Source organism: Pseudomonas indica NBRC 103045, assembly GCF_002091635.1.
In the GTDB taxonomy this organism is placed as follows: domain Bacteria; phylum Pseudomonadota; class Gammaproteobacteria; order Pseudomonadales; family Pseudomonadaceae; genus Pseudomonas_M; species Pseudomonas_M indica.
On record NZ_BDAC01000009.1, the window covers coordinates 114616 to 213923 of the forward strand.

Below are 99308 nucleotides of genomic sequence, written 5' to 3' on the forward strand. Positions count from 1 at the left end.
CGCCGACCTCGACCTGCTCGGCCGCCTGATGCTGCGCACCAGCGCCCGCAACCAGTTGCACGGCCGCGTCGTGGCGATCGAGCCGCACGGCCGCCACGACCGCATCGAGATCGCCCTGAACGGAGCCCTGCGCATCGCCGCGCTGATCACCCGCGACAGCACGGAACGCCTGGAACTGGCCGTCGGCGCCCGCGTATTCGCACTGATCAAGGCCGGTTGGCTGCATGTGCTGGCACCCGATGAGGTCGGCGAGACCGACCATAACCGTCTCCTCGGCCATATCGACACCATCCTGCCGGCCGAAGAGGGCCCCAGCGAAGTCCGTATCGCCCTGCCCAGTGGCCAGACACTCTGTGCCCTGGCGGCCCTGGATCACCTGCACCACCTCCACCTCGTCGAAGGCTCACCCGTGCAGGTGCAGTTCTCTCCCGAGCAGGTCTTGCTCGGTACACCACTCTAATCAAGGAAGCCCCCGATGCGTCTGCGTACTCCCGCCCTCGCCCTGCTGACTCTGCTGAGCCTGCCCGCCGCCCAGGCTGCCGAGCAGATTCGCATTGCCGTCGCGGCCAATCTGCTGCCGGTGATGGAGCAGATCGCCCACCGCTACCAGCAGGAAACCGGCGTCAGCGTGCAGCTCGCCGGCGGTTCTTCTGGTGCCTTCTTCGAGCAGATCCGCCGGGGCGCGCCGTTCGACCTGTTCTATTCGGCCGACGCCGAACGCCCCGAGCAACTCGCCACCAGCGGCAAGGGTGAAGCCGCCAGGCCCTATGCCTGTGGCCGCCTGGCCTTGTGGACGCCTGCCAGTGCACCGACCCTGGCCGCACTCCCGGCCGGCAAGATCGCCATCGCCCAGCCCGACACCGCGCCCTACGGCAAAGCCGCCATCCAGGCGCTGGAGCGCAGCGGCCAACTGGCCAAGGTGCAGCCGCGCCTGGTCTACGCCCAGGATATCGGCCAGGCCTACCAGTTCGTCTCCAGCGCCAACGCCGGCGCCGGTTTCGTCGCCCTCAGCCAGCTCATGGCCGGCAAGGTGCCCGCCAATCGGTACTGGCAGGTGGACGCCGCGCTGTACGACCCGCTGGTGCAGAAGCGTGTGATTCTCGCCAAGACGGAGCGCCGCGCCGCCGCCGAACGCTTCGCCGCCTACTTCGACGCGCAACGCGACACCCTCGCCGCCGCCGGCTACGCCCTGCCTGGAGACGCCGGCTGTGCTGCTGACTGACGGAGACTGGCAGGCCCTGTGGATCACCCTGCGCCTGGCGGGGCTGTCCACCCTGTTGCTGATGCTGATCGGCCTGCCGCTGGCCGCCTGGCGGGTGCGCCGACAGACGCGCCTGCGCCAGGTATTGGATGCCGTGCTGGCGCTGCCCCTGGTACTGCCACCGACGGTCCTCGGCTTCTACCTGCTAGTGGTCTTCGCGCCGGACACGCCGCTTGGCTCCGCCTGGACCCGCCTGACCGGACACCAACTGGCCTTCAGCTTCTCGGGGCTGGTGCTGGGCTCGGTGATCTACTCGCTGCCCTTCGTCGTGCAGCCCCTGACCGTGGCCTTCCGCGAAATCCCCCGCAGCCTGTTGGAGGCCGCCGCCAGCCTCGGCGCCAGCCGCTGGGAGCGCCTGCAACGGGTAATCCTGCCACTGCTGCGCCGCGGGCTGCTGGTGGCCGCGACCCTCGGTTTCGCCCATACCCTCGGCGAATTCGGCGTGGTGCTGATGCTCGGCGGGAGCATTCCCGGCGAGACCCAAGTGGTTTCCATCGCCCTGTTCCAGCACGTCGAGGCGCTGCGCTACGCCGAAGCGCACCGCTTGGCCGCCGCGCTGCTGGGGCTGTCGTTCCTCCTGCTGCTGCTGGTCTACGGCCTCGGCGACCCACGTCGCAGCGCGCCGATGCGCACCTGAACGGGCCCGGGGCGCTACACTGTGCGCCCTACCGCCCGGAGCCGTTCATGAGCCACCCCTTCGATACCCTTACACCCGATTTGGTACTGGATGCCGTGGAAAGCCTCGGCTACCTCAGCGACGCCCGCATCCTGGCGCTGAACAGCTACGAAAACCGCGTCTATCAGGTGGGCATCGAGGGTGAGCAGCCGCTGATCGCCAAGTTCTATCGGCCGGCGCGCTGGAGCGACGCGGCCATTCTCGAAGAACACCGCTTCACCCACGAACTGGCGGAATGCGAAGTGCCGGTGGTGGCGCCGGTCCAGCGCGACGGACAAACGCTGTTCGAGCACGCCGGCTTCCGTTTCGCCCTGTTTCCGCGCCGGGGCGGTCGCGCACCGGAGCCGGGCAACCTCGATCAGCTGTACCGCCTCGGCCAGTTGCTCGGCCGCCTGCATGCGGTGGCGGCGATCCGTGCGTTCGAACACCGCGAAACCCTGGGCGTGGACAACTTCGGCCATGCCTCGCTGGCGACCCTGCTGGAAGGCGGTTTCATTCCCCGCAGCCTGCTACCGGCCTACGAATCGGTGGCACGCGACCTGCTCAAGCGCCTGGACGAACTCTTCCGGCGTGTGCGCTATACGCCGATCCGCCTGCATGGCGACTGCCACCCGGGCAACCTGCTGTGCCGCGACGAGACTTTCCACATCGTCGACCTCGACGACTGCCGCATGGGACCAGCGGTGCAGGACCTGTGGATGATGCTTGCCGGCGAACGCCAGGAGCGCCTCGGCCAGCTCGCCGAACTGGTCGACGGCTATCAGGAGTTCCACGATTTCGACTCGCGCGAACTGCCGTTGATCGAGGGCCTGCGCGCCCTGCGCCTGATGCACTACAGCGCCTGGCTGGCCCGCCGCTGGGACGACCCGGCGTTCCCCATGAGCTTTCCCTGGTTCGGTACCGAGCGGTACTGGGGCGAGCAGATCCTGATGCTGCGGGAGCAGTTGGCCGCGCTGGATGAAGAGCCGCTGAAGCTGTTTTGACACTCCATCGGGAGCAGTTGCTCTGGAAAGCCAATCACGGAGCCGTAAAGACAGCCTTACAGCTTTCATTCGCCAGACAATCGGCAAAAATCTGAACATCCAGACAAGTCGTCGTCGCGACGTCTAGAATGGCAGGCTCCATTTCGAACCCCGTTCTCACCCGCGACGAGCCGGCCTTTTCGGCTCCGGCGAAGGTGCGGACGGAGTTATCACAGCCTGACCAAGGAATCCCATGGCCACCGCCAATCTCCGCCGCGGCTACCTGCTCGGTTTGAGCGCCTATGTCATCTGGGGCCTGTTCCCCCTCTACTTCAAAGCCATCCAGGAAGTACCGGCCCTGGAAATCGTCGTGCACCGCGTGCTCTGGTCGGCCCTGTTCGGCGCGATCCTGCTGTTCTTCTGGAAGCATCCCGGCTGGTGGGGCGAGTTGCGCGACAACCCGAAACGGCTCGCTGTGCTGGCCGCCAGCGGTGCACTGATCGCGGTGAACTGGCTGACTTACGTCTGGGCGGTGAACAACGGGCGCATGCTGGAGGCCAGCCTGGGTTACTACATCAACCCGCTGGTGAACGTGCTGCTCGGCATGCTGTTGCTCGGCGAGCGCCTGCGCCGCCTGCAATGGGTCGCCGTGGGTCTGGCCGCGCTGGGCGTGGCGCAGCAGGTCTGGCAGGTCGGCAGCCTGCCGTGGGTGTCGCTGGTGCTAGCGCTGAGCTTCGGTTTCTATGGGCTGATCCGTAAACAGGCACCGGTGGCCGCTCTCCCTGGCTTGGTGGTGGAGACCTGGATGTTACTGCCGGCGGCGCTGATCTGGCTGGCGGTCACACCCCAGGCGGGCAACGGTAGCTGGACCATGCCGGAAATCTTCTGGCTGGCCGCCGCCGGCCCGATCACCCTGGTGCCGCTGATCTGCTTCAACGCCGCGGCCCGCCACCTGCCCTATACCACCCTGGGCTTTCTCCAATATCTGGCGCCTACCCTGGTGCTGCTACAGGCGATCCTGCTATTCGGCGAGCCGCTGGAGCCGGCCAAGCTGCTGGCCTTCGTCTGCATCTGGGCGGGTCTGGCCGTGTATAGCGTCGATGCGTGGTTGGTACTGCGTAGCCGCTAAGGCTGCTCAAGAACTGATCGAATCGCTGCGGACCGCACCACGCGCGGGCCGCAGCGGATGCTCCCAGGCTTATCCACAGAAGCATCCCCATGCATTGTGAACAACCTCACGAAACTGCCTATTTTTCAATCGGTTAGCTGAAAGCCCCAGTGCACGTGGCCACGCGCCGGGGCTCCCCAGGTTATCCACAACGTTGTGCCCAACGAGCGGGGATAAGCTCAAGGCTCCGTGCGCAGGTTCAGCTCCACCATCAGGTCGTCAGCCAGGGTCTCCAGGCGTTCCTGCAACACATCGAGCGAGAGATTGAGCGGCACCGCCAGCAACGCCTCGGCGTGGAACAGCGGCTCGCTGCTCATCGGCGCCGGTGCCACTTCGGTGACCAGGCTTTCCAGATTGACACCGTGCTCGGCGAGCAGGCGGGTGATATCGCGGACAATGCCGGGCCGGTCGTTGCCAACCAGGTCGAGGCGGATCGGCTTCCAGTTGCAGGCCGGCTCCAGCCCGCTCTGCGCCAGCAGCACGCGAATGCCGTGCAGGCTCAGGGCCTGCAACGCGTCCACCAACTCATCATGGGATTCCGCCGGCACCGCCACCCGCAGGATGCCGGCGAACTGCCCGGCCATGCGCGACATGCGGCTCTCCAGCCAGTTGCCGCCGTGCTCGGCGATGCACTTGGCGACCCGCTCGACCAGCCCCGGCTGGTCCTGGGCAATCACCGTGAGTACCAGATGATCCATGCTCGTTTCCTCGTCGTGAAAACCGTTACCGTCAGCCGCGCTCGAGGCTCAGCCAGTAGGTGTAGAAAGTGTCGTCGCGCACGTAACCCAGGCGCTCGTAAAGCGCCTGGCCCGCCCGATTGGTCTTCGCCGTCTCCAGTTGCAGGCCGCAGGCGCCGCTGGCTTCCGCATGCGCCCGGGCGGCATTCATCAGCGCCTCGCCGACGCCCTGGCGACGCGCCCCGATAGCCACATAAAGATCGCTCAACAACCAGGCCGGTGCCAGCGCCAGCGATGCCTGCAGCGGATACAACTGGACGAACCCGCACAACCGACCGCTCGCCTCGCAAGCCACCAGCACCTGCGAGTCGCCGCGCTCGAACCTGTCGTGCAGGAAGGCGGCGATGGCCGGGATCGGCTTGGTTACCCGGTAGAAATCCAGGTAGCCGGCGAACAACTCGGTCAGTTCCGGCAGGTCGGCCGGGGTGGCGGGTCTTACTTGCATGTCGAACTCCGCAAGGGTTGGCGGGGAGTATAGGTTGCTCTGTCGCCTGCGCTCGGTGGAGCGACACAGGGCTCCGACAGGCATACGCAAATTCTCGTGTACGAAATATTTCAATCCATGAAACAATATCTCGAAATTTTGAGCACAAAAAATCATTCCGTGACCACATCTCGTATTTTGGTCGCAGAGCGACGCGTGCCCACTGATTTTCCCGGAATCTTGATGTAGTATGCCGCGCCTTGGACTACAAGACGGGAAACCGTGTCCGGACCGGCATTGAGTAAAGCTGAACAGAGTGAGGCAAGTGATGACTGAACGCGTTCAAGTCGGTGGCCTGCAGGTCGCCAAAGTCCTGTTCGACTTCGTTAACGACGAAGCCATTCCCGGTACCGGCCTTTCCGCCGACGCCTTCTGGGCCGGTGCCGAAGCGGTCATCAACGACCTCGCACCGAAGAACCGCAGCCTGCTGGCCAAGCGCGACGAGCTCCAGGCCCGCATCGACGGCTGGCACCAGGCCCGCGCCGGCCAGCCTCATGACGCCGCAGCCTACAAAGCCTTCCTCCAGGAAATCGGCTACCTGCTGCCGGAACCGGCCGACTTCCAGGCCAGCACCGCCAACGTCGACGAAGAGATCGCCCGCATGGCCGGCCCGCAGCTGGTCGTACCGGTGATGAACGCGCGCTTCGCCCTCAACGCCTCCAACGCCCGCTGGGGCTCGCTGTACGACGCCCTCTACGGCACCGACGTGATCAGCGAAGCCGATGGCGCCACCAAGGGCCCGGGCTACAACGAAATCCGTGGCGCCAAGGTGATCGCCTTCGCCCGTGCTTTCCTCGATGAAGCCGCGCCGCTGGAAAACGGCTCCCACGTGGACTCCACCGCCTACGCCATCAAGAACGGCGCCTTGGTAGTCAACCTGAAGAACGGCAGCCAGACCGGCCTGAAGAACGCCGCCCAGTTCATCGCCTTCCAGGGCGACGCCACAGCCCCGGCGGCCGTGCTGCTGAAGCACAACGGCCTGCACTTCGAAATCCAGATCGACCCGACCAGCCCGATCGGCCGCACCGACGCCGCCGGCGTGAAAGACGTGCTGATGGAAGCCGCGCTGACCACCATCATGGACTGCGAAGACTCGGTCGCCGCCGTCGATGCCGACGACAAGGTAGTGGTCTACCGCAACTGGCTGGGCCTGATGAAGGGCGATCTCGCCGAGGCCGTGTCCAAGGGCGGCAGCACCTTCACCCGCACCATGAACCCGGACCGCGTCTACACCAAGGCGGACGGCAGCGAACTGACCCTGCACGGCCGCTCCCTGCTGTTCGTGCGCAACGTCGGCCACCTGATGACCATCGACGCCATCGTCGACAACCAGGGCTTCGAAGTACCGGAAGGCATCATGGACGGCCTGGTCACCAGCCTGATCGCCGTGCACAACCTGAACGGCAACACCACCCGCAAGAACAGCCGCACCGGCTCGGTGTACATCGTCAAGCCGAAAATGCACGGCCCGGAAGAAGTCGCCTTCACCAACGAACTGTTCGGCCGCGTCGAAGACGTGCTCGGCCTGCCGCGCAACACCCTGAAGGTCGGCATCATGGACGAGGAGCGCCGCACCACGGTCAACCTCAAGGCCTGCATCAAGGCCGCCGCCGAGCGCGTGGTGTTCATCAACACCGGCTTCCTCGACCGCACCGGCGACGAAATCCACACCTCCATGGAAGCCGGCGCCATGGTGCGCAAGGCCGCGATGAAGAGCGAAAAGTGGATCGCCGCCTACGAGAACAACAACGTCGACATCGGCCTGGCCACCGGTCTGCAGGGCCGCGCCCAGATCGGCAAGGGCATGTGGGCCATGCCTGACCTGATGGCGGCGATGGTGGAGCAGAAGATCGTCCACCCGATGAGCGGCGCCAACACCGCCTGGGTGCCGTCGCCGACCGCCGCCACCCTGCACGCGCTGCACTACCACAAGGTCGACGTGTTCGCCCGCCAGGCCGAACTGGCCAAGCGCGAGCCGGCCTCCGTGGACGACATCCTGACCCTCCCGCTGGCCCAGGACACCAACTGGTCCGCCGAGGAAATCCGCAACGAGCTGGACAACAATGCCCAGGGCATCCTCGGCTACGTGGTGCGCTGGATCGACCAGGGCGTCGGCTGCTCCAAGGTGCCGGACATCAACGACATCGGCCTGATGGAAGACCGCGCCACCCTGCGCATCTCCAGCCAACTGCTGGCCAACTGGTTGCGCCACGGCATCGTCACCCGCGAGCAGATCGTCGAAAGCCTCAAGCGCATGGCCCCGGTAGTGGACCGCCAGAACGCCAACGACCCGCTGTACCGCCCGATGGCACCGGACTTCGACAACAACATCGCGTTCCAGGCCGCCCTGGAACTGGTGGTCGAAGGCACCCGGCAGCCGAACGGCTACACCGAACCGGTCCTACACCGCCGCCGCCGCGAGTTCAAGGCGAAGAACGGTCTCTGATCGCTCGCTGCCTCGCAAATAAAGAACGCCCCGGCTTGCCGGGGCGTTCTTTATCGATGATTGCGATTCAAACAGCTTCGAGCCGCTCGACCATGTCGGGGTAACGCTCGACAAGCTTGATCAAGATGGCGGCGTGCGGATTCGGCTTGGATTTGTCCTGCTCCCAATTACGCAGGGTACCCGGGCTGGTACGGATATGCCGAGCGAAAACCGCCTGAGACATGCGCAGCTTCTTGCGCAGGGCGACGATTTCCTCGGCCGTTACCTCCGGAGCCGGCTTGGCTTCCAACGTGACCTGGCGCAGCGTGATCTTGCCTTCACGATGAACGGCCATCTCGGCAACGCCTTGCATCAGCTCCGAAAACAGATCCCGTTTCTTCATATAACACCTCGTAGTTTCAGCTCATGGCTGATGGCACGCTCGAGTGCCTTTTCCTGATCCCGAGTCAGGTTTTCCAATTCATCCTTGTCGTATATGGCGAACATCCAAAACTGACACTCCGTGGCAAGCCAGTAATAGATGACTCGCAGACCGCCCCCCTTTCCCTTGGATCGACGACCGTCCTGCCAACGCATCTTGCGGAACCCACCTGTTCTTGGCATGACGGTTCTCACCTCGGGATGGGCTATCAAGTGATTCTGCATACGCCGATATTCGTCCTCGACGAGATAGTCATGGACGGTGGCAGAGAAGCTCGTCGTTTCAAAGAATATCGCTTTCATAGGCAAGAAGTGTAGGCATCTTGCTTACACTTCGACAATCGGCAGCCTGTGAGGCGAGTCGCAGCAACTGCACGCTCCTCAGCGACTCATCGGCCCCCGCACCGGACGTTCGCGGAAATGCGTCTGTTCGCTGAGCGGCGCGCCGGCCTCTCGGAGCGCCGCGCGTTGTTGGGCGATGGGTGTTTTCGCGCAGGTCATCTCGAAGCGGGCCAAGTGCTGGAAGGCATCCAGCGCCAGCGCGTTCCGGTAGAAGGTCGCCAGCTTCGGCCAGCGTTCGGCGTCGATTTCGTAGCGGGAGAACTGGGCGTTGCGCAGGAAGGCCGCGACGCTGAGGTCGGCAATGGACAGTTCGCCGAACAGCCAGCCGCTGACGGGTAACCAACCCTCGAGGTAGTCGAGGATGGCAGGCAGGTCCTCGTTGCAGGTCTTTTCCAGCACCGCCGGGTCCGGCTCGCGGCCCCAGACCGCCGGGCCGATCATCTTCTGGTTGAACAGTTGCCAGATGATCACTTGGCCCATGCGGCTGTCGGCGTACTCTTCCAGCCAGCGCGCGCGGGCGCGGTCGGCGATGTCGGCGGGATACAGCGCTGGCTGTGGGTAGCGCTCTTCCAGGTATTGGCAGATCACCGAGGAGTCGTTCAACACCAAGTCGCCATCCACCAGCACCGGTATCTGGCGCAACGGGCTCAGGCGGGCGAAGGTGTCGTCGCCAAAGAAGGGCACGATGGGATCGATGCAGTAGGCCACCCCCTTCAGCTCCAGCATGAGCAGTACCTTGCGCACGTAGGGAGAAAGATAGGAGCCGATAATCAGCAGCGGTTGGTCCATGGCGATGTCCTTGTGATGAGCCTGCTGCTAGTTTCGACGGCAACACTAAAGCTGTACAGCCGCTCGCCGGATGGCCTCCCGGGCAGCCCCCACTAGACTTACGTCCAATGTGCCCGGCGCTGCGCCCGGCACACCATATCCCCACGATAAGAAAGGACACCGGCATGAGCAAAGCGGACGCCTTCGCCCAGGCGGGCAAGCAGGCAGTGCTGCAGAACGTCCAGGGTACCCTGGAATTCCTGCAGAAATTTCCGCCGTTCAATCAGATGGACACCGGCCACCTGGCCTATCTGGTCGAGCACTGCCAATTGCGCTTCTATGCCGAGGGCGAGTCGATCATCAAGCCCAGCGACGGCCCGGTCGAGCACTTCTACATCGTCAAGCAGGGCCGTGTGCACGGCGAGCGCCCGCACAGCGCCAAGCGTGGCACCGAGACCACCTTCGAGATCGCCGCGGGAGAATGCTTCCCGCTGGCCGCGCTGATCGGAGAACGCGCCACGCGCACCGAGCACCTGGCGGCCGAGGACACCTTCTGCCTGCTGCTGAGCAAGCCGGCCTTCGTCAAACTGTTCGCCCTCTCCAACCCGTTCCGCGACTTCGCCCTGCGCGGCGTCAGCAGCCTGCTCGATCAGGTCAACCAGCAGGTCCAGCTACGCGCGGTGGAAACCCTTGGCGCGCAATATTCCCTCGACACCCGCCTCGGCGAGCTGGCCATGCGCCAACCGGTGAGCTGCGCCCCGGATACGCCATTGCGCGAGGCGGTGCGGCAGATGCACGAGTTGCACGTGGGCAGCATCGTCATCGTCGATGCCCAGCAGCGGCCACTGGGCATCTTCACCCTGCGCGACCTGCGCAAGGTGGTCGCGGACGGCCGTATCGATCTGGATGGGCCGATCCAGGCAGTGATGACACCGTCGCCCTTCCATCTCTCGCCGGAAGCCAGCGCCTTCGACGCGGCGATCGCCATGACCGAACGGCACATCGCCCATGTCTGCCTGGTGGAGCATGAACGGCTCTGCGGCGTGGTTTCTGAGCGCGACCTGTTCTCCCTGCAGCGGGTCGATCTGGTCCACCTGGCCCGCACCATCCGCCATGCCGGCCGTGTCGAGACGCTGGCCGCCTTGCGCAGCGACATCCGCCTGCTGGTGGACCGCATGCTCGCCCACGGCGCCAGCTCCACCCAGATCACCCACATCATCACCCTGCTCAACGACCACACCGTCAGCCGGGTGATCGAACTGACCCTGGAGGACCTCGGCGATCCGGGGATTCCCTTCACCTGGCTGGTGTTCGGCAGCGAAGGCCGCCGCGAGCAGACCCTGCACACCGACCAGGACAACGGCATTCTCTTCGACGCGAAGGATGCCGCCGAAGCCGCCACGATCCGCGGCAAACTGCTGCCGCTGGCGCAGGAGATCAACCAGCGCCTGGCCCGCTGCGGCTTCACCCTGTGCAAGGGCAACATCATGGCCGGTAACCCCGAACTGTGCCTGTCCTACATGGAGTGGTCGCGGCGCTTCACCCGCTTCGTGCGCGAGGCCACCCCGGAGAATCTCCTGGGTTCGAGCATCTACTTCGATCTGCGCGCGGTCTGGGGGCCGGAAGACGGCTGCGACCGGCTGCGCGACGAGCTGCTCGAACAGATCGCGGACAACAGCCTGTTCCAACACATGCTGGCGGAGAACGCCCTGCGCCAGCGCCCGCCGGTAGGGCGTTTCCGCGATTTCGTGGTGGCGCGCAAGGGCGCCGAGAAGGACACCCTCGACCTCAAGGTGCAGGGCCTCACGCCCTTCGTCGACGGCGCCCGCCTGCTCGCCCTGGCCCACGGCGTGGCGGCGACCAACACCCTCGAACGCCTGCGCCGGCTGGTAGCGATCGGCGAGATCGAAGCCCTGGACGGCGCCGCCTACGAAGAGGCCTACCACTTCATCCAGCAGACCCGCATGCAGCAGCACCAACACCAGGCGCGGCAGGGCCAGCCCTACTCCAATCGCCTCGACCCGGACACGCTGAACCACCTGGACCGGCGCATCCTGCGCGAGTCGTTCCGACAAGCCCAGCGCCTGCAAAGCAGCCTGGCCGTGCGATACCAACTATGAGCAAATTCACCTGGCTGACCACCCTGCGCGGCCCCGCCCTGACCCAGGAGCAACTGGAACGCCGCGATTGCCTGTCCCTGCCCCAGGGTCTCAGCGAAGTCTCCCTGCGACAGCAGCGCATGATCGTCGTCGACCTGGAAACCAGCGGCCTCAACACCAGCCGCGACCAAGTGCTGTCCATCGGTGCGGTGGCCATCGAGGACGGCGGCATCGATCTCGGTAGCCAGTTCGAATGCACCCTGCAGCGCGACCAACTGGTGCTCAAGGAAAGCGTACTGATCCACGGCATCGCCCCCAGCGCCCTGGCCGCCGGCACCGAGCCGGCCGAAGCCCTGCTGGATTTCATGGAATTCGTCGGCGACAGCCCGCTGCTGGCCTTCCACGCCCCGTTCGACCGCCGCATGCTGGCCCGTGCGCTGAAAACCAGCCTCGGCTACACCCTGCGCCATCCCTTCCTCGACCTGGCCGAAGTCGCGCCGATGCTCTGTCCCCACGCCAAGGTGGGCCGGGGCGGCCTGGACGATTGGGTCGAGCACTTCGGCCTGCAGGTACAGCAGCGTCACAACGCCGCCGCCGACGCCCTGGCCACCGCCGAACTGGCCCTGATCCTGTTCAGCCGCGCCCGCCGTCAGGAAATGGACAACCTGCTCGCCCTCGACCGCCGCCTGAACGTCTGGCGCCGCCGCCGGAACGCCTACTCGCTCTGAGCCTTTGCCGAACCGAGGAACTGATCCCCGGCCGCTGAATAATCCAGAAACAGCGCCGCCAAAAAACAAACGCCCCGGCAAGCCGGGGCGTTCGTCTGTTGCTGGCAACGCTTAGTGGGCGACGGCTGCACCGGCACCGCGCGGGATGCGGATGTCTTCCACCAGGTGCTGGATGTGCTCCGGCGGAGCCGAAGTCAGGCGGGATACCACCACCGCGACCACGAAGTTGAAGATCATCCCCAGGGTACCGATGCCTTCCGGGGAAACCCCGAGCCACCAGCTGGCGGCGTTGTCCGCTGCCGGGTTGATGAACTTGAAGTACACGATGTAGCTGAAGGTGAAGGCCAGGCCCACCACCATGCCGGCGATCGCGCCTTCCTTGTTCATCGTCTTGGAGAAGATGCCCATGACGATGGCCGGGAAGAACGATGCCGCCGCCAGGCCGAAGGCGAAGGCCACCACCTGGGCCACGAAGGCCGGCGGGTAGATGCCGAACAGGCCGGCCACGATCACCGCCACGCCGGCAGCGATGCGCGCGGCGAGCAGTTCCTGCTTCTCGTTGATCCTGGGCATGATGTTGCTCTTCAGCAGGTCATGCGAGATCGACGTGGAGATCACCAGCAACAGGCCCGCCGCGGTGGACAAGGCTGCTGCCAGTCCGCCGGCAGCGATCAGGGCGATCACCCAGCCCGGCAGGTTGGCGATTTCCGGGTTGGCCAGAACCATGATGTCGCGGTCGACGTACAGTTCGGTAGCAGCCGGAGTAGCGGCGTTGCTCACCATGCGCTGACCCTGCTCGCCACGCTCGGCGGTGAAGGTCGGAGCACCGGCGAACGGAGCGCCCGGGCCGTACTGGATGATGCCGTCGTTGTTCTTGTCCATCCAGGCGATCAGACCGGCCTTTTCCCAGGTCTTGAACCAGGCCGGGGCTTCGGTATAGGTCTTGTTCGGGATGGAAGTCAGCAGGTTGGTACGGGCGAAGGCCGCCACGGCCGGCGCCGTGGTGTAGAGGATGGCGATGAACAGCAGGGCATAGCCGGCGGATTTACGCGCATCGCTCACGGTCGGGGTGGTGAAGAAGCGAACGATCACGTGCGGCAGACCGGCAGTACCCACCATCAGGGCCATGGTGATGAAGAACACGTCGATGGTGGACTTGGTGCCATTGGTGTACGGCGTGAAGCCCAGCTCGGCACCCAGGCCGTTCAGACGGTCGAGGACCGAGGTGTCGGTGCCGGACACGTCGCTGCCGAAGCCCAGCTGCGGGATCGGGTTACCGGTGATCAGCATGGAAATGAAGATCGCCGGCACCATGTAGGCGAAGATCATCACGCAGTACTGCGCCACCTGGGTGTAGGTGATGCCCTTCATGCCGCCGAGCACGGAGTAGAAGAACACGATGGCCATGCCGATCATCACACCGACGTTGATGTCCACTTCCAGGTAGCGGGAGAAGACGATGCCAACGCCGCGCATCTGCCCGGCCACGTAGGTGAAGGAGATGAAGATCACACAGACCACAGCCACCAGACGCGCCGTTTGCGAGTAGTAGCGCTCGCCGATGAACTCCGGCACGGTGAACTTGCCGAACTTGCGCAGGTAGGGTGCCAGGCACATGGCCAGGAGCACGTAGCCACCGGTCCAGCCCATCAGGTAGACGCTGCCGTCCAGGCCGATGAAGGAGATGATCCCCGCCATCGAGATGAACGAGGCCGCGGACATCCAGTCGGCGCCGGTGGCCATGCCGTTGAGTACCGGGTGCACGCCCTTGCTGGCGACGTAGTACTCGCTGGTGGAGCCCGCACGGGTCCAGATGGCGATACCGATATAGAGCGCGAAGGTCGCGCCCACCACGAGGTAGATCAGGGTTTGGGTATCCATGCTCGGCGCCTCAGTCTTCGTGAACGTCGTATTTGCGGTCGAGCTGATTCATCTTCCAGACGTAGACGAAGATCATGACCACAAAGGCGTAGATGGAACCTTGCTGGGCGAACCAGAAGCCGAGGGGGAAGCCGAAGAATTTGATGGCGTTGAGCTGTTCCACGAACAGAATCCCGCAGCCGAACGAAACCACGAACCAGATCACCAGCAGCGTCAACATCAGCCGCAAGTTCTCTTTCCAATAGGCCTTGGCGGCCTCTTGCTTGGAAACGGACATAGGTCCTCCAGATTTTGTTGTTGTTATGGCCATCTGAAATTAGCAGCCTGAGCGGCGAGCGCCAGTGCGACTTTCGTCGAGTGGCTCCCCCACGGCATTTTCCGCGATGGCCTGAAAGCCCCGGAATAGGCACTTCAAGAGCATAGGTATGGATTGCGAAGACTGCTTCATGGACAGGCGCAATCGATCCCCGGAGCATAGCCACCCGGGATGACCTGACCTAGAGTGTGACGAACCGACGTGACAATCCCGCAACGCATCTCACACGGAATCATTGCACTCCCTCTCATCCCATGAGACTCCACTCACAAGGAGGCCCCATGCGCCGCTCCATCCCTTTACTGCTGATCCTGCTGCTGGGCAGCGTCCTGGCCCTGCCGCTGCGGGCGGAAGACGTTCGCTACTATGCCGTTCCCAAGGGCGCAGGCCCTCACGATGTGGCGCCCGCGCCGGACGGACTTGTCTGGTACACCGCCCAGCGCCAGGGCGCGCTGGGCCGTCTGGACCCGAAGACCGGCGAAACCGAGCAGGTCCCGCTGGGCCAGGGTTCGGCGCCGCATGGCGTGATCGTCGGCCCGGATGGCGCCGCCTGGGTCACCGACAGCGGGCTGAATGCCATTGTCCGGGTCGATCCCGAGCGCCTTGGCGTCGAGGTGTTCCCTTTGCCGGACAATGCCGCCAACGCCAACCTCAACACGGCCGCGTTCGATAACGACGGGCGCCTCTGGTTCACCGGGCAGAACGGTTTCTACGGCCGCCTCGACCCGCAGAAGCGGACCGTCGAAGCCTGGGCGGCACCCGGCGGACGCGGGCCCTACGGCATCACCGTGACGCCGGATGGCGAGGTCTGGTACGCCTCGCTGGCCGGCAGCCACATCGCCCACGTAGACCCGGTTTCGGCCAAGGCCGAAATCATCCAGCCGCCGACGGCCAACCAGGGCGCCCGGCGCATCTGGAGCGATTCCCAGGGTCGCCTGTGGGTCAGCGAATGGAATAGTGGACAACTCAGCCGCTACGCCCCCGAGGATGGAAGCTGGAAGAGCTGGAAGCTGCCCGGCGACAGTCCGCGCACCTACTCGGTGTATGTCGACGAGCAGGACCGCCCCTGGGTGACCGACTTCTCCGCCAATGCCATTTTGCGTTTCGATCCGGAGAGCGAGCGCTTCCAAGCCTTCCCCAGCGATCAGGGCAATGCCAACGTACGGCAGATGCTCGGCCGGGTCGGTGAGGTCTGGGGCGCGGAGTCCGGTACCGACCGGCTTGTGGTGATCCGTTATTGATCCGCCCGAACGACGAAAAAAGGAGTTTCCATGTCCACCCCCAGCCTGACCCTGTTCCACTCCCCCGCCTCGCCCTTCGTGCGCAAGGTGATGGTGCTGCTGCACGAGACCGGCCAGCTCGATCGCGTGGCCCTGCACACGGTGGCGCTCAGCCCGGTCAACCCCAGCGCCGAACTCAACGCCGACAACCCGGCCGGCAAGATTCCCGCGCTGCGCCTGGAGGATGGCAGCGTGTTGCACGACAGCCGGGTGATCCTCGATTACCTCGACCACCAGCACGTCGGCGAGCCGCTGATCCCGCGCGACGGCACGGCGCGCTGGCGGCGACTGACCCTGGCCTCGCTGGCCGATGCCATCCTCGACGCTGCCGTACTGACGCGCTACGAAACCTTCCTGCGGCCGGAGGAAAAGCGCTGGGACGGCTGGCTGGCCGCGCAGAAAGACAAGATCGAGCGCGCCCTCGCCTATTTCGAACAGGACGCCGCCGCCGAGCTGGCCTGCCACTTCGACATCGCCGCCATCGGGGTCGCCTGTGCTCTCGGTTATCTGGACCTGCGCCAGCCCGAGCTGGGCTGGCGCGATCGCTACCCGCGCCTGGCCGCCTGGTACGCCGAAGTCAGCCAGCGACCATCGATGCAGGCGACCCAGCCGACCTGACCTTTCGACAAGCCGTCGCCTGGGCCGAACCCAGCGCGGCGGCATTCAGCAAAGCGCCACTACGCCACCTGTCTACGCCCTGCTGCGGGCCTTCCGAAGAGGATGTGCCCCACCCTCGTCCTGCGCACCATCGACCCGTGGTGACAACAAGAACAACATCGGGACGATGCCATGCACAGATTCGGATTGCCGCAGCCTCTGCTCACTCTCCTGCTCGCAGGCCTGGTCGGACTGGCCGCCGCCGGACCCCTCGAACCCGGCCCCGACGAGGCGCTGCTGTACTACCAGCGCAGTGACAGCGCCTACGATGGCTGGGGCCTGCATCTCTGGAACACGGCCGCGTGCAGCGGCACACGCGAGCAAACCGCCTGGGAGCGGCCCCTGCTCCCGGAGGGCGTGGATGCCGAATATGGCGCCTGGTATCGCATCCCGTTGAGCATCGACGCCCACTGCCTGAACCTGATCCTGCACAAGGGCGACGAGAAAGACCTCGGCGGCAGCGACCTGGTCTGGCGGCTCGACGAGCTGGGCCGGCGCGTCTTCAGCCGCAGCGGCGATCGCCGGCTCTCTGCCGAGCCGCTCGGCCCGACACTGGCCATCGACGGCGCCCGCGCCCACTGGCTGGACCCCGACACCCTGGTTCTGCACGGCGGTGGCGAGGCGGCGCGGCTCGAACTGCGCTACGCCCCGGCGGCGGATATCCGCATCGACGCCGAACGACGCAGCGTCAGCGGCGGCCAAGCCATCGCCCTGCAGCCCGGTGGCCTGAACGACCGGCTCAAGGCGCGCTTCCCGCATCTGGCCGGGCAGCCTGCCTATCGCCTGGAGGCCAACCCGCACGTCCTGCGCACCGCCCTCAAGAGCCAGTTGCTGGTGCTCGGCTACGACCGCGACAACCGCCTGGTGTCCGCCACCCAGGTACAGACGCCCGGCGTGCTGGATGCGCTGTACCGCTACACCGGCCCGCTGGGTGCCGCCGTGCGCCCGCACGATGTGCGCTTCCGCCTCTGGGCGCCGACCGCACAGCGTGTCCGCCTGCACCTGTTCGACCGCGATAAGCGACGCCTGCCGGGCTCCCCGGTGGAGATGCGCGAGCGTCACGGGGTCTGGACCTACAGCGGCCCCCGCCAACTGGATCGCCAGTACTACCAGTACGAAGTGACCGTCTACCACCCTTCCACGGGGCGGGTGGAGACCAGCCTGACCACCGATCCCTACGCCCTCAGCCTGTCGCGCAACAGCCAGTACGCCCAGGTCGTCGACCTCGACGCCCCGGATCTCAAGCCCGCCGGCTGGGACAGCCTGCGCCCGCCTCGCGTATCAAGGCCCGAGGCCCGGGTGATCTACGAAACCCACATCCGCGACTTCAGCGCCAGCGACCCGGACCTGCCGGCGGACCTGCGCGGCAAGTACCTGGCCTTCACTCAGCCGCAGGGCCATGGCGTCCGCCACCTCCGCGACCTGCGCCGGGCCGGGCTGACCGATGTCCAGTTGCTCCCCGCCTTCGATATCGCCACGGTGGACGAGGACCCGGCCCGGCGAGTTGACCTCGATGATCCGTTCTCGAAGCTCTGCGCACTGTCCGCCGGCGTCCGGGAGAAATGGTCCGGCTACTGCGGCGGCGAGCGTATCCGCAACGTGCTGGAACGCTTCGACCCGGCGGGTCCGGACGCCCAGGCGCTGTACGCCGACCTGCGCGCCCTGGACGCCTTCAACTGGGGCTACGACCCGCTGCACTACAGCGTTCCGGAGGGCAGCTATGCCAGCGATGCCGAAGGAGTACGCCGCATCCGCGAATTCCGCCGCATGGTCCAGTCCCTGGCCGAGATGGGCCTGAGTACGGTGATGGACGTGGTCTACAACCACACCCACGCGGCCGGGCTCGCCGACCAGTCGGTGCTGGACAAGCTGGTGCCGGGCTATTACCACCGGCGCGACCCGGTGACCGGCGCGGTGGAGCGCTCCACCTGCTGCGAAAACACCGCTTCCGAGCATTTCATGATGGAGAAGCTGATGACCGATTCCCTGGTGGTCTGGGCGCGCCACTACAAGATCGGCGGCTTCCGCTTCGACCTCATGGGCCATCACATGCGCACCAACCTGCTCAACACCCTCAAGGCGGTGCGCAAGGTCGATCCGGAGGTCTACTTCTACGGCGAGGGATGGAATTTCGGTGAAGTCGCGGACAACGCCCGCGGCATCAACGCCACCCAGCGCAACATGGCCGGCACCGGCATCGGCACCTTCAACGACCGCCAGCGCGACGCCGTGCGCGGCGGCAGCCCGTTCGACGGCGGTGACGCCATCCGTCGAAACCAGGGCTTCGCCAACGGCCTCTTCGTGCTGCCCAACGAGCTGAACAGCGGCAGCCCACAGGAACAGGCCGACCTGCTGCACGCGCTGGACCTGATCCGCGTCGGCATTGCCGGCGGCTTGCGCGACTACCGTTTCGAAAGCGCCGACGGCAGCCTGCGCCGCGGCGCCGAGGTGGACTACAACGGCCAGCCAGCCGGCTACACCCTCGACCCGCAGGAGACCATCAACTACGTCTCCAAGCACGACAACCAGACGCTCTGGGACAACAACCAGTACAAGCTGCCGGCCACCCTGAGCACGGCCGAGCGGGTCCGCCTGCACCTGCTGGCCCTCGCCGTGCCGTTGTTCAGCCAGGGCGTGCCCTTCATCCACATGGGCTCGGACATCCTCCGCTCCAAGTCCCTGGAGCGGGACAGCTACGATTCCGGCGACTGGTTCAACGCCGTGGATTTCAGCTACCAGGACAACAACTGGAACAAGGGTCTCCCGCGCGCGGACAAGGACGGCGACAACTGGCCGTTGATCCGCCAGGTCATCGCCGACCCGAACGCCCGACCGTCGCCAACGGACATCCTCACAGCCAAGCAGCGTTTCCTCGAACTGCTGCGCATCCGCAGCGGCAGCCCGCTGTTCCAGCTCGGCAGCGCCGACGCCATCCAGCGCCGCCTGCGCTTCCACAACACCGGCCCGCAGCAGATTCCCGGCGTGCTCGCCTTCAGCCTGGACGACCGCCGCTCCGCCGGCGCCGACCTCGATCCACGCCACGACGGCGTGATGGTGATCTTCAACCCCACGGCGGAGACGATCAGCCTGCCGGGGGCCCAGCCGGGGTATCGGTTGCATCCCGTCCTACGGGAATCCCGCGACGCCATCAGCCGAGAGGCGCGGGTCGTCGGGAAGCGCTTCGAGGTGCCGGGTCTGACCGTGGCGGTGTTCATGCAGGAGCAGGAGGGGCGGAGACGCTGACGGAAGTCATGCGAATCTTGCAATCAAGAAGCTTCTTTTGGCTTTTGGTGCACGGGATGTCAGGCACGGATAAGTCCCCTTCAGGAGGCCGAGTGGAGGCGCTGCGCAGGGGGACGAGCGGCAGGGATGCCACGAGAGGCGTATTGGGCCAGGGATGGCCCATGTACGCCGCCCCCCGTAGCAGTGCCGGAACGAGGGAAGTCTCGCGGAGCGATGGCGGGGACGCCTAGTTCCGGATGATGGGGTGCGCTTTCTTTTGCTTACTTTTCTTTGCGCATTTCAAAGAAAAGTGAGGGCGCCGGGAGGCGCAACCAGAAGTACAAGCAAAACACCGAAGTGAGCTTTGCACCTGAGTATCGGTTCAACTGCTTTGATATTGGATTGATAATCCAGTATCAAAACCCGGCCGCAATCGAGACCCGTCTCTCCCCATCCCGTTGCCCTCCAAACCCAGCTTTCCTTCAGCAGACAGTCCAACCGCAGGCCGGGACACCATCAAGGCGCCCCGCGGCGGAAACAACGCCGCGACCCTCGCCGCCAGCCAATGCCCCACCCGCGCATCCTCCCGCAATCCCACATGCCCGCTCATGGCCGATGCATCCCACGCTGCATCAGCAGCGCCAGCAACAGGCCGACCTGGGCGAGGGCCACGCAGAGCGACAGGAAGGAGCGCACCGACGGATTGGCCGCGGCGCTCTCGACGCCGGTGAGCCACAGCCAGAACTCGCCGGGCAACACCTCCAGCGCCAGATGCGCCAAGGGTTTGCCGGTGAGCAGGAAGTTCTGAACCAAGCCCATCTCCCCGGCGAACATCAGCCCGACCAGGATCAGCGCCGCCACCATCAGGCCGAGGCCGAAGCACACACAGAATTCCAGCATCAGTTTCATCTCGATTCCCTCCGATCCGGGTCAGGCGGCGGTCGCCGGGCTCTTGCCCAGGCCATACCAGTCCAGTTTGCGGGTCAGCACCATCACTGCGGCGAGCAGGCCGAACACCAGCAGCGAGCCCATCAGCAGCGCGTAGTCCTCGGCGCTGAGCAGGCCATAGAGCATCCCGTACAGCGCCGCCAGGGCCGCCGCGAAAGCGCCGCCGCGCAATAGGCTGTGCAGCACGCTGCTGACGTAGAAGCCGATCAACAATACGCAGGCGCTGGCGGAAACGGCGTAGGCCAGCTCGAAGCCGATGTGCTCGGACAGCGACAACAGCAGCAGGTAGAAGAACGCCAGGGCCAGTCCGACCAGGCCGTATTGCACCGGGTGCACGGAGAGCCGTTTGAGCACCTCGAAGAGGAAGAAGCCGGCGAAGGTCAGAGCGATGAACAGCAGCGCGTACTTGATCGCCCGGTCGGTCTTCAGGTACTGGTCCACCGGGTCGACGAAGCTGACACCGAAACGGCGATTGGCCAGCTCGTAGCATTCGTTGCGGCGGGTGCAGTCACGCAGGACTTCCTCCAGGTTGGTGGCGAAGAAGCTGGTCTGCCAGCGCGCGCTGAAGCCAGCCCCGCTGATTTCACGCTCGTTCGGCAGGTAGCTGCCGACGAAGCTCGGATGCGGCCAGTCGGAACTCAGGCGTACCTGGGTCTCGCGGCCCACCGGCGTGACATCGAACTGGGACGTGCCTTGCAGGTGCAGGTCGAAGGCGAAGTCCAGCGCCTGCGCCTGGGCGCCGTCCAGCGCCAGCGGTGCATGCACACCGTTGCCGAGCATCTTGTCGCCGCTGCCCGGCTCGAAGTTGAACTGCCGGCCGTTCAAGCGCAGCTTGAGGTCGTTCTTGATGCCGCGGATATCGCTGATGCCCATCGCCAGGAAGGCCCGCTCGAAGCGGTAGTCCTCCAGGTGCTCGCTGATGCCGAAATGCTCCGGAATCTCGAAGCGCCCGCTGATCTGGTTGTTGCCGTGATAGAGCCGCGCCTGATAGATACCGCGATAGCGCAGCTCGGTCTTCATCTCTCCGTCGAGCACGAAGCGCTCCGGGAGAAAGTACAGGCGGTTGCGGATTTCCTTCTCGTCCAGGTAACGCTGGCCGGTGGTCTCATGCACCTTCCACTCGCGCACCGTGCGGCGATAGGGCACCACCAGGATCGGCCCGGTGAGCTGCTGGCTGAAGCTGGAACTGCGGGCGATGTCTTCGACCACGCCGATACGCAGGCTCTGCCGCTCGCTGACCAGGCCATCGATCATCAACAGCGGGATCATCAAGAGAACGACCAGCACGACGATGGCGCCGAGCTTGATCAAGAGATTTCGGTTCATGGGGCTCTCCTTGTTGGGAATGCGGAGAGCTTGGCGGGCGGGAATGGAGGGAGCGTGCGGCTTGTGTGGAGAGTGGATGGAGATTGTGTGGACTAGGGGAAATCGTCGACTTGCCAATACCCCCCTTTCGCCGGGCCGATACGCCGTAACCGTCCCTGATCGCGCAGCCTGCCGATCTGTTTTTCCACTGCTCGCGACGTCACACCAAGGCGCTCGGCCAAGGCACGGGCCGAAAGCCGGGGCTCGGCCCGCAAGAGTGCGAGGATTTTCTCCGAACTTTCCTCCGAACTTTTCTCCGAACCTTCCACCATGGCCATCGAACTGTAGGGGCGAATTCATTCGCCCTGCGACCCTACGGACCGACCAGGGCCAGGACTACCTCTATCCCCTCTTCGACATTCGCTACCCGCAACTCGCCCCCATGCAACTCCGCCACTTCCTGCACGAAGTTCAGCCCCAGCCCCGTGCTCTTGCGGCCGCTGGCCGGGCGTGGGAGGGAATAGAAGCGTTCGGTCAGGCGCGGCAGGGCGTAGTCGGGGATCGCTGCGCCCTGGTTGAACAGGCGCAGCGTCACCCATTCCCCTTGGCGATCGACGCTGAAACGAATGCGCCCGCCAGCCGGGGTGAAGTCCAGGGCGTTGTCCAGCAGATTGGCCAGGGCCTGGCGCAGCAGGAAGCGTTCGCCACGCACGGCCAAACCGGCCGGAATGGCGTTTTCCACCTGGAATCCGCCGGCCTGGATACGCGCGGCCTGCGCTTGCAGCAGGTCGTCGGCCAGCTCGCGCAGTGGCACCGCGACGCGCTCTTCCAGGCCCTGGCGTTGTTCCACCTGGGCCAGGTTGAGCAGGCGTTCGATCAGTTGCTGCAGGCGCTCGCTCTCGCCGGCGATGTTGGCGACGAAGCGCTGCCGCTGCTCCGCCGGCATCTCGCCCTCGAGCAGTTCGGCGGCGCCACGGATCGCCGCCAGCGGGCTTTTCAGCTCGTGGGTCAGGGTGTGCACGTAGCGCTCCACGTAGGCCTTGCCTTCGAGCTGGGTACGCATGCGCTCCACGGCGTCGGCCAGTTGGCCCAGCTCGCCGCCGCTCACCGTCGGCAGTACCGCACGCTGCCCTTCGCTGACGGCCTGGGCATAGCGCGTCAGGCGGCGCAGCGAGCCGCTAAGCCACCACGACAGCAATCCGCCGACCAGCAGGCCGAGGCCGATCAAGCCGCCGCCGAGCCAGGCCAGGCGTCGCTGCGAGCGCTCGACGTAGGGTTGTAGGGTGCGGTTCGGCTTGGCCACCGAGACCACGCCGATGATCCGCTCGCCGTCCTTGATCGGCGCCGCCACGTACATCACCGAGGAATCCGGGTCGCTCGGGTCCTCGCGGGTCGAGCGGGCGCCGTAGACGCCCTTGAGCGTCAGGTAGACGTCGTTCCAGCGCGAATAATCCTGGCCCACGGCCGAGCCACTGGAGTCCAGCAGGACGATGCCGGCGGCGTCGGTAACGTAGATGCGGTGGTTCACCGCTGTCTTCTGCACGCCCCAGATGGTCGCCCGGGGCTCGCGCAGGCCATAGGCACGCAGCAATTCGGGCAGGCGGCTTTCGGCGAGGGTGCCGTTCTTCAAGTCTTCGCGCAGCAGCTCGGCCAGCAGGTTGGCGGTGTCCACCAGGGTCTCTTCGGTGGACTGGCGCATGCCGGGGCGGATCTCGTCCATCACCGTATCGAGGACGAACCAGCCGGCCAGGCCGACGAAGAGGAAATAGGCGAGGAAGATGCGAATGCCGAGCGGCATCAGGCGCGCTCCGGGTCGTAGCTGTAGCCAAGGCCGCGGTGGGTCTGGATTGGCTCGGCCTCGGCGGCGACCTGGCGCAGCTTGGCGCGCAGGCTCTTGATGTGGCTGTCGATGTTGCGCTCGTAGCCGGCGTCGGCGGGCACACCCACGGCGTCGAGCAACTGCTCGCGGCTGAACACCCGTTGCGGCTGGCCGAGCAGCGCCTGCAACAGGCGGAACTCATGGCGAGTCAGACCGAGCGGCTGGCCATGGTAGTGGATCAGGAAACGCGCCTCTTCGACCTGGAACGGACCGTTCGGCGTCGCCGGTTCCGCCCTTGGCGCGACCCGCTTGAGGATCGCCTTGACCCTGGCCGCCACCTCGCGCGGGCTGAACGGCTTCACCACGTAATCGTCGGCACCGATCTCCAGGCCCACCACGCGGTCGATCTCGCCGTCACGGGCGGTGAGGAAGATCACCGGCACGTCCGAGAACCGCCGCAGCCGCTTGCAGGCTTCGAAGCCGCTGATATCGGGCAGGCCGACGTCGAGGATCAGCAGGTCCGCCGGCGTCGCCTCCTGGAAGGCCAGCGCCTCGCCGGCGAGGCTCAGCCAGGTGGTGCGAAAGCCCTCGGCCTGGAGGGCATAGACCAGGGTATCGGCGATGGCGGCTTCGTCTTCGACGATGAGAATGTGCGGCATGGGCGTCCTGCGGATGCGACGGATTGGCGGGGAGACTGCGGCAGGGCGGAACGGGCGTCAAGCCGCCCGGCTGATCGCTCCGGGCGGTAGGCGAATGAATGTGCACACGGCACCCGCCCGCTTTTTGTAGGAGCCAGCTCTGCTGGCGAAGCTGCTGTGATGGCCCCTTTCGCGAGCAAAGCTCGCTCCTACCAAGAATGAAACCCGCCCGAGGCGAATTCATTCGCCCGACGAAGCCAGGGACAACTAACCCAGCCGGAACCGCCCGGTATTGCGCTCCAGCACCTCGCTGCCCCGGCGCAGTTGCTCGGCGGCTTCGCTGACCGCCTGGGCCCCGGCCAGCAGGTGGCTGGCGGCCTGGTCGACCTGCTGGATGTTGCCGCTCACCTCGTCGGCGGTGGCCGCCTGCTGTTCGGCGGCGGTGGCGATCTGGGCCAGGCGGTCGCTGACCCGCTGCACCGCCTCGGCGATGCTGTCCAGGTCCTCCCCCATGGCCAGCACGCTGCCGACATCGGTTTCGGCCTGGCGGAAGGCGTCTTCCATCAGGCCGACGGCCTCGCCAACCACTTTCTGCAGGTCCTCGACCGTCTTGCCGATTTCCTGGGTGGAGTCCTGGGTCCGCTGCGACAGGCTACGCACCTCGTCGGCGACCACAGCGAAGCCGCGCCCCTGCTCGCCAGCACGGGCGGCTTCGATGGCGGCGTTGAGGGCGAGCAGGTTGGTCTGCTCGGCGATGCCCTTGATCACATCGACGATGCGGTTGATCTGCTGGGTCTGCTCGCGCAGCTTCTGCAACGTGGCCGTGGTATCGCCCAGCCGCGCGCTGAGCTGGCGCATGCTGGCGCTGGTGCGGGCGCTGCGCTGGTTGCTCTGCACGGCTATCTCGCGGGTCTGCCCGGCGTCGGCGGCGGCCTGCTCGCAGCTTTCCGCCACACTCTGCGCGGTGGCCGCCAACTGGGTTGCCGCGGTGGCGATCTGGCTCACCTGGCCCTGCTGCTGTTCCACTGCCCCGAGGGAGTCCTGGGCCTGGGCGTTGAGCAGCTGCACCGTGCCGCCCAGTTGCCGGCTTTCCGTGTTGACGCCCTCCAGCGACTCGCGCAACTGCGCCACCGCCGTGTTCAGCGAGGCGGCGATCCCGGCCAGCTCGTCCTGGCCCTGCACCGCCACACGCACGCTCAGGTCACCGGCACGCAAGCCCTCCGCCGCCGCCGTGATACTCGCCGTGCTGCGCTGAATCGAGGCGTTCAGGCAGAACAGCACGTACAGCGCCAGCAGGGTCAGGACAGTGAAGGCCGCCACCACTTCGACCAGCACCGCCCTGTCCTCGTCCCGGTAGCCGGCGACCCGCTGGTCGAATTCGCCGAAGAGTGCCTGCTCGAAGCCCCGCAGGTCGCCTTCGAGCTGCTCCACTGCCTGGATGAATGCCTCGGGAGTCAGGGCGATGGGGTTGCTGTCGAACATCTCGCGGTCGATCCGTTCGAGAAAGCGGTCGAGCCCGCCCTGGGCCCTGTCGCCGGGCTCCCGCAGGGAAGCGGCTACCGCCGGCGCCTCCCGCTCCAGGGTGGTACGCACCTTGTGCAACTGTGCGCGCGACTCTTCCAGCGCCCGGCGCAGGTCGCGGATCACCACCCGGCTCTGCAAAGTGAAATGCTGGGACACCACCGCACCGTGCCCCTGGCTGGCGAAGCTGCCGAGGTTTTCCAGCAGGCGCGGCAGGCTCGCGGTGAGCTGCTCCATCATCAGGTAGGTATCGAGCTTCGGATCGAGGATCAGGCCGCTGTCGGTGGCCACCTGCTCGCGTAACGCCGTCAGTTGCAGCAGTACCTTTTGGTAACGCTCCAGGGCATCCGGTAGCGCCATCCGGCCCACGGCCTCGACCGCCAGCTCACCGCGCATCCCCTGTAACGCCTCCAGTTGCCGCGTCGCCGCGTCACCCAGCGGCTCGCGCTGCAAGGTCGCCTGGACCTGGGCCAGGGCCTCGTCCAAGGCGCCCGCGCGCTGGGTCAGCAGGGCTTCGGCCTGTTTCTCGGTCCCCTTCCAGCGGGCGAACAGGGTGCGCTGCTCCAGCAGCGCCTTCTGCACGTCGCTCAGTACCTGCACCGTGTGCATGCCGGCGCGTTCCTGGTCCATCAGCGAAAGCCGTTCGACATGGTCGCTGACGATGGTCCAGAGCGCGTAGCCCATGGGCAGCAGGAAGAGCAGGAAAACCAGTTGGAATTTGCGCGCGAAGCTGAAGCGTTCGAGAAGACGTACGCCCGGCTTGAGTACTCCAGTCATGCTGACACCTCAACGAATCCGGTACCGCGCCATCCGGGCCGCGGGAGAAAGGGACACGAAGCAAGAAACAGGCCGATTGCCATCATAGCTATCGGCCGTTTCCGAGGTTTCTGGAGTGAGAATAGGTTCTCTATGGAAAACCGACCGGGCGCGGCGATTCACATACAGAGCAGCTTCAGCATTGTGGCTTGCCGGCAGTGAACTTGCGGGCCGGGTCTACCGCCGCATCGAACTCGCGCAGCGCCTTGGCACCGATCAGTACCGGATAGTTGAAGGCGCTGCGGTCGGTCAGGTTGGCCTCGATAACGCGCCGCTCACCGCCCAGGCAGACTTCCAGGTCGATCACCGGGCGGCGGGAGATTTCGGCCTTGTCGCCTTCTTCGTCGTCTTCCTCGTCGGCGCGGTTCTTGATCTTGCTGATCCGCGCCAGGCGGTGTTCGTAGAGGGTGTCGTCGGCCCTCTTCCCGGCCAGGCGGAAACGCACCCAGTCCTCGCCGTCGCGCTCGAAGCGCTCGATATCCTTGGCCGACAGCGACGCGGTGCGGGCGCCGGTGTCCATCTTCGCCTTCATGACCTGGCCGATCTCAGGCAGGCGGACATACTCGTAGCGCCCATAGAGGGTGGGGTCCTTGGCGGCGAAGGCGGTCAACGGCAACAACAGGCAGGCGGACAGAAAAACGTGCTTCACGAAGGGTTCCCCCAAATTCAAGCGACAGTGGCTAGGACCCGGACCCTGGTGAATCGTTCGGCCGCCGGTCGCGGCGCCGCTTCGCTTGGTCTCGGGCGTGAGCCTGCTTATCATGGGCCGCCCGCGCACCACAAGGAGTTGCCATGCGCCGCCCGTTGACCGGCCTCGTCGTCATCCTGCTGCTGTTGCTCAACACCCTGGTTCTCATCGGTCCGATGATGCTGCTCGCCCTGCTCAAGCTGGTGCTGCCCGGCCAGCGCCTGCGCGATCTCTGCTCGCGGGACGTGATGTGGATCGCCGAGACCTGGGCGGAAATCGACAAGCTGATCTTCGCCACCTTCACCCCGACGGTCTGGGATATCCGCGGCGGCGAGAACCTGCGTCAGGACACTTCCTACCTGGTGATCAGCAACCACCAGTCCTGGGTCGATATCCCGGCGCTGGTCCAGGCATTCAACCGCAAAACGCCCTACTTCAAGTTCTTCCTGAAGAAGGAGTTGATCTGGGTGCCCTTCCTCGGTCTCGCCTTCTGGGCGCTGGACTACCCGTTCATGAAGCGCTATTCCAAGGCCTTCCTGGAAAAGAATCCGCATCTGAAAGGCAAGGACCTGGAAATTACCAAGACCGCCTGCGAGCGCTTCAAGCGCATGCCGGTGACGGTGGTGAACTACCTGGAAGGCACCCGCTTCACCCCGGCCAAGCAGGCCCAGCAAGGCTCGCCCTATCGGTACCTGCTCAAGCCCAAGGCAGGCGGCGTGGCCTTCGTGCTGGCCGCCCTCGGCGAGCAACTCGACGCCATCCTCGATGTCACCCTGGTCTACCCGGAAGGCCGCATTCCCGGCTTCTGGGACCTGGCCAGCGGACAGGTTTCCAAGGTGATCGTCGACATCCACACCCGGTCGCTGGACCCGGCACTGTGGAGCGGCGATTACGAAAACGACCCGGAATTCCGCCAGTTCGTGCAGGGCTGGGTGTCGAAGCTGTGGGAAGAGAAGGACGCCCGCATCGGAGCGCTACGCGCGGAGTCATAGGCAGCATCGGGGTTGTAGGGGCCAGTTCGCGCGGGGTTGGAGCTGAGAAATAGCAGAAGCCACAAGCCAGAGCGTAGAACCACTCCGGCTTGCAGCTTGTGGCTTAGCGCTTGCCGCTGCTTTTAAGCTGCACTGAACGTCTTGTGCGGGTCGATGACGAATTTCTTCGGCACGCCGGCATCGAACTCGCCGTAGCCCTTGGGCGCGTCGTCCAGGCTGATCACCTGTACGCCGACCACTTCGGCGATGTTGATGCGGTCCCACATGATCGCTTGCATCAGCGCACGGTTGTACTTCATTACCGGGGTCTGGCCGGTGTGGAAGCTGTGCGACTTGGCCCAGCCGAGGCCGAAGCGGATGCTCAGGCTGCCGATCTTCGCCGCCGCGTCCACCGCGCCCGGGTCTTCGGTCACGTAGAGGCCGGGGATGCCGATCTTGCCGGCCACGCGGGTGACTTGCATCAGCGAGTTGAGCACCGTTGCCGGCGCTTCGTGCTGGGCGCCCTGGTGACCATGGCCACGTGCCTCGAAGCCCACCGCATCCACCGCACAGTCCACTTCCGGCTCGCCCAGCAGGTTGGCGATCTGCTCGTGCAGCGGAGTGTCCTGGGACAGGTCGGCGATTTCGAAGCCCTGGGCCTTGGCGTGCTGCAGACGTACCGGGTTGACGTCACCGACGATCACCACCGCGGCGCCGAGCAGGCGGGCGGAAGCAGCGGCGGCCAGGCCGACCGGGCCGGCACCGGCCACGTAGACGGTGCTGCCCGGGCCGACGCCCGCAGTGACCGCGCCGTGGTAGCCGGTGGGCAGGATGTCGGACAGGCAGGTCAGGTCACGGATCTTCTCCATGGCCTTGTCGCGATCCGGCAGCTTGAGCAGGTTGAAGTCGGCGTAGGGGACCAGCACGTACTCGGCCTGGCCGCCAGTCCAGTCGCCCATGTCGACGTAGCCATAGGCACCGCCGGCACGGGCCGGGTTGACGGTCAGGCAGACACCGGTGTGCATTTCCTTACAGGAACGGCAGCGTCCGCACGCGACGTTGAAGGGGACGGAAACCAGGTCGCCGATCTTCAGGTTCTCCACATCACTGCCCTTCTCGATCACCTCACCGGTGATCTCGTGGCCCAGTACCAAGCCGACCTGGGCGGTGGTACGACCGCGCACCATGTGCTGGTCGGAACCGCAGATATTGGTGGAAACCACTTTGAGGATGACCCCGTGCTCGATCTTGCGACCGCGCGGGTCCTGCATCTTGGGATAGTCGATCTTCTGGACCTCGACCTTACCCGCGCCGAGATAAACGACACCACGATTACCAGACATGCGTTGTTCTCCTTTCTTGTTGTGAAGGCGGAGGCGCAGCCGGCGGCCGCGCGGCCCCGTTCGGAACATCTGTCGGCTTTGTCGCAAGCGCCAAGGACGGCGCCAAAAGGTGAATCGGTATGTGCAGGGGTGAATTCATTCACCCGCTGGCCACGTTGGGCGAATGAATTCGCCCCTACAAAACAACGGTGCGGTTGGCGTGGAGGAACACACGCCGCTCGAGGAAGTAGCCCACTGCCTTGGCCAGGGTCAGGCATTCGATGTCGCGGCCCTTGGCGATCAGGTCTTCCGGATAGTGGGAATGGTCCACCGGCTCGACGCCCTGGGCGATGATCGGGCCCTCGTCGAGGTCGTTGTTGATGAAGTGGGCGGTGGCGCCGACCAGCTTGACGCCCTTCTGGTACGCCTGGTGGTACGGCTTGGCGCCCTTGAAGCCAGGCAGCAGCGAGTGATGGATGTTGATCGCGCGGCCGTCCAGCTTGCGGCACAGCTCGGGCGAAAGCACCTGCATGTAGCGGGCGAGGATCACCAGCTCGGCACCGGTCTCTTCCACCACCTGCATCACCCGGCGCTCCTGGGAGGGCTTGTCGTTGGGGTCGAGCGGGAAGTGGTAGTAGGGGATGCCGTGCCAGCGCGCCAGGGGATCCAGGTCCGGGTGGTTGGAGACCACCGCGGTGATATCCATCGGTAACTGGCCGATGCGCTGGCGGTAGAGCAGGTCGTTCAGGCAGTGATCGGCCTTGGAGACCATGATCACCACCTTGGCGCGGTAGCCGGGCGGGGTCAGCTCGGTGCTCATGTCGAACGGCGCCACCCGCTCGGCCAGGCCGACGCGGAAGACCGCCTCGTCGAAGCCCTGCGGCGCGCGGAACTCGATGCGGATGAAGAAGCGACTGGCCAGGCGGTCGTCGAAGCTGTGGTGCTCGGTGACGTAGCAGCCCTGTTCGAACAGGTAGCGCGTCACCACGTCCACGGTGCCGAGCAGACTCGGGCTATGGGCGGTGAGAATCCAGGTATCGGGGGTGCGGCTCATGTCGATCTCCCAGGCTGCTCGGGGTATGGGGTGGACGGCTTGCTATCCATCCACCCTGCGGCTCACGCCTCGATCGCCAACCCGAACTCGGCGCTGGCGTCCTGCAGCCAGAGCCAGATGTAGTCGGCGAAGCTGCGCCGTACCACCAGCTCCCAGGTTTCCTCGGCGGTATGCCGGATCACCAGCTGGGTCTTGGCGAAGTGGGTCCCCACCGCCTTGCCCACCGGGAAATTGCTCGGATGGACGTCGTAGGAGGTGGACTTCATCAGCATCTCGCGAACCTTCGGACCGCTCAGTTCGAGCAGGGTCTGGCCGCCGCTAACGTTGACCACCGCATAGTGCAGCTCGTTGCCGAGGGCTTCGCGCAGACGCTTCTCGGTGGCGAACTCCTCGCCACGCGGAACGATCAGCAGCCACTCGTCCGGGGCCAGCCATTGCAGCGAGAGGCTGCCGTTGGCAACCAGGGTCAGCGCCACCGGCAACTCGACGCCGAGAGCCTTGTGCACGCCGCCGGCGAAGGCCGGGTCCTTGGCATCGCCGCGCAGGGTCAGATGGCCGAGCAGCTTCTTCTCGCGCAGGTGCACACCGGCACCGGATTTGCCCTTGCCCACCAGCTCGGCGAGGCCGGCGTGGTGCAGCGGGGATTGCCCTTCGATCTTGTCCGGGCGTTGTTTGTAGACGTTGACTGCGGTCATGGTTCACCTGCCTGGGCGCTGTGGGGCGCCGTTGGAATTCTTGGTGTGGCGGGTTTTATGCGCTCGCCGAAGCATCGCCCCCTCACCCCTGCCCTCTCCCCAAAGGGGCGAGGGAGTTGTACGTGCATGACCGCAACACCGTTGCCATCCCCTCTCCCCGCTGGGGAGAGGGTTAGAGTGAGGGGGCGGAGTCCAGCCATACACATCGGTCAAACGTTCTGCCGCTCCCCCTTCGGGTCATAGAACACCGAAGACACGATCTCCGCCTCGATCACGCTGCCATCGGCCAGGGGTGCGAAGACCCGCTCGCCCATGCGCTTGAGGCCGCCCTTGACCACCGCCATGGCGAAGCTGTGGCCCATGGTGGCGCTCATGTAGCTGGAGGTGACGTGGCCGACCATGGTCATGGGGATCGACTGCTTGGGATCGAACACCAGTTGCGCGCCTTCCGGCAGGACCTTGAGCGGATCGATGGGCTTGAGGCCGACCAGTTGCTTGCGGTCTTCGCGCAGGCAGTCCTCGCGGTTCATCCCGCGCCAGCCGATCCAGGAGAACGGCTTGGTGCGGCCGACGCACCAGCCCATGTTCAGGTCGTCCGGGGTCACCGAGGCATCGGTGTCCTGGCCGACGATGATGAAGCCCTTCTCCGCACGCAACACGTGCATGGTCTCGGTGCCGTACGGGGTCAGGTCGTACTTCTTGCCGGCCTCGATCAACTTTTCCCAGACGCCCAGGGCGTAGTCGGCCTGGACGTTCACTTCGTAGGAAAGCTCGCCGGTGAAGGAGATACGGAACACCCGCGCCGGTACGCCGGCGACGTTGCCCTCTTTCCAGGTCATGAACGGGAAGCCGTCCTTGTCCAGATCGATATCGGTGACCTCGGCCAGCAGCTTGCGGCTGTTCGGGCCGGACAGGGTCATGGTCGCCCAGTGGTCGGTGACCGAGGTGAAGTACACCTTCAGCTCCGGCCACTCGGTCTGGTGGTACAGCTCCAGCCACTGCAGTACGCGGGCGGCGCCGCCGGTGGTGGTGGTCATCAGGAAGTGGTTGTCAGCCAGACAGGCGGTCACGCCGTCGTCGAAGACCATGCCGTCTTCCTTGCACATCAGGCCGTAGCGCGCCTTGCCCACGTCCAGCTTGGTCCAGGCGTTGGTGTAGACACGGTTGAGGAACTCACGGGCATCCGGGCCCTGGATGTCGATCTTGCCGAGGGTCGAGGCGTCGAGGATGCCGACGCTGTTGCGCACCGCCAGGCACTCGCGGGCCACGGCAGCATGCAGGTCTTCGCCCTTCTTCGGGAAGTACCAGGGACGCTTCCACTGGCCGACATCCTCGAACTCGGCACCGTTGGCCACGTGCCAGGCCTGCATCGCGGTGTAACGCTTGGGCTCGAACAGGTGGCCGCAGTGACGGCCGGCCACGGCGCCGAAGGTCACCGGGGTGTAGTTCGGGCGGAACATGGTGGTGCCCATCTGCGGGATGCTGATCCCCATCGAACGGGCGGCGATGGCCAGGCCGTTGATGTTGCCCAGCTTGCCCTGGTCGGTACCGAAGCCCAGCGCGGTGTAGCGCTTGACGTGCTCGACCGACTCGAAACCTTCACGGGTGGCCAGTTCGATGCCGGCGGCGGTGACGTCGTTCTGCAGGTCGACGAACTGCTTGGGCGCACGCGCCGTGGGCTTCTCGTGGGGGACCTGGAACAGCGCGATAGCCGCTTCCTCGACACGCTTCTCGGTGCGCGGCAGGTCGCCCGCCGTCGCCTTGAAGCCGGTTTCGGCGGCCGCCTTGACGCCCGCTTCGAAGCCGTTGGCGATCACGTCGCCGAGCTTGAACACACCGTTCACCGCACCGGCGTCGATGCGCTTCTGCAAACCGTTGCCCTCGCCGGGCACGAAGGCCAGGATGTCTTCGCGCCATTCCGGACGGCCGCCCAGGTGCGACGCCAAGTGCACTACTGGGCTGTAGCCGCCGGAGCTGGCGACCAGATCGCAATCCAGCCACTCGCCGGGGCTGGTGACTTTCATCGCCACCGGGTCGATGGCCGCCACACGGGCGGCTTCCACCCGCTTGCCGCCGCGCACGTCGATCACCGAGCTGCCGGTGAGCACGCGCACGCCGCGGGAACGTACTTCCTCGACCCAGCTGCCGCGCGGGTTGGAACGCGCATCGGCGACCGCCACCACCTGCAGGCCGGCATCGAGCCAGTCGAGGGCGGTGCGGTAGGCGTAATCGTTGTTGGTGGCCAGGACCAGTTTCTTGCCCGGCGCCACGCCGTAGCGACGCACGTAGGTGGAGACGGCGCCGGCCAGCATGTTGCCGGGCACGTCGTTGTTGGCGTACACCAGCGGCCGCTCGTGGGCGCCGGCGGCCAGCACCACCCGGCCGGCACGCACGCGGTGCACGCGGTGACGGGCCTGGGGCGCGCTGAAGGCGCCCAGCGGAGCGGTTTCGCCGAGATGATCGGTACGGCGCTCGTGGATGGTGAGGAAATTGTGGTCGTGGTAGCCGTTCACCGTGGCGCGCGGCAGCAGGGTCACTTCCGGCAAGGTCTTCAGCTCGGCGACCACCTTGGCGACCCATTCCGCGGCGGGCTTGCCGTCGAGGGTCTCGCGGGTGTCCAGCAGGCTGCCGCCGAACTCTTCCTGTTCATCGGCAAGGATCACCCGCGCCCCGCTGCGGCCCGCGGCCAAGGCGGCGGCGAGACCGGCCGGGCCGGCGCCGATCACCAGCACGTCGCAGTGCTGGTTGATGTGGTCGTAGATGTCCGGGTCGTTTTCCAGCGGCGCGCGGCCCAGCCCGGCGGCCTTGCGGATGTACTTCTCGTAGGTCATCCACAGCGACGAGGGGTACATGAAGGTCTTGTAGTAGAAACCGGGCGGCATCATCTTGCCGCCGACCTTGCCGAGAATGCCCATCAGGTCGTTGTTGACGCTCGGCCAGCCGTTGGTGCTGGCCGCCACCAAGCCGCTGTACAGCGCCTGCTGGGTGGCACGCACGTTGGGGATCTGGGTCTCTTCGCGGGAGCCGATCTGCAACACGGCGTTCGGCTCTTCGGCACCGGCGGCGACGATGCCGCGCGGGCGGGAATACTTGAAGCTGCGGCCGATCACATCGACGCCGTTGGCCAGCAGGGCCGCGGCCAGGGTGTCGCCGGCGTAGCCCTGGTAGGTCTCGCCGTTGAAGGTGAAGGTCAGCGGCTGGCTGCGGTCGATGCGGCCGCCACGGGACAGACGATTGACCTGGCTCATGCCGTTACTCCTTTCGCTACGGGCTTCTTCTCGCTACCGCCAGCCTCGGTCACGCTGGGTTTCTCGCCGATCTTGTAGGTCTCGAGAATCTCGTAGCTGATGGTGTGACGGGTGGCGTTGAAATACTTGCGGCAACCGGCCGCGTGCAGCCACAGCTCGTGGTGCAGGCCGCGCGGGTTGTCGCGGAAGAACAGATAGTCGCCCCACTCCTCGTCGGTGCAGGCGTTCGGGTCCAGCGGCCGAGCGATGTGCGCCTGGCCGGCGGCGTGGAACTCCTCTTCGGAGCGCAGTTCGCCACAGTGGGGACAGAAAATGTGAAGCATGGCGAGTCTCCTCAGTGCGCCACGGCGGCAGCGCCGTGTTCGTCGATCAATGCGCCGGTATGGAAGCGTTCCAGGGCGAACGGCTTGGCCAGCGGATGCATCTCGCCGGTAGCCAGGCTGGCCGCGAATACGTGGCCCGAACCCGGGGTGGCCTTGAAGCCACCGGTACCCCAGCCGCAGTTGAAGAACAGGTTCTTCACCGGCGTCTTGGAGATGACCGGGCAGGCGTCCGGGCTGGTGTCGACGATGCCGCCCCACTGGCGGTTCATGCGCACCCGGGACAGGATCGGGAACATCTCGACGATGGCCTGCAGGGTGTGTTCGATGGTCGGGTAGGAGCCGCGCTGGCCGTAGCCGTTGTAGCCGTCGATGCCGGCGCCGATGACCAGGTCGCCCTTGTCCGACTGGCTGATGTAGCCGTGAACGGCGTTGGACATGATCACGCTGTCGATGATCGGCTTGATCGGTTCGGACACCAGCGCCTGCAGCGGATGCGACTCGATCGGCAGGCGGAAGCCGGCGAGCTTGGCCATGTGTCCGGAATTACCGGCGGTGACCACGCCGACGCGCTTGGCGCCGATGAAACCGCGCGTGGTCTCGACGCCGATCACGGCGCCGTCCTGCTTGCGGAAGCCGATCACTTCGGTCTGCTGGATCAGGTCGACACCGGCGGCATCGGCGGCGCGGGCATAGCCCCAGGCCACCGCGTCGTGACGGGCGACGCCACCGCGACGCTGGACGGTCGCGCCCATGATCGGGTAGCGGGTGTTCTTGCTGCAGTCCAGGTAAGGAATCTCGGCGGCCACCTGCTCGGCATTGAGCAGTTCGCCGTCGATGCCGTTGAGGCGGTTGGCACTCACCCGGCGCTCGGAATCGCGCATGTCCTGCAGGGTGTGGCAGAGGTTGTAGACCCCGCGCGGCGAGTACATGACGTTGTAGTTGATGTCCTGGGACAGGCCTTCCCACAGCTTCATGGCGTGTTCGTACAGTTGCGCCGACTCGTCCCACAGGTAGTTGGAGCGGACGATGGTGGTGTTGCGCGCGGTGTTGCCGCCGCCCAGCCAGCCCTTCTCCACCACGGCGACGTTCTTCACGCCGAATTCCTTGGCCAGGTAATAGGCCGTGGCCAGGCCATGGCCGCCGCCGCCGACGATGACCACGTCGTAGACCGGCTTCGGCGTGGGATTGCGCCACATGCGCTGCCAATTCTCATGGTGGCTGAGCGAGTGCTTGAACAGGCCGAAGCCGGAATAACGTTGCATCTGTAGGCTCCTGGTTTCATTCCCCTCCCCCGCTTACGGGAGAGGGTCCGGGGGAGAGGGTCGCTTGCTGCTCAGCGGTAGACCGGGTAGTCCGCGCAGAGCCCGGCCACCTGGGCGGCCACCTGCGCCTCGACATCGGCATCGCCGAGGTGATCGAGGATGTCGCAGATCCAGCCGGCCAGCGCCACGCACTGGGTTTCCTTGAAACCGCGGGTGGTGATCGCCGGGGTACCGATGCGAACGCCGGAGGTGACGAACGGCGACTGCGGGTCGTTCGGCACGGCGTTCTTGTTCACCGTGATGCCGGCGCGGCCGAGGGCGGCATCGGCATCCTTGCCGGTCAGGCCTTGCTTGATCAGGCTGACCAGGAACAGATGGTTGTCGGTGCCGCCGGAGACCACGTCGTAGCCGCGATCCATGAACACCTTGGCCATCGCCTGGGCGTTCTTGATGACCTGTGCCTGGTAGTCCTTGAAGCCCGGTTCCAGCGCTTCCTTGAAGCACACCGCCTTGGCGGCGATCACGTGCATCAGCGGGCCGCCCTGGGCGCCGGGGAACACCGCGGCGTTGAGCTTCTTCTCGATCTCTTCGTTGGCCTTGGCCAGGATCAGGCCGCCACGCGGACCGCGCAGGGTCTTGTGGGTGGTGGTGGTGACCACGTCGGCGAAGGGGATCGGGTTCGGATACAGACCGGCGGCGACCAGACCGGCCACGTGGGCCATGTCGACGAACAGCAGCGCACCCACCTTGTCGGCGATGGCGCGGAAGCGCGGGAAGTCGAGGGTCTTGGAGTAGGCGGAGAAGCCGGCGACGATCATCTTCGGCTTGTGCTCGACGGCCAGGCGTTCCACTTCGTCGTAGTCGATCAGGCCGGTGGCCGGGTCGAGGCCGTACTGTACGGCGTTGTACAGCTTGCCCGAGGACGACACCTTGGCCCCGTGGGTCAGGTGGCCGCCGTGGGCCAGGCTCATGCCGAGAATGGTGTCGCCGGCCTGCAGCAGGGCCAGGTATACGGCGCTGTTGGCCTGGGAGCCGGAGTGCGGTTGGACGTTGGCGTAATCGGCGCCGAACAGTTCCTTGGCGCGGGCGATGGCCAGGGCCTCGACCTTGTCGACGTGCTCGCAACCGCCGTAGTAGCGCTTGCCCGGATAGCCTTCGGCGTATTTATTGGTCAGGCCGCTGCCCTGGGCCTCCATCACGCGCTTGCTGGTGTAGTTCTCGGAGGCGATCAGCTCGATGTGATCTTCCTGACGTTGTTCTTCCGCGTTCATCGCGGCGAGCAGTTCGTCGTCGTAGCCCTGGATCTGGTCTTGCTTGCTGAACATCGCGGGTCTCCCGGCGCTGGCACGCGTATCAATGAGGGGTTGTCCTTGGAGGCGATGGTATGGCCGGGCCTACGCAGCGGTATGCCTGGGGACGCCACGGGAGAATGCGTTTGCGACATGGGGCGTCGCCGATGGACAACCACGGTCCCGCGCCGGTTTATCCCCTCAGCGGACCAGCCATTCGCGCAGCCCCCAGAGCGCCAGGAAATGCCCGGGATAGAGCAGGTACGCCCAGCGTCGCATGGGCGGTACCGGGAAGCGTGGCGGATGACGCAACAACCACAAACCGATGAAAGGCGCGACGAAACAGGTAGCGATCACCAGCCAGGCGAACGGTTGCAGGGCCCATGCCCGGGCGTAGATTTCCCACCAATAGTTCGCCGCCAGGCAGATCACCCCGGGCAGCAGTTTCCAGCCCTCGCCACGCAGCGCCAGCAGGAAGGCGGCGGGCAGCACCGCGCCGAAGAGGCCGAACATCAGGTCTTCGTGGAGCCACGCGGCGAGCAGCAAGGCAGCCAGCCCCAGGCCCCGGTCCAGCCGCCCGGGCCGCGCCATGGCATTGGCGATCAGCATGCCGAGGGCGAGGGTCGGCAGCACATTGAGACTTCCCGGCCACTCCACCAGCAACCGATAGGGGAATTCGGACAGCACGGCGAAGGCCAGCAGCCAGCCCAGGTAGCGCACGCGGAGCGGAGAATGCCCCGGTACTACCGGACGCGCGACGTTCACCGCGATGGCCAGGCAGAAGAAGGGAAACGCCAGCCGCCCGGGGACATAAAGAAATGCGGTCTCGAACCAGACATGGCGCAAGTGGTCCAGCACCATGCTGAGCATGGCCAGCCACTTGATCAGGTCGAGTGCCGCATCGCGCGGCAGGGAAACGGCCCGCTCCGGGCAGGCCGTCAGGTCGGAAACGTCGTGCTGCAGCATGGCTCCGCCGTGTCGAAGGCTATCGCGGCAGCATAGTCGCATCCGCCGGCCCGCGGGGCGCGCACGGCAAGTCTGCCGGCTTCCCTGACGGGCCCGGCTGGCCATGCGGCACGCATTACTCCTGGTTCAGCTCACTCAGGCAACTGCTCGAGGCACTGACCAGGCGCTGCTGCATCTGCGGCGTGATGCCCGTCTTGCTGTGCAGCTCTTCCATCTCGGCTTCGCTGAACTCATCGCTGACCTTGTCGGCAGCGCATTCGCAATAGTCCTTCGCAGCGTCCTCGCCATGGGTGGACTTGGAACTGGCCACGCACTCCTTGATGAAATCCGCCTTGCCACCGGCGGGCCAGTCGGCAGCAGCCGCCGGCAGGGTGACGGCCAGGGAGGCGAACAGGGCGAGCAGAGGGTGATAGCGCATGGGAACACTCCTTTTCGAAAGGCGGCGACAAGCCGAACGCTTGTGCCCTTAGTTCTGAAACCAGAATAGCGGCTGGAGTTCCTCGACAAGCCTGACGGTTTACACACAGCCACGGTGGACAGCCCTGTGGACAAGCTGTCGACACCTCGCTACGGCCCGCAACCCGGGGCGTGCGCCGCGAAGCGAGCGTTTTATGAACGATTTCAACGGCTTGCCGCTTCGGCTTTCGCACAGAAGTACCGCGCTGTGCATAACCTGTGCGCTCCCGCCGCCAGCCCAGGCAGTCCGCAGCCTGCGGAAGAATGTCCACTTTTCGTCCAGGGAATGGGCTGCAACAAGATGTCGCTTGCACTCACTCGCCCGGCCCGGGCTTGGCGTAAAGTACGGCCATCCGCCCGACCGCGACGGCGGGCGACCGAAACAAGGAATCAGGCATGACAGACCCGACCCAACAGTTCGCCAGCGACAACTACTCCGGCATCTGCCCGGAAGCCTGGGCCGCGATGGCCGAAGCCAACCACGGCCACGAACGCGCCTACGGCGAGGACCAATGGACCGCCCGCGCCGCCGACCACTTCCGTCGGTTGTTCGAGACCGACTGCGAAGTCTTCTTCGCCTTCAACGGTACCGCCGCCAATTCCCTGGCCCTGTCCGCCTTGTGCCAGAGCTATCACAGCGTGATCTGCTCGGAGACCGCCCACGTCGAGACCGACGAATGCGGCGCCCCGGAATTCTTCTCCAATGGCTCCAAGCTGCTGCTGGCCGCCACCCAGGCCGGCAAACTGACACCCGCGGCGGTGCGCGAGGTGGCACTCAAGCGCCAGGACATCCACTACCCGAAACCCCGTGTGGTGACCCTCACCCAAGCCACCGAGGTGGGCACCGTCTACCGTCCCGACGAAATCCGCGCGATCAGCGAGACCTGCCGCGAACTCGGCCTGAACCTGCACATGGACGGCGCCCGTTTCGCCAACGCCTGCGCCTTCCTCGGCTGCTCGCCGGCGGAGTTGAGCTGGAAGGCCGGCGTCGACGTGCTCTGCTTCGGCGGCACCAAGAACGGCATGGCAGTGGGCGAGGCGATCCTGTTCTTCAACAAGGCCCTGGCCGAAGACTTCGACTACCGCTGCAAGCAGGCCGGCCAACTGGCCTCGAAGATGCGCTTCCTCTCCGCGCCCTGGGTCGGCCTGCTGCAGGACGACGCCTGGCTGCACTACGCCGACCACGCCAACCGCTGCGCCCGCCTGCTCGCCGAGCGGGTCGCGGGCATCCCCGGCGTGAGCCTGATGTTCCCGGTGGAAGCCAACGGCGTGTTCCTGCAACTCTCCGAACCCGCCATCGAAGCCCTGCGCGTCCGCGGCTGGCGCTTCTACACCTTCATCGGCAACGGCGGCGCGCGCTTCATGTGCTCCTGGGACACCCAGGCCGAGCGCGTCGAGCAACTGGCGGCGGATATACGCGACGTGATGACGGCCGCTCACGGCTGAGGCGCCTCCGGCCGGAGGGCATGGCGGCATACGGCGGCCGGCCTGCTCTGGGGCGTGGCACTGGCCTGGACCACCCGCTTCGGGCTGGTCGAAGAGACCCCGACGATCAAGGCCTATATTGAAAGGGTGAACACGCGCCCCGCCGTCATCCGTGCCAGATCCCGGGACGCCGAACTGGCCGCCGGCCAGGAGGGCTGACCGCCCGCCTCCGCGTCCGGTGCACGCAGCGCCTTCCGATGGTCGGTGCTGCGATGCCGACCCGGTGACGGTCTAACCGGAAAACCCAAGGAGGCCGCCATGTCTTTCGACCAGAATGCATTCCAGACCCTGCTCCGCCAGGCCCGCGAACACGCCGACAACGCCGCCGCGCAGAACGATCCCCTGCTTTACCGCGACGCCTTCCTGGCCACTTTGCAGGCCTTGGAAATGGTCGCCGGGGAAGCGGGTGGCTGGCGTGAAATGGTGGTGAGGGCAACCGAGGAGTACATGGGCGACGAGGGCATCTGATCCGCTCGTATCCGCCGGGCTTACTCACAGCCGGCGTGGATGACTCTGTGGACAAGCTGTTCGCCCCCGGCTACAGCCCAGACGCCACGCCAGCCCTGGCGATCCGGCGATTTATTGAGCTATTTCAAGGGTTTGAGCAGCAGCTTGCGCACAGAAGCTGTGCAGCAGCCTGTGGAAAAGCTGTGCGGACACGGGGGCAACCCACGAGCGGCGGGCCCTGGAGAAGGTTGGTCGTTTCCTGCGCAGTGCAGCGAGCCGCGGCTCTGACTCACGGCCGGCGTCCGCGCTCTTCTTCATTCGGCTGCGTCCGGGGCGTGGCGTCGCGCTCCAGCCGCTCCCGCAACAGCGGCAGGGATTCCTGGCGCATGTTTTCCTTCGGCCTGGGCAGGTTGCGGTTGCCGCCGTCGTTGATCAGCGGCAACCGGTCCGCCGGCGGACGCGGTGTGATGGGTGCCGGCTGGCCATAGGGTTGCGGTGTCGGCGTGCCGGGAGAGCCGGGCGGGCGCTCCTGGGCGACCACCAGCGGCGTGCACAGAACCAGGGCGAGGCAGGCGGCGGGCGCTTTCATCGTTCCTCCTGGGAGACGGTCCTGTCCTATTGGACCGCCGTTCCCCCGCAAGGCTCAACCCGGCGTTATCCCCATGAACGGTGGATCAACCTGTGGACAGGCTGTAGACACATCGCCCAGGCCCGGAGCCCCCACCGTTTCTGGAGGATGGACGTTTTTCGAACGAATTCAGCCAGTTACGGCGACAGCTTGCCCACAGAAGCTGTGCAAAGCCTTGTGGGCAACCTGTGCAAGGAGGGCTGCAGGCCTTTCCGTGTGCGGCCCGCAGCGTAGTGGTGGTTTTACGCTCTGTACGTTTTCAATAGTCGATGCTGACATCGCCCTTAGGCACACTGCAGCAGGACAGGATGTAGCCCTCGGCCACATCCTCGTCGGTGATCCCGCCGTTGTGCTCCATGTCGACGTCGCCGGAGGTCTTCATCACCTTGCAGGTGCCGCAGATACCCATGCCGCAGGCCTTCGGGATATGCAGACCGAGCTTGGCGGCGGCGGCATGCACGGTCTCGCCGGGCGCCACGCGGATGCTCTTGCCGGTGCTGGTGAAGGACACCTGGTGCAGGTCGCCCGCCGGAATTTCCGGCGCCTCGGCGGCTTCGGCGGCCAGTTCCCTGACCTCTTCGCTCACGTCGGCCGGCGTCGCCCCGAAGGATTCCTCGTGGTAGCGCTTCATGTCGAAGCCATTGGCTTCCAGCAGGCGCTTGACGGCATTCATGTAGGGCGTCGGGCCGCAGCAGAAGATCTCCCGTTCCTTGAAGTCCGGCGCGATCAGCTCCAGCATCGGCTGGCTCAGGTAGCCGCGGTAGCCGGACCAGGTTTCGCCGATCTCGTAGCGCTCGCAGATCAGGTGCAGCTTGAAGTTGTTGATGCGCGAGGCCATGTGGCGCAGCTCGCGGTGATAGATGATGTCCTTCGGCGTGCGGGCGCTGTGGACGAACACCATGTCCACGTTGCCGTTGGTGTCGAAGAACCAGCGCGCCATGGACATCACCGGGGTGATGCCGACGCCGCCGCTGAGGAACAGCACCTTGTCCGCCGGGAAATCGATGGCGTTGAACAGCCCCACCGGCCCGTGCACCGGCAGCATGTCGCCCTCGTTGAGGTTGTCGTGCAGCCAGTTGGAAACCTTGCCGCCCGGCACGCGCTTGATGGTGATGGAGAAGCTGTAGGGCACCGACGGCGAGCTGGAGATGGTGTAGGAGCGCATGATCGGCTGCCCCTCGATCTCCAGCTCCAGGGTGACGAACTGACCGGGCTTGAAGAAGAACAGGATCGGCTGGTCGGCCATGAAACAGAAGGTGCGCACGTCCCAGGTTTCCTGGATCACCTTGACGCAGCGCACCAGATGGCGGCCGTTGGTCCAGGTCTGGGTGTTGACCGGGTTGAGGAAGCTGTTCGACATGGCATGACTCCGCGCACAACGGCCGTCTATTCGGCCTCTTGTGGTGAATTCTGCGCAGAGACCAGTCACCTCCGTTTACCTGTTCGCGACATCCACATGCTTATCGCGACCAGCCCCATGCCACCGGGGCTGCAGCGTCGGAAACGGATGCGGCCATGTCGCCCATGGACAAGGTTCCCACCCTCGCCGACCCCACACTCGATTCCAGCCGGACACCATAAGGTTTCAACGAGCGATCAGCCCACGCCGGATAACAAAGGGCCTGTTCGCCGCCTTGCGTAGCACACCGAACAAGCCATTTACGCGGCAGCCGCCCTGACGGCCCGCCATGAGGAGTCAACGATGAGCACTACCACCACCCTGAGCCTGGGCGACCCGCTGGAGCCGGCACGCAAAGCCACCGCCGAGATGCTGCAAACCCGCGATCACACTTTCTCCCTGCCGCAGCCGTTCTACAACGACGAGCGCCTGTTCCAGATCGACATGCAGGAGATCTTCCAGAAGGAATGGCTGATCGCCGGCATGACCTGCGAAATTCCGGCCAAGGGCAACTACCTGACCCTGCAGATCGGCGACAACCCGATCATCGTGATCCGCGGCGCCGAAGGGAAAATCCACGCTTTCCATAACGTCTGCCGCCACCGCGGTTCGCGCCTGTGCGTGAGCGACAAGGGCAAGGTGGCCAAGCTGGTCTGCCCCTATCACCAGTGGACCTACGAGCTGGACGGCCGCCTGCTGTTCGCCGGTACCGAGATGGGCGCCGACTTCGACATGAACCAGTACGGCCTCAAGCCGGTGAACTGCAAGAGCGCCGGCGGCTACATCTTCGTCTCGCTGGCGGATGAGCCGCCGGCCATCGACGACTTCCTGCGTACGCTCGAGCACTATATGGAGCCGTACGACATGGAGAACACCAAGGTGGCGGTTTCCACCACGCTGATGGAAAAGGCCAACTGGAAGCTGGTGATCGAGAACAACCGCGAGTGCTACCACTGCAACGGTTCGCACCCCGAGCTGCTGAACACCCTGCTGGAGTGGGACGACGTCACCGACCCGCGCGCCGACCAGGCGTTCAAGGACCACGTGGCTGCCTCCGCCGCCGCCTGGGACGCGGAGAAGATCCCTTACGCCCACGCCAGCTTCGGCCTGCGCAACCGCATCGTGCGCATGCCGCTGCTCAAGGGCACCGTGTCCATGACCATGGACGGCAAGCCCGGCAGCAAGAAGCTGATGGGCCGCATCCAGAACCCGGACCTGGGCTCCATGCGCATCCTCCACCTGCCGCACTCGTGGAACCACTGCATGGGCGACCATCTGATCAACTTCACCGTGTGGCCGATCAGCGCCCAGGAAACCATGGTCACCACCAAGTGGCTGGTGCACAAGGACGCGGTGGAAGGTGTCGACTACGACATCGCCCGCCTGCGCGAAGTCTGGGACGCCACCAACGACCAGGACCGTCGCCTCGCCGAAGAAAACCAGCGCGGCATCAACTCCACCGCCTACCAGCCGGGTCCGTACTCGAAGACCTACGAGTTCGGCGTGATCAACTTCCTCGACTGGTACAGCGAGCGCATGCTCAACAACCTGGGCGTGGAAGAAGCCGCGCCGCAACTGCGCCAGGTCGGCGAATAAGCCGCACACACCCCCACCGACCCTGGTCGGTGGGGGCGTATCGCTTCCCATGTCCCTGACCCTCTGCTTTCTGATCCTCCTCGCCGGCTACGGCGTGCTGGCCTGCTCCCCTCGTCGCTGAGCGACGCCACGGGTTGCGCCGGCCTCGATCCGGACTACACCTGTCAGGCAATCCCGCCGAGGCTTGCCCATGACCCAATCTTCCCCGCCTGCCGATGCCGATCTGCCTGTCTGGTCCGTGGTACGCCTGGACGACAACGGCAACCGCTTTCTCGTCAGCGCCGGCCATACCTATGCCGACGCGCAAGCCATCGCCGACGACTTCCAGGCGAAGGGCCACAAGCAACTGTACGAAGTGAAGCGCCAGGAGCGGGACTGAGCAGAAATCGTCCACCGGCCCGTAACCGTTGCCAGGACGGGGATTGCGCGATGTCTCTACAGCTTTTCCACAGGACGGCACACAGGCTGTGTGGACAGGCTGGGCTTCGGGGCGATTATCCGAGTGCCTCGGTAAGCCTTTGTCTTTCAAGCGATTGGGCAGGAAATGAGCGGATTGTGGAGGGGGCCGGGGGCTGTGGTGTGGGGGAAGGGCTTAACAAGTTATCCACAGAGTGGTTCACAAGTTTTGTGGGAAACCTTGGGTTGGGCTGAGGTAAGGCTGGGTATTCGAGGGGTTCCTACCTCTGCCCCCTCACCCCAGCCCTCTCCCCAGAGGGGCGAGGGGGCAGCCCGTGCAACTTCGGTCGTCCGAGCAAGACGCTATTGATTGATGTGAACTAACCCCGACTCATCGCAGCGAGAAAGGCGTGAAGGATATTTCGGTTTCCACGGAGAAGGTCATCCATGAATCGGTCACGCATTCAACCTTGAGGAGATGACTACACGGAGGGAAAGTGACGCAAAGGCCAAGCCGAGAGATAACTGAAGGCAGCTAAGCAGGTGCACGGGCTCCCTACCCCGCACATTCCATCCCCTCGCCCCTCTGGGGAGAGGGCTAGGGTGAGGGGGGCGGGGTATCGGCGAACACCACAGGGCATACACACCACCCACCCCCACCTTCGGAAAAAGAAAGCAGCGCCCTACCGCACCACCCCTTCCTCCACCAGCAACTTGAAGATCGCCTCGGCCCCCGCCTCGGGCGTCAGGTCGCGCAGGACCTGGCCGCCGTCGCCGGACGCCTTGGCCGTGGCGGCCTTGAAGCGGTCGGCAGCGGTCTTCGCCTTGATCACCTTCAGCCGCTTGGGCCGTGGGCGCGCCGGTTGCAGTTGGGCGTCGGCGAACAGTTCGTCGGTGAGCGCCGGCACCGCTTCCACCTGCAGCTCGCCGCGCCGCGCCGGGCCGAAGGCGCTCTGGCGGGCGACCGGGGCGGCGTTATCGACGCTGGCGAGGAACGGCAGGCGCACCTTCAGCCGGCGACGCTGGCCGCGCGGCAGTGCTTGCAGGACCTGGGCGTGGCCCTGTTCGACTTTCTCCACCGCGGCCAACCCCACCACCAGCGGCCAGCCGAGGCGCTCGGCGAGCAGGTAGGGCAGCAGGCCGGAGCCCTCGCCGGTCTCCGCCTGGCTGCCGGTGAGCACCAGTTGGGCGCCGGCCTCCGCCAGGAAGTCGGCCAGCGCCGGCAGCGCGTCGGCGCCGGCCGGCTGCTCCAGCACGGTCAGTTCGGGCAGGCCCATGCCGAGGTAGGCACGCAACGCTTCCTCGCGAGGGTCGCCGGCATGTACCACGCGCAGGTGCTCACCGGCCAGGCGTAGGCCCAGCTCCACGGCGCGGGCGTCCTGCTCGGCGCGGCGTGCGCGGCCGGAGGTCGGGTGGGCGCCGACCGATACCAGGGTGACGATGTTCAGGTCAGTCATGCTTCCCCCGAGGCCCGGCTGAAATCCGGGAATGGCTGTTGCTGGGTCCCGGATGACATCCGGACTACATGAGCGTCAGGCCGCATCGCGCGCCCCTCCCTGCCGCCAGGCGCTGACCTTCTCGATCAGGGCCTGGAGGATCGCCGCCGAGTCGCCGATCACCGAAAGATCGGCGCGCTTGATCATGTCGCAACCGGGGTCGAGGTTGATCGCCACCACCTTGTCGCAGGCACCGATGCCTTGCAGGTGCTGGATCGCCCCGGAGATGCCCACCGCCAGGTAGACCCGCGCGGTGACCCAGGTACCGGTGGCGCCGACCTGGCGATTACGCGGCATGAAGCCATCGTCCACCGCCACGCGGGAAGCGCCTTCGGTGGCACCGAGGGCCTGGGCGGCCTGGTGGAACAGGTCCCAGTTCTTCACGCCATTGCCGCCGGAGAGGATGAACTCGGCTTCGGCCATGGGAATCTGCGCCGGGTCCACGGCCACCGGACCGAGGTCTTCGATGCGTGGCAGGCTGCGGGCAACGCTGTTGTCCAGGGACAGCGGCAGTGCTTCGTGACGGGTCTCGCCCACCGGCTCGGCGCATTCGGCGGCAGCCAGGATGAGCCGCGGCAAGGCGCGGTGCAGGTCTTCGCGACCGGCGCCGGCGCGGCCGACACAGCGTTCGCCCTCCACCTGCCAGACCCGCGTGGCCGGGCGCTCGCCCAGCTTGGCGGCCAGCCGGCGGCCCAGCTCGGCACCGCCCATGCGGCTGTCGGGCAGCAGCCAGTGGCGTGGCGCGAACTGCCGCTCCACCGCCGCCAGGGCCTGGATGCGCTGTTCCGGCGCATAGCCTTCGTATTCCTCGCCCTGGATCAGCAGCAGGCGGTCCACACCGGCCGTGTCGAAGGCGCCTTCCTTGTGCTCACCGAACACCACCGCCAGTACCGCACCGTCGTTGCCGGCGAGCTGACGGGCAAGGCCGAGCAGGTCCTTGTCGTGGCTGGACAGGCGTCCGCCGACCATGTCCGGCACCACGCAGATGTAGTGCGCCGGCTGAGCGACCACGTGCAGCGGCAGTTGCACGGCCTCGACGGCGGCGGAACGCTGGCGGGCGCTACCGCCCTGCTGCGCGCCGGAGCGGTCGATGCGCTTGATGCCGTTGGGCCCGATGAAGCCGACGGCATGGGGATTCTTGCGGATCAGGCCGTTGGGGCCCATCCAGCGGGCCTCAGCCTGCTGCAGCTTGCCGTGCAGCGGGTGCAGGCGGTTGCGGGCGATCCACTCGGCGCGGGGATCGCGGCGGATGATGGTCATGGGCATACCTCGGGCTGCCGGGCGGCATGAATGGTTGGACGTAGACGGAGCCTTGATGTTTGCCTTAACTCCGACCCCTCACCCCGGCCCTCTCCCCAGAGGGTAGAGGGGGTTGGACGTGCGGGTCCTTGAGCCCGTACCAGGCTCGACCTCGTACTCGGATTCCCGATCTCGCACGAACGGCTCCCTCGCCCCTTTGGGGAGAGGGCTGGGGTGAGGGGGCGGTGTATCGACTGACACCCTCCCCCAACGCGCCCTTCGAAACGGAATGACAATCCAGTCTCTCGATGCACTGTCGGTCGGATACCCATCACTGCACCCCCTCCAACTCAGCCTTCGCCACCACCGGCTTCTTCACCGGTGCGGGTGCCTCGATCAGCACGTCGGCCACCAGCTCGGCGATGTCCTTGATTTCCGGCCTCGGGGCGACCACGCCTTCGAGCATGGCGGTACACTGCGGGCAGCCCACGGCCACCAGTTCGGCGCCGGTTTCCTTGATGTCGACCATGCGCATGTCGGGAATCCGCTGCTTGCCGGGAATGTCGGTGATCGGCGCACCGCCGCCACCGCCGCAGCAACGCGAGCGGAAGCCGGAGCGTTCCATTTCCTTCACCTCGATGCCGATGGCCTTGAGCACGGCGCGCGGCGCTTCGTACTCGCCGTTGTAGCGGCCCAGGTAGCAGGGATCGTGGTAGGTCACGCTGCCGCCTTTGTGCTGGCCGAGGTCCAGCAGATTGCGGGACATCAGGGTGGCGATGTAGGTGCTGTGGTGCAGCACTTCGTAACGGCCGCCCAGTTCGCCGTATTCGTTCTTCAGCACATGGAAACTGTGCGGGTCGCAAGTGACGATGCGCTGGAAGCGGTACTTGGCCAGGGTGGCGATATTGCGCTTGGCCAGGGTCTGGAAGGTCGCCTCGTCACCCAGCCGACGCGCCACGTCGCCGCTGTCGCGTTCTTCCAGGCCGAGCACGGCAAAGTCCACCTTGGCCGCCTTGAGAATCTTCACGAAGGCGCGCAGGGTGCGCTGGTTGCGCATGTCGAAGGCACCGTCGCCAACCCAGAACAGCACCTCGGCCTCGCCCTTCTCGCTCATCAGCGGCAGGTTGAGGTCGGCCGCCCAGTTGAGCCGGCCACCGGGGTTGAAGCCGCCGGGGTTGTCGGTAGCGATCAGGTTGTCCAGCACCTCGGCTCCCTTGTTTGGGGTCGAGCCCTTTTCCAGGGTGAGATGACGGCGCATGTCGACGATGGCATCGACGTGCTCGATCATCATCGGGCATTCCTCGACGCAGGCGCGGCAGGTGGTGCAGGACCAGAGGGTATCCGCCTCCACCAGCCCCTTGCCGCCCTGGACCACGATCGGCTGGTGCGGACCGCCGCCGTGCTCGCCGAGCGGGATGCCAGGGTACGGAGAGCCGGCGAACTTGGCGTCGTTGCCACCAGCCAGGCCGATGACCATGTCCTGGATCAGCTTCTTCGGGTTGAGCGGCTGGCCGGCGGCGAAGGCCGGACACATGGCCTCACACTTGCCGCACTGCACGCAGGCGTCGAAGCCGAGCAACTGGTTCCAGGTGAAATCGGTGGGCTTTTCCACGCCCAGCGGCGCCTTCGGGTCGTCCAGGTCGAGGGCCTTGAGACCGGTAGAGCGGCCGCCGCCGAAGCGCTCGGCACGGCGGTGCCAGGCCAGATGCAGGGCACCGGCGAAGGCGTGCTTCATCGGCCCGCCCCAGGTCATGCCGAAGAACAGCTCGGACACGCCCCAGGCCACGCCCACGGCCAGGATGGCGGCGAGAATCCAGCCACCGAAACCTTCCGGCAGGATGCCGGCGACCGGCAGGGTGGCGATGAAGAAGCTCACCGAGAACATCAGCAGGCTCTTCGGCAGGCGCATCCACGGGCCCTTCGACAGCCGGCTCGGCGGGTTGCGCCGGCGCTTGGCGACGAACAGGGCGCCGACGAACATCAGCACCGTGGCCGCCAGCAAGGCGAAGCCGAGGATGCGGTTATGCAGGCCGAAACCGTGCACGACGATCGCCAGCAGTGCCGCCAGGACGAAGCCGCCGGCAGTGGCGACGTGGGTCTTGGACATGTACTTGTCGCGCTCGACCACGTGGTGCAGGTCCACCAGGTAGCGACGCGGCATCTTCAGCAGGCCGCCGATCCAGTCGACCTTCGACGGCCGGCCGCGGCGCCACATGACGAAGCGCTTCACGGCACCGAGGACGGCCAGGCCCAGGGCGGCGAAAAGCAGGATGGGGAGAAGGGTGTTCAACATCGTTTGGTCTCCTCACGGGACCGAAAGGGGGACACCGGGCCAGTCCCCTCTACCCTTTGGGGAGAGGGTTAGGGTGAGGGGGCGGAGTTCAGTGCACACCGAAGCATCGCCCCCTCACCCCTGCCCTCTCCCCAGCGGGGAGAGGGGGTTGTCCGTGCCCGTCAAAAATCCTTGCAGAGTCTCAGCGCGTCATAGATCGCCGCATGGGTGTTGCGCTGGGCCACGCAGTCGCCGATGCGGAACAGCAGGTAGCCGTCGCCCCCCGCCTTTCCATCAAGAGCGGAGAGGCACGGCTGCGGCTGGATCGCGAAGAGTTTCTCCACGTCGATCTGCCCCTTGTTGCGCGAGCCCTGCTTGAGTGCGTAGTAGAGCGTTTCGTCCGGGCGCACGCCGTTTTCCACGACGACCTGGTCGACCACCCGCTCTTCCTTGGCACCGGTGTATTCGTTCTCCAGCACCGCCACCAGCTTGTCGCCCTCGCGATAGACCTTTTCCAGCATCAGGTCGCCGGTCATGATCACTTCCTTCGGGTACATGCTGCGGTAGTAGGTCGGGAAGGTCGTACCGCCGATGGCCACGCCGGGCTTGATGTCGTCGGTGACGATCTCCACCTGGGCGCCCTTGTCGGCGAGGAAGTCCGCCACCGACATGCCGCTGAACTCGCAAATGGTGTCGTAGACCAGCACGTTCTTGCCGGGCGCCACCTTGCCGTCGAGGATGTCCCAACTGCTCACCACCAGCCCTTCGGCCGCGCCCCAGTGCTCGTTCTGCTCGAGGAACGGATGGCCGCCGTTGGCCAGGACGATGACGTCCGGCTTGAGGTCGAGGATGGTCTCGACGTCCGCCGCAGTGCCCAGGCGCAGGTCGACGTTCAGCCGCGCCAGCTCCAGCTGGAACCAGCGGGTGATGCCGGCGATCTGGTCGCGCTGCGGTGCCTTGGAGGCCGTGGTGATCTGGCCGCCGAGCTGGTCCTTCTTCTCGAACAGGGTCACGTCGTGGCCACGCTCGGCGGAGACGCGTGCCGCCTCCATGCCGGCCGGGCCGCCGCCAACCACCACCACCTTGCGCTTCGGCCCGGTGGACTTCTCGATGATGTGCGGCACGCCCATGTACTCGCGGGACGTCGCGGCGTTCTGGATGCAGAGTACGTCGAGGCCCTGGTATTGGCGGTCGATGCAGTAGTTGGCACCGACACACTGTTTGATCTGGTCGACCTGGCCCATCTTGATCTTGGCGATCAGGTGCGGGTCGGCGATGTGCGCACGGGTCATGCCGACCATGTCCACGTAGCCGCCTTCGAGGATGCGCGTGGCCTGGTTCGGGTCCTTGATGTTCTGCGCGTGCAGCACCGGCACGTTGACCACTTCCTTGATGCCCGCTGCCAGGTGCAGGAACGGCTCCGGCGGGTAGGTCATGTTCGGGATGACGTTCGCCAGGGTGTTGTGGGTATCGCAACCGGAACCGACCACGCCGATGAAGTCGAGCATGCCGGTGTCGCTGTAGTACTTGGCGATCTGCTTCATGTCTTCGTGGGTCAGACCGTCCGGGTGGAACTCATCACCGCAGATACGCATGCCGACGCAGAAGTCGTCGCCGACCTCGGCCCGCACCGCCTTGAGCACTTCCAGGCCGAAGCGCATGCGGTTCTCGAAGCTGCCGCCCCATTCGTCGTCGCGCTTGTTGACGCGCGGGCTCCAGAACTGGTCGATCATGTGCTGGTGCACGGCGGACAGCTCGACGCCATCCAGGCCGCCTTCCTTTGCCCGGCGCGCGGCCTGGGCGTAGTTGCCGATCACCCGCCAGATCTCTTCCGGCTCGATGGTCTTGCAGGTGGCGCGGTGCACAGGCTCGCGGATGCCGGACGGCGACATCAGGGTCGGCCAGTGCTCGCCATCCCAACGGGAACGGCGGCCCATGTGGGTAATCTGGATCATGATCTTGGCGCCGTGCTTGTGCATGGCGTCGGCCAGGTTCTGGAAGTGCGGGATGATCCGGTCGGTGGACAGGTTCACCGACTTCCACCAGCCCTGCGGGCTGTCGATGGCCACGACGGAAGAGCCGCCGCAGATGGCCAAGCCGATGCCGCCCTTGGCCTTCTCCTCGTAGTACTTCACGTAGCGCTCGGTGGTCATGCCGCCGTCGGTGGCATAAACCTCGGCGTGCGCGGTGGAGAGCACGCGGTTGCGGATGGTCAGTTTGCCGATCTGGATCGGCTGGAACATTGCTTCGAAGGCCATGGTCGGTAACTCCGGTTACAGCGGCTTGACGACGAACAGGCCGTGATCGCGGCCTTCTTCCGAGGCACCGTAGACCTGTTCGGCAACGGTACGGATCGGGCTGCCCTTGGCAGCGAGGATCTGGTCCATGGCGCCGGCGAACCAACCGGTGAACATGTAGTCCACCTTGCGGCCGCACTTGCCGTAGACATAAACGAAGGCCGAGTGGTCGAGACGGACCCGGGCGGTGCCGGCGTCGACGTCGATCTCTTCGATCTTGAACAGGCCCCAGCCGCGCTGCGACAGGCGCTTCATGTAGTGCTCGTAGACCTCGACGCCAACCAGGCCATGGCACTCGGCTTCCTTCTCGCACCAGTGCCAGGCGGACTTGTAGCCGGCCTTGTAGAGAATCTCGGCGTAGCGCTCGGCGCCCAGCTCTTCTTCGATACCGATGTGGTTGTTGACGAAGAAGTGGCGCGGCACATAGAGCATCGGCAGCGCGTCGGTGGTCCAGACGCCGGTTTCGTCGTCGACCAGGATGGGCATTTCGGGGGCGTGGGTGGACATATCGTTCAACTCCGGATTCGGTATTTAGCCCGGCTGCGGGCTGCTTCTGCCCCCTCACTCCCTTGGGAAGAGGGTTGGAGTAAGGGGGCGGTGGTTCAGTGTTCGGCGATGCTCCGCCCCCTCTCCCTGGCCCTCTCCCCAGAGGGGCGAGGGAATGGAGCGAGAGGGCCCTGAGCCCTTATTCGCCCCAGACGTCGGCGAGAACCCGTACCCAGTTCTCACCCATCACCTTGCGCACCACGCGCTCGGGCATGCCGCGCTTGAGCAGGGTCTCGGTGAGGTTGGGGAATTCGCCCACGGTGCGGATGCCCAGCGGGTTGACGATCTTGCCGAAGTTGGTCAGGCGGCGGGCGTAGCCCTTGTCGTGGGTCAGCCACTCGAAGAAGTCCTTGCCGTGCCCCTGGGTGAAGTCGGTACCGATGCCGATGGCATCCTCGCCGACGATGTTCATCACGTACTCGATGGCCTCGGCGTAGTCGTCGATGGTCGAGTCGATGCCCTTGGCCAGGAACGGCGCGAACATGGTCACACCGACGAAGCCGCCGTGGTCGGCGATGAACTTCAGCTCTTCGTCGGACTTGTTGCGCGGGTGCTCTTTCAGGCCCGACGGCAGGCAGTGGGAGTAGCAGACCGGCTTCTTCGACTCGAGGATGACTTCTTCGCTGGTCTTGGAGCCGACGTGGGACAGGTCGCACATGATGCCGACGCGGTTCATCTCGGCGACGATCTCGCGACCGAAGCCGGAGAGGCCGCCGTCACGCTCGTAGCAACCAGTGCCGACCAGGTTCTGGGTGTTGTAGCACATCTGCACGATGCCCACGCCCAACTGCTTGAACACCTCCACGTAGCCGATCTGATCCTCAAACGCATGGGCGTTCTGGAAGCCATAGAGGATGCCGGTCTTGCCCTGCTCCTTGGCCTTGCGGATGTCAGCGGTGGTGCGGACCGGGATCACCAGATCGCTGTTCTCGCGGATCAGCTTGTTGCTCGCGACTATATTGTTAACCGTCGCCTGGAAGCCCTCCCAGACGGACACGGTGCAGTTGGCCGCGGTCAGGCCGCCCTTGCGCATGTCCTCGAAGAGTTCGCGGTTCCATTTGGCGATGATCAGACCGTCGATGACGATGCTGTCGGCGTGCAGTTCGGCTGGGCTCATCAGGCTGTCCCCTCTAATGTCGTGCCCCGGCTCGGTTGCCGTGGCTTTGGGGGCAGCTTATCCCCGGGGGGCGGGTCGCCCCGGTGCAAAAACGACCGGGGAATTGCCGAAAGCGTCAAAGCTGCGACATCCGCGACCGACCGTTCGCCGCAAAGAGGTCACAAACGCACCGCCAGGACGTTCCCCTGAACAGACGGGCCAGCCGGCTCGCCATCCAAGCACGAAAAGGAGATTCTCATGCACGTTTTCCGACATTCCCAACCGAATACCTCCATTTTCCGGCTCTTCGCCGCACTGGGCGCCGCCCTCGCCCTGTTCGCCGGCCAGGCGGTAGCCGGTCCCTGCCCTTATGAATTCGCCCTGCGTGGCAAGACCGACCAGTTGTGGAAAAACGTCACCAACACCGCCTGGAACAACATGCTGCCGCCGCAGTGGGTGGACAAGGGCTTCCACTTCTACAGCCAGGCCCGCTCCCGCGGCCCGGCGAACGGCATCAACACCCCCGGCGACCTGGAGCTGGAAATCCACAAGAAAGTAGCGGAGGAACCGGAAGGCCATCCGAACCGCTGGCAGATCCTGCTGCCGATCCTGAATTCGAAGGGGGACAACCTGCGCGTCGTGTACGACTATGACGGAGGCAAGACCTCGAAGTGCGAGTTGGTCACGCTGAGCTTCTGAGGCGTTGCCAGCTCGGTATCGCGACTGAATTCGCTCCCACGGAGGCATGCTCGTGAATGCACCGTAGGGGCGAATTCATTCGCCCGGCGAGGCTGAATTTGGCGAATGAATTCGCCCCTACGAATCGCACATGTCCTGCATCGGAGCTTCGCCAGCAGAGCTGGCTCCTACACAAGCAGATGGGGGCACCCGGCCTTGTAGGGGCGAATTTATTCGCCCGACGGGGCTGAATTTGGCGAATGAATTCGCCCCTACGAATCGCACATGTCCTGTACCTGAGCTTCGCCAGCAGAGCTGGCTCCTACAAAAGCAGAGGGGTCCCTTAACCTGGACCTCACCCGCCACGCTTCGGCAGTACCGCCCGGTCCTGACTCGGGCTGCAGTCGAAGCGCACGCGGTAGCTGCGGGAGAAATAGGAAGAGGATTCGAAGCCGCAGGCCAGGCTCACTTCCAGCACGCTCATGTCGGTCTGCCGCAGCAGGTGGCGGGCCTTGTCCAGGCGCAGGCCGAGGTAGAAGTTGGACGGTGTGTCCTTCAGATGCACACGGAACAACCGCTCCAGTTGGCGACGGGTCACCTGGATTCGCTCGGCCAGCTCCAGGGTGGTCAGCGGCGGCTCGGTGTGGCGCTCCATCTCGCCGATCACCTGCACCAGTTTCTTGTTGCTCACCCCGTAGCGGCTGGCGATCTGCAGCCGCTGGTGGTCCTGGCGCGGGCGGATACGGCCGAGCACGAACTGTTCGGACACCTGCACCGCCAGCTCGCTGCCGTGGGTCTGGGCGATCAGGTCGAGCATCAGGTCGATGGAGGCGGTGCCGCCGGCCGAGGTAATGCGCGAGCCGTCGATTTCGAACAGCTCCTGGGTTGCCTCCAATTGCGGGTAGGACTCCTTAAAAGCGTCCAGCGCCTCCCAATGCAGAGTCAGGCGATGGCCGTCGAGCAGACTGGCCTCGGCCAGCACGAAGGCGCCGGTATCGATCCCGCCCAGGCGCACGCCGTCGCGGTCGAGCTTGCGCAGCCAGCGTTCCAGAGCCGGCCCGTAGCATTTCAGCGGCTCGAAGCCGGCCACCACCAACAGCGTATCGCCCCGAGCCAAGGGCTCCAGCGCGCCGTCGGCATTCAGCGACATGCCGTTGCTGGCGAGGACCGGGCCACCGTCCAGACTCATCACATGCCAGCGGTACAGCTCGCCGCGAAAGCGGTTGGCCACCCGCAGCGGCTCCACCGCCGAGACGAAGCCCATCACCGAGAAACCGGGCAACAACAGGAACCAGAAATCTTGGGCCATGGCGACGCTCATGAGGTCGGCGTTAAGCCTGCTTACCCGACTCGCTGGCACTTTGGCAACCGAACAGGTCGCCACCGTGCAACAGCTGGTCGCCCGAGTGCGTTTCGCACCACGTCGCGCTGCGTAACGTGGACACCAGCCGGCCTCACCAACAGAACAACAATCAGCCATTCGAGGGAGCCACCATGAAACGATTCATCCGTCCGCTCGCCTGTTGCCTGCTGCTCGCCAGCGGCACGCTGTTCGCCGCCGAGCCGGCCGCCTGCAAGAAAGTCCGCATGGGCGTGGTCAACTGGACCGACGTGATCGCCACCAGCGCCATGGCCCAGGTGCTGCTGGAAGAGATGGGCTACGAGGTCAAGCAGACCAGCGCCGCGCAGCAGATCATCTTCGCCGGCATCCGCGACAACCGCCTGGACATTTTCCTCGGCTACTGGAAGCCGGCGATGGACGCCAACATCAAGCCGTTCGTCGAGCAGGGCCAGGTGAAGGTATTGCCCGAGCCGAGCCTGGCCGACGCCCAGGCCACGCTGGCGGTGCCAGCGTACGTCGCCGAAGGCGGCCTGAAGACCTTCGCCGACATCGCCAAGTTCAAGGACAAGCTCGGCGGCAAGATCTACGGCATCGAGCCCGGCACCGGCGCCAACACCGCGATCAAGACCATGATCGAAAGCAACCGCTTCGGCCTCGGCGGCTTCCAACTGGTCGAGTCCGGCGAGGCCGGCATGCTCGCCGCCGTGCAGCGCGCCATCAAGCGCAACGAGTGGGTCGTGTTCGTCGGCTGGAAGCCGCACCCGATGAACATCAACATGAAGATCGCCTACCTGACCGGCAGCGAGGACGTGTACGGCCCCAACGAAGGCGCCGCCACCGTCTGGTCGGTCACCGCCCCCGACTATGCCGAGCGCTGCCCCAACGTCAGCCGCCTGCTGGCCAACCTGACCTTCACCGCCGACCAGGAAAGCCAGTTGATGGTGCCGATCATGCAGCGCCAGGAGCCGAAGGATGTCGCCCGCCAGTGGCTGCGCAACCACCCCGAGGACCTGCAGCGCTGGCTCGCCGGCGTGGAAACCCTGGACGGCCGCAACGCCGCGCAGACCCTGCAAGCCAGCCTGGCGCCCTGAGAGCCTGTTTACGATCTGCTGCGCGTCGGCCCTACTGCGTTGAAAACAGGCTCGGACTGCTCATTTACAGCTCGTAAACTCCGCGTCCTCTCCTGTTTTCGCCTTGTATGGCTCTAGCTCGCGAAATCGTAAATAGGCTCTGAGCCCGACAGCTCGTCCCAATCGAACCCTGAAACCGCCTCCCGGCCTGCGCCGGGACGGCACCGAACACCCGAAGGAAAGCGACCATGAACCATGACGTCATCGTTACCTGTGCCCTGACCGGAGCCGGCGACACCGTGGACAAGCATCCGGCTATCCCGGTGACGCCCCGGCAGATCGCCGCGGCGGCCGTAGAGGCGGCCAAGGCGGGGGCCACCGTGGTGCACTGCCACGTCCGCGACCCCGAGACCGGCAAGCCGAGCCGCGACACCGCGCTGTACCGCGAAGTGATGGAGCGCATCCGCGAGGCGGACGTGGACATCATCGTCAACCTTACCGCCGGCATGGGCGGCGACCTGCAGATCGGCCAGGGCGAACGGCCACTGGAGTTCGGCCCGGGCACCGACCTGGTCGGCCCGCTGGAGCGCCTCAAGCACGTCGAGGAACTGCTGCCGGAAATCTGCACCCTGGATTGCGGCACCCTGAATTTCGGCGACGGCGACTTCATCTACGTCTCCACCCCGGCGCAATTGCGTGCCGGCGCCAGGCGCATCACCGAGCTGGGGGTGAAGGCCGAACTGGAAGTGTTCGACACCGGCCACCTGTGGTTCGCCAAGCAATTGCTCAAGGAAGGCCTGCTGGAGGACCCGCTGTTCCAGCTCTGCCTGGGCATCCCCTGGGGTGCGCCGGCGGACACCACCACCATGAAGGCGATGGTCGACAATCTGCCGCCCGGCGCCACCTGGGCCGGCTTCGGCATCGGCCGCATGCAGATGCCCATGGCCGCTCAGGCGGTGCTGCTCGGCGGCAACGTGCGGGTCGGCCTGGAAGACAACCTGTGGCTGGACAAGGGCGTGCCGGCGAGCAACGGCCAACTGGTCGAGCGGGTCATCGAGATCATCACCCGCATGGGCGCCCGTCCGCTCACCCCGGCCGAGGGGCGACGGAAGATGAATCTGTCGCGCCGCGCGTGAGGGGTGAGGGGTGAGGGGTGCATTCACTCAACCTCGGTGTGGAGTCGCTTTTCCTCCTCACGCCTCACTCCTCACGCTTCCCTCACCGAACTGAAAACAACCACCTAAGCCCCCAGGAAGCCCCCATGCCCACCTTCGTTACCGACATCAAGACATTCGCCGCCCTCGGCACCGGCGTGATCGGCGCCGGCTGGATCGCCCGCGCCCTGGCCCACGGTCTCGACGTGATCGCCTGGGACCCGGCCCCCGGCGCCGAAGCCGCGCTGCGGGCGCGCATCGTCAATGCCTGGCCGGCGCTGGAGAAGCAGGGCCTGGCCCCCGGCGCGGCACAGCAGCGCCTGCGCTTCGTCGAGACCATCGAGGAGTGCGTGCGCGACGCCGATTTCATCCAGGAAAGCGCGCCGGAACGCCTCGACCTCAAGCTCGACCTGCACGCCCGCATCAGCGCCGCCGCACGGCCGGACGTGTTGATCGGCTCCAGCACCTCGGGCCTCCTGCCCAGCGAGTTCTACGCCGACGCGGTGCACCCGGAGCGCTGTCTGGTGGGCCACCCGTTCAACCCGGTCTACCTGCTGCCGCTGGTGGAAGTGGTCGGCGGCCAGCGCACCGCCCCCGAAGCCGTGCAGGCGGCGATCCAGGTCTATACCGCCCTCGGCATGCGTCCCTTGCACGTGCGCAAGGAAGTCCCCGGCTTCATCGCCGACCGCCTGCTCGAAGCGCTCTGGCGCGAGGCGCTGCACCTGGTCAACGACGGGGTGGCCAGCACCGGCGAGATCGACGACGCGATCCGCTTCGGCGCCGGCCTGCGCTGGTCGTTCATGGGCACCTTCCTCACCTACACCCTGGCCGGCGGCAATGCCGGGATGCGCCACTTCATGGCCCAGTTCGGCCCGGCGCTGCAACTGCCCTGGACCTACCTGCCGGCGCCAGCGCTCACCGAGCAGCTCATCGACCGCGTGGTGGAAGGCACCGCCGAGCAGCAGGGCGAGCGCAGCATCGCCGAGCTGGAACGCTACCGCGACGACTGCCTGCTGGCCGTGCTCGGCGCGATCAGGGAGACCAAGGCCCGGCACGGCTTTACCTTCGCCGAGTGAGCGCGACACTGCGCTCTACTCGCGAGAACCGTCCCCGAACGAAAAGGACCCGCCATGCCCAGCAACGCCCCGCTCACCACCTACCAGACGCCGATCCTCGCCGAATGGGTCGACTACAACGGCCACCTGCGCGACGCCTTCTACCTGCTGCTGTTCAGCTATGCCACCGATGCCTTCATGGACCACATCGGCCTGGACAGCAGCGGGCGCAAGGCCAGCGGCCATTCCCTGTTCACCCTGGAATGCCACCTCAACTATCTGCATGAGGTGAAGCAGGGCGAGGCCGTGGAGGTGCGCACCCAACTCCTCGCCCACGACCGCAAGCGCCTGCAGCTCTACCACAGCCTGCACCGCGCGGGGCAGGACGAGGCGCTCGCCGCCAGCGAACAGATGCTGCTGCACGTCGAACTCGCCGGGCCGCGCTCGGCGCCCTTCGCCGCGCCGGTACTGGCGCGCATCGAAGCCCTGGCCGAAACCCACCGCGCCCTGCCCCGGCCCGCCTACGTCGGCCGGGTGATCGGCCTGCCGGGGTGAGCATGGGCAGCCGCTACCCGCTCTCCCCGGCCATGGCTGCCTTCGTCGAGCGCAGCCAGGGCTTCGCCCCCCGCGACGACAGCCTCGCCGCCCTGCGCGAGGCCTATGCCGCGCTGTGCGCCACCTTCACCCCGCCCCGACCGGACGGGCTGGAGATCGATGAGCGACGTCTCGCCGATGTCCCGGTACGGGTCTACCGCCCGGCCAACGCCGTCGCGAACCGCCCCGGCGTGCTCTACCTGCATGGCGGCGGCTGGATGCTCGGCGGGCTGGATTCCCATGACTTCCTCACCGCCGAGCTGGCGTTGGCGTTACAGGCCATGGTGATCGCCGTGGATTATCGGTTGGCCCCGGAGCATCCGTTCCCGGCCGCCTTCGATGACTGCCGGGCGGTCTGGCACGCACTGCGCACCGAGGCATCCGCCCTCGGCCTGGACCCGGCGCGCATCGCCGTGGCCGGTGACAGCGCCGGCGGCAACTTGGCCGCCGCCCTCTGTCTGGCCCTGCGCGACGGCGGCGAAGCCCTGCCCTACGCCCAGGCGCTGATCTACCCGGCCCTCGGCGCCGACGACCTACCCTCGCGCCACCAATGCGCCGACGCCCCGCTGCTCAGCCGTGACGACCTGCTCCAGTGCCTCGCGCACTACCTGCCCGATCCGCAGCAACGGCGCGATCCCTACGCCATGCCGCTGGCTGCCACGAACTTCGCCGGCCTGCCACCCGCCTTCATCGGCGTGGCGGAGTTCGACCCGCTGCGCGACGACGGCCTGCTCTACCGCGACCGCCTGCGCGACGCCGGCGTGCCCGTGCGCTTCCACTCCGGCCACGGGCTGGTCCACGGCTGCCTGCGCGCCCGTGGCCAGGCTTTCGAAGTCGATGACCTGTTCGCCGAGCTGCTCACCGCTCTGCGCCTCTTCCTCCGTTGAACCGCCCCAAGGAGAGTCCCATGAACCTCGCACAAGGCCCGCTGGAATCCCCGGACATCGCCGACTATCGCCGCTACCCGGTCAGCGCCGGGCTCAACGCACTGCGCCCGCGCGCCGACCATCTGGAAGTGGAATGGAGCGATACCCGCATCAGCCCCTTCCATTACCTCTGGCTGCGCGACAACTGCCCGTGCGCCCAATGCGTCTACACGGTGACTCGCGAACAGGTACTGGAAATAGTCGATGTACCGGCCGATCTCCAGCCCCGGCAGGCCCGGATCGAGGCGGATGGCGCGCTACGGGTGGACTGGCCGGACGGCCACGTCAGCCGCTACCACCCCGGCTGGCTGCGCGCCCACGCCTATGACGACCTGTCCCGCGAGGAACGCTTGCGCGAGCGTCCGCGCAGCCGGCTCTGGGCCACGGGCCTGAACGAGCACCTGCCGGTGTTCGACTACGCCGCCGTGATGAAGGACGACCGTACACTGCTCGACTGGCTGCGGGCCCTGCGCGACACCGGCCTGACCCAGGTCCAGGGCATGCCCACCGAACCCGGCACCCTGCAACACATCGCCCGGCGCATCGCGTTCATCCGCGAGAGCAACTTCGGCGTGCTGTTCAACGTGCAATCCCGGGCCGACGCCGACAGCAACGCCTACACCGCCTTCAACCTGCCGCTGCACACCGACTTGCCGACCCGCGAACTGCAACCGGGCCTGCAATTCCTGCATTGCCTGGTCAACGATGCGGTGGGCGGAGACAGCCTGTTCGTCGACGGCTTCGCCATCGCCGAAGCCCTGCGCCGCGAAGCGCCGGAGGACTTCCGTACCCTCTGCGAGCTGCCGGTGGAGTTTCGCAACAAAGACCGCCACAGCGACTACCGCTGCCTGGCACCGATCATCGCCCTCGATGCCCATGGTGCGGTCACGGAAATCCGCATCGCCAATTTCCTGCGCGGTCCCTTCAACGCACCGGCCCGGCAAATGCCCGCGCTGTACCGCGCCTATCGCCACTTCATCGCTCTTACCCGCGAACCGCGCTTCCGCGTGGAACGGCGCCTGGAAGCCGGGCAGATGTGGTGCTTCGACAACCGCCGCACCCTCCACGCCCGCCACGCTTTCGACCCGAGCAGCGGCGCCCGCCACTTCCAGGGTTGCTACGTCGATCGGGACGAACTGCTGTCGCGGATCAGGGTGTTGGAACGGGAGAGATAGGGTGTCCCGACACTGGACAGGGAGATGGCGGATCGCTAGCGTTCCGCGCCAGCACTCATTCCCTGCTCAGAGGACATCGGATGTACCGCAACCAGCAAGCCGCCGCTTTCGGATTTCTCGCCATGCTCGCCCTCGTCGCCATCCTGCTGGTGATCCTGGCGCTCTGGGCCTGGCCCAAGTACCGGGTCTACAAGCTCGAACTCGACGGCATCGCCGCGCTCAAGGAAGCCGAGTGGAGCAAGCAGATTCTCATCGAAGAAGCCAAGGCCAGGGAGCAGGCCTCACTGATGCAGGCGAAGGCCAAGGTCACCTTGGCCGAAGCCGAAGGCCGCGCGCAGGTCGTGCGCGCCAAAGCTGAAGGCCAAGCCGATATCGAACGCGCCAAGGCCGCCGCCGAGGCCAACCGCATCATCGGCGAATCCCTGAAGAACAACGAACAATACCTGCGCTATGTCTGGATCAAGGGCCTGCAGGACGGCAAGGGCGAACGCATCTACATCCCCACCGAAGCCGGCATGCCGATCCTCGAAGCGGGAAAGGCGAAGTAACGCATCTTTTGATCGACTTTGCCGGGGACTCGGCGTTTCGGCGGCGTTTCTTGTGACAGGTCGCGGTTATCGGAGCGGCAAATCGCAGGCAAAAAAAACCCCCGCAAAAGCCGACACGAAAGCGGGGGTACAAGAGGGTCCTGTGCTCGGGACCGCGTGGCTGCATGCCCCGGTGGCGACCAACCACCTGGAGGGGCGAGCTGGAAAGGATTGTGCGGGGTCGCCGGCCAAGTGGATTAGCCGAAAACGACCTGTTCATGTGCGTTCCTGACATCTCGCCACATGGCCCCTTGCCGCGTTCCGGTGAGCTCACCAGAATCGAACCACAGCGACTCTTACGAGGACTTGGCGATGATGTATGCGGATTTGATCGATCAGGACGATTTGCGCGAACGCCTGCAGGCGCTGGGTATCGAGATTCCACCGGGGGCCACCGCCGAGCAGGCCTGCGAACGCGCCCTGATGGGGCTCAGTGCGCCGCGCGCCCAGGCATTGCGGGGGCTGGTGGAGCAGATGCTGGCCAGCGGTGCGGAAATGCTGCCGGCCGTGCGCGAAGCCATTTCGCGCCAGTTGCTGCCGGCACTGGCCCAGTACCGGCAGACCCATGGCTGATTTGCCGGCCCCGGTATGAACCGGGGCACGGGCATTCCCTTAGAACCTATTTACGATCTGCTGCGCGTCGGCCCTGCTGCGTTAAAAACCGACTCGGACTGCTCATTTACAGCTCGTAAAGTCGAATGCGACCCCAGCGCGTCCTCGCCTACGCGGCCCGGTCTGTTTTTGTGGGGCCGCCCAGGCCTTGCATGGCTCTAGCTCGCGAGATCGTAAACAGGTTCTTACAGCCGGACGCTCGCGAACGTGGACTCCCCACGCGCCTGGCTGAGCGCCGACATGGCGCCGGGCATGAGCGCCTGCGGAATCGGCAGCAGCGCCACCGGCTGGCTGTTGCTCGGCGTCATGCGTTCGTCGCGCGGCGGGATGCCGAAGTATTCGCGGTAGCACTTGGAGAAGTGCGGCGTGGAGACGAAACCGCACACCGAAGCCACTTCGATGATCGACATCGGGGTCTGCTTGAGCAACTGACGGGCACGGATCAGGCGCAGCTTGAGGTAGTAGCGCGACGGCGAGCAGTGCAGGTACTTCTGGAACAGCCGCTCCAGTTGCCGGCGCGAGACGTTGACGTAGACCGCCAGTTCGTCGAGGTCGATGGGCTCCTCGAGGTTGGCCTCCATCAGCGCGACGATTTCCTGCAGCTTCGGCTGGTTGGTGCCGAGCATGTGCTTGAGCGGCACGCGCTGGTGGTCCTGCTCGTTGCGGATGCGCTCGTAGACGAACATCTCGGAGATCGCGGCGGACAGCTCGCGGCCGTGCTCGCGGGAGATCAGGTGCAGCATCATGTCCAGCGGCGCGGTGCCGCCGGAGCTGGTGTAGCGGTTGCGGTCGAGGGTGAACAGGCGGGTGCTCATGGTCACGCGCGGGAAGGCTTCCTGCATCGCAGCCAGACACTCCCAGTGCACGCTGCAATCGAAACCGTCGAGCAGGCCGGCGCAGGCCAACGCCCAACTGCCGGTGCAGACGGCGCCCAGTCGGCGACCTTGGCGGGCCTGGGACTGCAGCCAGCTCACGTGTTCGCGGGTCACGCTGCGCTGGATGCCGACGCCGCCGCAGACGATGACGGTATCCAGCGCCGGGGCGTTGGCGACCGAGGAGTCGGGGGTGATCTGCAGGCCGTCGCTGGCCCAGACCTGACCGCCATCCAGGGTCAGGGTGCACCAGCGGTACAGCTCACGGCCCGATAGCTGGTTGGCCATGCGCAAGGGTTCGACGGCCGAAGCCAGGGAAATCAGGGTGAAGTTGTCGAGCAGCAGGAAGCCGATGGATTGCGGCGCACGGTTCTGGGCTTGCGCCCCGGGGTTGAACTGCGACATCACGGTATCTCCTCACGCAAAGCGGTTAGGCCCATTGGGGCTCTTGTTCTTTTATGCCGGCCGGTACGCCTGGCGTCCGGACTGTGAGAATTCGGAACGCAAATGTCGTGCCTATTTTGAATGACTGTTCAATCAAAAAAGGCGGAGTCACCTGAGTGCCTCTGTCATGCGGTTCCGAGGCACTCCAGCCCGGTCATCCGGCGGCCTTGCCGCTGCTCGCCACCTGCGTGACTGAGCAGTTTCGTAGCACCTTGGCAGGTGCTACCGGGTAAGGATTGTCACCCCTTGCCTCGGGATTCCCCTAACCGTTCCCGACCCCGTCCTTGAGGCCGGTACTTCATTCGGTGGACGCGCCAAAAGATGGCATCGCCCGGCGCCCGTGTGCGAAGAACGGGCAATCGCGGGAACCCGGCGTCAGCACTCGATCGCGCTGACCGCCAACCCTCCACGCGAGGTTTCCTTGTACTTGTCGTGCATGTCCGCACCGGTGTCGCGCATGGTGCGGATCACCCGGTCGAGGGAGATGAAATGCTCGCCATCGCCACGCAGCGCCATCTGCGCGGCGTTGATCGCCTTCACTGCAGCGATCGCATTGCGTTCGATACAGGGCACCTGCACCAGCCCGCCGACCGGGTCGCAGGTCAGCCCGAGGTTATGCTCGAGGCCGATCTCGGCGGCGTTCTCCAGTTGCTCCGGGGTGGCGCCGAGCACTTCGGCGAGACCGGCCGCCGCCATGGCGCAGGCCGAACCCACCTCGCCCTGGCAACCGACTTCGGCGCCGGAGATGGAAGCGTTCTTCTTGCACAGGATGCCCACCGAGGCGGCGCCTAGGAAAAATCTGACGACATCGTCGTCGCAGGCATCCGGGTTGAATTTCATGTAGTAGTGCAACACAGCCGGGATGATGCCGGCGGCGCCGTTGGTCGGCGCGGTGACCATGCGCCCGCCGGCGGCGTTTTCCTCGTTCACCGCCAGGGCGAACAGGTTGACCCACTCCATGGCGCTCATGGTCGAGCCGATCACGTTGGGCTTGCCCAGCTCCTGCAGGCTGCGGTGCAGCTTGGCGGCACGCCGGCGCACATTGAGCCCGCCGGGCAGGATGCCCTCTTCGCTGAGCCCGTTGTCCACGCATTCGCGCATGGCCTGCCAGAGGCGCATCAGCCCTGCGCGGATGTCCGCTTCGCTGCGCCAGGCCTTCTCGTTTTCCAGCATCAGTTCAGAGACCCGCAGCCCGTGCTGACGGCACAGTTGCAGCAGTTCCACCGCGCTGGAAAAGTCGTAGGGCAGGCGGGTGTGGTCCTGGTCGAGCTGGCCGGCGGCGGCCTGCTCGGCATCGACGACGAAGCCGCCGCCGACGGAATAGTAGGTATCGCTGTGCAGCTCGCCGTTGTCGTCGCAGGCGATCAGCGTCATGGCGTTCGGATGGTAGGGCAGGTTCTCGTCGAGCAGGCGCATGTCGCGCGCCCAGTCGAACGCCACCGGCCGCTCACCGCCCAGCAACAGGCTGCCGGTCTCCTTGAGAGCAGCGATACGCGGCGCGATCTGGCGCGGGTCGATGCGATCCGGCCATTCGCCCATCAGCCCCATGATCACGGCGTTGTCGGTGCCATGGCCGACACCGGTGGCCGACAGCGAGCCGTACAGCTTCACTTCGACACGGGTGACCCGTGCCAACAGGCGACGCTCGCCAAGGGCCTGGACGAAGAGCGCGGCGGCACGCATCGGCCCCACGGTATGGGAACTGGAAGGCCCGATCCCGATCTTGAACAGGTCGAACACACTGATGGCCATGGAACAACCTCCTGAGACGAAGCGGCATGCGGACTGCCTTTACGGGCGGGCATCATCGGTCCTTTGTCCGATGTCACGGAGTCCCATTCCGACGCACCCTTATCCACCAGCGTCGTCGTCATACGTGCTTCATAAATACGCCTGGACGTCGCGGACCGACGCACCGTAAACGACATTCCACACACCAAAAACGACGGCTCCGATAGGCGTACCGTTTCACCTGGCCGACGATCCCTCGGTTGCCGGGAGCGGCTTCGGGCGCCAGTCGCGCATGGGCATGGCGGATTCACAGAGGATGGCGCGAGCCGCCACCCCCACCGGGCTTCGTCGAGCGCACTCGCGGCTCATCCGGATAAATAAAAGGAAGCGAGGCGATGAAAGGCATGACCTCCACGCTCCTGCTCCTGGCCCTCTGCATCCCATTCGCGACATATGCAACGGAACCGGAAGGCTGCCGGCTGGTCCTTTATCCGACGTCGGCTGCATCGACATCACATGACCAGTGCAACGACCCACCTGGCGCTCGGCCACATCACGCAGGTCAAGCGCTTGTCGAGCCGGAGACCTGCCAGGCGCTGAGCGACAAGCGGCTCGATGTGTCTCTTCGATGAGAACACCAACCGCCGCCAGGCGGCCAAGGCGTGGCTGAAAGCCCACCCGCAGGCCCTCGACACCTGACTGGCCGGCATCGGCACCCTGGGACGATCGCCCGGCACGGGAGGTGGTCAAGGCGCGGCCTGGTTTGTTTGAATGAAAAAAGGCCGGGGCGGTCCAGCAGCGCCCCCGGATACCGCGCAGAGGGGCCCCGAATTACCGGATACGACCCCTCTCATGCTGGATACGACCCCGGCTGCACTGGTTGCGACGCCCCCCATAGGCGTTTGTTTTCCGCTGTTCCATGATCCTCTCGACTCAACCGCTAGGCTTGGTGTGCAGGCCGCCACGCACGAAGTGGCCTCACATTTTCATACCGACTGCCAATGCCGCTCCCCGAGAGGAGCTACAACAACCAGAAACGGAGTCCGCCCATGAAAATACGAACGTTTGCGATGGCCGCCACCCTAGCCAGCCTCCCCCTGCTGGCCCAGGCCGCCGAACCAGAATCTTGTGGCGTTGTTCGCTTTGCCGATGTCGGCTGGACCGACATCACCGTTACCACCGCAGTCACCAGCGAAGTGCTGGAAAGCCTCGGTTACCAGACCAAGACCAACATGCTGTCGGTGCCGGTGACCTACCGTTCGCTGCAGAACAAGGACATCGATGTCTTCCTCGGCAACTGGATGCCGACCATGGAGAACGACATCAAGGAATACCGCGACAAGGGCACCGTGGAAACCGTGCGGGCCAACCTCGAAGGCGCCAAGTACACCCTCGCTGTACCGGACTATGCGTATGAAGCCGGCCTGAAGAACTTCGCCGACATCGCCAAGTTCGCCGACAAGCTGGACAACAAGATCTACGGCATCGAGCCGGGCAACGACGGCAACCGCCTGATCCAGGGCATGATCGACGCCAACACCTTCGACCTCGGCAAGTTCAAGGTCGTCGAGTCCAGCGAAGCCGGCATGCTTTCCCAGGTCCAGCGCGCCGTGCGGCGCAACCAGTGGGTCGTGTTCCTCGGCTGGGAACCGCACCCGATGAATACCCGCTTCCCCATGAAGTACCTGGAAGGCGGCGACGACGTGTTCGGTCCGAACTACGGCGGCGCCACCATCTATACCAACGTGCGCAAAGGCTACACCCAGGAATGCGCCAACGTCGGCAAGCTGCTGCAGAACCTGCAGTTCAGCCTGGATATGGAAAACCAGCTGATGGACGCCGTGCTGAACCAGAACCAGAAGCCGCGTGAAGCCGCCAAAGCCTGGCTGAAAACCAACCCGCAGGTTCTCGATACCTGGCTGGCAGGCGTTACCACTCGCGACGGAAAACCCGCACTGGGCGCAGCCCAGGCCAAGCTGGCGCCCTGATCGGGGCGCCTTCCGCTCCTCCTGCAAGTGGATGTACGAGACCATGCTGACTGATCACAAACTCCCCCTCGGGCAGTACATCGCCGACTTCGTCGAATGGCTGACCCTCAATGGCGCCGAATTCTTCGACTCGGTGGCCGACACGCTGGAAATGCTGATCCAGGGCGTCACCCATGGACTGCTCTGGTTCAACCCGCTGGTGCTGATCGGCCTGTTCGCGCTGCTGACGCAACTGATCCAGCGCAAGTGGGCCCTCACCGCGTTCTGCGCGCTCTCCTTCCTGCTGATCCTCAACCTCGGCTACTGGCAGGAAACCATGGAGACCCTGGCCCAGGTGCTCTTCGCCACCCTGGTCTGCGTGGCGATCGGCGTGCCGCTGGGCATCGCCGCCGCGCACAAGCCGATGTTCTACACCTTCATGCGGCCGGTCCTGGACTTGATGCAGACGGTGCCGACCTTCGTCTACCTGATCCCCACCCTGACCCTGTTCGGCCTGGGCGTGGTACCGGGGCTGATCTCCACCGTGGTGTTCGCCATCGCCGCGCCGATCCGCCTGACCTATCTAGGCATCCAGGACGTGCCGCACGAACTGCTCGACGCCGGCAAGGCCTTTGGCTGCTCGCGCTGGCAACTGCTGAGCCGCATCGAGCTGCCGCATGCCATGCCCAGCATCGGCGCCGGCGTGACCCAGTGCATCATGCTGTCGCTGTCGATGGTGGTGATCGCCGCCCTGGTCGGCGCCGACGGGCTCGGCAAGCCGGTGGTCAATGCCCTCAATACCGCGGATATCGCCCTCGGCTTCGAAGCCGGTTTGTCCATCGTCCTGCTGGCCATCCTGCTCGACCGCGTCTGCAAACAACCCGAAGCCAAGCGGAGGACTGAAGCGTGAGTATGATTCGCTTCGAGAAGGTCGACGTCATCTTCTCCAAACAACCGCGTGAAGCCCTCGCCCTGCTCGATCAAGGCCTCACGCGTGACCAGATCCTGAAGAAGACCGGCCAGGTGGTGGGCGTGGAAAACGCCAACCTGGACATCGAGCGCGGCGAAATCTGCGTACTGATGGGCCTTTCCGGCTCCGGCAAATCCAGCCTGCTGCGCTGCATCAACGGCCTCAACACCGTGAGCCGCGGCCGCTTGCTGATCGAGCACGAAGGCGCCGAGGTGGACATTGCGTCCTGCTCCCCGGCCACCCTCAAGGCCATGCGCACCAAGCGCATCGCCATGGTGTTCCAGAAGTTCGCCCTGATGCCCTGGCTGACCGTGGCGGAAAACGTCGGCTTCGGCCTGGAGATGCAGCACCGCCCGGCCGCCGAGCGCAAGAAGCTGGTCGACGAGAAGCTCGAACTGGTCGGCCTCAGCCAATGGCGCGACAAGCGCCCGGACCAGCTCTCCGGCGGCATGCAGCAGCGCGTCGGCCTGGCCCGCGCCCTGGCCATGGATGCCGACATCCTGCTGATGGACGAACCCTTCTCCGCCCTCGATCCGCTGATCCGCCAGCAGTTGCAGGACGAATTGCTGGTGCTGCAACGCAAGCTGCACAAGACCATCGTCTTCGTCAGCCATGACCTGGACGAAGCGCTCAAGCTCGGCTCGCGCATCGCCATCATGAAGGACGGCCGGATCATCCAGTACAGCAAGCCGGAAGAGATCGTTCTCAACCCGGCGGACGATTACGTGCGTACCTTCGTTGCCCACACCAACCCGCTCAACGTGCTGTGCGGCGAAAGCCTGATGCGACCGTTGCAGCAGTGCCGCCACGAAGGCAACGAAATCTGCGTGGACCAGGGCCGCGACTGCTGGCTCGGCCTGGACGACAACAACGGCGTGCAATGCGCTCGCCAGGGCGGCCAGGATCTCAAGCTGCAACGCTGGGCACCGGGCGACCTGGTGGCCAACCTGCGCCGCGAGCCGACCCTGGTCAACGTGCGCATCGCCATGCGCGACGCCCTGCAGATTCGCTACCAGACCGGGCACAAGCTGGTGCTGGAGGATAACGGCCAGGTGGTCGGCATCCTCGGCGACAGCGAGCTGTACCACGCATTGCTCGGCAAGAACCTGGAAAAGGACGACAACAACGCGGCCAAACCGGTCCAGGTGCAACCGGCGGAGCTCTCCCGGGTCGTCTGACCAAGCCACACCGCTCGGCCTCCGGTGCTCCGCCCCAACGGAGCGCAGGGGGCTGCCGCGCACGGAGCGGTAAAAAACGCCCCGTGTCGTGGTTAGCAATGCCAGGTCGTTTTTGTTGATTGTTCGTTCAATAAAGATTCCATAGACTGCTCCAAGCCTAGTGCCATGCTGGTTCCAGCCACCCGGAGCAGTCGCCGGACGAACAGAGGTGTCGCCATGCCCAAGCTTGGAATGCAACCGATCCGCCGCTCGCAACTGATCCACGCCACCCTCGAGGCGGTCGACCGGGTCGGCATGGGCGAGGCCAGCATCGCCCTGATCGCCAAGCTGGCGGGCATGTCCAACGGCATCATCAGCCACTACTTCCAGGACAAGAACGGCTTGCTCGAAGCCACCATGCGCCACCTGATGGCGGCCCTGCGCCAGGCCGTGCGCGAACGCCGCCAGGCGCTGCCCGACGACAACCCGCGCGACCACCTGCGGGCGATCATCGCCGGCAACTTCGACCCCAGCCAGGTCAACGGCCCGGCAATGAAGACCTGGCTCGCCTTCTGGGCCAGCAGCATGCACCAGCCCTCGCTGCGCCGGCTGCAACGGATCAACGACCACCGGCTGTATTCCAACCTCTGCGGCGAATTCCGCCGTGTGCTGCCGTATGAGGATGCGCGCGCCGCCGCCCGCGGACTGGCTGCGCTGATCGATGGCCTGTGGCTACGCGGCGCGCTATCCGGCGATGCCTTCGACACCCAGGAAGCCTTGCGCATCGCCTACGAATACCTGGACCAGCAACTGGCCAAGCAGGCCGGCTGAACCGATAGACACTCCCTCTCCCTTCTGGGGAGAGGGCTGGGGTGAGGGGCGGAGGATCGTTCCAACACCCTGGCGGCGTCCCCGCCTGACGCTCTCGAAAAACGAGAGAGATGCGAGGAACGCGAACCCCTAACCCTGGCCCGTATCCCGATATCGGCCACCTTATTCAGGAGTTCCCATGGCCCGATTCGAACTGCAGAAGCTCTATATCCACGGCGGCTATGTAGACGCCACCAGCGGCGCCACCTTCCAGAGCATCGACCCGGCCACCGGCGAAGTGCTCGCCGAGGTGCAGCGCGCCTCCCAGGCCGATGTCGAGCGCGCCGTGGCCAGCGCCGAGGAAGGCCAGAAGGTCTGGGCGGCGATGACCGCCATGCAGCGCTCGCGCATCCTGCGCAAGGCGGTGGACATTCTCCGCGCGCGCAACGACGAGCTGGCCGAGCTGGAAAGCCTGGACACCGGCAAGCCGCTGGCCGAGACCCGCTTCGTCGACATCGTCACCGGCGCCGACGTGCTGGAGTACTACGCCGGCCTGATCCCCGCCATCGAGGGCGAACAGATCCCGCTGCGCGAGACCAGCTTCGTCTACACCCGCCGCGAGCCGCTGGGTGTAGTAGCCGGCATCGGTGCCTGGAACTACCCGATCCAGATCGCCCTGTGGAAATCCGCCCCGGCCCTGGCCGCCGGCAACGCGATGATCTTCAAGCCCAGCGAAGTCACCTCGCTGACCGCGCTGAAACTGGCCGAGATCTACACCGAGGCTGGCGTGCCGGATGGCGTGTTCAACGTGGTCACCGGCAGCGGCCGCGAAGTCGGCACCTGGCTCACCGAGCACCCGCGCATCGAGAAGATTTCCTTCACCGGCGGCACCGACACCGGCAAGAAGGTCATGGCCAGCGCCTCCAGTTCCTCGCTGAAGGAAGTCACCATGGAACTGGGCGGCAAGTCGCCGCTGATCATCTTCGACGACGCCAACCTCAACCGCGCCGCCGACATCGCGGTAATGGCCAACTTCTTCAGCTCCGGCCAGGTCTGCACCAACGGCACCCGTGTGTTCGTCCCGCGTGCCCTGCAATCGCGCTTCGAATCCAAGGTGCTGGAGCGGGTCAAGCGCATCCGCCTCGGCAGCCCGCTGGACGAAAGCACCAACTTCGGCCCGCTGGTCAGCTTCGCCCACATGGACAGCGTCCTCGGCTACATCGAGAAGGGCAAGGCGGAAGGCGCACGCCTGATCTGTGGCGGCGAGCGTGTGACCGACGGCGACTACGCCAAGGGCGCCTACGTGGCACCGACGGTATTCAGCGATTGCACCGACGACATGACCATCGTCCGCGAGGAAATCTTCGGCCCGGTGATGAGCATCCTGGTCTACGACGACGAGGACGAAGTCATCCGTCGCGCCAACGCCACCGACTACGGCCTCGCCGCCGGCGTGGTGACCCAGGACCTGAACCGCGCACACCGGGCGATCCACCGCCTGGAAGCCGGCATCTGCTGGATCAACACCTGGGGCGAATCCCCGGCGGAAATGCCGGTGGGCGGCTACAAGCAATCCGGCGTCGGCCGCGAAAACGGCCTGACCACCCTGGCTCACTACACTCGCATCAAATCCATCCAAGTCGAGCTGGGCGATTACGTCTCCGTGTTCTGACGCCTTGCCTCAGCCCTACACGGAACAAGCCTCCTCTCCCCTCTGGGGAGAGGGTTGGGGTGAGGGGGCGGTGCATCGCGCCGCAACGATCCCGGCACCCGAGCAGTCCATCCGAAGGATGTCCCCATGCCTCAAGAATTCGATTACATCATCGTCGGCGCCGGCTCCGCCGGTAATGTACTGGCCACGCGGCTGACCGAAGACGCCGACGTCAGCGTCCTGCTGCTGGAAGCCGGCGGCCCGGACTATCGCCTGGACTTCCGCACCCAGATGCCCGCCGCCCTCGCCTATCCGTTGCAGGGCCGCCGCTACAACTGGGCCTACGAGACCGACCCGGAACCGCACATGAACAACCGCCGCATGGAGTGCGGGCGCGGCAAGGGCCTCGGCGGCTCCTCGCTGATCAACGGCATGTGCTATATCCGCGGCAATGCCTTGGACTACGACAACTGGGCGAAGAACAAGGGCCTGGAAGACTGGACCTACCTCGACTGCCTGCCCTACTTCCGCAAGGCCGAGACCCGCGACATCGGCCCCAACGACTACCACGGCGGCGACGGCCCGGTCTGCGTGACCACGCCGAAGCCGGGCAACAACCCGCTGTTCCACGCCATGGTGGAAGCCGGGGTGCAGGCCGGTTTCCCGCGTACCGACGACCTCAACGGCTACCAGCAGGAAGGCTTCGGCCCGATGGACCGCACGGTAACGCCCCAAGGCCGTCGCTCCAGCACCGCGCGCGGCTACCTGGATCAGGCGCGCAACCGGCCGAACCTGACCATCGTCACCCACGCCCTCACCGACCGCATCCTGTTCAGCGGCAAGCGCGCCATCGGTGTCGCCTACCTGCACGGCAACGGCAGCGAGCCGGTCACCGCGCACGCCCGCCGCGAAGTGCTGATCTGCTCCGGCGCCATCGCCTCGCCGCAGCTCCTGCAACGCTCCGGGGTCGGCCCCGGCGCCCTGCTGCGCGACCTGGACATCCCGCTGGTGCTCGACCTGCCGGGCGTCGGCGCCAACCTGCAGGACCACCTGGAAATGTACGTGCAGTACGCCTGCAAGGAACCGGTGTCGCTCTACCCCGCGCTGCAATGGTGGAACCAGCCACCGATCGGCGCCCAGTGGCTGTTCCTCGGCAAGGGCGTCGGCGCCAGCAACCAGTTCGAAGCCGGCGGTTTCATCCGCACCCGCGACGAATTCGAGTGGCCGAACATCCAGTTCCACTTCCTGCCGGTGGCGATCAACTACAACGGCAGCAACGCGGTGAAGGAACACGGCTTCCAGGCCCACGTCGGCTCCATGCGTTCGCCCAGCCGCGGGCGTATCCAGCTCCGCTCGAAGGACCCGCGCAAGCACCCGAGCATCCTGTTCAACTACATGAGCACCGAGCAGGACTGGCAGGAATTCCGCGATGGCATCCGCATCACCCGCGAAATCATGAACCAGCCGGCACTGGACCCGTTCCGCGGCCGCGAAATCAGCCCCGGCGTCGACTACCAATCCGACGCCGACCTCGATCGTTTCGTCCGCGAGCACGCCGAAACCGCTTTCCACCCGTCCTGCTCGTGCAAGATGGGCGAGGACGACATGGCGGTGGTCGATGGCCAGGGCCGGGTGCACGGTCTGGAAGGGCTGCGGGTTATCGACGCCTCGATCATGCCGCTGATCACCACCGGCAACCTCAACGCCCCGACCATCATGATGGCCGAGAAGCTCGCCGACAAAATCCGTGGGCGGACGCCGCTGCCCCGCAGCAACGCGCCCTACTACGTCGCCAACGGCGCACCGGTACGCGGCAAGCCGCTGCGCTGAGCCACCCGCGGCGGCCTCCCGGTCGCCGCGCCCCGGCATCCGGCGCCGGGGCTGTTACACTGCGCGCCCATCCCCCTGCCGGACCCTCGCCGTGACCGCCGCCTTCGCCTCCCTGCCGCTCTCCGCCGCCATGCTGGCCAACCTCGACGCCCTCGGTTACACCGAGATGACGCCGATCCAGGCACAGAGCCTGCCGCTCATGCTCAAGGGCCAGGACCTGATCGCCCAGGCCAAGACCGGCAGCGGCAAGACCGCCGCCTTCGGCATCGCCCTGCTCGCCCCGCTGAATCCGCGCTTCTTCGGCTGCCAGGCGCTGGTGCTCTGCCCGACCCGCGAGCTGGCCGACCAGGTGGCCAAGGAGATCCGCCGCCTGGCCCGCGCCGCCGACAACATCAAGGTCCTCACCCTCTGTGGCGGGGTGCCGTTCGGGCCGCAGATCGGTTCGCTGGAACACGGCGCCCACGTCATCGTCGGCACGCCGGGGCGGGTGCAGGAGCACCTGCGCAAGGGCACCCTGACACTGGACGGCCTCAACACCCTGGTGCTGGACGAAGCCGACCGCATGCTGGACATGGGCTTCTACGATTCCATCGCCGACATCATCGGCCAGACCCCGGCGCGCCGGCAGACGCTGCTGTTCTCCGCCACCTACCCGGCTGGCATCGAGCAGCTCGCCGCCACCTTCATGAAGGCACCGCAGCGCGTACAGGTGGAAGCCCTGCACGACGACGGCCAGATCGAGCAGCGCTTCTACGAGATCGACCCGCGCCAGCGCCTGGACGCGGTGCTGCGCCTGCTGCTGCACTTCCGTCCGCAATCCAGCGTCGCCTTCTGCCACACCCGGCAGCAGTGCCAGGAACTGGTGGAGCACCTGCAGGCACGGAAGATTTCCGCCCTGGCCCTGCACGGCGACCTCGAACAGCGCGACCGCGACCAGGTCCTGGCGATGTTCGCCAATCGCAGTTGCAGCGTGCTGGTGGCCACCGACGTGGCGGCCCGCGGCCTGGACATCGCCGGGCTGGAAGCGGTGATCAACGTCGAACTGGCGCGCGACCCGGAGGTGCATATCCATCGCATCGGCCGCAGCGGCCGCGCCGGCGAAAAGGGCCTGGCCTTGAGCCTGGTGGCGCCGGCCGAAGCCAGCCGCGCCCAGGCCATCGAGAACCTGCAGAAGGCGCCACTGAACTGGCACGAGCTGGACAGCCTGAAGCCGAAAAGCGACGAACCACTGCTGCCGCCGATGACCACCCTGTGCATCGCCGCCGGACGCAAGGACAAACTGCGCCCCGGCGACATCCTCGGCGCCCTCACCGGCGAAGCCGGCATCCCCGGCGCCCAGGTGGGCAAGATCGCCCTGTTCGACTTCCAGGCCTACGTCGCGGTGGACCGCAGCGTCGCCCGCCAGGCGCTCAAGCGGCTGAGCGAAGGCAAGATCAAGGGACGTTCAATGAAGGTGCGGGTGCTCTGAAGGCCGCCTGCGGTTTGTCTTTCCCGGATTGCGCTTCGCTTATCCGGGTTACGTTCATGTCAAGCCCCAGGGAGCGCTCTCGGTTTCCGCTCCGTCCGACTCAGTCGGCGAGTGCCTGTTTCCTCTCTGATGCCCCCCTCCCAGCGTAAGACCTGCGAGCTTCGCAAATGGCCCTGTGGTGGGCGTCCGCCCAGGCAACCAGCCCTTTCATGGGCACGAGGAACGAGCAGCCCAGATCGGTCAGGTCATATTCCACCCGTGGTGGCACCTCCGGGTACAGCGTGCGCCGGACAAAGCCATCCTGCTCCAAGTGTTTCAGTGTCCTGGACAGCATCTGCTTCGATATATCGCCGATGGCTCGCATCAATTCGTTGAAGCGCATCGTCCCGCCCTCCAGCGTCTCCAGGACGAGCAAGCTCCATTGATCGCCGATCCGGTCGAGTACGTCCCGGATCGGACAGGGCTGATCGAATTCATTGGCTTCGCTTTTGGTTTCGTTCTTGAGCACGACGATTTCTCGTTCATTTCCAAAGGTCAGACCGGGCTGACCTGATGACGCAGCGATGACTTCTTGTGGAACCGAACCGGATTCCCGAGAATCCACGAAGGTCTACATAGTAGACCTGATATGAATTTCAAACCAATGCCGGTATGGCAGCGCAGCCATCGGAGCCCAAACACTGCGTGCCGCGCGCCCTCTCACAGCCGCCATGGCTCGCGTCCGGCGCTCCCGGCCGGTAAATGAATCGGTTAACCCAATGTTCGCAACCAGCCCATCCACCCTTATTGCCACTGTTCTAATGGCACTCGCCATCCCTTCGCTGTCGCAGGCCGGCAATGACTCTTTCGAAAAGGAAACAACCTCTATGACCGCCATCGCCTTTCCCGCCATTGGCCACGTTTTCCGCGCCGACTATGGTGAGCGGGTCTACCGCGTCGCCTTCGATGCGGACGGCAAGACACTGCGCTGGGCTCCGTTCCCCGCCGAAGATTTCGACGCCGCCGCGACAACGGAAACCTACCGATCCCTTCCAATCCGCCCGGGCGTGTTCATGGTGACCTGGAAGGAAGCCGACGGTACGACGGTCACGCATGTGGAGGACTTCGAACATGACACCGTCCACGCCTCCATCACGCTTCCCGACCACACCTTCCTGAACCTGACGGGTTCCTGGACACGAGTCGATTGAGCAAGGAAAACGTCCTTGCCAAGGATCCAGTTCCGCTCCGCAGAGGCGAAGCAATAGCTCAACCCTGACACCACGGGGCGGATAAATCCGCCCCTGCAAGTCATCCCCTAAAGGATGGCGAAGCGTGAGCTGCCCCATCCCCCCTCACAGACCTGCCGCACACCGGCCGGCAATGCCCATCGCGGAATGTTCCTTGCTTGCTCGAGAGCGGCTACGCTGGCGGCGTGACGGTCGTCGCGCCGCGGCGTCCAACACTCCCAACGCAGTCACAAGGCCCCGCGCATTCCATGCTTTCACCTTCGTTCCGGCAATCCCTGCGCCGTCTCTGGGCACTGGACAAGTTCGGCTACAGCCTGCGGGTCTTCGTCGCCCTGGCCGGAGCCATGGCGCTCGGCTGGTGGCAGGACCAGATGGGCATGGTCATCCCGCTGTTCCTCGGCATCATCGCCAGCGCCCTGGCGGAAACCGACGACAGTTGGCTCGGCCGCCTCAGCGCATTGCTGGTCACCCTGTTCTGCTTCAGCGTGGCGGCGCTAGCGGTGGAGCTGCTGTTCCCCTATCCCTGGCTGTTCGTCGCCGGCCTGGCCCTGGCCACCTTCGGCCTGGTGATGCTCGGCGCCCTCGGCGAGCGCTACGCGGCCATCGCCTCGGCCACCCTTATTCTCTCCATTTACAGCATGATCGGCGTCGACCAGCGCGGCGGCGTGACCGGCGACCTGTGGCGCGAGCCTCTGCTGTTGGTGGGCGGTGCCGCCTGGTACGGCGCACTCTCGGTGTTATGGAACGCGCTGTTCGCGCACCAGCCGGTGCAGCAGAGTTTGGCCCGCCTGTACCGCGAGCTGGGCCTGTACCTGAAGCTCAAGGCCGCGCTGCTCGAACCGCTGCGCCAGCTCGACCTGGAAGCCCGCCGCCTGGAACTGGCACGGCAGAACGGCAAGGTGGTCTCGGCGCTGAACGCCGCCAAGGAGACCATCCTCAACCGCATCGGCAGCAGCCGCCCGGGACCGAAGGTGAACCGCTACCTGAAGCTGTATTTCATGGCCCAGGACATCCACGAGCGCGCCAGCTCCTCGCACTACCCGTACAACGCCCTGGCCGAGGCCTTTTTCCACAGCGACGTGCTGTTCCGCTGCCAACGCCTGCTCAAGCTGCAAGCCCGCGCCTGCCGTGAGCTGGGCGAAGCCATCCAGCTGCGCCAACCGTTCGACTACGGCGAGGCCAGCGCCCAGGCGATGGAGGATCTGCACGCCTCGATCGACTACCTGCGCCAGCAGAACAACCCGGCCTGGCGCGGCCTGCTGCGCTCGCTGAACGCGCTGTCGGGCAACCTCGCCACCCTGGAGCGGCAACTGGCCGGGGCGAGCAACCCCGACGCCCTCGCCGAGGAGCAGGACAGCAGCCTGCTCGACCGCTACCCGCGCTCGCTGCGCGAAGCCATCGAGCGCATCCGCCTGCAACTGACGCCCACCTCGCTGCTGTTCCGCCACGCCCTGCGCATGGCCGTGGCGCTGGCCACCGGCTACGGCGTGCTGCACCTGATCCACCCGACCCAGGGCTACTGGATCCTGCTGACCACGGTGTTCGTCTGCCAGCCCAACTATGGCGCCACGCGGATCAAGCTGGTGCAGCGGATCAGCGGCACCATGCTCGGCCTGGTCGCCGGCTGGGCGCTGTTCGAGCTGTTCCCCAGCCCGCTGGTGCAATCCCTCATCGCGGTGGTCGCCGGGGTGGTCTTCTTCGCCACCCGCACCACCGGCTACACCCTGGCCACGGCGGCGATCACCCTGCTGGTGCTGTTCTGTTTCAACCAGGTGGGCGACGGCTACGGGCTGATCTGGCCGCGTCTGGTCGATACCCTGCTCGGCAGCCTGATCGCCGGTGCCGCGGTATTCCTCATCCTGCCGGACTGGCAGGGTCGCCGGCTCAACCAGGTGGTGGCCAACACCCTCAGTTGCAGCAGCCTTTACCTGCGGCAGATCATCCAGCAGTACCACAGCGGCAAGCGCGACGACCTGGCCTACCGCCTGGCCCGGCGCAACGCCCACAACGCCGACGCGGCGCTCTCCACCACGCTGTCCAACATGCTGCTGGAGCCCGGCCACTTCCGGAAGGAGGCGGAGACCGGCTTCCGCTTCCTGGTGCTGTCGCACACCCTGCTGAGCTACCTCTCGGCCCTCGGCGCCCACCGCGAAAGCCTGCCCGCCGACACCAGCGACGCCCTCATCGACCGCGCCGCCGAGCACCTGACCCGGACCCTCGACCAGTTGGCCCAGAGCCTGATCGACAAGCACCCGGTAGCCATCTACAGCGACGAGGAAGAGGCCCTGGCCAAGGAGCTGGAGCAGATGCCCGAGGAACTGGACGACGGCCACCGCCTGCTGCAAACCCAACTCGCCCTGATCTGCCGCCAGCTCGCGCCGCTGCGCAGCATGGCCAGCCACTTGCTCAAGCAGGAACAGGCGGCGGCCTGACCGGCGTGCGGCTGCGCGCCGCTCCTTTCGGGTAAGATGCGCGCGCCCGACCGGGTCGCAGTTCGACGAGGTTTTCCGTGCTCCCTTCTTCCGATGTCGTCATTCTCGGCGCCGGCGCCGCCGGCCTGATGTGTGCCTTCACCGCCGCCCAGCGCGGCCGCCGGGTGCTGCTGCTCGATCACGCCAACAAGGCCGGCAAGAAAATCCTCATGTCCGGCGGCGGGCGTTGCAACTTCACCAACCTGTACACCGAACCGGCCAACTTCCTCTCGCGCAACCCGCACTTCTGCAAGTCGGCCCTGGCCCGCTTCACCCAGTGGGATTTCATCGGCCTGGTGGCCAAGCACGGCATCCCGTACCACGAGAAAAAGCTCGGCCAACTGTTCTGCGATCACAAATCCAGCGACATCCTCGAAATGCTGCTGAAGGAATGCGCCGAGGCCGGCGTCGACCTGCGCCTGAACACCTCCATCGAGCGGATCGAAAAGACCGACGGCGGCTACCGCCTAGACACCAGCGCCGGTCCGGTGGACTGCCAGTCCCTGGTGATCGCCACCGGCGGCCTGTCGATCCCCACCCTTGGCGCCACCGGCTTCGGCTACCAAGTCGCCCGCCAGTTCGGCCACGACGTGCTGCCAACCCGCGCCGGGCTGGTGCCCTTCACCATCACCGATCAGTTGAAGGCGATGTGCAGCGAACTGTCCGGCACCTCGGTGGATTGCCGGGTGAGCTGCAACGGCCAGAGCTTCCGCGAGAACATCCTGTTCACTCACCGTGGCCTCAGCGGCCCGGCGATCCTGCAGATTTCCTCCTACTGGCAGCCGGGCGACGAAGTGGAAATCGACCTGCTGCCGGACCGCGACGCCGCCGACTGGCTGGCCGAGCAACAGGCCGCGCGACCCAACACCGAACTGAAGACGCTGCTCGCCGAGTGCTTCACCAAGAAGCTGGCGAGCCTGCTGGCCGAGCACTGGTTCGTCTCGAAACCGCTGAAGCAGTACACCCCGGCCGAACTGAACGCCATTGCCCAACGCCTCTCCGCCTGGACCCTGGTACCCGCCGGCACCGAAGGCTACCGCACCGCCGAAGTCACCCTGGGTGGGGTGAGCACGGACGAGGTGTCGTCCAAGACCTTCGAATCCCAGCGCTCGCCGGGGCTGTACTTCATCGGCGAAGTGCTCGACGTCACCGGCCACCTCGGCGGCTTCAACTTCCAATGGGCCTGGGCTTCGGGGCACGCGGCCGGAGAGTACGTCTGAGCCCCACGGGCGAATGAATTCGCCCCTACAGGGGAACGGTGCACACCCGTAGGAGCGAGCTCTGCTGGCGATCCGTGCTTCCGGCGAACCTCCGTTTCGCGAGCAGAGCTCGCTCCTACAAAACCGCGCTGCAACTGTCCCTCGGGTGAATAAATTTGCCCCTACGCTGGAACGGCGCCCACCCGTAGGAGCCAGCTCTGCTGGCGATCCGTGCTTCCGGCGAATCTCCGCTTCGCGAGCTGAGCTCGCTCCTACAAAACCGCGCTGCAACTGTCCCTCGGGTGAATAAATTTGCCCCTACGCTGGAACGGCCCCCACCCGTAGGAGCCAGCTCTGCTGGCGATCCGTGCGCTTTCGGCGAATCTCCGCTTCGCGAGCAGAACTCGCTCCTACAGGGCCGCGCGGTGGCTGAACCACCTACACGAACCTATTCCCGCTCACCCGTCCCACTCCCCGGGCGTTCTTCCAACGGCGGTTCGGCCACGGTGTCCTGGTATTGCTGCGGGCTTTCCTGTGGGCCGCTCATGCTGTCGCGCTGCTGCTCTTCCGGCGGTTTGTCGCACCCCGTCAGCAGCAGGCCGAGCAAGGTGGCGAGGAGGATCGGTGTGCTGCGCATCGTCGGGCTCCGTTTCCAAGGTCGTGATGCCGGCGTGAACCGGCCCTTGTTCGGTTGACCGCTTCCCGCGCTGGGAGTGCGGCTCACTGGGCGGCGGTGAGTCCGAGGACGATGTCGAAGCGCGCGCTCAACTCACCGCTGGGCGAATCCGGCAGCGGTGCGAAGTCGACGATCAGGCTGTCCCGTGCGTGGGGATCGCGGATGGCGTTGAGGATGCCGTCGCGCGCGTTCAGCGGTTCGCCACGGACGTAGCACTGGGTGGTGAAGCGCGGCTGGCCGGGTGGGGTGACGGCCACGTGGATGTGCGGCGTGCGCCCCGGATAGGGCACCGGGCGAATGGTGCGGAAGCGGTAGGCCCCGTCGAGGCTGGTTTCGAACCGGCCGTAGCCCTGGAAGTTGCCGTCGCGCCGTGCCGGATCGCCGCCCCGGCTGTGCAGGTACTGGCCGTTGCGGTCCACCTGCCAGATTTCGATCAGCGTCCGGTTGAGCGGCGCGCCGCGGGCATCGAGCAGACGGCCATGGAGATGGACGACTTGGCCGATGGCCGGGGTGAGCCGGTCATCGACGAGGAGCAGGTCGTTGTCGCGGTCCAGCGGCAGCACGTCCGGGTAGAACGGGCCCTGAGTCTGCCGGGGTGTCAGCAGCAGCTCGGCGAAGACACCGGGCGCCGCCAACGCGAGGCCGGCGCAGCCGAGGCCCTGCAGCAGCCTGCGGCGAAGTGCATCCGGCCCCGGCATCGGTGCCTCACAGCTCGGCGAGCACCGCGCCCGGCGGCTGGTGCGGCAGGCCGTGGGCGTCCGCCACGCTGGCGCAGGTGATCAGCCCGCGCGCGACGTTAAGGCCGTTGAGCAAATGCGGGTCGCCCTCCAGGGCGCGGCGGGTGCCTTTCTCGGCCAAGGCCACGACGAATGGCAGGGTCGCGTTGTTCAGCGCCAGGGTGGAGGTGCGCGCCACGCCGCCAGGCATGTTGGCGACGCAGTAGTGCACCACTTCGTCGACCAGGTAGGTGGGCTTGTCGTGGGTGGTGGGCTTGGACGTCTCGGAGCAACCGCCCTGGTCGATGGCCACGTCCACCAGCACCGCGCCGGGCTTCATCAGGCTGACCATCTCGGCGCTGATCAGCTTGGGCGCCGAGGCACCGGGGATCAGCACCGCGCCGATCACCAGGTCCGCCGCCAGCACCTGCTCGCGCACCGCGCTGCGGGTCGAGTAGAGCGTGGCGATGCGGTTGCCGTACTGCGCATCCAGCCGACGCAAGGCATCGACGCTCTTGTCCAACACGGTGACGTCGGCGCCCAGCCCCACGGCCATGGCCAAGGCATGGCTGCCGACCACGCCGCCACCGAGGATCACCACCTTGCCCGCTGGCACGCCGGGCACTCCGCCCAACAGCACGCCGCGCCCACCGCGGGCCTTTTCCAAGCAAGTGGCGCCGGCCTGGATCGACATGCGCCCGGCCACTTCGGACATCGGTGCCAGCAACGGCAGGCGGCCCTGGGCATCGGTGACGGTCTCGTAGGCGATGCAGACGGCGCCCGAAGCGATCAGCTCGTCGGTCTGGGCGCGGTCCGGGGCCAGGTGCAGGTAGGTGAACAGGGTATGTTCCGGGCGCAGACGGGCGCGTTCTTCGGCCAATGGCTCCTTGACCTTGACGATCAGCTCGGCGACGTCGAACACCTCGTCGGCGTCGCGGGCGATCCGCGCGCCAGCGGCCTGGTAATCCTCGTCGAAGAAGCCGATAGCCGCGCCGGCCTGGGTCTGCACCGAGACTTCATGACCGAGCCCGGTCAGTTCGGCCACGGATTGCGGGGTCAGGCCGACGCGGTATTCATGGTTCTTGATTTCCTTGGGAACGCCGATACGCATGGGATTCTCCGGACAATGGCGGCAATGCAGCCGATAGGAGAAAGTCTAGGAAAGCCTCGCCCATCCGCAGGCCTGAATACGCACAGGCTTTCAGGAGATTTCGCTGAAAACCCGCCTCTTTTTGGACAGCCGACACGACCGAAGGCACTGGCAAGCGGGTTTCTTCCTTCGCGCTCGCTCGGATCATTTCGGCCCCTCGGGTGCGGTGGTCATGCCCTTCAGCAACTCGATAGGCAGCGGGAAGACGATGGTCGAGCTTTTGTCGCCGGCGATCGATCCCAGGGTCTGCATGTAGCGCAGCTGCATGGCGCCGGGCTGGCGACCGAGCATCTCGGCGGCCTGCATCAATTTCTCGGAGGCTTGCAGCTCGCCCTCGGCGTGGATCACTTTGGCCCGCCGTTCGCGCTCGGCTTCGGCCTGGCGGGCGATGGCGCGAATCATGGACTCGTCCAGGTCGACATGCTTGATCTCCACGTTGGAGACCTTGATGCCCCAGGCGTCGGTCTGCGCATCCAGTACCTGCTGGATGTCGCTGTTGAGCTGCTCGCGCTCGGCCAGCATGTCGTCGAGGTCATGCTTGCCCAGCACCGCGCGCAGGGTGGTCTGCGCCAACTGGCTGGTGGCCGAGTGGTAATCCTCGACCTGGATGATCGCCCGCTGAGGGTCGAGCACCCGGTAGTAGACCACCGCGTTGACCTTCACCGAGACGTTGTCGCGGGAGATCACGTCCTGGGTCGGTACGTCCAGCACCAGGGTGCGCAGGTCGACCCGTACCATCTGCTGGATGCCCGGGATGATGATGACCAGCCCAGGCCCCTTGACCCGCCAGAAGCGGCCGAGCTGGAACACCACGCCCCGTTCGTATTCGCGCAGGATACGGAACGCCGAAACCAGCAGGGCGAGTACCAGCGCCGCGAGGAATCCGAAACTCAATTGGAAACCGATCATTCAACCTCCTCCCGCTGGCCATCTTCGGCCGCGGTCACCTGTAGAAGAACACCGTCTCGCGCCAGCACCCGCACCGTCTGGCCGGCCTGCAACGGCGCCTCGCTCGACACCCGCCAGCGCTCGCCCTGCAAGCGGACCCAGCCGCTGCGGGGGTCGTCCGACTGCACCGCGTCCACCGCCACCCGACTGCCGATCAGCCCGGCGTCGCCGCTGACCAGCACCCGCTGGCGCGCCTTCAGCGCCATTCCCACCAGCGCCGCGATCAATACCGCGCTGACCACCGCCACGCTGACGATCAGCGGCAGCGGAATACCGAAGCCGGGGACTTCGGTATCGATCAGGATTACCGCGCCGACCACGAACGCCACCACCCCACCGATGCCGAGCACGCCGAAGCTGGGCAGGAAGGCTTCGGCCACCATGAAGGCGAGGCCAAGCAGGATCAGCCCTACTCCGGCATAGCTCACCGGCAGCAGTTGCAGCGAATAGAGCGCGAGGATCAGGCAGATGCCGCCGAGCACACCGCCGATGCCGAGACCGGGGTTGGTGAATTCGAAGAACAGACCGTAGATGCCCAGCATCATCAGGATCAGCGCCACGCTGGGGTTGGTGATCACCGCCAACAGGCGGGTGCGCCAGTCCGGCTCGTGGTGGATCAGCGCGGCACCGGCGGTACGCAGCGTCAGGTCCTGGCCGGCGGCGTTCAGCGTCTTGCCGTCCAGTTGCCGCAGCAGGTCGTTGAGGTCCCGCGCCCGGTAGTCCACCACCTTGAGCCGCAGCGCTTCGTCGGCGGACAGGCTGACCGCCTCGCGCACCGCCCGCTCGGCCCAATCGGCGTTACGCCCGCGCATCTGCGCCAGGCCACGGATATAGGCAGCGGCATCGTTGACCTGCTTGCGCGTCAGCGCATCGCCGGATTCGGGATCGTTCGGCTGGCCACGCTGGCGTTGCGGGTCATCGGGATCTTCCGGCTGCTCGGGCGGCGCGCCGGGCATGCCGCCGATCTGCACCGGGGTCGCCGCACCCAGGTTGGTGCCCGGGGCCATGGCGGCGATATGGCTGGCATAGAGGATGTAGGTGCCGGCGCTGGCGGCCCGTGCCCCGCTGGGCGACACGTAGCTGGCCACCGGCACGGGACTGGCGAGGATCGCCTTGATGATGTCGCGCATCGAGGTATCCAGGCCGCCGGGGGTGTCGATGTTGATCACCACCAGTTGCGCGCCCTCGTCCACTGCGCGGGCCAGCCCGCGCACCAGGTAGTCGGCGCTGGCCGGGCCGATCGGGCCGTTCACCGTCAATACGCTCACCGCGCCGGCGGCCATGGTCGCCGCGGCCGGCGCCAGCAGCGCCAGACACAGCATGATGCGCGGGATCAGGCGATTCATAAGCCTCTCCACGGCAGTACCTGGGAACCACCGGCGGTTACGCCGGACAACGGTTGCTCCTTGCAAGGATAGTTGACGACACCCGCACGGGACGCATATGGGCCCGGAACAGCCGCGTCACCGGCCCGCTCGGGGCGGTTTCGCTTCGACCGATTCGGCATAGCACCAACCCATTGAAAAACCACCGGTTCTAAAGCCAGTGGCCATCAAAACGGCGCAAGCCCTTGTGGCGAAAGCCCTACAGCTCATACGGATTCGTTCGAGAGAGCGCTTCAATCGGGTCGATAGGAGGAGTCTATTTCCAGACGCCAAAGGCTTGACCTAGGCCTACCTACGCGCAGCCCCGTCGTACAGGGAGCCAATACCAATGAACAGGAGGCCGCATAGATGAGCATTCCACCTGCCCGTAACCGTCTGGCGCTCGCCAGCGGTCTGGCACTCGCCGTGATAGCCGGTGCCAGCCATGGCGCCGAACCGAAGAAGCCATCCAGCTATGCACCGGTGATCGAAGAGGATTTCGAGACCGTGTTCAAACGCATGTCGGCGGACAAACCGAAGGTCATGCAGAAGCAGAAAGCGCTGCTGGAAGAGCGCTACGACCTCGCCGACAAGCCGGCCGATGGGGTCACCATGACCCGCGGCAAGCCGGTGCAGGCGGGCATCAGGGTCAAGCTGCCGAAGGGCACGACCTGGGACGAACTGGCGAAGATGAGCCCGGACCAGATTCGCGAGAAGAAGCTCTTCCCCGCCGGCTTCCTGCCCCTGCCCCATCCGAACCACGCCGAAGGCGGGATGGTCTTCCCGCACTTCCAGATCGATGAGATCAACAAGCAGCAACAGCGCGACCTGACCCGCTTCGACCTGGATTTCGACCTGCCGGACCACTTCCTGCCCGAGTTCCCGGCGCCGATCTTCCTCACCACCCGGCCGGACCTGGGCGACGTTTCCCAGGGCAAGCTGGTGACCCTGTCCAACTACTACGAGCTGTTCAACGGCATCCTCAATCCCAAGCAGATCGAGGGCCTGCGCCTGCTCGTCACGCCCTTCATGCAGCAGCAGTTCAACGCCACCGCCGACCGCCGCAGCGAGAAGCCCAGCTTCGGCGTGGCCTGCTTCGACTGCCACGCCAACGGCCACACCAACGCGGCCACTCACCTGGTCGGCGACATTCGCCCGCAGGAGCTGCGCCACCGCATCGACACGCCGTCGCTGCGCGGGGTGAACATCCAGCGCCTGTTCGGTTCGCAGCGTGCCCTGAAGACGGTGGAGGACTTCACCGAGTTCGAGCAACGCGCCGCCTACTTCGACGGCGACCCGGTGATCGCCACCAAGAAAGGCGTGAACATCCTCGAGCGCGGCAGCCAGGTGCACTTCATGGGCGAGTTCCAGGCGCTGCTCGACTTCCCACCCGCGCCCAAGCTGGACATCGAGGGCAAACTGGACCCGAGCAAGGCCACCGAACAGGAAATGCGCGGCCAGGAGCTGTTCTTCGGCAAGGCCGCCTGCGCCGGTTGTCACGTGCCGCCGTACTACACCGACAACCTGATGCATAACCTGAAGACCGAGCGCTTCTTCGAGCCGCAGACGATCAACGGCCGACTGGCCAAGGCCGACGGCCCGATCAAGACCTTCCCGCTGCGCGGCATCAAGGACTCGCCGCCGTACCTGCACGACGACCGCCTGCTGACCCTGGACGACACCGTGGAGTTCTTCAACCTGGTGCTGCAACGCGGTCTCAGCGAGTCGGAAAAAGCCGACCTGGTGGCGTTCCTGAGGACGCTCTAGACAGGCACGGTGCGCCCCGTGTCGCTCAGAACCTGTTTACGAACTCGCGAGCTAGAGCCATGCAAGGCGAAAACAGGCGAGGAAGCGGAGTTTACGAGTTGTAAATGAGCAGTCCGAGCCTGTTTTCAACGCAGCAGGGCCGACGCGCAGCAGATCGTAGACAGGTTCTCAGGGGCGCGCCGTGGTCCGCAGGCTGCTATCGCCGTCCCTCTCCCAGGCACGCAGCAGCTTCGCGTAGGTGCCGTCGGCACGCATCCCGGCCAGCGCCCGGTCGAAGGCAGCGACGATTCGGGCATGGTCGGTGCGGTGGCGGCTGACCAGGATATGCAGCGGGTTCTCGCTCAGCGGTCTGGGCAGGAACTCCAGTGCCTCTCGCAGGCGGGGCGACTCGCGGGACAAGCGAAAGCGCGCCACCCGCTCATCGTCGAGGGCGAGCGCCACCCGTCCGGCATAGAGCATGTGCAGGGCATTGTCGAAGCCCAGCACCGGCACCTTGCGCAGCAAACTGTGGTTATCGAAATGCCGCTCGTAGGCATAGCCGCGCACCACGGCGATGTCCAGCGCCAGCAGGTCGTCCAGCCGGCGGTAGCGGACGGGGTTGTCCTTGCGCTGGAGGAACAGAATCCGGTTGGTCAGGTAGGGTGTCGAGAACGCTCCGATCGCCTCCCGCTCGCGGGAATGCCAGGCGCAGACCAGCACGTCATAACTGCCATTGCCGATACCATGCAGGGCTCGCGCCCAAGGCATTTCCATGTACTCGCTGGCGTAGCCGGCACGCGCCAATGCCGTGCTCACCAGCTCCACGGCCAGACCGCCGTGGGGCAGCGACTGGTCGGTGTAGGGAGGCCAGATGTCACCCACCAGCCGCAGCTTGTCCGCCCACGCCCCGGCGGGTAACAACAGCAAAAGCAGCAAGGCGCCGGTGCGCGACGAAAACATGGGCGATTCCAGTCGGTCGAGGCTCGTTATGGTTCGGGGCACGGCCAATCGCCGCCTCGCCATGAAATGGCGAAGGGCCATTATGTGGCAGTCTTATGGCGCCAGGAAAGCGTCATGACAGCAAGCCTTTTCCGATCGGTTACGTCTCCCTCGTCTATTCACCCCTCTCCATAGCACCAAGTGTTCCTGCTCCGGCGGACTGCCCCAACGCACCGCTGGCTAAACTTTGATCAGGTCAAACGACATGCCCGAAGCGGACGAGGAGGTGAATCATGCGTATGGCGGCAACCCTGCAACGCAGCCTTGAGGGCTCCGGATGCCAGTTCGAACTGGTATCCCACCCGCATTCGGCGACCAGCCTGGAATCGGCACGGACAGCCGGGATACCGGCGGATCGCCTGGCCAAGTCGGTGGTGTTGGACGACCGTCGCGGCCATTTCCTGATGGCCGTGGTGCCGGCCAACCGGCATCTGGATCTGAGCAAAGTGCGCAAGGATTCGCGCAAGTGGCAGCTGACCAGCGAGTACCGGATCGGCAGCCTGTTCAAGGATTGCGAGCGCGGCGCAGTGCCAGCCCTTGGCGAGGCCTATGGAATGAACATGCTGATCGACCCGATGCTGACCCGGCAGCAGGACATCTATCTGGAAGCGGGAGACCACGAGAACCTGGTGCACATGCGCATGGACCAGTTCCTCAAGCTCGCGCCGCACGCCGAAGTGTGCGAACTGAGCCAGTGAGGCTGAGACCCAGGCGGCGCGGCCGCCTGGGAAGCCCGGCAGGATCTACTGGCTCTGCCCGGTCCCGGTGCCAGTGCCGGTCCCGGTGCCTTGCGGCTGCTCCGGCGGTGGCGGGGGAGTGGTCGGCGGCGTGGTCGGCTGCTCGGTTGTGCTCGGCGGCGGAGTGCTCGGGCTCTGCGCGGGCTCGTCCTTCTTGTCGCAGCCCACCAGCAGAGCGCCCAGCAGCGCAGCCAGCAATAAGGGAGTTCGCATGGATCACCTCCATCAGGTTGAAGGCCGTCGAGCGGCCCGGAATCCAGGACCAAACTTGGCCCCCGCATGGATTGACCGTGCCATTCCCGCTTAGTGCCCAAAAACCGTGACGCAGCTCTCCAATTTCTTGGGACACAAACCTTTTGCTTTCTACTGAAACGCCCCGACCGATGGCCTGCATCCCGCGGGATTCGCAGCCTTCCCGGTCAAGGCGTCTCCACCCCATGCTTCTTCGCCAACCGGGCCAGGGTACCGTCCGCCACCAGGGCATCGAACGCGTGATCGAATCGGCTTCGCAGGGCATCGCCGGTGGCGTTGCGGGTGAAGGCGAAGTAGCCCCGCTGGGTATCGATGATCGGCTCGAGCCTGGCGATACGGGTATTCAGCTTCAGGGACATCAGCACAGGCACGGTGTTGCGCTCGTTGCTGGCGAGCAGGCCGACCCGCCCGATGCTGAGCATGCGCAACCCGTTCTCCACGCTGCCGACCATCACCAGATCGAGCTGCGGGCGGGCATTTTCGAAGCGCTCGCCGTAGGTCCAGCCGCGCACCACCGCGATCTCCCGGTCGCTCAAGGCGGCCAGGTCTCCCTTCCAACCAGTCTTCGCATCGAGGCGGGCATAGAAGACGATGCGGTCCTGATAGAACGGATGACGGCCATAGGCGAAGCGCTTCTCCCGCTCCGCCGTCCAATAGGGGCCGATGAGGATATCGGCATGCCCCTGCTCCACCATCTGCTGGGCACGCAACCAGGGATGGCGCTCGAAGCGGACCGTGTCGCCGAGGCGTGCCATGGCCGCACGCAGCAGATCGGGCGCCAGGCCCCGGTATTCGCCCGCCGTGGTCCGCTCGAACACGCCAGGAAACTGCGCCCCTACCGCCAGCCACTCGCGTGCCAGTACCGGGGAGCCGAGCAGCAGGCCGAACAGACAGGCGGCCAGCCGCATGGCGGAAAGGAATCGCATGCCTGGAAAATCTCCGTCAGACAAATGATGTCAGCCTAGCAGCAGCGGCCGGGCTTCTAAACAGACGGCCCGCTCAAAACTCCGCCGTATCTGTACCCACTCGCGAAATTGACCGGTTGGAAAAATTTATCTGGTACGACCGAACCAAAACGAAGCGGCCCAGTCTAGGCTTTAGGTTCGCGTCCGACGATGCAGTAAAGGATTAGTGGCCACAAGCCATGCGCCGACCTGGCTAGCGCACCGTCTCGAAAAACGAACAGCGCGCTGGTGATCTCTCCCTAAAGGATTGGAGGAACCATGTCTAACAAAAACAAAACGCTGCGTGTCGTCTGCAGTACCCTCGCATTCTCCCTCTCCACGACGCTGTACGCCGCTCCACCCCTGGAAACCGACCTGTTCAACGAGTTCTGGAGTCCGTCACGGCCCGATCCGTCCGGCTGCAACTCGATCCTGTTGAACAACACACCCATTGGCCTACCCCGCTGCATGCAGGCCAGCAAGGTCATGAACCACCTGCAGGCGCTGCAGGACATCGCCACCGCGAACGACGGTACGCGCGCGGCCGGGCTGTCCGGCTACCAGGCGTCGGTGGACTACGTGAAGCAGACGCTGGAGCAGGCCGGCTATCAGGTCAAGCTGCAGTCCTTCCCGTTCACCGCGTTCTATCCGCAAGGCCCCGGCGAACTGGCAGCCGTACTGCCGACGCCGGAGACCTACGAATGGGACGTGGACTTCACCTACCTGTCGCAAACCGAACCCGGCGACATCACCGGCAACGTGGTACCGGTGGACCTGGCGCTCGGCCCGGACAACGCGTCCAGCAGCGGTTGTGAAGCCGAGGACTTCAGCAGCTTCCCCGCCGGTTCCATCGCCCTGATCCAGCGCGGCACCTGCAACTTCGAGCAGAAGGCCGAGAACGCCGCGGCGGCCGGTGCCATCGGCGTGATCATCTTCAACCAGGGCAACACCGAGGACCGCAAGGATCTGATCAACGCCACCCTGGGCGATGGTTACGAAGGGGGCATCCCGGCCGTGTTCGCCACCTACGATAACGGCGTGGCCTGGGCCAGCACCGAAGGCCTGCAGTTGCACTTGGTGGTCGACGTGGTGCGCGAGCAGACCGAAACCTTCAACGTGATCGCCGAGACCCGTCGGGGCAACCCGAACAACGTAGTAATGGTCGGCGCCCACCTGGACTCGGTGTTCGAAGGCCCCGGCATCAACGACAACGGCTCGGGCAGTGCCGCCGTCCTGGAAATGGCCCTGCAGATGCGCAAGGCTCATCCGCGCAACAAGGTCCGTTTCGCCTGGTGGGGTGCCGAAGAGTCCGGCCTGGTCGGCTCGACCTACTACGTGAACAACCTCAGCGAGGAAGAGAAGAAGAAGATCAAGGTCTACCTGAACTTCGACATGATCGCCTCGCCGAACTTCGCGTACTTCATCTACGACGGCGACGGCTCCGACTTCGGCCTGGAAGGCCCGCCCGGGTCCGCTGCGGTAGAGAAACTGTTCGAGACCTACTACCAGCTGCGCGGCCTGCCGTACGAGGGCGACGAGATCACCTTCCGTTCCGACTATGCGCAGTTCTTCCTGGACGGCATTGCCTTCGGCGGCCTGTTCACTGGCGCGGAAGTGGTCAAGACCGAGGAACAGGCGGCCAGGTACGGCGGTGAAGCGGGCGTCGCCTTCGACCCCTGCTATCACCAAGCCTGCGACGACATCACCAACCTGGACCAACGGGCGTTGGAGATCAACGGTGACGCCATGGCCTTCGCCACCAGCTGGTTCTCGCTGTCGACCAAACTCATCGACGACGAGAAAGCCGAGGCGCCCGGCACCGCTGCTCGCGCGCTCAGCTCCCAGCAGTCCTACGACATCACCCACTGGGGTAAACACTGGGTCAAATGATCCACTGGCGTGACGAAAAGGGGACGAGCCTTGTGCTCGTCCCCTTTTTCTTTTTGTGCGTCGTCTCACCACGTCCAGGGTTGCCTCATGGATAGGCTTTTCGCGCCGCCGCATTCGGTGAGATTGGCGTCCAATATCGTAGACAGGCAAAACCGCGGTAAGCGGTTTTTCGTGCTGGGAAGCTGGTTTATCAGCCATGTCCATAAGGACGATCATGGTCTCCAGAAGCTGAAAGATCTTGATGCCTAAGGAGGAACCGTTGGGTGTCTCGAGATTGACCACGGGGAGTGCATGCAAGGGATGGGAAGATATCGATGGCCGTTCGAATTCTAAAAATCGTTTTGGTAGCTCTTGTTGGCCTTCAGGGGTGGTTCTACGCCGCCGGGAACATCGTGAACTGGGATTCTGGCATCGGTGCCGTAGCCTATGTGCTCGGGATGAAGGGTCATGAGATTTATGGCAATCACATCTTTCCGCCGATCACCAGTACGGCCCTTGTAACCATTGCATTCTTGATAATCATCACTGGGGAGTTTCTGGTTGGCGCACTGTCTCTAAAGGGGGCCTGGGATCTATGGCGGGCTCGAGGCGGCAGCGCAGACGAATTCAACTCATCCAAGACTTTCGCATTGCTGGGGCCTGGAATGGCTCTGGTGGTGTGGTTCGGCGGCTTCATCGTCATGGGCGGCGCCCTATTCCAAATGTGGCAAACGCAAATTGGCTCGGGCTCGTTCGATGATGCATTTGTATTTGCCGCCACAAGCGGGCTTGTCTTGTTGTTTGTGAACAGTGCTGATTCATAGTGCTCGGCAGTCCGTTGCCAGAGTTCAGCAACCGCCCGACAGGTCGTTGCAACGGACGTTGCCCCGTAGTCATTTGCTGGATCGTTCCCACGCTCTGCGTGGGAATGGGAACCCCTGACGCTCCGCGTCACCCTAAAGCCCCGCTCCCGTAGTGACGCAGAGCGTCTCAGGCCGGGCTACCACGCGGAGCGTGGGGGCCATCAGCCAGCGGAAGCCTCATTCAGGCCCGCTCTTTACATCATCCCACTGCTATCTTCATTACCTCGATAGCGTCGTATGGTAGTTCGCGCTGGCGATCACCCGGCGGGGCTTGTGGTCAACACTGCGAGCGTTTTCAAAGGAGACTCACCATGGACCGATTCACAGGTGGCTGCCTGTGCGGAAACGTCCGCATCGTCGCCTCGGGGCGGCCGTATCGGGTCGGCCTTTGTCATTGTCTCGATTGCCGCAAACATCATGGGGCGCTGTTTCATGCGTCGGCGATTTTTCCCCAGGATGCGGTGACGGTCGAAGGCGAAACGCGCGACTACGCCGGGCGGTTCTTCTGTCCCCGTTGCGGCTCGTCGGTTTTCTCGCGCAGCGAGGATGAAATCGAAGTGAGCCTGGGCTCCCTGGATGCCCCCGATCAGTTGATGCCGACCTACGAACTCTGGACAGTCCGCCGTGAGTCCTGGCTACCGCCGTTTCCGCTCAAGAAACGATACGAGCGCGACCGTGACGACACGAGCCGCTTCGAGGAGTAAGCGGCCGGCCGCGTTCAGCTATCGCTCCGGCCACCCTGCAATTCGCGCCAGGTGAGGTACAGGCGCAGGTCGAATTCCAGTTGGTGGTAGCCCGGCAGCATGTGTTCGCACAGTTTGTAGAAGGCCTTGTTGTGCTCGAACTCCTTCAGGTGGGCCAGTTCGTGCACCACGATCATTTTCAGGAATTCCGGCGCCGCATCCTTGAACAGCGAGGCCACGCGGATTTCCTTCTTCGCCTTGAGCTTGCCGCCGTGCATCCGCGACACCGCGGTGTGCAGCCCCAGTGCGCGCTGAACCACGTCGAGACGGTTGTCGTAAAGCACCTTGTCGATGCCGGGAGCGTTGCGCAGGTGCTCCTGCTTCAGCGCCATGGTGTAGGCGTACAGCGCCTTGTCGCTCTGCACTTCATGGCGCGACGGGTAGCGCTGGGCCAGGTAATCGCCCAGGCGATCCTCGGCGATCAGGTGACGGACCTGATCCAGCAAGGCAGGCGGATACGCCTGGAGAAACCTGAGCGCAGTCATCGGAGTGGCAGGGGCTGTGGACGGGCCGCCAGTGTACCCGCGCCGCTCAGACGACGAAACGCGTCACCATGGTGTTCAGCTCCACCGCCAGGCGCGACAGTTCCTGGCTGGCGGCGGCGGTCTGGTTGGCCCCGGCCGACGTCTGCAGCGACAGGTCGCGGATGTTCACCAGGTTGCGATCCACTTCCCGCGCCACCTGGGCCTGTTCCTCCGCGGCGCTGGCGATCACCAGGGTCCGCTCGTTGATCGCCTCGACCTGCTGGGCGATGACCTCGATCGCCTGCCCGGCGGCCTCGGCTTCTTCCTGCATGCCCAGGGCCCGCTGGCTGCTGCTGTTCATCGCGTCGACCGCCTGGTTGGTGCCTTCTTGGATGCTGCCGATCATCTGCTCGATTTCCAGGGTGGACTCCTGGGTCCGGTGGGCCAGGGCGCGCACTTCGTCCGCCACCACGGCGAAACCGCGCCCCTGCTCGCCGGCGCGCGCCGCTTCGATGGCGGCGTTGAGCGCCAGCAGGTTGGTCTGCTCGGCGATGGAGCGGATCACATCGAGCACTTTGCTGATGTTCTGCGCCTGCTCGGCCAAGCTGCTCACCAGGGTGGCCGTGGTGTTCACCTCATGGCCCATGCTGCGAATGGCGGCGATGGTCTGCCGCACTCGGTCGCGCCCCTGCCCGGCCGATTCGGCGGAGGCGTTGGAGGCTTCCGAGGTGGAGCTGGCATTGCGCGCCACTTCCTCGACCGCGGCGGTCATCTGGTTGACCGCCGTCGCGGCCATCTGGATCTCGTCGTTCTGGCGGATCAGCGAGCGGTTGCTTTCCTCGGTGACCGCACTCAGCTCCTCGGCCGCCGACGCCAGTTGCGTCGCCGAGCCGCCGATCTGCTGGATGGTCCGCCGCAGTTGCACCTGCATGTCCGCCAGGGCCTGCATCAGTTGCGCCGGCTCGTCCGCGCCCTCGGCCTCGATGCGCCCGGTGAGGTCGCCCTTGGCCACGGTACGGGCGACCACCACCGCGTCGCCGAGCGGCCCAACGATGCTGCGGGTCAGCATCCACGCCAGCAGGGCGGTGAGAGCCGCCGCCAGGACCAGCGCGACGATCACAGCCACCTGGCTGCTGGCGAACTGTTCGTCCGCCGCCACACTGGCCGCCTCGCCACCGCGGCTATTCAGTTGTGCTATCTCCTCGGCGGTCTGGCGCATGGCGTCGAACTGGGGCGCCATGCCGTTCAGGCTGGCGAAGGCATCGTCGGTACGGTTGGCGCGGGAGATGGCGAGAAAGGACTCGTGCGCCTTCATGTAATCCGTGCGCTGCGAGCGGAACCGCTCCAGCAGCGCCTTTTCTTCCGAGCCGCTAGCGGTACGGAACAAGTCGTTCTCGACCTTTTCCAGCTCATCCAGAACCTCCTGGAGTTTCCGCTCGACCGCTGACATGCCAGCATCGTCATAGGTGAGGATATGGGCGAACTGCTGCAAGCGGAAGCGGGCGGAAAGCAGTTGCAGCCGGCCGGACATCTGCACACCCGGCAACCAGTCATTGCTGATCACAGTGGAAGCCTGGTTGATAACGGACATGCGGTTCAGGGAAAAGAGGCCGGTGAACAACAGCAACCCGGCAATCAAGGCGAAACTCACGGCGGCGCGCGGGCCGATACCGAAGCGGCGTAGCAGCATGCTGGAACTCCCTGGTGAGGTTGTCATTCCCTTGAGACCATAGCCGATCCCAGAGATTGGGACGGATCAGCAAGCAGTCGAGGCTCGATTCCGCAGCCACGTCCTCGACCCGCCCATTCATTCGATGAATGGTTTTTGCTAGCCAGCGAAGCGGCAAAATGCCATTCAATTATGAATAGACCTCAACCACCACTCGTCGCAACACGGCGCAAAAGCCGCTAAAAGTCTGCGTTTTGCGAACGCATCAGCAAAATCGTTCCCGGCCTCGAAGGCACACTCCCCATGAAAAAATCTCACCACCAGAGCGGAATTCCGCCACAGGAAACAATCGAGGACGTTGCTCAATGGTCGATCTCGCCACTTGGAACCTGAGCGTTCCCGTCGGAACGCCGGCGACCATCATCGAAACACCGAAGCTGGTCGAGGGGTATCAGGACAATTACTTCCGCACGCCTTCCGGAGCCGTGATCTTCTGGGCACCGGTGACGGGTTCGAAAACGGAGAATGCGATCTATCCGCGTACGGAACTACGGGAAAGCTATCCCGATGGCCGGGTGCGCAACTGGCTGTACGCCGATGCCGACAACTTCATGCGCGCCGCCCTGTCGGTCAACCAGGTGCCGTCGTCCGGCAGGGTCGTGATCGGCCAGATCCATGCCTGGAATAGCACCAAGCCCATGCTGAAACTGGAGTACCAGTACGAGGACGACGAAAAGCTGGGTAATGTCGTGGCCAAGTTCCGCAACCGGCCGGACGACGAGGATCCGTTGGTGGTGACGGTGGCTGAGGGCGTCCCCCTGAACAAGCGTTTCACCTACAGCCTGCACGTGACGCCCAACGGCTCCCTCGCCGTGCATGCGGCCGGCTACCGCTGGGTGACCCGCCTGGACCGAAGCTGGGCACCGAAGCCGCTTTATTACAAGGCGGGCATGTATACCCAGGACAATACCGGCTACGCCAACGAAGGCGGGATGGCAACCTTCTACCGGCTGCACATCGAACATAAATCGCTCTGACTCTCCCCCGTGGACAAGGATTCGTCCACTCCGTTTTGCCAACCAGTTCCCCTTTTAAAACTCATCCACGCCCATTCCAGAGCGGCGCAACGGCTACCGCTCGTCGGAAATCCCCCTCCCCTGCAGACGCTCTCTTCGCTCAGTTCTGCCGCTTCGCTTACAAAAAAATGGCGTCAGCTTTCGAACGATTTCCTTATCGAATAAGCCGGACGACAAAATTTCCCGCCATAGCTATTGGCCACAATGCAATAGCAAATCGATAGCAAAACTTCTAAAAATCAATTTTTTGACGCCAATATCACGTCAAAAAAGTCTTTCACCTCACACTCCGTAGGCCTTATAAAGCGACCGCGAGACGGTGTCGTAGACACCTTCGGACAAAGAACCCTTTAGCCATACCCTTCTGTTCGTGTGTCACCGGCCGGATTGCCGAGTAAAGCTCTTTACTGACTCGTGGAATGAGATGTGCCCGACTGAAGCAGTTTCTCCTTAGGAGAATCAGTCATGATCGACCTCGCTACCTGGAACCTGACCATCCCCGTCGGCGTCCCCTCCACCACCATCGAAACCCCGGTTCTGGTCGGCGGTTATCAGGACTACTACTTCAAGAACAACGGGAACAACACCGTATTCTTCTGGGCGCCGGTCAACGGCACCACCACGGACAGCGCCATCTATCCGCGTAGCGAACTGCGCGAAACCTATGCCGATGGGCGCCTGCGCAACTGGCTGCACACGGCGACCGACAATTTCCTGAGCGCCAGCCTGAAGGTCAGCCAAGTGCCGTCCAGCGGCAAGATCGTCATCGGCCAGATCCATGCCTACCAGAGCGACAAGCCGCTGCTGAAGCTGGAGTACCAGTACAAGAGCACCTACGGCTACGGAAACATCGTGGCCAAGGTCCGCTACACGCCGACCGAAGAGACCAGCACGGTCATCACACTGCTCCGGGGCGTTCCGCTGAACCAGGACTTCGACTACGTGACCCACTTGGACCCGAAAGGCAAGCTGAGCGTGACCGTCAACAACACCACCTGGAGCACGCAGCTCGATTCCAGCTGGGCGCCGAAGCCGCTGTACTTCAAGGCCGGCGTGTACACCCAGGACAACACCGGCTACGAAACCGAAGCCGGCGCCGCGACCTTCGATGTGCTGAAAATCGAGCACCGCGCACTGTGAGCCCAAACCGGACTGGCCGCCTGCCTCACAGCGGGCGCCAGTCCCGATCTGCCAACCATCGATAAGAACATTTCGCTCGTGCGTACTGGCAAGGAGCCAGGTAATCACCCTTACCGACGATGGATTTGCTGTACCCCGACTGAAGCCGTTCTCCCGTAGTACAGAGAGAATCAGTCATGATCGACCTTGCAATCTGGAACCTGAGCATTCCCGTCGGCGTTCCCGCCACTACCATCGAAACCCCTGTCCTGGCCTCGGGATATCAGGATCACTATTTCAAGAACAACAACTACGACAGCCTGTTCTTCTGGGCACCGGTCAACGGCACCACTACTGCAAGCGCGAGCTATCCGCGGACCGAGCTGCGGGAAACCTATCCAGACGGCAAGCCGCACAACTGGACCTATCCGAGCGCAGACAACTTCCTGCGGGCCGGCCTGAAGGTCAGCCAGGTTCCATCCACCGGCAAGATCGTGGTCGGCCAGATCCATGCCTATAAAAGCAGCCGTCCGCTGCTGAAGTTGGAGTACCAGTACAAGGCGCGCTACGACTACGGCAACATCGTGGTGAAGGTCCGCCGCTCGCCGGATGACGAGACGTCGGAAGTCATCAATGTGCTCAGCGGAGTTCCGCTGAACCAGCGCTTCATCTACAGCATTCACCTCACGCCGAAAGGCACGCTGAGCGTGAACGTGAACGCGACGAAGTGGACCACAAAGCTGGACTCGGCCTGGGCGACGAAACCGCTGTACTTCAAGGCGGGGGTTTATACCCAGGACAACACCGGCTACGAAACCGAGGCCGGCGCAGCGATCTTCGACAAGCTACAGATCGAGCACCGCCCGCTCCCCATGTGACCGAGCGACAACAAAAAACCCGCTTTTCAGCGTAATGCTGTTCACTTAAGCGGAGCGGCCTTTCGATCCACGGGATAGCGGGTCTTTGAAATCTTCACCGTCCTTGGTCGTGATGGCCTGGGGCGGTGATCCAGAAACAGCCCGCCGATTCCCGCCCTTAACTCCGACAAACGTCTTCCGGTTGCTGAAATCGGGTTGGCCGCCGCCATTACGATCAGCTGCACGGCGATGTAGTGGGCTACGGGTTTGAAGCGGATCTCACATGGAGAGCGGCCAAAGGCGACGGCAGCCTGGCTGGCTTCCCGGCGGATGATGTTGTAGGCCAGCAACAAGCCCCAGACCTCCTGGTAAACCAGTTCCTTTACCTTGCTACGCAGGGTCATTGCATTTTGCTGCAGAGAACTCTTGATATCCCTGAAGCCCAGTTCGATCTCCCAG

Annotated in this window: 88 protein-coding genes and 3 pseudogenes (1 of these 91 running past the window's edge); 44 read left to right on the plus strand and 47 right to left on the minus strand. The window is 65.2% G+C overall.

From position 1 onward, the window contains the following. From PIN01S_RS12685 to rarD, 5 genes are all read left to right on the plus strand, one after another. A protein-coding gene (locus PIN01S_RS12685) for a TOBE domain-containing protein (RefSeq protein ID WP_084336036.1) crosses the window boundary here: on the plus strand, positions 1 to 460 show its 3' portion. 305 nt of this gene lie to the left of the window's left edge; only the last 460 of its 765 coding nucleotides appear in the window; its start codon lies off the left edge, out of view; its stop codon occupies positions 458 to 460. Between the two features lie 15 nt (positions 461 to 475). Then, the gene (modA, locus tag PIN01S_RS12690; protein ID WP_084336122.1) at positions 476 to 1222 is read left to right on the plus strand and encodes a molybdate ABC transporter substrate-binding protein; all 747 of its coding nucleotides are present in this window, start codon (positions 476 to 478) and stop codon (positions 1220 to 1222) included. After that, positions 1209 to 1898, plus strand: coding sequence for a molybdate ABC transporter permease subunit (gene modB, locus PIN01S_RS12695; RefSeq protein WP_084336037.1), 690 nt, complete (start codon positions 1209 to 1211; stop codon positions 1896 to 1898). Before modA ends, modB begins: the two co-directional genes overlap by 14 nt. A 47-nt stretch (positions 1899 to 1945) precedes the next feature. Then, positions 1946 to 2920, plus strand: a complete 975-nt coding sequence (locus PIN01S_RS12700; RefSeq protein ID WP_084336038.1) for a serine/threonine protein kinase — start codon at positions 1946 to 1948, stop codon at positions 2918 to 2920. A 232-nt stretch (positions 2921 to 3152) separates the two neighbouring features. Further along, positions 3153 to 4028 carry an EamA family transporter RarD gene (gene rarD / locus PIN01S_RS12705; RefSeq protein ID WP_084336039.1) on the plus strand — a complete coding sequence of 292 codons (876 nt, stop codon included), beginning with the start codon at positions 3153 to 3155 and terminating at the stop codon, positions 4026 to 4028. Between the two features lie 218 nt (positions 4029 to 4246). Here rarD and PIN01S_RS12710 read toward each other — a convergent pair whose 3' ends face one another. Further along, on the minus strand, positions 4247 to 4765 hold the full coding sequence (locus PIN01S_RS12710) for a glycine cleavage system transcriptional repressor (protein ID WP_084336040.1): 519 nt from the start codon (positions 4763 to 4765) through the stop codon (positions 4247 to 4249). 31 nt (positions 4766 to 4796) lie between these two features. Then, positions 4797 to 5249 carry a GNAT family N-acetyltransferase gene (locus PIN01S_RS12715; protein ID WP_084336041.1) on the minus strand — a complete coding sequence of 151 codons (453 nt, stop codon included), beginning with the start codon at positions 5247 to 5249 and terminating at the stop codon, positions 4797 to 4799. 307 nt (positions 5250 to 5556) lie between these two features. On the opposite strand from PIN01S_RS12715, the gene PIN01S_RS12720 reads away from it, so the two are divergent. Further along, positions 5557 to 7734, plus strand: coding sequence for a malate synthase G (locus PIN01S_RS12720; protein ID WP_084336042.1), 2178 nt, complete (start codon positions 5557 to 5559; stop codon positions 7732 to 7734). A gap of 67 nt (positions 7735 to 7801) precedes the next feature. Here the strand turns inward: PIN01S_RS12720 and PIN01S_RS12725 are convergent, their stop codons facing one another. The 3 genes from PIN01S_RS12725 to PIN01S_RS12735 all read right to left on the minus strand — a co-directional run bounded on the left by PIN01S_RS12725 (position 7802) and on the right by PIN01S_RS12735 (position 9285). Beyond that, complete coding sequence (locus PIN01S_RS12725) at positions 7802 to 8116, minus strand: helix-turn-helix domain-containing protein (protein ID WP_084336043.1); 315 nt, start codon at positions 8114 to 8116, stop codon at positions 7802 to 7804. After that, a complete protein-coding gene (locus PIN01S_RS12730; RefSeq protein ID WP_084336044.1) occupies positions 8113 to 8457 on the minus strand; it encodes a toxin in 345 nt (114 codons plus the stop codon). Before PIN01S_RS12730 ends, PIN01S_RS12725 begins: the two co-directional genes overlap by 4 nt. A gap of 78 nt (positions 8458 to 8535) precedes the next feature. Beyond that, positions 8536 to 9285 (minus strand): glutathione S-transferase family protein, encoded by a 750-nt coding sequence (locus tag PIN01S_RS12735; protein WP_084336045.1) that lies wholly within the window; start codon positions 9283 to 9285, stop codon positions 8536 to 8538. Positions 9286 to 9449: 164 nt separating this feature from the next. Here PIN01S_RS12735 and PIN01S_RS12740 point away from each other — a divergent pair, with 164 nt between their 5' ends. Together PIN01S_RS12740 and PIN01S_RS12745 are read left to right on the plus strand one after the other, a co-directional pair. Next, positions 9450 to 11384 carry a putative nucleotidyltransferase substrate binding domain-containing protein gene (locus PIN01S_RS12740; RefSeq protein ID WP_084336046.1) on the plus strand — a complete coding sequence of 645 codons (1935 nt, stop codon included), beginning with the start codon at positions 9450 to 9452 and terminating at the stop codon, positions 11382 to 11384. Further along, positions 11381 to 12091 (plus strand): 3'-5' exonuclease, encoded by a 711-nt coding sequence (locus PIN01S_RS12745; protein ID WP_084336047.1) that lies wholly within the window; start codon positions 11381 to 11383, stop codon positions 12089 to 12091. The genes PIN01S_RS12740 and PIN01S_RS12745 overlap by 4 nt, the downstream gene beginning before the upstream one ends. 111 nt (positions 12092 to 12202) lie before the next feature. Here the strand turns inward: PIN01S_RS12745 and PIN01S_RS12750 are convergent, their stop codons facing one another. Together PIN01S_RS12750 and PIN01S_RS12755 are read right to left on the minus strand one after the other, a co-directional pair. Then, complete coding sequence (locus PIN01S_RS12750; protein ID WP_084336048.1) at positions 12203 to 13972, minus strand: sodium:solute symporter family protein; 1770 nt, start codon at positions 13970 to 13972, stop codon at positions 12203 to 12205. A 10-nt stretch (positions 13973 to 13982) separates the two neighbouring features. Beyond that, positions 13983 to 14249, minus strand: coding sequence for a DUF4212 domain-containing protein (locus PIN01S_RS12755; protein ID WP_084336049.1), 267 nt, complete (start codon positions 14247 to 14249; stop codon positions 13983 to 13985). A gap of 320 nt (positions 14250 to 14569) precedes the next feature. Between PIN01S_RS12755 and PIN01S_RS12760 the strand changes: the two genes are divergently transcribed. The 3 genes from PIN01S_RS12760 to pulA all read left to right on the plus strand — a co-directional run bounded on the left by PIN01S_RS12760 (position 14570) and on the right by pulA (position 19468). Then, the gene (locus PIN01S_RS12760; protein ID WP_084336050.1) at positions 14570 to 15529 is read left to right on the plus strand and encodes a Vgb family protein; all 960 of its coding nucleotides are present in this window, start codon (positions 14570 to 14572) and stop codon (positions 15527 to 15529) included. A gap of 30 nt (positions 15530 to 15559) precedes the next feature. Then, positions 15560 to 16186: a glutathione S-transferase gene (locus PIN01S_RS12765; RefSeq protein ID WP_084336051.1), complete on the plus strand. Its 627-nt coding sequence runs from the start codon at positions 15560 to 15562 to the stop codon at positions 16184 to 16186. 171 nt (positions 16187 to 16357) lie between these two features. Beyond that, positions 16358 to 19468, plus strand: coding sequence for a pullulanase-type alpha-1,6-glucosidase (pulA, locus tag PIN01S_RS12770; RefSeq protein WP_084336052.1), 3111 nt, complete (start codon positions 16358 to 16360; stop codon positions 19466 to 19468). Between the two features lie 585 nt (positions 19469 to 20053). On the opposite strand, the gene PIN01S_RS12775 is transcribed toward pulA, so the two are convergent. From PIN01S_RS12775 to rloA2, 8 genes and pseudogenes are all read right to left on the minus strand, one after another. Beyond that, complete coding sequence (locus PIN01S_RS12775) at positions 20054 to 20356, minus strand: hypothetical protein (RefSeq protein WP_084336053.1); 303 nt, start codon at positions 20354 to 20356, stop codon at positions 20054 to 20056. A gap of 21 nt (positions 20357 to 20377) precedes the next feature. After that, positions 20378 to 21721 carry a cell envelope integrity protein CreD gene (creD, locus tag PIN01S_RS12780; protein WP_084336054.1) on the minus strand — a complete coding sequence of 448 codons (1344 nt, stop codon included), beginning with the start codon at positions 21719 to 21721 and terminating at the stop codon, positions 20378 to 20380. 92 nt (positions 21722 to 21813) lie between these two features. Beyond that, complete coding sequence (locus tag PIN01S_RS27440) at positions 21814 to 22038, minus strand: winged helix-turn-helix transcriptional regulator (protein WP_084336055.1); 225 nt, start codon at positions 22036 to 22038, stop codon at positions 21814 to 21816. Between the two features lie 35 nt (positions 22039 to 22073). After that, the gene (gene creC, locus PIN01S_RS12790) at positions 22074 to 23498 is read right to left on the minus strand and encodes a two-component system sensor histidine kinase CreC (protein WP_084336056.1); all 1425 of its coding nucleotides are present in this window, start codon (positions 23496 to 23498) and stop codon (positions 22074 to 22076) included. After that, complete coding sequence (creB, locus tag PIN01S_RS12795; protein WP_084336057.1) at positions 23498 to 24178, minus strand: two-component system response regulator CreB; 681 nt, start codon at positions 24176 to 24178, stop codon at positions 23498 to 23500. The genes creC and creB overlap by 1 nt, the downstream gene beginning before the upstream one ends. A gap of 246 nt (positions 24179 to 24424) precedes the next feature. Further along, a pseudogene (locus PIN01S_RS27585) lies at positions 24425 to 24955 on the minus strand (methyl-accepting chemotaxis protein); the annotation flags it as partial. Between the two features lie 327 nt (positions 24956 to 25282). Continuing rightward, a pseudogene (locus PIN01S_RS27590) lies at positions 25283 to 26455 on the minus strand (HAMP domain-containing protein); the annotation flags it as partial. A gap of 175 nt (positions 26456 to 26630) precedes the next feature. After that, positions 26631 to 27143: a retropepsin-like aspartic peptidase RloA2 gene (gene rloA2 / locus PIN01S_RS12805; protein ID WP_084336059.1), complete on the minus strand. Its 513-nt coding sequence runs from the start codon at positions 27141 to 27143 to the stop codon at positions 26631 to 26633. A gap of 143 nt (positions 27144 to 27286) precedes the next feature. Between rloA2 and yihG the strand changes: the two genes are divergently transcribed. Continuing rightward, on the plus strand, positions 27287 to 28174 hold the full coding sequence (gene yihG / locus PIN01S_RS12810; protein ID WP_084336060.1) for a 1-acylglycerol-3-phosphate O-acyltransferase, YihG family: 888 nt from the start codon (positions 27287 to 27289) through the stop codon (positions 28172 to 28174). A gap of 122 nt (positions 28175 to 28296) precedes the next feature. On the opposite strand, the gene fdhA is transcribed toward yihG, so the two are convergent. The 9 genes from fdhA to PIN01S_RS12855 form a co-directional block, all read right to left on the minus strand. Beyond that, positions 28297 to 29496, minus strand: a complete 1200-nt coding sequence (gene fdhA / locus PIN01S_RS12815; protein ID WP_084336061.1) for a formaldehyde dehydrogenase, glutathione-independent — start codon at positions 29494 to 29496, stop codon at positions 28297 to 28299. A 175-nt stretch (positions 29497 to 29671) separates the two neighbouring features. Continuing rightward, a complete protein-coding gene (locus PIN01S_RS12820) occupies positions 29672 to 30529 on the minus strand; it encodes a formyltetrahydrofolate deformylase (protein ID WP_084336062.1) in 858 nt (285 codons plus the stop codon). Positions 30530 to 30591: 62 nt separating this feature from the next. Then, positions 30592 to 31224, minus strand: a complete 633-nt coding sequence (locus PIN01S_RS12825; protein WP_084336063.1) for a sarcosine oxidase subunit gamma — start codon at positions 31222 to 31224, stop codon at positions 30592 to 30594. 209 nt (positions 31225 to 31433) lie between these two features. Beyond that, positions 31434 to 34472, minus strand: a complete 3039-nt coding sequence (locus PIN01S_RS12830; protein WP_084336064.1) for a sarcosine oxidase subunit alpha — start codon at positions 34470 to 34472, stop codon at positions 31434 to 31436. Then, on the minus strand, positions 34469 to 34795 hold the full coding sequence (locus PIN01S_RS12835; RefSeq protein WP_084336065.1) for a sarcosine oxidase subunit delta: 327 nt from the start codon (positions 34793 to 34795) through the stop codon (positions 34469 to 34471). The genes PIN01S_RS12830 and PIN01S_RS12835 overlap by 4 nt, the downstream gene beginning before the upstream one ends. A gap of 11 nt (positions 34796 to 34806) precedes the next feature. Then, positions 34807 to 36057 carry a sarcosine oxidase subunit beta family protein gene (locus tag PIN01S_RS12840; RefSeq protein WP_084336066.1) on the minus strand — a complete coding sequence of 417 codons (1251 nt, stop codon included), beginning with the start codon at positions 36055 to 36057 and terminating at the stop codon, positions 34807 to 34809. A 71-nt stretch (positions 36058 to 36128) separates the two neighbouring features. Continuing rightward, positions 36129 to 37382, minus strand: coding sequence for a serine hydroxymethyltransferase (gene glyA / locus PIN01S_RS12845; protein ID WP_084336067.1), 1254 nt, complete (start codon positions 37380 to 37382; stop codon positions 36129 to 36131). 165 nt (positions 37383 to 37547) lie between these two features. Further along, a complete protein-coding gene (locus PIN01S_RS12850; protein WP_084336068.1) occupies positions 37548 to 38312 on the minus strand; it encodes a TraX family protein in 765 nt (254 codons plus the stop codon). 115 nt (positions 38313 to 38427) lie between these two features. Then, positions 38428 to 38730 (minus strand): hypothetical protein, encoded by a 303-nt coding sequence (locus PIN01S_RS12855; protein ID WP_084336069.1) that lies wholly within the window; start codon positions 38728 to 38730, stop codon positions 38428 to 38430. Positions 38731 to 39164: 434 nt separating this feature from the next. Here PIN01S_RS12855 and PIN01S_RS12860 point away from each other — a divergent pair, with 434 nt between their 5' ends. From PIN01S_RS12860 to PIN01S_RS12865, 3 genes are all read left to right on the plus strand, one after another. Further along, positions 39165 to 40214: a threonine aldolase family protein gene (locus tag PIN01S_RS12860; RefSeq protein WP_084336070.1), complete on the plus strand. Its 1050-nt coding sequence runs from the start codon at positions 39165 to 39167 to the stop codon at positions 40212 to 40214. Between the two features lie 54 nt (positions 40215 to 40268). Continuing rightward, positions 40269 to 40412, plus strand: coding sequence for a glutathione S-transferase family protein (locus tag PIN01S_RS26755; RefSeq protein ID WP_169715828.1), 144 nt, complete (start codon positions 40269 to 40271; stop codon positions 40410 to 40412). A 99-nt stretch (positions 40413 to 40511) separates the two neighbouring features. After that, positions 40512 to 40721 carry a hypothetical protein gene (locus tag PIN01S_RS12865; RefSeq protein WP_084336071.1) on the plus strand — a complete coding sequence of 70 codons (210 nt, stop codon included), beginning with the start codon at positions 40512 to 40514 and terminating at the stop codon, positions 40719 to 40721. A 268-nt stretch (positions 40722 to 40989) separates the two neighbouring features. On the opposite strand, the gene PIN01S_RS12870 is transcribed toward PIN01S_RS12865, so the two are convergent. Together PIN01S_RS12870 and gbcB are read right to left on the minus strand one after the other, a co-directional pair. Beyond that, entirely contained in the window at positions 40990 to 41289 is a 300-nt protein-coding gene (locus PIN01S_RS12870; protein WP_084336072.1) for a hypothetical protein, read from the minus strand. A 298-nt stretch (positions 41290 to 41587) separates the two neighbouring features. Continuing rightward, the gene (gbcB, locus tag PIN01S_RS12875) at positions 41588 to 42688 is read right to left on the minus strand and encodes a glycine betaine monooxygenase reductase subunit (protein ID WP_084336073.1); all 1101 of its coding nucleotides are present in this window, start codon (positions 42686 to 42688) and stop codon (positions 41588 to 41590) included. Between the two features lie 342 nt (positions 42689 to 43030). On the opposite strand from gbcB, the gene gbca reads away from it, so the two are divergent. Together gbca and PIN01S_RS12890 are read left to right on the plus strand one after the other, a co-directional pair. Then, entirely contained in the window at positions 43031 to 44323 is a 1293-nt protein-coding gene (gene gbca / locus PIN01S_RS12885; RefSeq protein WP_084336074.1) for a glycine betaine monooxygenase oxygenase subunit, read from the plus strand. Positions 44324 to 44513: 190 nt separating this feature from the next. Next, positions 44514 to 44702: a hypothetical protein gene (locus PIN01S_RS12890; protein WP_084336075.1), complete on the plus strand. Its 189-nt coding sequence runs from the start codon at positions 44514 to 44516 to the stop codon at positions 44700 to 44702. A 700-nt stretch (positions 44703 to 45402) separates the two neighbouring features. Here PIN01S_RS12890 and etfB read toward each other — a convergent pair. The 6 genes from etfB to PIN01S_RS12920 form a co-directional block, all read right to left on the minus strand. Then, the gene (gene etfB / locus PIN01S_RS12895) at positions 45403 to 46176 is read right to left on the minus strand and encodes an electron transfer flavoprotein subunit beta (RefSeq protein ID WP_084336076.1); all 774 of its coding nucleotides are present in this window, start codon (positions 46174 to 46176) and stop codon (positions 45403 to 45405) included. 75 nt (positions 46177 to 46251) lie between these two features. After that, complete coding sequence (gene etfA / locus PIN01S_RS12900) at positions 46252 to 47475, minus strand: electron transfer flavoprotein subunit alpha (protein ID WP_084336077.1); 1224 nt, start codon at positions 47473 to 47475, stop codon at positions 46252 to 46254. A 310-nt stretch (positions 47476 to 47785) separates the two neighbouring features. Continuing rightward, entirely contained in the window at positions 47786 to 49747 is a 1962-nt protein-coding gene (gene dgcB / locus PIN01S_RS12905; RefSeq protein ID WP_084336078.1) for a dimethylglycine demethylation protein DgcB, read from the minus strand. A 161-nt stretch (positions 49748 to 49908) separates the two neighbouring features. Continuing rightward, positions 49909 to 51984, minus strand: a complete 2076-nt coding sequence (gene dgcA, locus PIN01S_RS12910) for a dimethylglycine demethylation protein DgcA (protein ID WP_084336079.1) — start codon at positions 51982 to 51984, stop codon at positions 49909 to 49911. Between the two features lie 15 nt (positions 51985 to 51999). Then, on the minus strand, positions 52000 to 52530 hold the full coding sequence (locus PIN01S_RS12915) for a 4-vinyl reductase (RefSeq protein WP_084336080.1): 531 nt from the start codon (positions 52528 to 52530) through the stop codon (positions 52000 to 52002). Between the two features lie 178 nt (positions 52531 to 52708). Then, positions 52709 to 53686, minus strand: a complete 978-nt coding sequence (locus tag PIN01S_RS12920; RefSeq protein WP_084336081.1) for a dipeptidase — start codon at positions 53684 to 53686, stop codon at positions 52709 to 52711. A 237-nt stretch (positions 53687 to 53923) separates the two neighbouring features. Here PIN01S_RS12920 and PIN01S_RS12925 point away from each other — a divergent pair, with 237 nt between their 5' ends. Continuing rightward, positions 53924 to 54364 (plus strand): hypothetical protein, encoded by a 441-nt coding sequence (locus PIN01S_RS12925; RefSeq protein ID WP_084336082.1) that lies wholly within the window; start codon positions 53924 to 53926, stop codon positions 54362 to 54364. A 334-nt stretch (positions 54365 to 54698) separates the two neighbouring features. Here PIN01S_RS12925 and PIN01S_RS12930 read toward each other — a convergent pair whose 3' ends face one another. After that, positions 54699 to 55652 carry a GlxA family transcriptional regulator gene (locus PIN01S_RS12930; RefSeq protein WP_084336083.1) on the minus strand — a complete coding sequence of 318 codons (954 nt, stop codon included), beginning with the start codon at positions 55650 to 55652 and terminating at the stop codon, positions 54699 to 54701. Positions 55653 to 55837: 185 nt separating this feature from the next. Here PIN01S_RS12930 and PIN01S_RS12935 point away from each other — a divergent pair, with 185 nt between their 5' ends. The 8 genes from PIN01S_RS12935 to PIN01S_RS12970 all read left to right on the plus strand — a co-directional run bounded on the left by PIN01S_RS12935 (position 55838) and on the right by PIN01S_RS12970 (position 62819). Beyond that, the gene (locus PIN01S_RS12935; protein ID WP_084336084.1) at positions 55838 to 56776 is read left to right on the plus strand and encodes a choline ABC transporter substrate-binding protein; all 939 of its coding nucleotides are present in this window, start codon (positions 55838 to 55840) and stop codon (positions 56774 to 56776) included. A gap of 227 nt (positions 56777 to 57003) precedes the next feature. Then, positions 57004 to 57891: a 3-dehydrocarnitine:acetyl-CoA trimethylamine transferase CdhC gene (gene cdhC / locus PIN01S_RS12940; RefSeq protein ID WP_084336085.1), complete on the plus strand. Its 888-nt coding sequence runs from the start codon at positions 57004 to 57006 to the stop codon at positions 57889 to 57891. Positions 57892 to 58016: 125 nt separating this feature from the next. Next, a complete protein-coding gene (locus PIN01S_RS12945) occupies positions 58017 to 58985 on the plus strand; it encodes an L-carnitine dehydrogenase (protein WP_084336086.1) in 969 nt (322 codons plus the stop codon). Between the two features lie 54 nt (positions 58986 to 59039). Beyond that, entirely contained in the window at positions 59040 to 59519 is a 480-nt protein-coding gene (locus PIN01S_RS12950) for a thioesterase family protein (protein ID WP_084336087.1), read from the plus strand. Positions 59520 to 59521: 2 nt separating this feature from the next. Further along, positions 59522 to 60445 carry an alpha/beta hydrolase gene (locus tag PIN01S_RS12955; RefSeq protein WP_084336088.1) on the plus strand — a complete coding sequence of 308 codons (924 nt, stop codon included), beginning with the start codon at positions 59522 to 59524 and terminating at the stop codon, positions 60443 to 60445. Positions 60446 to 60465: 20 nt separating this feature from the next. Then, positions 60466 to 61659, plus strand: coding sequence for a gamma-butyrobetaine dioxygenase (locus PIN01S_RS12960; protein ID WP_084336089.1), 1194 nt, complete (start codon positions 60466 to 60468; stop codon positions 61657 to 61659). An 80-nt stretch (positions 61660 to 61739) separates the two neighbouring features. Beyond that, positions 61740 to 62207, plus strand: coding sequence for an SPFH domain-containing protein (locus PIN01S_RS12965; RefSeq protein WP_084336090.1), 468 nt, complete (start codon positions 61740 to 61742; stop codon positions 62205 to 62207). Positions 62208 to 62558: 351 nt separating this feature from the next. Then, the gene (locus tag PIN01S_RS12970; protein WP_084336091.1) at positions 62559 to 62819 is read left to right on the plus strand and encodes a hypothetical protein; all 261 of its coding nucleotides are present in this window, start codon (positions 62559 to 62561) and stop codon (positions 62817 to 62819) included. Positions 62820 to 63043: 224 nt separating this feature from the next. Here the strand turns inward: PIN01S_RS12970 and gbdR are convergent, their stop codons facing one another. Both gbdR and PIN01S_RS12980 read right to left on the minus strand, forming a co-directional pair. Beyond that, positions 63044 to 64135: a choline metabolism transcriptional regulator GbdR gene (gene gbdR / locus PIN01S_RS12975; protein ID WP_084336092.1), complete on the minus strand. Its 1092-nt coding sequence runs from the start codon at positions 64133 to 64135 to the stop codon at positions 63044 to 63046. Positions 64136 to 64549: 414 nt separating this feature from the next. After that, entirely contained in the window at positions 64550 to 65926 is a 1377-nt protein-coding gene (locus PIN01S_RS12980; RefSeq protein ID WP_084336093.1) for an L-serine ammonia-lyase, read from the minus strand. Between the two features lie 1028 nt (positions 65927 to 66954). Here PIN01S_RS12980 and PIN01S_RS12985 point away from each other — a divergent pair. The 7 genes from PIN01S_RS12985 (at position 66955) to dbpA (ending at position 75758) form a co-directional block, all read left to right on the plus strand. Next, positions 66955 to 67893 (plus strand): choline ABC transporter substrate-binding protein, encoded by a 939-nt coding sequence (locus PIN01S_RS12985; protein WP_084336094.1) that lies wholly within the window; start codon positions 66955 to 66957, stop codon positions 67891 to 67893. A 43-nt stretch (positions 67894 to 67936) separates the two neighbouring features. Beyond that, positions 67937 to 68782: a choline ABC transporter permease subunit gene (gene choW, locus PIN01S_RS12990; protein ID WP_084336124.1), complete on the plus strand. Its 846-nt coding sequence runs from the start codon at positions 67937 to 67939 to the stop codon at positions 68780 to 68782. Then, positions 68779 to 70020 carry a choline ABC transporter ATP-binding protein gene (choV, locus tag PIN01S_RS12995; protein ID WP_084336095.1) on the plus strand — a complete coding sequence of 414 codons (1242 nt, stop codon included), beginning with the start codon at positions 68779 to 68781 and terminating at the stop codon, positions 70018 to 70020. The genes choW and choV overlap by 4 nt, the downstream gene beginning before the upstream one ends. A 216-nt stretch (positions 70021 to 70236) precedes the next feature. Then, on the plus strand, positions 70237 to 70830 hold the full coding sequence (gene betI / locus PIN01S_RS13000; protein WP_084336096.1) for a transcriptional regulator BetI: 594 nt from the start codon (positions 70237 to 70239) through the stop codon (positions 70828 to 70830). Positions 70831 to 71008: 178 nt separating this feature from the next. Then, on the plus strand, positions 71009 to 72481 hold the full coding sequence (gene betB / locus PIN01S_RS13005; RefSeq protein WP_084336097.1) for a betaine-aldehyde dehydrogenase: 1473 nt from the start codon (positions 71009 to 71011) through the stop codon (positions 72479 to 72481). A 126-nt stretch (positions 72482 to 72607) separates the two neighbouring features. Next, positions 72608 to 74290: a choline dehydrogenase gene (gene betA, locus PIN01S_RS13010; protein WP_084336098.1), complete on the plus strand. Its 1683-nt coding sequence runs from the start codon at positions 72608 to 72610 to the stop codon at positions 74288 to 74290. A 91-nt stretch (positions 74291 to 74381) separates the two neighbouring features. Further along, positions 74382 to 75758 carry an ATP-dependent RNA helicase DbpA gene (dbpA, locus tag PIN01S_RS13015; protein ID WP_084336099.1) on the plus strand — a complete coding sequence of 459 codons (1377 nt, stop codon included), beginning with the start codon at positions 74382 to 74384 and terminating at the stop codon, positions 75756 to 75758. 100 nt (positions 75759 to 75858) lie between these two features. On the opposite strand, the gene PIN01S_RS13020 is transcribed toward dbpA, so the two are convergent. Continuing rightward, positions 75859 to 76266 carry a winged helix-turn-helix transcriptional regulator gene (locus PIN01S_RS13020; RefSeq protein ID WP_084336100.1) on the minus strand — a complete coding sequence of 136 codons (408 nt, stop codon included), beginning with the start codon at positions 76264 to 76266 and terminating at the stop codon, positions 75859 to 75861. Between the two features lie 358 nt (positions 76267 to 76624). Here PIN01S_RS13020 and PIN01S_RS13025 point away from each other — a divergent pair, with 358 nt between their 5' ends. The 3 genes from PIN01S_RS13025 (at position 76625) to PIN01S_RS13035 (ending at position 80678) form a co-directional block, all read left to right on the plus strand. Next, the gene (locus PIN01S_RS13025; RefSeq protein ID WP_084336101.1) at positions 76625 to 76948 is read left to right on the plus strand and encodes a MoaF-related domain-containing protein; all 324 of its coding nucleotides are present in this window, start codon (positions 76625 to 76627) and stop codon (positions 76946 to 76948) included. 287 nt (positions 76949 to 77235) lie between these two features. Next, complete coding sequence (yccS, locus tag PIN01S_RS13030; protein WP_084336102.1) at positions 77236 to 79419, plus strand: YccS family putative transporter; 2184 nt, start codon at positions 77236 to 77238, stop codon at positions 79417 to 79419. Positions 79420 to 79496: 77 nt separating this feature from the next. Beyond that, positions 79497 to 80678 carry a BaiN/RdsA family NAD(P)/FAD-dependent oxidoreductase gene (locus PIN01S_RS13035; protein WP_280141743.1) on the plus strand — a complete coding sequence of 394 codons (1182 nt, stop codon included), beginning with the start codon at positions 79497 to 79499 and terminating at the stop codon, positions 80676 to 80678. A 427-nt stretch (positions 80679 to 81105) separates the two neighbouring features. Here the strand turns inward: PIN01S_RS13035 and PIN01S_RS13040 are convergent, their stop codons facing one another. The 5 genes from PIN01S_RS13040 to PIN01S_RS13060 form a co-directional block, all read right to left on the minus strand. Beyond that, entirely contained in the window at positions 81106 to 81294 is a 189-nt protein-coding gene (locus PIN01S_RS13040) for a hypothetical protein (RefSeq protein ID WP_084336103.1), read from the minus strand. Positions 81295 to 81377: 83 nt separating this feature from the next. Beyond that, a complete protein-coding gene (locus tag PIN01S_RS13045) occupies positions 81378 to 82031 on the minus strand; it encodes a dioxygenase family protein (protein ID WP_084336104.1) in 654 nt (217 codons plus the stop codon). Positions 82032 to 82038: 7 nt separating this feature from the next. Further along, entirely contained in the window at positions 82039 to 83160 is a 1122-nt protein-coding gene (gene ald, locus PIN01S_RS13050) for an alanine dehydrogenase (RefSeq protein WP_084336105.1), read from the minus strand. Between the two features lie 183 nt (positions 83161 to 83343). Then, positions 83344 to 84108: a slipin family protein gene (locus PIN01S_RS13055; RefSeq protein WP_169715829.1), complete on the minus strand. Its 765-nt coding sequence runs from the start codon at positions 84106 to 84108 to the stop codon at positions 83344 to 83346. Further along, on the minus strand, positions 84105 to 85493 hold the full coding sequence (locus tag PIN01S_RS13060; protein ID WP_084336106.1) for an NfeD family protein: 1389 nt from the start codon (positions 85491 to 85493) through the stop codon (positions 84105 to 84107). The genes PIN01S_RS13055 and PIN01S_RS13060 overlap by 4 nt, the downstream gene beginning before the upstream one ends. Positions 85494 to 85880: 387 nt before the next feature. Here PIN01S_RS13060 and PIN01S_RS13065 point away from each other — a divergent pair, with 387 nt between their 5' ends. Then, complete coding sequence (locus PIN01S_RS13065; RefSeq protein WP_084336107.1) at positions 85881 to 87278, plus strand: cytochrome B6; 1398 nt, start codon at positions 85881 to 85883, stop codon at positions 87276 to 87278. A gap of 168 nt (positions 87279 to 87446) precedes the next feature. On the opposite strand, the gene PIN01S_RS13070 is transcribed toward PIN01S_RS13065, so the two are convergent. Further along, positions 87447 to 88217: a substrate-binding periplasmic protein gene (locus PIN01S_RS13070; protein ID WP_084336108.1), complete on the minus strand. Its 771-nt coding sequence runs from the start codon at positions 88215 to 88217 to the stop codon at positions 87447 to 87449. 272 nt (positions 88218 to 88489) lie between these two features. On the opposite strand from PIN01S_RS13070, the gene PIN01S_RS13075 reads away from it, so the two are divergent. After that, positions 88490 to 88954: an aminoacyl-tRNA deacylase gene (locus PIN01S_RS13075; protein WP_084336109.1), complete on the plus strand. Its 465-nt coding sequence runs from the start codon at positions 88490 to 88492 to the stop codon at positions 88952 to 88954. Positions 88955 to 88999: 45 nt separating this feature from the next. Here the strand turns inward: PIN01S_RS13075 and PIN01S_RS13080 are convergent, their stop codons facing one another. Further along, positions 89000 to 89206 carry a hypothetical protein gene (locus tag PIN01S_RS13080; protein ID WP_084336110.1) on the minus strand — a complete coding sequence of 69 codons (207 nt, stop codon included), beginning with the start codon at positions 89204 to 89206 and terminating at the stop codon, positions 89000 to 89002. 206 nt (positions 89207 to 89412) lie between these two features. Continuing rightward, positions 89413 to 90171 (minus strand): substrate-binding periplasmic protein, encoded by a 759-nt coding sequence (locus PIN01S_RS13085; RefSeq protein WP_212633105.1) that lies wholly within the window; start codon positions 90169 to 90171, stop codon positions 89413 to 89415. Positions 90172 to 90468: 297 nt separating this feature from the next. Here PIN01S_RS13085 and PIN01S_RS13090 point away from each other — a divergent pair, with 297 nt between their 5' ends. The 3 genes from PIN01S_RS13090 (at position 90469) to PIN01S_RS13100 (ending at position 93625) form a co-directional block, all read left to right on the plus strand. Then, entirely contained in the window at positions 90469 to 92079 is a 1611-nt protein-coding gene (locus PIN01S_RS13090; protein WP_084336111.1) for a M28 family metallopeptidase, read from the plus strand. Positions 92080 to 92393: 314 nt separating this feature from the next. Beyond that, positions 92394 to 92882, plus strand: a complete 489-nt coding sequence (locus PIN01S_RS13095; protein WP_084336112.1) for a DUF2165 domain-containing protein — start codon at positions 92394 to 92396, stop codon at positions 92880 to 92882. A gap of 350 nt (positions 92883 to 93232) precedes the next feature. Continuing rightward, positions 93233 to 93625: a GFA family protein gene (locus PIN01S_RS13100; RefSeq protein ID WP_084336113.1), complete on the plus strand. Its 393-nt coding sequence runs from the start codon at positions 93233 to 93235 to the stop codon at positions 93623 to 93625. 14 nt (positions 93626 to 93639) lie between these two features. Here PIN01S_RS13100 and PIN01S_RS13105 read toward each other — a convergent pair whose 3' ends face one another. Together PIN01S_RS13105 and PIN01S_RS13110 are read right to left on the minus strand one after the other, a co-directional pair. Next, a complete protein-coding gene (locus tag PIN01S_RS13105; protein WP_084336114.1) occupies positions 93640 to 94149 on the minus strand; it encodes a YgjP-like metallopeptidase domain-containing protein in 510 nt (169 codons plus the stop codon). 46 nt (positions 94150 to 94195) lie between these two features. After that, positions 94196 to 95818: a methyl-accepting chemotaxis protein gene (locus PIN01S_RS13110; protein WP_084336115.1), complete on the minus strand. Its 1623-nt coding sequence runs from the start codon at positions 95816 to 95818 to the stop codon at positions 94196 to 94198. A 344-nt stretch (positions 95819 to 96162) separates the two neighbouring features. Here PIN01S_RS13110 and PIN01S_RS13115 point away from each other — a divergent pair, with 344 nt between their 5' ends. The 3 genes from PIN01S_RS13115 (at position 96163) to PIN01S_RS13125 (ending at position 98870) form a co-directional block, all read left to right on the plus strand. Continuing rightward, entirely contained in the window at positions 96163 to 96834 is a 672-nt protein-coding gene (locus PIN01S_RS13115) for a polysaccharide lyase family 7 protein (protein ID WP_084336116.1), read from the plus strand. Positions 96835 to 97338: 504 nt separating this feature from the next. Beyond that, complete coding sequence (locus tag PIN01S_RS13120) at positions 97339 to 98013, plus strand: polysaccharide lyase family 7 protein (RefSeq protein WP_084336117.1); 675 nt, start codon at positions 97339 to 97341, stop codon at positions 98011 to 98013. A gap of 176 nt (positions 98014 to 98189) precedes the next feature. Beyond that, a complete protein-coding gene (locus tag PIN01S_RS13125) occupies positions 98190 to 98870 on the plus strand; it encodes a polysaccharide lyase family 7 protein (protein ID WP_084336118.1) in 681 nt (226 codons plus the stop codon). 41 nt (positions 98871 to 98911) lie between these two features. On the opposite strand, the pseudogene PIN01S_RS13130 reads toward PIN01S_RS13125, so the two are convergent. Then, positions 98912 to 99308: pseudogene (locus tag PIN01S_RS13130) on the minus strand (IS4 family transposase); the annotation flags it as partial.

Bases quoted from the DNA above. Each gene is read 5' to 3' on its own strand.
- PIN01S_RS12750 (WP_084336048.1), bottom strand. From the start codon at position 13,972: ATGGATACCCAAACCCTGATCTACCTCGTGGTGGGCGCGACCTTCGCG.
- yccS (WP_084336102.1), top strand. From the start codon at position 77,236: ATGCTTTCACCTTCGTTCCGGCAATCCCTGCGCCGTCTCTGGGCACTG.
- creB (WP_084336057.1), bottom strand. From the start codon at position 24,178: ATGCCGCACATTCTCATCGTCGAAGACGAAGCCGCCATCGCCGATACC.
- PIN01S_RS12715 (WP_084336041.1), bottom strand. From the start codon at position 5,249: ATGCAAGTAAGACCCGCCACCCCGGCCGACCTGCCGGAACTGACCGAG.
- PIN01S_RS12825 (WP_084336063.1), bottom strand. From the start codon at position 31,224: ATGACCGCAGTCAACGTCTACAAACAACGCCCGGACAAGATCGAAGGG.
- PIN01S_RS12920 (WP_084336081.1), bottom strand. From the start codon at position 53,686: ATGAGCCCAGCCGAACTGCACGCCGACAGCATCGTCATCGACGGTCTG.
- PIN01S_RS12710 (WP_084336040.1), bottom strand. From the start codon at position 4,765: ATGGATCATCTGGTACTCACGGTGATTGCCCAGGACCAGCCGGGGCTG.
- PIN01S_RS12850 (WP_084336068.1), bottom strand. From the start codon at position 38,312: ATGCTGCAGCACGACGTTTCCGACCTGACGGCCTGCCCGGAGCGGGCC.
- PIN01S_RS12765 (WP_084336051.1), top strand. From the start codon at position 15,560: ATGTCCACCCCCAGCCTGACCCTGTTCCACTCCCCCGCCTCGCCCTTC.
- gbdR (WP_084336092.1), bottom strand. From the start codon at position 64,135: ATGTCGCAGTTCAACCCCGGGGCGCAAGCCCAGAACCGTGCGCCGCAA.
- PIN01S_RS27440 (WP_084336055.1), bottom strand. From the start codon at position 22,038: ATGGCCATGGTGGAAGGTTCGGAGAAAAGTTCGGAGGAAAGTTCGGAG.
- PIN01S_RS12935 (WP_084336084.1), top strand. From the start codon at position 55,838: ATGAAACGATTCATCCGTCCGCTCGCCTGTTGCCTGCTGCTCGCCAGC.
- PIN01S_RS12855 (WP_084336069.1), bottom strand. From the start codon at position 38,730: ATGCGCTATCACCCTCTGCTCGCCCTGTTCGCCTCCCTGGCCGTCACC.
- PIN01S_RS13120 (WP_084336117.1), top strand. From the start codon at position 97,339: ATGATCGACCTCGCTACCTGGAACCTGACCATCCCCGTCGGCGTCCCC.
- PIN01S_RS12950 (WP_084336087.1), top strand. From the start codon at position 59,040: ATGCCCAGCAACGCCCCGCTCACCACCTACCAGACGCCGATCCTCGCC.
- betB (WP_084336097.1), top strand. From the start codon at position 71,009: ATGGCCCGATTCGAACTGCAGAAGCTCTATATCCACGGCGGCTATGTA.
- PIN01S_RS12735 (WP_084336045.1), bottom strand. From the start codon at position 9,285: ATGGACCAACCGCTGCTGATTATCGGCTCCTATCTTTCTCCCTACGTG.
- PIN01S_RS12980 (WP_084336093.1), bottom strand. From the start codon at position 65,926: ATGGCCATCAGTGTGTTCGACCTGTTCAAGATCGGGATCGGGCCTTCC.
- fdhA (WP_084336061.1), bottom strand. From the start codon at position 29,496: ATGTCTGGTAATCGTGGTGTCGTTTATCTCGGCGCGGGTAAGGTCGAG.
- PIN01S_RS12960 (WP_084336089.1), top strand. From the start codon at position 60,466: ATGAACCTCGCACAAGGCCCGCTGGAATCCCCGGACATCGCCGACTAT.
- PIN01S_RS12830 (WP_084336064.1), bottom strand. From the start codon at position 34,472: ATGAGCCAGGTCAATCGTCTGTCCCGTGGCGGCCGCATCGACCGCAGC.
- PIN01S_RS12890 (WP_084336075.1), top strand. From the start codon at position 44,514: ATGACCCAATCTTCCCCGCCTGCCGATGCCGATCTGCCTGTCTGGTCC.
- PIN01S_RS12720 (WP_084336042.1), top strand. From the start codon at position 5,557: ATGACTGAACGCGTTCAAGTCGGTGGCCTGCAGGTCGCCAAAGTCCTG.
- PIN01S_RS12840 (WP_084336066.1), bottom strand. From the start codon at position 36,057: ATGCAACGTTATTCCGGCTTCGGCCTGTTCAAGCACTCGCTCAGCCAC.
- yihG (WP_084336060.1), top strand. From the start codon at position 27,287: ATGCGCCGCCCGTTGACCGGCCTCGTCGTCATCCTGCTGCTGTTGCTC.
- PIN01S_RS13075 (WP_084336109.1), top strand. From the start codon at position 88,490: ATGCGTATGGCGGCAACCCTGCAACGCAGCCTTGAGGGCTCCGGATGC.
- gbcB (WP_084336073.1), bottom strand. From the start codon at position 42,688: ATGTCGAACAGCTTCCTCAACCCGGTCAACACCCAGACCTGGACCAAC.
- PIN01S_RS12820 (WP_084336062.1), bottom strand. From the start codon at position 30,529: ATGAGCCGCACCCCCGATACCTGGATTCTCACCGCCCATAGCCCGAGT.
- PIN01S_RS12740 (WP_084336046.1), top strand. From the start codon at position 9,450: ATGAGCAAAGCGGACGCCTTCGCCCAGGCGGGCAAGCAGGCAGTGCTG.
- creC (WP_084336056.1), bottom strand. From the start codon at position 23,498: ATGCCGCTCGGCATTCGCATCTTCCTCGCCTATTTCCTCTTCGTCGGC.
- dgcA (WP_084336079.1), bottom strand. From the start codon at position 51,984: ATGGCCTTCGAAGCAATGTTCCAGCCGATCCAGATCGGCAAACTGACC.
- PIN01S_RS13095 (WP_084336112.1), top strand. From the start codon at position 92,394: ATGGCCGTTCGAATTCTAAAAATCGTTTTGGTAGCTCTTGTTGGCCTT.
- PIN01S_RS12700 (WP_084336038.1), top strand. From the start codon at position 1,946: ATGAGCCACCCCTTCGATACCCTTACACCCGATTTGGTACTGGATGCC.
- PIN01S_RS13100 (WP_084336113.1), top strand. From the start codon at position 93,233: ATGGACCGATTCACAGGTGGCTGCCTGTGCGGAAACGTCCGCATCGTC.
- PIN01S_RS12965 (WP_084336090.1), top strand. From the start codon at position 61,740: ATGTACCGCAACCAGCAAGCCGCCGCTTTCGGATTTCTCGCCATGCTC.
- glyA (WP_084336067.1), bottom strand. From the start codon at position 37,382: ATGTTCAGCAAGCAAGACCAGATCCAGGGCTACGACGACGAACTGCTC.
- PIN01S_RS12860 (WP_084336070.1), top strand. From the start codon at position 39,165: ATGACAGACCCGACCCAACAGTTCGCCAGCGACAACTACTCCGGCATC.
- PIN01S_RS13110 (WP_084336115.1), bottom strand. From the start codon at position 95,818: ATGCTGCTACGCCGCTTCGGTATCGGCCCGCGCGCCGCCGTGAGTTTC.
- PIN01S_RS12930 (WP_084336083.1), bottom strand. From the start codon at position 55,652: ATGGCCCAAGATTTCTGGTTCCTGTTGTTGCCCGGTTTCTCGGTGATG.
- PIN01S_RS12745 (WP_084336047.1), top strand. From the start codon at position 11,381: ATGAGCAAATTCACCTGGCTGACCACCCTGCGCGGCCCCGCCCTGACC.
- betI (WP_084336096.1), top strand. From the start codon at position 70,237: ATGCCCAAGCTTGGAATGCAACCGATCCGCCGCTCGCAACTGATCCAC.
- PIN01S_RS13125 (WP_084336118.1), top strand. From the start codon at position 98,190: ATGATCGACCTTGCAATCTGGAACCTGAGCATTCCCGTCGGCGTTCCC.
- PIN01S_RS12985 (WP_084336094.1), top strand. From the start codon at position 66,955: ATGAAAATACGAACGTTTGCGATGGCCGCCACCCTAGCCAGCCTCCCC.
- PIN01S_RS13105 (WP_084336114.1), bottom strand. From the start codon at position 94,149: ATGACTGCGCTCAGGTTTCTCCAGGCGTATCCGCCTGCCTTGCTGGAT.
- PIN01S_RS12865 (WP_084336071.1), top strand. From the start codon at position 40,512: ATGTCTTTCGACCAGAATGCATTCCAGACCCTGCTCCGCCAGGCCCGC.
- etfA (WP_084336077.1), bottom strand. From the start codon at position 47,475: ATGACCATCATCCGCCGCGATCCCCGCGCCGAGTGGATCGCCCGCAAC.
- PIN01S_RS12955 (WP_084336088.1), top strand. From the start codon at position 59,522: ATGGGCAGCCGCTACCCGCTCTCCCCGGCCATGGCTGCCTTCGTCGAG.
- PIN01S_RS13055 (WP_169715829.1), bottom strand. From the start codon at position 84,108: ATGATCGGTTTCCAATTGAGTTTCGGATTCCTCGCGGCGCTGGTACTC.
- PIN01S_RS12730 (WP_084336044.1), bottom strand. From the start codon at position 8,457: ATGAAAGCGATATTCTTTGAAACGACGAGCTTCTCTGCCACCGTCCAT.
- gbca (WP_084336074.1), top strand. From the start codon at position 43,031: ATGAGCACTACCACCACCCTGAGCCTGGGCGACCCGCTGGAGCCGGCA.
- PIN01S_RS12925 (WP_084336082.1), top strand. From the start codon at position 53,924: ATGCACGTTTTCCGACATTCCCAACCGAATACCTCCATTTTCCGGCTC.
- modA (WP_084336122.1), top strand. From the start codon at position 476: ATGCGTCTGCGTACTCCCGCCCTCGCCCTGCTGACTCTGCTGAGCCTG.
- PIN01S_RS12760 (WP_084336050.1), top strand. From the start codon at position 14,570: ATGCGCCGCTCCATCCCTTTACTGCTGATCCTGCTGCTGGGCAGCGTC.
- ald (WP_084336105.1), bottom strand. From the start codon at position 83,160: ATGCGTATCGGCGTTCCCAAGGAAATCAAGAACCATGAATACCGCGTC.
- dgcB (WP_084336078.1), bottom strand. From the start codon at position 49,747: ATGTTGAACACCCTTCTCCCCATCCTGCTTTTCGCCGCCCTGGGCCTG.
- betA (WP_084336098.1), top strand. From the start codon at position 72,608: ATGCCTCAAGAATTCGATTACATCATCGTCGGCGCCGGCTCCGCCGGT.
- PIN01S_RS12945 (WP_084336086.1), top strand. From the start codon at position 58,017: ATGCCCACCTTCGTTACCGACATCAAGACATTCGCCGCCCTCGGCACC.
- PIN01S_RS13115 (WP_084336116.1), top strand. From the start codon at position 96,163: ATGGTCGATCTCGCCACTTGGAACCTGAGCGTTCCCGTCGGAACGCCG.
- PIN01S_RS12755 (WP_084336049.1), bottom strand. From the start codon at position 14,249: ATGTCCGTTTCCAAGCAAGAGGCCGCCAAGGCCTATTGGAAAGAGAAC.
- PIN01S_RS13065 (WP_084336107.1), top strand. From the start codon at position 85,881: ATGAGCATTCCACCTGCCCGTAACCGTCTGGCGCTCGCCAGCGGTCTG.
- creD (WP_084336054.1), bottom strand. From the start codon at position 21,721: ATGAACCGAAATCTCTTGATCAAGCTCGGCGCCATCGTCGTGCTGGTC.
- PIN01S_RS13025 (WP_084336101.1), top strand. From the start codon at position 76,625: ATGACCGCCATCGCCTTTCCCGCCATTGGCCACGTTTTCCGCGCCGAC.
- PIN01S_RS12870 (WP_084336072.1), bottom strand. From the start codon at position 41,289: ATGAAAGCGCCCGCCGCCTGCCTCGCCCTGGTTCTGTGCACGCCGCTG.
- PIN01S_RS13060 (WP_084336106.1), bottom strand. From the start codon at position 85,493: ATGAATCGCCTGATCCCGCGCATCATGCTGTGTCTGGCGCTGCTGGCG.
- cdhC (WP_084336085.1), top strand. From the start codon at position 57,004: ATGAACCATGACGTCATCGTTACCTGTGCCCTGACCGGAGCCGGCGAC.
- PIN01S_RS12970 (WP_084336091.1), top strand. From the start codon at position 62,559: ATGATGTATGCGGATTTGATCGATCAGGACGATTTGCGCGAACGCCTG.
- PIN01S_RS13090 (WP_084336111.1), top strand. From the start codon at position 90,469: ATGTCTAACAAAAACAAAACGCTGCGTGTCGTCTGCAGTACCCTCGCA.
- PIN01S_RS12725 (WP_084336043.1), bottom strand. From the start codon at position 8,116: ATGAAGAAACGGGATCTGTTTTCGGAGCTGATGCAAGGCGTTGCCGAG.
- choW (WP_084336124.1), top strand. From the start codon at position 67,937: ATGCTGACTGATCACAAACTCCCCCTCGGGCAGTACATCGCCGACTTC.
- PIN01S_RS13045 (WP_084336104.1), bottom strand. From the start codon at position 82,031: ATGCCGGGGCCGGATGCACTTCGCCGCAGGCTGCTGCAGGGCCTCGGC.
- PIN01S_RS13040 (WP_084336103.1), bottom strand. From the start codon at position 81,294: ATGCGCAGCACACCGATCCTCCTCGCCACCTTGCTCGGCCTGCTGCTG.
- PIN01S_RS13070 (WP_084336108.1), bottom strand. From the start codon at position 88,217: ATGTTTTCGTCGCGCACCGGCGCCTTGCTGCTTTTGCTGTTGTTACCC.
- pulA (WP_084336052.1), top strand. From the start codon at position 16,358: ATGCACAGATTCGGATTGCCGCAGCCTCTGCTCACTCTCCTGCTCGCA.
- etfB (WP_084336076.1), bottom strand. From the start codon at position 46,176: ATGACTGACCTGAACATCGTCACCCTGGTATCGGTCGGCGCCCACCCG.
- PIN01S_RS12835 (WP_084336065.1), bottom strand. From the start codon at position 34,795: ATGCTTCACATTTTCTGTCCCCACTGTGGCGAACTGCGCTCCGAAGAG.
- PIN01S_RS12775 (WP_084336053.1), bottom strand. From the start codon at position 20,356: ATGAAACTGATGCTGGAATTCTGTGTGTGCTTCGGCCTCGGCCTGATG.
- PIN01S_RS13085 (WP_212633105.1), bottom strand. From the start codon at position 90,171: ATGCGATTCCTTTCCGCCATGCGGCTGGCCGCCTGTCTGTTCGGCCTG.
- PIN01S_RS12915 (WP_084336080.1), bottom strand. From the start codon at position 52,530: ATGTCCACCCACGCCCCCGAAATGCCCATCCTGGTCGACGACGAAACC.
- PIN01S_RS13080 (WP_084336110.1), bottom strand. From the start codon at position 89,206: ATGCGAACTCCCTTATTGCTGGCTGCGCTGCTGGGCGCTCTGCTGGTG.
- rarD (WP_084336039.1), top strand. From the start codon at position 3,153: ATGGCCACCGCCAATCTCCGCCGCGGCTACCTGCTCGGTTTGAGCGCC.